Raw genomic sequence first — 112,059 nt, forward strand, 5'->3', positions numbered from 1 at the left:
CCCCGAGCCGCCACGAAACCGGGATCCGGCGAAACCCCGAGCCGCCACGAAAGCGGGATCCGGCGAAACCCCGAGCCGCCACGAAAGCGGGATCCGGCGAAACCCCGAGCCGCCACGAAACCGGGATCCGGCGAAACCCCGAGCCGCCACGAACACGCAATCCAGCAAAAAAAACAAAACCATGACACGCATCGAACGCACCGATGAATCGCCGATCGACGCTGCGCGTCTGGAAGACGAATGGCTCGAACCCGATGCTTACGGCGGTTTCGCCTCCGGCACGGTCGGCACGATGCGCACACGTCGCTACCAAGCGCTGCTGCTGACGGCGACTCAACCGCCCGCCGGCCGTGTCGTGCTCATCAACGGCATGGAAGCATGGCTCGAAACGGGCAACGCGCGTATCCCTCTGACGATGCAGCGCTACGCCCCCGACATCCTCTATCCCGACACGACCGCAAGCCTCCTTTCATTCGATACAGATCCGTGGCCCACATGGCGCTACCGCATCGGTAACGACGACGCAACGATCATCGTCGCAGAAGCGTTCGTTGCAAAGGAAGCCCGCCAAACCGTCCTGCGCTGGCGTCTCGAGGGCGCATCGAAAGCGGCCAAGTTGGAAGTCCGCCCGCTGCTCTCAGGCCGCGACTACCACGCGCTGCACCACGAAAACGCGGCATTTTCCTTCGATGCCACACTGGAAGGCGAGCGCGTGCAATGGCAGCCGTATGGCGATTTGCCGACGATTTGCGTCACGTCGAACGGCGCTTACGATCACGCCCCCGACTGGTATCGCAACTTCTGCTACGTGCGCGAACGCGAGCGCGGACTCGATTTCACCGAAAACCTCGCGACGCCCGGCATCTTCAGCTTCGATCTCGCGCGCGGCGAAGCCGTGATGATCCTCCACGCGCACGCGGGCCACGACAAGCCGTTCGAAGACAGCGCGCTCGCGCACGCATCGCATCTCGCCTCGCGGGAAAAAGAACGGCGCGCGGCGTTCGGCTCGCGGCTCGCGCGCAGCGCCGATGCGTACGTCGTCACGCGCAATGTCGGCAAAACGATCATCGCGGGCTTTCCGTGGTTCACCGACTGGGGCCGCGACACCTTCATCTCGATGCGCGGCCTCCTGCTCGCGTCCGGCCGGCATCAGGAAGCGGAATCGATCCTGCTCGAATGGGCCGATACGATTTCCGAAGGCATGGTGCCGAACCGCTTTCCGGACAGCGGCGGCCTGCCCGAATACAACTCCGTCGATGCCTCGCTGTGGTTCGTCGTCGCCGCGCACGATTATCTGGCGACGGGGCACGCGCACGCGGCGACGACGAGCCGCCTGCAAAGCGCCGTCGATGCGATTCTCGACGGCTATTCGCGCGGCACGCGCTTTCGTATCGCCGCCGATGTGGACGGTCTGCTGCGCGCGGGCGTGCCCGGCGTCCAGCTCACATGGATGGACGCGAAGGCAGGCGACTGGGTCGTGACGCCGCGTATCGGCAAGCCGGTAGAGGTGCAGGCGCTGTGGATCAACGCGCTCACGATCGCGAGCGAGTGGAATCCGCGCTGGCAGGCGTTGCGCGATCGGGCGCAGTTGTCGTTCGCCGCGCGTTTCGTCGATCCGGACACGCATACGCTCTTCGATGTCGTCGACGTCGATCACGAACCCGGTCGCGTCGATCGATCGATTCGCCCGAATCAGATCTTCGCGGTCGGCGGCTTGCCGTTTCCGCTCGTCGATGGCGATATCGCGCGCGCGGTCGTCGATCAGGTCGAAACGCAACTTCTCACGCCGCCCGGTTTGCGCACGCTCGCGCCGTCCGATCCGGCCTACAGGGCGAACTACGCGGGCGGCGTGCTGGATCGCGATGGCGCGTATCACCAGGGCACCGTCTGGCCGTGGCTGATCGGCCCGTTCGTCGAGGCGTGGGTGCGCGTGCACGGCGCGGCGGGCGCGCGCGAGCGTTTTCTGACGCCGCTCTACGCGCATCTCGATCGCTACGGTCTCGATCACGTCAGCGAAGTCGCCGATGCCGATGCGCCGCACACGCCCGGCGGGACGCCGTTTCAGGCGTGGTCGCTCGCGGAGCTCCTGCGCATCGAAAAGCTGCTCGGCGCAACCTAGCGCGGCGCGCGCGGGCCGGCGTCAAAACGCGCTAAATTACGAGACTTGCCCGTCGTTCAGCACGCCGCCATCGAGGAGTCGCCCATGTCGAAATCGCGCCCCGTCAACCAGCTCGAAACCGTCGAGGGCCTGAGGCTCCATTCGAAGGACTGCCCACGCTGGCAGCGCTGGGGACCGTATCTGAGCGAACGCCAATGGGGCACCGTGCGCGAGGACTACAGCGAATTCGGCACCGCGTGGGAATACTTTCCGCACGATCATGCGCGCAGCCGCGCGTATCGCTGGGGCGAGGACGGTATCGCCGGTTTCGGCGACGACAAACTCAACTGGTGCATCTCGCTCGCGCTCTGGAACGGCTGCGATCCGATCATCAAGGAGCGGCTCTTCGGTCTGACGAACCAGGAAGGCAATCACGGCGAGGACGTGAAGGAACTGTACTTCTACATCGACGGCACGCCGACGCATTCCTACATGCGCATGCTCTACAAGTATCCGCATGCGGCGTATCCGTATGCCGATCTCGTCGATGAAAACGCGCGGCGCGGCGCCGACATGCCCGAATACGAAGTGCTCGACACGGGCGTGTTCGACGACGCGCGTTACTTCGATGTGCAGGTCGAATACGCGAAGCACACGCCGGACGACATCGTGATGCGCGTGACGATCGAGAATCGCAGCGACGTGCGGGCCGCGCTCGACGTGCTGCCGCAAATCTGGGCGCGCAATACCTGGTCGTGGAAGCCGACGCCGATCAAGCCCTCGCTGAAGGTGGAAACGGTGCAGGGCGAAGGCACCTACGTGCTCGCCGAACAGGGCGCGCACGAACCGATGGTCGTCACCGCGTGGTCGCCGGACGCGAGCGCGATGGAATGGCTCTTCTGCGAGAACGAGACCAACGTCAGGCGTCTCTTCCACATGGAAGGCACGGGACCGTTCAAGGACGGCTTCAACGATTACATCCTGCAAGGCGACGAAGACGCGATTCGCCGCGACAAGGGCACGCGCGCGGCCGCGCACGCGCATCTCGAACTGGAGCCGCTCGGCAAGGCGGTCGTGTATCTGCGCTGGCGGCCCGAGTCCGCGCCGGACGCCGTGCCGCTCGACGTCGATGGTCTCTTCGCGCGACGCATCGCGGAAGCCGACGAGTTTTACGGCGCGCTGCAGCACGATATCGCCGATGCCGATCAGCGGCTCGTGCAACGCCAGGCACTCGCCGGCATGCTGTGGTCGAAGCAGTACTATCAGTTCGATGTGACGCGCTGGCTCGACGGCGATCCGCTTCAGCCGAAGCCGCCGAAGCAGCGGCGCACCGGACGCGATTCGGACTGGCGGCATCTGTGCAACGCGGACATCGTGTCGATGCCGGACAAGTGGGAATATCCGTGGTACGCGTCGTGGGATCTCGCGTTTCATGCGGCGGCGTTCGCGCTCATCGATCCGGAGTTCGCGAAACGTCAGTTGCTATTGCTAGTGAAGGACCGCTATCAGCATCCGAACGGTCAATTGCCCGCGTACGAATGGGCTTTCGGCGATGCCAATCCGCCCGTGCACGCGTGGGCGACGTGGCGCGTCTACGAGATCGACCGCGCGATCACCGGCAAGGGCGATCGCGATTTTCTGGAACTCGTGTTCCACAAGCTGCTGCTCAACTTCTCATGGTGGGTGAATCGCAAGGATGCCGACGGCAAGAACATTTTCCAGGGCGGCTTTCTCGGCCTGGACAACGTGGGCATCTTCGATCGCTCGTCGCCGCTGCCGACGGGCGGCCACATCGATCAGGCCGACGGCACCGCATGGATGGCCGCGTACGCGCTCGATCTGATGCGTATCGCGCTCGAGCTCGCATACGCGAACAAGGTGTTCGTCGATATCGCCGTGAAGTTCTTCGAGCACTTCCTGTATATCGCGGAAGCGGTGAGCTGCGAGGACGATTGCGACACCGGTCTCTGGGACAGCGAGGACGAGTTCTTCTACGACAAGCTGCGCCTGCCCGACGGAACCAATGTGCCGATGCGCGTGCGGTCCATCGTCGGGCTGATTCCGCTTTTCGCCGTGCATGTGCTGGAGCCGAAGGTGTATCGCTCGCTGCCGGAATTGCGCGAACGGCTGCACTGGTTTCTCGAACATCGAACGGATCTTTCGAGGCTCGTGTCGCGCTGGAACGTGGCGGGTCAGGGCAACAGCGTGCTGCTGTCGCTGTTGCGCGGGCATCGCATGAAGGCGCTGCTCAGGCGCATGCTCGACGAAACCGAATTCCTTTCCGATCACGGCGTGCGCGCGCTGTCACGCGTGCATCTCGATAACCCGTTCGTCTTCTATCACAACAGCGAAAGCTTCGGCATCCAGTATCTTCCGGCGGAATCCGACTCGCGCGTGTTCGGCGGCAATTCGAACTGGCGCGGTCCGGTGTGGATGCCGGTCAACTATCTGCTGATCGAATCGATCCACGAGTTTCATCGCTATTACGGCGATGATTTTCGCGTCGAATATCCGACGGGCTCGGGACAGAAGTTTTCGCTCGCGCAAATCGCCGACGAACTCGCGCGCCGCGTGACCACGCTCTTTCTGCTCGACAAGAACGGCGAGCGTCCGGTGATGGCTGCCTATCCGCTGCTACAGGCCGATCCGCGTTCGCGTGATCTCGTGCTCTTTCACGAGTATTTTCATGGCGACAACGGGCGCGGCGTGGGCGCGTCGCATCAGACGGGCTGGAGCGGGCTCGTCGCGCTGTTGCTGCATCCGCATGCGACGGGGCCGTCCGGCGTCGTGCCGCTCGCCGGCGAAGCCGATGCCGATGTTCAGGAGTTCGCAGGAGCGAAATGAGGCGTGAATCGCGGTGGCATCGCGTTTTGCGGGGTTCGGCGAAAGTCAAGCGCCACAGGTCGAAAGCGTTGTTAGGAATTGTCTGGTATTACTCATCGCTCCAACTGCGTAAGTTTGTGGAAACACAAATTGATAACAGTCTGGAGGACAAAATGGCGCAGTCCATTAGCGCATATTCTCTCAGCGGCTACCAAATGGGCTTGGGCGCTGGCGGCCGCGCTCATATCGAACACGAACATTGCCCGCCGTTCGCCATCGTCATGCTGGTGTTCGCCGCCGCAATGCTCGGCGGCGTCTGGTTCAGCGGCGAATTCAACAGCTTCGCCGCCGGGTTGATCGCGTGGGCCGGCATCCTCGCCATGCTGGGCGCATGCGCCGATCGCTGGTTCAGCGGCGCCGCCGCGCTCGAACGCCGTATCCGTCAGCGCGAGAGAGCGCGATGCCGCGTGCTTGGCGGCATCGCGTCGCGCAGCGGTTTCAGGCAGCAATGGCCTGACTGGACGACGTCAGCAGCACGGGAATGGACTTCGACGTCGGCGTACCGGCGCCATCCGCAACCGATGACAGCGGCACGAGCGGGTTGGTCTCCGGATAATACGCACCGAGACAGCCACGCGGAATGTCGTATTCGACGAGCTTGAAACCGTCTACGCGACGCTCGATGCCGTCGTCCCACACGCTCGTGATATCCACCAGTTCGCCCGGCTCGAACCCGAGCATGTCGATGTCCTCGCGGTTCGCGAACAGCACGCGCCGCTGTCCGTACACGCCGCGGTAGCGATCGTCGAGACCGTAGATCGTCGTGTTGTACTGATCGTGCGAACGCGTCGTCATCAGCGTCATGAGACGGTCGCCGTACAGCGCACGGGCGCGGTGGATCGGCGTATCGACCGCGATCCTGTGCACGATGAACTGCGCCTTGCCGCTCGGCGTCTTCCAGACGCGATCGCGCGAGGCCACGCCGAGATGAAAACCGCCCGGCTGCTTCAGGCGTTCGTTGTAGCGCTCGAAACCGTCGAGCACTTTTTCGATGCCATCGCGGATCAGCGCGTAGTCGCCCTCATGTGCGCGCCAGTCGACCTTGGCCGAGCCGAGCGTCGCGTGCGCCATGCGTGCGACGATCGCGACTTCGGAAAGCAGATTCGCCGAGGCCGGCTTGTTCATGCCGTAAGAAATGTGCACCATGCTCATCGAATCCTCGACGGACACGCCTTGCGGCACGCCGTTCTGAACATCGATCTCGGTGCGGCCGAGCGTCGGCAGAATGAGCGCGTCGCGGCCGTGTACGAGATGGCTGCGGTTGAGCTTTGTCGTGATGTGCACCGTGAGATCGCACGAGCGCATCGCTTCCCAGGTGCGCGGCGTGTCGGGCGTCGCGATCGAAAAATTTCCGCCCAGGCCGATAAACACCTTCACCTTGCCTTCGAGCATCGCGTGAATCGTTTCGACGACGTCGTAGCCATGCTCGCGCGGGGGCTCGAAATCGTAGGCCGCGCCGAGCCGGTCGAGAAACGCCTGCGTCGGTTTTTCCTCGATGCCGACCGTGCGGTCGCCCTGCACGTTCGAATGGCCGCGCACCGGACATAAGCCCGCGCCGCGCCGTCCGATATTCCCGCGCATCATCATCAGGTTCGAAAGCAGTTGAATGGTCGGCACGGAGTTCTTGTGCTGCGTGAGGCCCATGCCCCACGTCGAGATGACGGCGCGGCCTTTCGCGTAGATGTCGGCGAGATTCAGCAGATCGTCCATCTCCACGCCCGATTCCGCGATGATCGCGTCCCAGCTTTCGGCGCGCAGGTCGTCGGCGAAGGCGTCGAAGCCGACCGTGTGCTCCGCGATGAAATCGACGTCGAGCACGCGCTCGCCACCGTTCGCGCGCGCGGCGTCGTCGAGTTCGATCACGCGCTTCGCCACGCCTTTGATCAGCGCGAAGTCGCCGCCGACTTTCGGGCGGATGAACACCGAACTGATCTTCACGCCCTTCGGCGAGAGCATGTCGAGCGTGTGCTGCGGGCTCGCGAAACGTTCGAGGCCGCGCTCCTTCAGCGGATTGATCGACACGATGGTCGCGCCGCGTTTCGCGCACTCGCGCAACTCGCCGAGCATGCGCGGATGGTTCGTCGCCGGATTCTGGCCGAAGAGTAGCAGCGTGTCGGCGTGTTCGAAGTCGTCGAGCGTGACGGTGCCCTTGCCGATGCCGACGGTATGCGGCAAGCCGCGGCTCGTCGCTTCGTGGCACATGTTCGAGCAATCGGGGAAATTGTTCGTGCCGTACATCCGCACAAACAATTGATACAGAAAAGCGGCTTCGTTGCTCGCACGGCCGGACGTGTAGAACGCGGCGCGATCGGGATCGTCGAGTTTTTTCAGATGCGAGGCGATGAGTTCGAACGCATCGTCCCAGTCGATCGGCACATAGCGGTCGCGCTTTGCGTCGTAGACGAGCGGATCGGTCAGCCTGCCGTGCTGCTCCAGTTCGTAATCGCTCTGCGTCATCAGCGACGAAACCGTGTGCTCCTCGAAGAACGCGGGCGTCACGCGCTTGCTCGTCGCTTCGGCGGCGACGGCCTTGACGCCGTTCTCGCAGAATTCGAAGGTCGAGCCGTGCTCGCGGTCGGGCCACGCGCAGCCGGGGCAATCGAAGCCGTCCGGCTGATTCTGCTTGAAGAGCGTCTTGTAGTTGCCACCCGCCACCTTCTCCTTGACGAGATTGATGGCGACCTGCTTCAGCGCGCCCCAGCCGGCGGCGGGATGCGTATAGGGTTCGATGCGTTCTTCGGGCTTCTTGAACATGGCTTGGCGGATGATGCTTTTTGGCTTGCGATGTCCGAAGCGTACTGTGATCCGAATCGCGCGCGGCGCACAGAAAATGCGAAATAGAAGGAGTACAGTTGCGTCGATTTGCCCTAGACTTGACGCATTCCCGCTTCAGAACGAAATCCAGTTGAAACTCTACGAAAAGCTCGCCGATGAAATCGAGGAAGCCGTGCGGCGCGGCGTGTTCACGCCCGGCGAGAAGATTGCGTCGGTGCGGCAGGCGAGCCAGCAGCACGGCGTGAGCATCAAGACGGTGCTGCATGCGTACGCGATCCTGGAAAGCCGCGGGATTCTGGAGACGCGTCCGCAGTCCGGCTATTTCGTGCGCGCAAAACCGCAGGCGGGCGCGGCGCACAGTCAGCCGACGCGCGTGATCGCGACGGCATCGGAAGTCGATGTGAGCCGGCTCGTGCTTTCGACGTTGCGCAGCATCCGCGCTCACGACGCCGTGCCGTTCGGCTCGCCGTATCCCGATCCCGAGCCGTTTCCGTGGCGGCGCATCAACCAGTACGCGAACGCGATCGCGCGGCGGCAGGCGAGTTGGAATCTCATCGACGATCTGCCGCCCGGCAATCCCGAGCTGATTCGCCAGATCGCGCGGCGTTATGCCGAAAACGGCGTGCCGGTCGATCCGGAGGAGATCGTCATCACGGTCGGTGCGACTGAGGCGATCAACCTGAGCCTGCAGGCCGTCGCGCAGCCCGGCGACACGGTGGCCGTCGAATCGCCGACTTACTACGCGATGCTGCACGCGATCGAGCGTCTCGGGATGCGCGCGATCGAAGTGCCGACGCATCCGGCGGAAGGCATCGACATCGACGCTCTGGCGCGGATCATCGGACGAAGAAAGATCGCCGCGTGCATGGTGATGCCGAACTTCCAGAATCCGCTCGGCTTCCAGATGCCGGACGAGCGCAAGCGCCGGCTCGTCGAATTGCTGTCCGCGCACGATATTCCGGTCATCGAAAACGATGTCTATCACGAGCTTTATTACGGCGATGCGCGCCCGTCGACGCTCAAGAACTTCGATACAAAAGGGCTCGTGCTGCATTGCGCGTCGTTTTCGAAGAGTCTGACGGCGTCGTACCGGATCGGCTGGGCGATGCCGGGACGGTATCGGGCGCAGGTCGAGAAGCTCAAGTTTCTGAACACGTTGACGACGCCATCGGTGCCGCAGGTCGCGATCGCGGATTATCTGCGGCAGGACGGCTACGACCGGCATCTGCGGCGCGTGCGCAAGCTGTATCGGCAGCAGTCGCGCATCATGAGCGCGATGGTCGAGCGCTTCTTTCCGGCGGGCACGCGCACATCGGCGCCGCAGGGCGGCTATGTGCTATGGGTGGAATTGCCGGAGCGCGTCGATTCGATGCGGCTCTATCGCGCCGCGCTCGACAGCGGCATCACGGTCGGACCGGGCTACATGTTCTCCACGCGCAACGCCTTCAGCCATTTCATCCGGCTGAACTACAGTTATCCGTGGACCGCGCAGAGCGAGGCCGCGTTGCGGCGGCTCGGCGAACTCGCGGGCAGGGAGATAACTTTGGGGATTCGCGCATGAACGATGACATCGATCCGGCGCTCGTCGCCGTGCTGACACAGCTTTGGCGCGCACAGACGGAAACGCCGGAACGCGCGTGGTCGCTCGCGAAATTGGCGAAGCAGTCCGGTTTGCCGATGAGCGCGTTGCGTCGGCAATTGACCGGGCTCGAGGAAGCGGGATTCGTCGAGGTCCGGATGAACGAGGATGGGACGGGCAGCGCGGGGTTGAGCGAGCAAGGCGTGACTTTGTGTCAGTCGATTTTCAGCGCAGGTGAATAAATGGGCTATGGTGATATACCATATGTATATCGTATAGCGAGGTATCTATGGGAAGGATCTTGATCGATTTGCCCGACGAACAGATAGACGAACTCGCCGCGATCGGCGAAGAGCAGCAGCGCCCGCGAGCCGCGGTCATTCGGGACGCGATCAGCGCGTACGTCGCGAGCAACAAGCGCCGTTCTGCCGTCGATGTGTTCGGCTTATGGCAAGAGCGAAAGATCGATGGATTGCAGTATCAGCGGGAGCTGCGCGAAGAATGGTAAGAGCGCTTTTCGACACGAACATCCTGATCGATTACCTGTTGGGAATCGATGCGGCACGCAAGGAGATCGAGCGTTACGAAGAGCGGTCGATCAGCATCATCACGCTCATGGAAGTTCTAGAGGGCGCCAAACCCGACAGTGAAGCGTCGCTGCGCGCCTGGCTGTCCACCTTCGATCTCGTGCCGCTCGATTCGGCCGTCGCGAACCTCGCAATCGGAATTCGCAGGAAATCGCGCATCAAGTTGCCGGATGCGATCGTGTGGGCGTCGGCGCAATCGGTGAATGCGCTGCTCGTTTCGCGCAACTCGAAGGACTTCCCGCCCGACGATCCGGGCGTGCGGATGCCCTATCAACTGTAGCCGCGTCGGTCGCCAGCACCCTTGGACATCCACATCACCCTGCACGGCCGCCGCGACCTGACCGGCCAGATCTACGGCCAGCTACGCGCGGGCATCATCGAAGGGCGGCTCGCCGCGAACGCGCGCCTGCCGTCCACGCGCGATCTCGCCGCGCAGCTCGGCGTCTCGCGCAAGACCACGCTCGATGTCTTCGAGCGGCTGATCGCGGAAGGCTTCTTGCGCACGCGCGCCGGCGACGGCACGTTCGTCGCTGAAGGGCTCACGCGCCTGCCGACCGCGCGCACCGAACCCGTATCGGCCCGCGCTCGCGCCACCGGCATCTGGCGCAAGATGCCCGAGCGCATGACGATGCCGATGCCGCCCGCCGACGAAACGCTCGACTGCGATTTCAAGGGCGGCGTAACCGACAAATCGCTCTTTCCCTACGACGCCTGGCGACGCTGCCTGAATCAGGCACTGCGCACGCAGACGCGCGCGGGCGGCGGCGTCGCGGGTTATCGCGATCCGGGCGGCGAGCAGGCGTTGCGGCTCGGCATCGCGCGTTATCTCGCGTTCAGCCGCGCGGTCGTCTGCAACTGGCAGGACGTGATCGTCACGCAGGGCGCGCAACAGGCGCTCGATCTGCTCGCGCGCGTGACGATCCAGCCGGGCGATGTCGTCGCGGTCGAAGAGCCGGGTTATCCGCCGGCGCGGGCGCTCTTCGCGGCGCTCGGCGCGCGCATCGCGCATGTGCCGGTCGATGGCGAGGGCATCGTCGTGAGAAAGCTGCCGCGCAACACGCGGCTCGTCTACGTGACGCCGTCGCATCAGTTTCCGCTCGGCATGCCGATGAGCCTCGAGCGGCGCGTCGAGTTGCTCGAATGGGCGGGCAAGCGCGGCGCGGTGATCGTCGAGGACGACTACGACGGCGAATTCCGCTTCGAAGGGCGGCCGGTGGAATCGCTGAAGAGTCTCGATCGCGCGGGACTCGTCGCGTATGTCGGCACGTTTTCGAAGACGCTCTTTCCCGATCTGCGGCTCGGCTACGTCGTGCCGCCCGCGACACTCTCCGAACCGCTCTGGAACGCAAAGCAGATTTGCGACTGGCACAGCTGCATGCTGACGCAAACCGCGCTCGGCGCGTTCATGCTCGATGGCGAATACGCGAAGCATCTGCGCCGCATGCACAAGGCGTACGCGGAACGCCGCGCGCTGTTGATCGAACGTCTGCAAGGCGAGCTCGCGCCTTGGTTCGAGCCGCTGCCCGCGACGGCGGGCATCCATCTCGTCGCGCGGCTCGCCGGTTCGGTGCGGGAAGACGAGGTCGTCGCGGCGGCGCGCGCCGTATCGGTCGGGCTGTACGGCATACGCGCGTTCTACGCGGGCGAGCCGGCGCAGCAAGGCGTGCTGCTCGGCTACGGCGGGACGAACGTCACGGCGATCGAGCGCGGCGCGACGCGCCTCGCCGCGCTCATGCCGACGCTCGTCCGCTAGCTTCGCGGCGTCACTGATCGCACAACAACAGCAGCTTTTCCTGCGCGGAACACGCCGCTTTTTTCGGCTTTTGCGCGGCCGCGTCCGCGTCGCGCGTCGCGACCTTGCGCGTCGGATTCTGCGCTTGCTCGGCGGCCGCCGTGCGCTGCGCGATGCACGCGCGCAAGTGCTTTTCCATCGGCGGATAGTATTTCCAGCCCTTCGTGAGCGGCGGCAGTTCGAGATGCACCTGCTTCCACTTCGGATGGCCGTTCGCCTGCAGCGTGTCGAAGTTCGAGCACAGCGAATCGGCGAATTTCGACAGCGCGCCGACCGTGCCGCGCAAACCGTAATCGTAGGTCACGAGAAACGCCTTCACGGTGAGCGTCGGCGTGTCTTCCTGAATCCAGTTCGGATAACTCGTCGTGCGGATCGTCGCCGGGAAATAGGTCTGCTTCGCGCGCGCGGTTTCCTGCGCGTTCGGATCGAGGCGCAGCAGCCTGATCTGCTTGAGCAGCTCCGGATTCATGTCCTGAAAGAGCTTCGCCGGCTGCCCCGCGACGATCACCGCCACGTCGATCTTCCCGACGATCAGCCGCGCGAGCGAATCCTCGTTGTTGAGATGCTGCTCGTTGGCTTCGGCGATCGGTTCGCCGAACATCAGCCGATACAGCGTCTCCGCCGATTGCGCCGTGCCGCTGCCGATCGGCCCGACGCTGATGTTCTTGCCCTTGATCTCGTGGATGTACTTCATCGGCGAGTCCGCGCGCGTGACGAAGTAAATCTCTTCGTCGTAGAGCGGCATGATGAGCCGCAGCGGCTTGATGATCTTGCCCGCGTCCGCATTGCCCGAGGTCGCCATGTCCATGTACGCCTGATACACGTCCGACTGCACCAGCGCGAACTTCACGCCGGGCTCGTAGCGCATGCGCTGCACGTTCTCCGCCGACCCTTTCGACGGCAGCACTTCCAGTTCGATGCCGGCCGGCTCGGCGACGTACTTCGACAAGTCCTGTCCGATCTGGATATACGTGCCGCGTTCCTGGCCCGTCGTGATCTTGTAGGGAATCGGATCGGCGGCGAAGCTCGATCCCGCGCCGATCATCCCGGCGATGGCGAGAAGCGTCAGCGCGCCCCGTGCGGCGTTGCGCATGTATTTCGTGGTGAACATGATTGACCCTTAGTCGGAGTTGGACGGGTGCTTTTTGAAACTCGCACGATGCGGGAATCGTCCGCGTCGCGCGCAATCTGCTCATGCGCGGGCACTCGCATGCGGCCCGGCGCGAAGATGCGCGGCGCGTGCTTGCGGTGCGTCGGTGTTGTCTCTGCGTGTTCTTGTAGTTGCGTCGTTCTCGTGCGCTTTTTTGCGTTTTTTGCCGTTTTCAGCGCGACGGCGGCTTCGAGGCCGAATCGCCGCCGCTCCAGCCGTATTGCTTGATGGCGCGTTCGAGTTCCTCGGACTTGTCGGAGTCGACATGCGAACCGGCCGGCACCGTGGCGAACTGCGGCGACGCGCCGGTCGTGGCCGCGGCCTGCGTGCTGCGCGTCGCGACGTTCGTCTGCACGACGGGCTGGGCGACGGCTTGTGCGACGGCCGCGGGCGGACGGGGCACGGCTGCCTGCATCGGCGCCGTCGATGGCGGAAGCGCGCTGCTCTGATTGCCCGATTGCGGTGGATGCGGCACGGCGGTGCGCGTCGGGGGCGCGGACGGCTGCGGCGGATCTTCGCCGAGGTAATACGCGCCGCGCGGATTGGCCGGACGAGCGGCTTGCTGCGGCGGCTCGTCGCCGATGTAATAGGGCGCGCGCGGGTTCGCGGCACGCGAATTCGCGGCGGAAGGCTGGGCGCTTTCTTCGCCGAGATAATAGGGCGCGCGCGCCGCTTGCGTGACGGGCGGCGGAGCGGCCTTCGCAGCGGCCGGTTGCGACGGCGCGGGCACGGCGGCTTGTGTCGTGGCCGGTTGTGGCGTCGGCAGGGGCGTCGGTTGGGGCGTCGGTTGCGTGGCCGCTTGCGGCGCGGGCGTGGGCATCGTCATCGTCGTGGCGACGGTCGGCGCGGGCGGCGGATTGATCGTCGTCGCGGTGATCGCGGCGGTCGCCGCCTGGCCACGCGCGATTTTCTCCGCGCGCGATTCGTAGGCAGCGTCGTCGTCGGCCCAGCGCGCAGCGGTGCTGCGTTGCACCGTGCGCCTGTCCGGCGTGGGCTTCTGAGCAAACCCGTTCGTCTTTGCGGCCTGCGCGGCCGCCGCTGCAACGTTTGCCTGCGCGGGAAGCTGAACGGGCGCGGCAGCCGCCGTGTTCGCGGCTTCCGCGGCGGGCGCCGTGCCCGGCACGCGTTTGGCGAGCGCGGCCACTGCCGTCGGCGCGAGCCAGCCCGCGTGCGAAATCACGCGTTCGAGCATGGCTTGCGATTCGATGTTGCTGCCGTCGAGGGCGAGCGCCTCGCCCGCGTTCTGCTGCACGCACGCCCACGCGGACGTGCGCTCGCAGGCGCGCGCGAGTTGCAGCGCGGCGTCGCGCTGCGCTTCGCGCTTGACGAGCTCGTCCTTCAGCGATTCGTAGTCGGCGCGCGCCTGTTGCTGCGGCGGAAGCATTTTGAGCCGCGCGCGGGCCGTGGCGAGATCGTGCTGATCCAGCGCGACGCGCACATCCTGCAGCGCATTGCCGGACGGAGCGGCGGCCAACGGGCGCCGGTCCGCCGCGGCCGGCGTGCCGGGCGCGTCGGTTGCGCCGCGCATCAGCGAACCGACCTTGGAATCGATCACGCCCGAAACGCTGTGATCCGCGGATGGCGTGCTCGAACCGCCGTCCGAATCGCCAAGCTGGTAATAGAACGTCGCGCCGAGCAGCAACACGAGACCGCATGCACCGGCGATGACTGTCTTCTTCGTGTTCCACCGCTCGGAACCGGGCAGGGCGTCGGGATCGTTGCTGGAATCGGCGAAGGCGTTGCGTGCGGATTCCTCGGCGCGGCGCGCGCGATATTCCGCCGCCTTTTGCGCGATGCGCTCACTCGCGCGCTCCGTCCAGCGCGAGCGCATGCCCGGCTCGACGCGCCCGGCGCCATCCGAGTCGAGGGAAGCGGAAGAACCGGATGCGGACGCACCCGCCGATGCGAGCGGCGCCGATGCCTCTTCGAAAACGTTCTTGCGCGATTTGCCCGAGGCGGCCTCGCGCGTCTGGCCGAATGCGGCGCTTCGGTCTGCGCCGCAATTGGGGCAACTGTCGGCGTTCTTGCGCACCGTGCTGCCGCACCGCTGGCAGACGACGGAGAACATGGATGCGGGAAACGTCAGTCGCGTGGTCATGCTAAAGCCCTCGAAGGACGTGTGCGTGAGGTTGCCAAAATCGCGTGGCCGCCAATGCGCGCCGAGCCGTCGCGCCTGTACGCGGGAACGGCGTCCCGCGGCAGCAATCCTTCGTATTCTTTGTCCGCGCGGCGCGCGCGCCAGCGGGAAACGACTATCCGACTATGGTTCAACCACTATCGGACGTCAATTGCCTTTCGCCCCTACTCCGGGCGGTGCTCTCGCTCACGATATTTCTGACATTTTGGGATCGCGGCGGCGGTTTTGAATCGCCAATCCTTAGCCGAAAAAAGACAACGGGGCGCGATCGCCGGATAACCCACTGATGTGAAAGCGATTCGAGCGCGTGATGAAACGTTGTAGCGAGCCCACGCCGAGTATGTCAATGCGGATCGCCCGAAGCGGCGGACGTCGCCGGGGGATTGGTAAGGCTTCCGAATCATCGTTCGAAAGGTTTGCCTTTCGTGCTCCGGCGTTGCGCAGAAGCGAAAAAGCCGCGGCGCGAATGACGCGCCGCGGCTTTCATCAGACCGACCCGAAGCGTTATTCCGCCAGTTGCAGCTTGCCGTCGATGCGGCGGTTCAGGCCGAGCGGATTCGCCGTCTTCAGCGCGTCGGGCAGAAGCGCGTCAGGCAGATCCTGATAGCTGACCGGGCGCAGGAAACGGTTGATCGCGAGACTGCCGACCGAAGTCGAGCGGCCATCCGCCGTCGACGGGAACGGGCCGCCGTGCACCATCGCGTGGCCGACTTCCACGCCCGTGCCGAAGCCGTTCACCAGCAGGCGGCCGGTGCGGCGCTCGAGCGCGGGCAGGACGCGCTTCGCATCGGCGTAATCGGCCTCGTCGATATGCAGCGCCGAGGTCAACTGGCCTTCCAGCGATTCGATCAGATCGATCATCGCGTCGAGGCTCGGGCAACGCACGACCAGCGACGATGCACCGAAGATTTCCTCTTGCAGATCGTGATTCTTGCGGAACGCTTCGGCGGTGGTGACGAACAGCGCCGACTGGCCCTGATTGTCGCCCTTCGCTTCGAGGCCGCGCGCGGCGGTGGTCACGTCGGCGTTATCGGCGGTCTTCGCGACCGAGTTCGCGTACGTCTTGCAGATGCCCGGCGTAAGCATCGTCTGCGCGGCGGTTTCCTTGAGCGCAGCGGAAGCCGCTTCGATGAACTTGTCGAGATCCGGGCCGTCGACGGCCAGAATCAGGCCCGGATTCGTGCAGAACTGGCCCGCGCCGAGCACGAGCGACGAGACGAACGCCTTGCCGATGGCTTCGCCGCGATTCTTGAGCGCGTTCGGGAACAGCAGTACCGGGTTGATGCTGCTCATTTCCGCGTAGACGGGGATGGGTTCCTTGCGCGCCGCCGCGATCTTCATCAGCGCGACGCCGCCGCCGCGCGAGCCGGTGAAGCCCGCCGCCTTGATGCGGTTGTCGGCGACGAGGCCCTGACCGATGTCGCGGCCGCTGTCGAAGAGGAGCGAGAACGTGCCTTCGGGCATGCCGCAGTCCTTCACGGCCTTCTGCACCGCGCGGCCGACGAGCTCCGCCGTGCCCGGATGCGCCGAGTGCGCCTTGACGATGACCGGGCAACCGGCGGCGAGCGCCGACGCCGTGTCGCCGCCGGCGACGGAGAACGCGAGCGGGAAGTTGCTCGCGCCGAACACGGCGACCGGGCCGACGCCGATATGACGCAGACGCAGATCGACGCGCGGCAGCGGCTTGCGCTCGGGTTGCGCCGGATCGATCCGCACGCCGAGAAAATCGCCATTGCGGACGACATCGGCGAACATGCGCAACTGGCCGACCGTGCGGCCGCGCTCGCCTTCGAGACGCGCGCGCGGCAGGCCGCTTTCGATCATGCAGCGCTCGATCAGGTCGTCGCCGATATCGAGGATGTTCTGCGCGATCGTTTCCAGGAACTTCGCGCGCGCTTCGGGCGCGGTTTCGCGGTAGACGTCGAACGCGGCCCACGCGAGGGCGCACGCGCGGTCGAGGTCCGCGAGCGTCGCGCCGCCGAAAGCCGGTTCGATGGCCGCGCCGGTCGAGGCGTTGACGGCCTTGATCGAGCCGTTCGAGCCGAAAACCGATTCCTGACCGATGAGCAGGTTGCCAGTGAGTTGCATGATGTCTCGTCCTTGCTTGGAGTGATTCGCGGCAGCCGCATGTACCGGTTGTACGATGACTGCACCTTGCCCGACTATACGGCTTCGCGTGTGCGCCTGTATAGTGAAACCTTTCCATCGCTTGATCGCTTTTTGGAATCACCCCGCGCTTTCCCGCACGCCGAAAGATGAAGAACACGCTCGATGTATTGATGTCGCGGCTGCGCATGAAGCAGCTTCAACTGCTGATCGCGCTCGACGACCACAAATCGCTGCACAAGGCGTCGAGCGCCATGGCGATGACGCAATCCGCCGCGAGCAAGGCGCTCGCCGAACTCGAATCCATGCTGGAAGCGCCGCTATTCGAGCGTGCGAAGAGCGGGCTGATCCCGAATCCGTTCGGCCGCTGCGTGGTGCGCTACGCACGCGTGCTGGCCGCCGATCTCAACGCGCTCTGCCAGGAAGTCGCGCAGATTCGCGCGGGCACGGGCGGGCGGCTGACCGTCGGCACGATCATGGGCGCGGTGCCGGGCGTGGTCGCGCCGATCGTCAACGAGATGCACGCGAAGCATCCGGATCTGGCGATCGAAATCGTCGAGGATACGAGCGCGCGCATGCTGCCGATGCTCGACGACGGCCGCGTCGATCTCGTCATCGGGCGCTCGAGCGTGTCCGATCAGCCGTCGAAGTATCAGTATCAGCCGCTGGCGGACGAGCCGCTTTGCATCGTCGTCGGTCAGGGTCACGAGCGCACGGGCGAGCCGGAAGTCGGTTTCGCCGATCTCGCGCGCTATCGCTGGGTCACGTATCCGAGCTATATGCCGATGAGCGCATTGCTGGAACGCGAACTCGATCTCGCCGGCCTGCCGATGCCCGCCAATCCGATTTCCACCGCCTCGCCGCTGATGACCGTGACGCTGCTGCAGGAGAGCGCGGAACTCGTGTCGATTCTGCCGGCGAGCGTCGCGAAAGTGTTCGAGCGCCACGGCATGCTGCGCATTCTGCCCGTTCGCATGAAGTCGAAATCGCAGACCTACGGCATCGTCACGCGCAGGGGCGGCGAGCTTTCGCCGGCGGCGCGGCAGTTCGTGCAGATGTTGCGCGAGCAGCGCCGGCCGAACTGACACTCAGCGCGTCGCGACGATGAACAGACGCGGGAAGGGCAGGAGCACGCTGCCGTCGTCGAAAACGGTATATGCGGTTTTCAGGCCGGCGCGATAGCGGTCGAGAAACGCGGCCGCTTCCTTCTCGTCGAGCTTCGCGAGGAACGGCCGCAGCGCCGAGCCCTTGAACCATTCGATGATGGCATCGACGCCGCCGTCCAGCGGATGATGGTACGTCGTGCGCCACACGTCGACGCGCGCGCACAGCGGCTTGAGCAACGCGTAATACCAGTCCGCCCGGAAGCGCGCGGTGCGCTCCACGCCCTTCAGCTTGTCGCGCCAAGGGCCATCGGCGGCGGCTTCGCGCATCAGGCGGTGCGCGGGTTCGTCGAGATTGTCGGGCATCTGCACGGCGAGCTGCCCGCCCTTCGCGAGCTTGCCGGCGAGCGACGGAAACAGCGTCTCGTGATCGGGCACCCACTGCAGCGCCGCGTTCGCGAGAATCAGATCGAACGGTCCTTCTGCCTGCCACGCGGAAATGTCGGCGAGCGCGAATTCGACTTGGGGCAGGCGCTTTTTCGCCGCGTCGATCATGTCGCCCGAATTGTCGACGCCGATCACGCGCGCGTTCGGCGCATGCGCGATGAGCGTTTCGGTTGAATTGCCGGGGCCGCAGCCGAGATCGACCGCCGTGCGCGCGGCTCGCGCATGAGTCGCGTTCAGCAGATCGCGGACGGGGCGCGTGCGCTCTTCCTCGAACAGCGAATATTGGCGCGCTTGCCATTCGGGCGATGATGTCGTCATTGAAGGCTCCAGTCGATGTTCGTCGTGATATCACACGCGATTCTAGATGCACGGGCCGCGCCGATCCAAAGCCGCGCGACGGCCTTTGAATGGAACGCTGAATCCGATGTGCACGCGAGTCATTGAAAAAACTCGGATATGTCCCTTTCGCGCGGGCATCGCGCCTATACTGGCGAAGCATTCGCGGGCGGTTCCAGGCAATATCGGAACTTGCTTTCGCATGCATATCACGAACATCATTCGCGCCGCCCTCCGGCGCCTTAAGCACTCGGGGACTCGCAGATGAGCGACACGTCAGTCGGCGGCTTGAAGGGTCTCGTGGACGCGCTGCGCGCGCAGCAAGACGCGCTCACCGAACGCTGGATGAAGCTCGTGTTCGGCGATCAGGAAGTCGAACATTCGGATCAGCTCACGTATCGGCAGCTTGCGGATCATCTGCCGAGCATCTTCGATGAAATCTGCATCGTGCTGGAATCGCGCAATCTGCGCGACCAGGAAGGCGCGATCGAGCGCGACGCGCGCCAACACGGGCAATGGCGCTGGCAGCAAGGCTACCGTATCGATGAACTCGTGCGCGAGCTCGATCTTTTTCGTCAGGTGTTGCTGCTCGCGATCGGCGAATACGCGGGCGCCCATGACGATCTTTCGCGCGCCGACGAAGAGCACGCGCGCCTCATGACCGATGAAGTCGTGAGCTTCGTCACGCTGGCGTCGATTCGCGAGGCGATCGGCGAGCGCGATCGCAAGATCGACGAATACACCGGCATGCTGGAGCGCGCCAACTACGAGCTGACGCTGCGGCAAAAGCTCATCGGCGATTTGTACGAGACGCGCATGCAGGTCACGCGGCGCGTCGCGCACGATCTGCGCAATTTCCTCAACGTGTTCTCGACGGCGCTGCAACTGGCCGCGCGCTCGGCCGCGAAGCGCGAGACGGCGCTCGGACTGGCGAACCGGCAAGTCGCCGACATGGCGTCGCTCGTCGACGAGATGGTCGAATATTCGAAAGTGCTGGGCGACGATTCGGTGCTGACGGTCGAGCCGTTCGATCTCGTCGGTCTCTTCGACGAGCTGATGCAGGCCTGCCGCGTCGCGACCGAATCGAAGGGATTGAAGCTGATCGGCCATCTCGATCCGGCGCTCGGTGAGGTGACGTCGAACCGGCTGAAGGTGAAGCAGGTCGCGCTGAATCTGCTGTCGAATGCGATCAAGTACACGTCGTCGGGCGAGATCGCACTGTCGATCGCCGCCGCGCCCGATCAGCGCTGGAAATTGCGCGTCGCCGATACGGGCGTCGGCATCAGCGTGGCGGATCAGGAGCGCGTGTTCGAGGAATTCGAGCGCGCCGCCGATGACGACATTCCCGGCGCCGGGCTCGGCCTTGCGATCGTCAAGGAGTTGTCGCGCACGCTGGAAGGGGAACTGCGCTTCCAGTCGTCGAAAGGGCGCGGAAGCGTGTTCGAAGTGACGTTCCCGATGGTGCTGGAACCGAAGGCTTCCGACGCTCAATAAGCGAAAAAAGGCGGACGGGTCGCCCCGTCCGCCTTCCGGTCACCACGACGCCTGAACGATGCTCAGGCCGCCGCTTCTTCTTCGACCACTGCTTCGTCTTCCACCGACGCGCGGATCAGATGGTCGAACGCCGAGAGCGCCGCCTTCGCGCCTTCGCCGACCGCGATCACGATCTGCTTGTACGGCACCGTCGTCACGTCGCCCGCGGCGAACACGCCCGGCAGCGAGGTCGCGCCCTTCGCATCGACGACGATCTCGCCGTGCTTCGACAACTCGACTACGCCCTTCAGCCATTCGGTGTTCGGCACGAGGCCGATCTGCACGAACACGCCTTCCAGCTCGACGTGGTGGCTCGCGCCCGTCGCGCGGTCCGTGTACGTGATGCCGTTGACCTTCTTGCCGTCGCCGGTGACTTCGGTCGTCTGCGCCTCGGTGACGATCGTCACGTTCGGCAGGCTGCGCAGCTTCTTCTGCAGGACCGCGTCGGCGCGCAGCTCGTTGCCGAATTCGATCAGCGTCACCGCCGACACGATGCCCGCGAGGTCGATCGCCGCTTCCACGCCCGAATTGCCGCCGCCGATCACGGCGACGCGCTTGCCCTTGAAGAGCGGGCCGTCGCAGTGCGGGCAGTACGCCACGCCGCGTCCGCGATACTCGCGCTCGCCCGGCACGTTGATTTCACGCCAGCGCGCGCCGGTCGACAGAATCACGGTCTTCGCCTTCAGCACCGCGCCGCTCGCGAGATGGATTTCATTGATGCGGCCCGGCACCAGCTTCTCGGCGCGTTGCACGTCCATGATATCGACTTCGTAGCTCTTGACGTGCTGCTCCAGCGCCGTGGCGAACTTCGGCCCTTCGGTTTCCTTGACGGAGACGAAGTTTTCGATGGCCATCGTATCGAGCACCTGACCGCCGAAGCGCTCGGCGACGACGCCCGTCGCGATGCCCTTGCGCGCCGAATAGATCGCCGCCGCCGCGCCGGCAGGACCGCCGCCGACGATCAGCGTGTCGAACACCGGCTTGTTCTCGAGTTCCTTCGCCGCGCGCGCCGATGCGCCCGTGTCCAGCTTCGCGAGGATTTCCTTCACGCCCATGCGGCCCGAGCCGAAGCTCTCGCCGTTGACGAACATCATCGGCACGGACATGACCTGGCGTTCCTCGACTTCCTGCTGGAACAGCGCGCCGTCGATCGCGACATGCTTGATGCGCGGGTTGATGATCGCCATCACGTTCAGCGCCTGCACGACTTCCGGGCAGTTCTGGCACGACAGCGAGAAATACGTCTCGAACGCGAAGTCGCCGTCGAGATTCTTGATCTGCTCGATGATGGCGTCGTCGAGCTTGATCGGATGGCCGCCGGCTTGCAACAGCGCGAGCACGAGCGACGTGAATTCGTGGCCCATCGGGATGCCGGCGAAGTGGATGCCCGCAGCCTTGCCCGCCTCGCCGATGGTGAAGGACGGACGACGCACGCTGGCGTCCTCTTTCTCGACGACGCTGATCCGCGCAGACAGCGTAGCGATCTCGTCGAGCAGGCTTTTCAGCTCACGCGACTTGTCGCTGTCGTCGAGGAAGGCGACGAGTTCGATCGGCCGGGTGACTTTTTCCAGATACGCTTTTAATTGATTCTTGAGATTGGCGTCGAGCATGGCGATGTCCGTTCCTTGACTTGGGATATTGCAGACGTGTTCCGCCGCGGCGCTGCGAAATTCGCAGCGCCGGACGAACACGTTTTTTGGGGTGAACCTGCCGCAGAACCGCGGCAAGTTCGATACAGCGCTCGTGAAGTACGAGACTTAGATCTTGCCGATCAGGTCGAGCGACGGGGTCAGCGTTTCAGCGCCCGGCGTCCACTTGGCGGGGCACACTTGACCCGGATTCTTCGCGATGTACTGAGCAGCCTGAACCTTGCGGAGCAGTTCGCCAGCGTCGCGGCCGATGCCGTTGTCGTGCACTTCGCACAGCTTGATCTCGCCTTCCGGGTTGATCACGAACGTGCCGCGCAGCGCCAGGCCTTCTTCTTCGATCAGAACGTCGAAGTTGCGCGAGATCGCGAGCGTCGGGTCGGCGATCATCGGATAGTTGATCTTCTGGATCGTGTCCGACGTGTCGTGCCATGCCTTGTGCGTGAAGTGCGTGTCGGTCGAAACCGAGTAGATTTCCACGCCGAGCTTCTTGAATTCTTCGTAGCGGTCAGCCAGGTCGCCCAGTTCGGTCGGGCAGACGAACGTGAAATCGGCCGGGTAGAACACAAACACCGACCACTTGCCCTTCAGGCTTTCATCGGTGACGGTCACGAACTCGCCATTGTGATAGGCGGTTGCTTTAAACGGCTTGACTTGACTGTTGATGATGGGCATTACCAGTTTCCTTTTGGAGTGGTGTTGAAGAAGTAAGTGAACTATACAGGAAAGCTATCGTACTTGCGAAGTGGATTGATTTTATTATCGGGATAGCGCCGGGCTATCGACGCGATATTTTGGCGTTTTCCCGCACAAGGCATTCTGATTGCATGCGCCTTCGCAGGTTCCTTAAACAGACTTGGTCGCTTTCACTTTCATTTCAAGGAGGCAATATGAAAATAGGAATCATCGGAGCGGGGAATATCGGTTCGGTGCTGGCACTGCGCTTCACCGAGAAAGGGCATGACGTGCGTATCGCGAATTCGCGCGGCCCGGCGTCCCTCGCGGATATCGAGCGCGAGACCGGCGCGAAGGCCGTCGAAGCGCGGGACGCGGTGAAGGACGCCGAAGTCGTCGTCGTCACGATTCCGGAAGCCAAGGTGCCGAACCTGCCGAAGGATCTGTTTGCGGGCGTGCCGGCGAGCGTCGTCGTGATCGACACCGGTAACTACTATCCGCAGCAGCGCGACGGGCGGATCGAAGGCATCGAAAAGGGCACGCCCGAGAGCCGCTGGGTCGAGCAGCAGATCGGTCGGCCGGTCGTGAAAGCGTTCAACAATATCTATGCGGATCACCTGAAGAACCGCGGCAAGCCGCCGGGAACGCCGGGCCGCATCGCGCTGCCGGTCGCGGGCGATGACGCGAAGGCAAAGGCCGTCGTGATGATGCTCGTCGATGAGATCGGCTTCGATCCGGTCGATGCCGGCCAGATCGACGATTCCTGGCGTCAGCAGCCCGCGACGCCCGTCTACACCGCCGATCTCGACGCCGCCGGCCTGCGCGCGGCGCTTCAGAAGGCCGATCCGGTGCGCAAGCCCGAATGGCGCGCGACGGACAAGAGTCCCGGCACGTTCGAGCAACCTGCGTAGAAGCGAAAGACCGTACGGTAAAGCGCGGGAACGCGCGCGCGCCGTGAGACAATCTGCAAACTTTCCCGATGGGCTTTAACATGACGAACCGGGCTGGCGCAAAAATGCAGCCGCCGTCCGGCGTCGTGGACTCGCAGATTGACTATGAAAACCGCTTCTCCTACGCAGGACGTGCAGAACCCGCAACACCGCTTCGGCGAGTGCGACGAGTGCGCGGACGTCGAACTCGTGGCGACCGCCACCATTCCGACCCGCTACGGCACTTTCGCTTCGTACGTCTATCGCGTGAAGCACACGGATGTGGAGCACATCGCGTTCGTGATGGGCGACGTGAGCAGCGGCGAACCCGTGCTGACGCGCCTGCACTCCGAATGCGTGACCGGCGATGTCTTCGGCTCGTACCGCTGTGACTGCGGCGAGCAGCTCGATCTGGCATTGCGCTATATCGCCGCGGAGGCTCGCGGGATTCTGCTGTATCTGCGCGGCCACGAAGGGCGCGGCATCGGCCTCGCGAACAAGATCCGTGCATACGCGCTGCAGGAACAGGGGCTCGATACCGTCGATGCGAACCTGCATCTCGGCCTGCCCGACGACGCCCGCGAATACGATTCCGCCGCCGCGATCCTGCGTTCCATGAACGTGAAGTCGGTGCGATTGATGAGCAACAATCCGTCGAAGTTCGACACGCTGCTCAGGCACGATATTCCCGTATGCGAACGCGTCGCGCTCGCCATCCCGATGCGCGAGGAAAACGAGCGCTATATCAAGACCAAGCAGGCGCGCTTCGGGCATTACTTCGACGAGAACGAGTAAGCCCGACAGTGCGCGCGCTCACTGCGCGTCGTGAAAAATTACCCCGAGCATATGCCTGCGTCCCGAGCGCAGGCGGCTCACGCCGTGCTTCATGTTCACCCGATACGGCCCGCGCGTGCCCTGCACCGGCCGATGATGCACCGCGAAGAACACCGCATCGCCTTGCAAAAGCGGTACGACTTCCGCACGCGACTGCATGCGCGGACGCTGCTCCGTCATCACGAATTCGCCGCCGGTGAAATCGTGGCCGGGCGCGGAAAGCAGGATCGCCATCTGAATCGGAAAGACGTGCTCGCCGTAGAGATCCTGATGCAGACAGTTGAAATCGCCGGGCACGTAACGTAGCAAGAGCGGCGTCGGCCGTGTCTGCCCCGCGCGATGACAGCGCTCGATGAACGCCGCATGCTCGCGCGGATAGCGCGTCTCGATGCCCATCACCTCGTTCCAGCGATTCGCGACCGGCGCGAGATGCGGATACACCGCGCGCCGCACGCGTTCGAGCGCGCCCGGCAACGGATACGCGAAGTATTTGTATTCGCCGCGCCCGAAGCCGTGGCGCTCCATCACGACGCGGCTGCGAAAAATGCCGTCGCGATCGTAAAGCGCCGCGAGCGCCTCGCATTCGTCGCGCGAAAAAAGCGCCGACGCCGTCGCGCAGCCGAAGCTATCGAGTTGCGCTTCGAGATCGGCCCAGTCGAGCGCGTCGATGCGATCGCCGATATCGTCTGCCGTCGCGCGTTCGAGCACCTTCATGTCGTTCCTCCGGATGTGCGTGAATTCGAATGAAGTGTGCGCCCGCGACGCGACGCACGCACTCCGGCTCTTGCTGTGCAATTCAGTGCGCGGCCGCAGTCTCCGCGATGCGTTCGTACAGCGCGGCCTTGCGCGCGGCCATCTTCGCGCCGATCGCGACGAGATCCATCTGCGTCTTGCGCACGGCCGGGAAGAGTACGGTTTCCTCTTCCTCGATGTGATGCACCGCGTTTTCCTTCAGCACCTTGAACGTCCCGTCGAAACCGTCTTCGCCGGCGCGCAGGTTCGCGAATCGTTCGATCAGCGTCTTCACCAGAAAATGCTCGACGTAGGCTTCGTCCACGTCGATGCGCCGGTCCGCTTCGAGCGCGTTCTGCGCGCCCGGATACAACAATTCTTCCTCGACGATCGTATGGATCGTCAACAGTTCGCACGCGCGCTGCACGAGCGAGTTCTTGCGCTCGAAATCGTCGTGGTCCGCGCGTTCGAAGGCATCGAACAATTGTTCGATGGCGCGGTGATCGGCTTCGAGCATGTCGAGCGCATCGATGGGTCGCGGGGTTTGAGCGGTGGACATGGGGTTCTCCAATAGTGGGCTCTGTCGGCCCGGTAGCGACATCTGCGTGTCCCCAAGGTGCCGTAAAAAAGCAAGACGAATGCCCGCTATGGATCAGTTAACGGCGGCGGTGCGCGCGTCTAGATAGTGGTATTTCTCGATTCGCTCAAGTCGCGTTGGCGCAGCACTTTCACCTGCCACCACGCGGGCAGCAGCCGCCGCACTTCGGCGCGCGCGAAGCGGTCGTCGATCAGATAAAGCACGCCGCGATCGAGCGGTCCGCGAATCACGCGTCCCGCCGCCTGCACCACTTTCTGCAAGCCGGGAAAAAGATACGTGTACGCATAGCCCTCGCCGAACGCCTCGTGCATGCGCGCTTTCATTTGCTGATTGACGGGATTGAGTTGCGGCAGCCCGAGCGTCGCGACGAACGCACCGATGAGACGCGTGCCCGGCAGATCGATCGCCTCGCCGAACGCGCCGCCCAGCACCGCGAATCCGATACCGCGTCCATCGGCGACGAAGCGCGCGAGAAACTCGCGTTGCGCCGCCTCGCTCATCGCGCGGGACTGCTGCCAGCAGGGAATCGACGGATGACGCGCCGCCAGCGCCGCCGCCACTTGCGTCAGATAGTCGAAGCTGCTGAAGAAGCTCAGATAGTTGCCCTCGGCGCGGAAGTATTGCGCGGCGATGAGATCGGCGATGCGATCCACCGAGCGCTCGCGATCCCGATAGCGCGTCGAAAGATCGGCGATCGCGCGCACGTCGAGCTGATCGGCGGAGAAGGGCGATTCGACGTCGATCCGCACGCTCGATGCCGGCAAGCCGAGCGTATCGGCGTAAAAGTGCGCGGGCGTGAGCGTCGCCGAAAAGAGCGCGACGCTGTGCGCGCGCGCCAATCGCGGCGCGAGATGCGGCGCGGGAATCACGTTGCGCAGGCAGAGCGTGGCATTGCGCTTCTTCGCGTTTGCGCTCGCGTTTGCGTTCGCGCCGGAAAGCGTGATGTCGAAGATCGAATGCGACCCGAAACGCTCCGCGATGCGCGTGAAATGCACGGCATCGAAATAGAAGCGCAGCGTGTCGGGCGTGAAGGCGTCGGGCTGTTCGCCGAGCGTTTCTGTCATCAGCGAAACGGCTTGCCCGAGCGCGGTCAAAAAGCGCGCGGGCGGCTCCGTATGCGCCGCGTACTCGATGCCCGACGCGTGCTGCTCGCTCGCCGTCTCGCTCCAGCTTCGCGCGACGCGCCCGAGCGCCTTCTTGAGCACGCCCGGCGCGCCGCGGCGCATCGCGTTGAAGGCGGACTGATCGAGTGTCGCGGAATACATGCCGCGCGCGCGTTCGACGAGGTTGTGCGCTTCGTCGACGAGCACCGCCACGCGCCAGCGATTCGCCTCCGCGAGCGCGAAGAGCATCGCGCTCGTGTCGAAGTAGTAGTTGTAATCGCCGACGATCACATCGCTCCAGCGCGACAATTCCTGGCTCAGATAGTACGGACAGATGTCATGCCGGCGCGCGACCTCGGCGACCGACGCCCGATCGAGCTGCGTGCATTGGAGCGCGGCGGCGCGCGCATCGGCGAGGCGATCGTAGAAGCCGCGCGCGAGCGGACACGCTTCGCCGTGACACGCGCGATCGGGATATTCGCAAGCCTTGTCACGCGCGACGAGTTCGACGACGCGCAACGGCTTCGCGGCGAGCGTCGTGAGCGCGTCGAGCGCGAGTTGCCGTCCCGCGCTTTTCGCGGTGAGAAAGTAGATCTTGTCGAGCTGCTGGCCGGGCCACGCCTTCAGGAGCGGAAAGAGCGTGCCGACCGTTTTGCCGATGCCCGTCGGCGCTTGCGCGGCGAGACAGCGCTTCGATACCGCCGAGCGATACACCGCTTCCGCGAGCGCGCGCTGGCCGGGGCGGAAATCGGCGTGAGGGAACGCGAGCGTCTTCAGCGCTTCGTCGCGTGCCGCCCCGTGCGCCAGTTCCTGCCGCGCCCACGCGATGAAGCGTTCGCACTGCGCCTCGAAATGCACGGCGAGCGCTGCGGCCGTTTGCGTCTCGACGAGCACGCTTTCGGTTTCATCGACGATATCGAAATAAACGAGCGCGATGTCGATGGCTTCCAGCCCGAGCTTTCGGCACATCAGATGTCCGTAGACGCGCGCCTGCGCCCAATGCAGATGCCGATGATTCTCCGGCATCGATTCGAGCTTGCCGCGATGCGTCTTGATTTCCTCGAGCCGGTTGAGCGCGGGATCGTAGCCATCGGCGCGGCCGCGAACGAGTAGCGGGCCGTAGGTTTCCGAAAGCGAAATTTCCTTTTGATATCCGTCCGGCCGACGGTTCGTCACCGTGGCATGGCCGGCGACGCCTTCCTGCGCGCTCGGCGTCGGCGTAAAGCGTAGATCGAGATCGCCCTGTTTCGCCGTGAACTCGCACAGCGCGCGCACGGCGACGGTGTAGGCGGGCTCGGATACTGTATGCATGTACAGGAGTCTAGCACGCGCCTTTCACGAAGCCGCGCGCAGCAGTTCTCCGAGCGTTTTCATCGCGTTGTCGATTTGCGGCGACCATGGATGACCGAAATTGACGCGCACATGATTCCCGAAATCGTGACGCGCGGAGAAGATCGGCCCCGGCGTCACGTTGATGCCGTGTTCGAGTCCCCGCCGATGCAACTGCATCGCGTCGACGTGATCGGCCAGTTGCAGCCACAGGAAATAGCCGCCGTCCGGCCGCCGATATGCGACGTCGGACGGCAGCCAGCGCGCGATGGCGTGCTCCATCGCATCGCGTTGCACGAGAAGCGCGCCGCGCAGCTTGCGTAAATGCTTGTCGAAGCCGCCGTGCTGCAAATAATCGGCGATGCCCGCCTGAATCGGGACGCTGGTGGAAATGCTCGTCATCAGCTTGAGACGCCGGATCGCATCGGCGAAACGGCCCGCCGCGACCCAGCCGAGCCGATACCCCGGCGCAAGCGTCTTCGACAGCGATGCGCAATGCATCACGAGCCCGTTCGTATCGAAAGCTTTCGCGGGCGGCGGACGATCCTGCGCGAAATGCAGTTCGCCGTAGACATCGTCTTCGATCAGCGGAACCTCGTGCTTCGCGAGCAATGCGACGAGCGCGCGCTTTTTCTCGACGGAAAGCGTCGCGCCGGTCGGATTCTGAAAGTTCGTCATGAACCAGCACGCGCGCACCGGATGCTTGTCGAGCGCTTCGGCGAGCACGTCGAGATCGAGACCGTCTTGCGGATCGACCGGAATCTCCACCGCGCGCAAGCCGAGATGCTCGATAGCCTGCAGCGCGGCATAGAAGCACGGCGATTCGATCGCGACGACATCGCCCGGCTGCGTGACGGCCATGAGGCAAAGCGTGAGCGCTTCCATCGCGCCGTTCGTGACGATGAGTTCGTCCATCGGCTGCGCGATGCCCATGCCGATATAACGCAGCGCGATCTGTCCGCGCAACGCCTCGTTGCCCGGCGGCATGTCGACGACGGTGCTCCACGGATCGAGCATCCGCGCCGCGTGCGCGAGCGACTTCGCAAGACGCTGCAACGGAAAGAGCGCCGGCGATGGAAACGCGGAGCCGAGCGGCACGACGTCCGGGCGCTTCACGGCGTCGAGCACGGAGAACACGAGGCTGCTTACGTCGATGGGCGCGGGTTCTTTCAGCGTCGCGCTCTCTTTCGGCGCGAGTGCGGCGCCCGGCGCGACGTAATAGCCGGAACGTTCGCGCGCGCGAATCAAGCCCCATTCTTCGAGCAGGTAGTACGCGCGAAAGACCGTCGACTGGCCGACGCCGTATTGCGTCGTCAAATGCCGCACCGAAGGCAGCCGTGCACCGACAGGCAGGCGGCCCGCGCGTATCTCGGCGGCCATCGTGTCGGCAAGGGCTTGGTAGCGCTTCATCGCGGGTATCGGTGAAAGGGCGCGAAATTGTCTCACGCTTTATCGACGGAATATCGACACCCCGCCGCGCGTTTAATGAATAAGCGGCTTAATCGCCGTGCCCGCTTTTCAATCTTTCGGAGGTGGTTCCATGAAGCTCGCCAGAATCGCAACTGTCATGCTCGCGCTGCTCGCCGGCCTGCTCGCAGGATGTCAGACCGATGGCAGCTCGGGCGCGTCGGGCACGACATCGAACAGCGGCAGCAGCGGCGGATATTGATGCCGTATTTGCCCGCGGCGCTCGCGGCGTTCAAGTCGGCGCTCGGCAACGATGCGGTGCTCGCGGACGATATCGCTTCGTATCTCGATCCGTTCGCGCCCGGCGATGCATCCGCACACGCGCCATCTGCTGTCGTGTTGCCGAAGGACGTCGAAGGCGTGCGTGCGGCATTGGCGGTCGCGAATCGATATCGCGTGCCGCTCTGGACCGTATCGACGGGGCGCAACTTCGCTTACGGCGGCGCCGCGCCGCGTATGCCTGGTTGCGTCGTGCTCGATTTGCGGCGGATGAATCGCATCGTCGAGATCGATGAAACGCTGGCTTATGCGCTCGTCGAACCGGGCGTGACGTATTACGACCTGTATCGCGCGCTCGGCACGCCGCGGCGCTTCTGGCTCGATCCGCCCGCGGCCGGATGGGGCAGCGTGATCGGCAACACGCTCGAACGCGGTTACGGCACGACGCCATACGGCGACCATGCGGCGAATCAGTGCGGCATGGAAGTCGTGCTCGCGAACGGCGATGTCGTACGCACCGGCATGGGCGCGATGTCGTCGAGCCGCGACTGGCAGGTATTCAAGAGCGGCTTCGGGCCTTCGTACGACGGCATGTTCATGCAATCGAACTTCGGCGTTGTCACGAAGCTCGGCGTCTGGCTCATGCCCGCGCCCGAGGGCTACATGATCTGCCGCTACGCATTCGCGCGCGAGGACGATCTCGAACGCGTCGTCGATACGCTGCGCCCGCTGAAGATGGACGGCACCATCCAGAGCAACGCGGTCATCGAAAGCGCGGTGCGCTGGGCGGCAGGCGTGTCGACGCGCAAGCAATGGTTCGACGGCGACGGCGCGATGCCCGACGACGCCATCGACGCCATGGCACGCAAGATCGGCATCGGGCGCTGGAACCTGCGCTTCTGCCTGTATGGGCCGAGAGCGCTCGTCGAGGCGCGGCGCGATATCGTGCATGCGCGCTTCAGGCCGATCGCGGGCGCGACGCTCTTCGAGATGCCGTATCGCGATGCATCGGTCGAGCCGGAAGGCGGCGGCGATCGCGCGCAAGTCGGCATTCCGGGACTCGAAGCGTTCAATCTGCTCAACTGGCGCGGCGGCTCGGGCGCGCACATCGATTTCTCGCCGATCTGTCCGCCCGTCGGACGCGATGCCGTGAAGCAGGTCCGCATGGTGCGCGAGCGCGCCGCGCAATTCGGCTTCGATTATTACGGCGGATTCACGGCCGGCGAGCGCGCGATGCATCACATCTTCGCGGCGATTTTCGATCGCGACGATCCGAAACAGTCGCGCGATGCCGGCGCGCTCGTCGAAACGCTGATCCGCGATGCGGGCGCGGCGGGCTACGGGCAATATCGCACGCATCTGTCGTACATGGACCTCGCCGCCGCGCAATACGAATTCAACGATCACGCGCTGTTGCGGCTTTCGAAGACGATCAAGGCGTCGCTCGATCCGAACGGGATTCTGTCGCCCGGCAAGCAGGGGATCTGGCGATGACGACACGGCGCGCGTTTCTTATCGCGATGGGCGTCGTGCCGTGGATGCCGTTCGGCGGCGCGACGCGGACATCGGCGCGCACGTGGGTCGTCGACGGGGACTTGCCGCAAGGCGGCATCATCGTGCGGCGCGCGCGTCTGACGGGCGCGCAGATCGCATCTCTGTCGGGCGATGCGGGCTGGCTGTGGATCGAACGCCTGTCGTCGTCGCATGCGATCGGCGGCATCACGCGCTACGCCGATGCGTTCGTGTTGTCTCAACTCGGCGCAGGAGTCGGCATGCGCGCGACGCATCATCGAACGTTCGATGACGGCGCCGTGCTCTGGACGCTGGAACGTTGCTGAACGCGGTTCGCTAAAATGACACGCATCTCAATATTGCCGCGCACGGACGAAACGATGAACGCCACGGACACACGCACGATCGCCGACTGGCACGCGCATGTCTATTTCGATGCCGCGAGCCGCGACGCCGCGTGGCAGCTTCGGCTCGTGATCGAGCAGCGGTTTGCGACCGAATTGCAGGATGGCGCGCTGCGTCTGGGCCGCTTTCACGAGCGCCCGGTCGGACCGCATCCGATGTGGTCGTTCCAGTTGGGATTCGGCGATGCGCTGCTCGCGCCGATGCTCGCGTGGCTCACGCTGAATCACGGCGCGCTCGATGTCTTCATGCATCCGAATACGGGCGACGCGCTCGTCGATCATCGCGACTCGGCGGTGTGGATCGGCCGGTCGCACGAACTCTCGCTGAAGAGTCTGGGCGGTTGAGACGTAAAAAAGGCGGACCGCGTCCGCCTTTTGCTGGATCGCCGGCGAGTTACTTCTTCGCGCTTGCCGTCTTCGACGACACCACGCGCACGGCCGTCTGGCCAGCCACCGAGGCGTCGTTTTGCGCGGCCTCCACCACTTGCTGCGCGGCCTTCTTCGCCGCTTCGTAAGCGGAATTCGCCGATTCCGTCGCGGCATCGATCGCCGTGCGCCACGCCGTCACGACGGCTTCGCTGCCGACCGGCGCATTGCTCGCGAGACTCTCGACGAACGCCTGCACATTGCGCTGAGACTTCGCGATCTGGTCCTGCGCGGCTTCCAGATAGCCGCCGCGCACGCCCGACGCGATCTCATGGACGCCGAGCCAATAGGCCTGAACGCGCTGGGCGCTGTCTTGCAGGTGCTGGTTCTGAAGCGCGAAGAACGCCTGCGGATCGCGCACGGAGAGCGTTCTGGCGATGAGCGCCTGATGCTCGTCGAGCGCCGTCCTGACCGTACGCACGTTCAGATCGATCAGCTTTTCGAAGCCTTCGACGGCTTGTGCGGCGACACCGAACGTGGTGTCGACCCCCGCCTTTTGTGACGCGATTACATTTTCGGGCGCAAGACTGCTCATGCTCGACTCCATATGGAAATTGCCAATTGATTGCCGATGTATTTGTGCAATGCAGCGAACGACTTATTTTAAGGCAAGCGCGTGGTGTGTCAATTGCGTTTTCCCGGCTTGACTTTAAACCACTCAGCCGTTTATTCAAAAATAACAGTGAGCGCAAAGTAAATAACCGGAGCGATTAAGGACTCATCACACATCACACGAATGCAGGTAGAAAAGAAATAATCCTGACCAGTCGGCCTGCGAACGTGCGTTCATTAAACGCTTGCTGCAGGCGTCCAGGCGCGGCCTGTCGTAAACCCCTAAGACAAAAGTTACCGAATGCGTTGTTTCCCCACTTGACGCATTGATGCGTTAATTGGAAGAATCTCGCACTGCAACATGCGCGACGGGCTTTCGGTAGGACGGACGGTTTTCCGGTATTTCTGTCACTGCCGCGTCATCGTGAATCAGTAGGATTCACCTCGCGCTAATGAGCCGGCGCTGAACGGCATAAAGATATAAATCGAGAGACTTGAAGAAAATGGGGCGACATTCCCAAACCCTTGGCCACCTTGAACGCAGTCACGAAGACAACGCCTTGCGGCGCGCCATGGCCGCACGACTCGACCGGGCCTTGCAGAAGGCAAACATCAGTTCCGCAAAAGCCGCTGGCTGGCTCGACGTGAGCGAGCACGACGTGCAATTCTGGCGCCGCGGCATCACGGTTCCGCCGTTCGCGGCATTCAATCGCATCGCGAAGGCGCTGGACATCGATCCGCATTGGCTCTGCACGGGCCAGGCCGAGCGCGCGCACGCCGCCAACTGAGCGTTTCGTTATCGTCAGACATCCGCCGATACGGCCGGCGCCGCCTTGCGTCCATGCAGGAGCACGGTGCCGATGCCGCTCGCCGCGATCACGCACATGCCGATCGCCATCCAGAAGTCGGGCACTTGTCCGAACAGCAACCAGCTGAAAAGGGCGGCGAACGCGAGCTGACCGTAGCCGAGCGGCGTCAGCACGGAGAGCGGCGCGCGCTTTAGCGCCTGAAGCATGAGTCCGTGGCCGGTGGTCGCCATCGTCGCCATGAAGACGACGAGCAGCCAGCTTTCGAATCGTACCTGCGCGAGCGCGGGCAGCATTTCGGCTTGATCCATCCACACGAGCACGCACAGCATGAGCGTCGCGACGAGCGCCGTGAGGAAGTTGGTCGTGATCGCGTCGTCGACGCGCGAAAGATGGCTCGACACCACCTGGAAACACGCGAACGTCGTCGCCGCGCCGATCGGATAGATCACCGTCCAGCTAAACGAGCTGCCGCCCGGCCGCACGACCAGCAGCATGCCGACGAAACCGATCGCGACCAGCGCCCACTTGCTGCGCGGCACGTCGTCTTTCAGCACGAGCGCGGCGAGCAGTGTGGAGATGAGTGGCGCGAGCATCGCGAGGGACGTGCTGACGGGCAACGGAAGATGCCGCAGCCCTGCGAACGTGCACGCGGAATTGGTCAGCAGCAGCACCGCGCGCACGATCTGCAGCTTGACGCTGCCCGTGCGAAAGAGGCCGAACGCGCGGCGGCGTATCTGCCACGCGCCCATGACGATCATCTGGAAAAGATAGCGAACCCAGAGCAAAGCCAGCAGAGGGACGGCGGTGCCGATCAGCTTGACGGTGGAATCGCTTGCCGCGAAAGTCGCGGTCGTCAGGATCATGATGGCGATACCGGCTGCCGTGTTATCGGTATCAATGCGGTATTGCGCCTTGCCCTCTAAGGTTGCCATCGAACTCTCGTGGTAGTGAAGGAACGGTTTTTAGGCCGTTGCTTCAATTCTCCCGGCATCGCAGGACGCTGGCAAGGCAACAGTAAAGTTCTTTTCCGCCGTGTTGCGCACAGGGCACGATGCGGGAAATGTACTAGACGGTTCGAACAATCGCATGCTGCCTCATGCCGATTGCTGGCGGTCGTGCTTTTCGCTCCTAGTTTTTTGTGCTTTGAATTAAGACGCGGATTAGCGCTTTCCTATCTTCGACGCTCTACTATTCGTTGCACGCCAAACGAGAGAACGAATAGCAGCCATGCAAAAGAAGCGCATCATCCTTGCGGCCGCCATGATGTCGATGAGCCTTATCGCATTCATGTCGATGAGTAACAGTTACAGCGCCGCCGATACGTTCCCGATCGCTCGTGCGGCCCCGGAGCAGGTACAGGTGTTTCAGCAGTGAAGCAGTAGAAGCAGTAGAAGCAAGGCAGTATCCGCAGCAGCAGTAAAACGTGACGTGAAAGTGATAAAAGAGCCGGACGTGTGCGCAAGCATCCGTCCGGCTTTTTTATGCGCGTCCGAAACGCATGCAACGCGCATGCGCCGGCGCACATTATTTCGATGGAACGCCTTGCGCCTGAGCATTTGCCGCCTACACTTAAAGTAGTTTCTCAACTGCTTCGAAGGAGGCAACAATGAGAACGAGAACACGCGAAGTCGTTCGCCTGCTCGCGACGTTCCGCCACTCGGCGCGCTGTCGGACGTTGCGTGCGGCGGCGGCGGCGCAGGAAGCGCGCGATCTCGCCAACGAGCCTTCGTCCGACGACCCATCGGAAGACGATGAGCGCGCCGAGTCCGAAGCGCCCTCCGTCGTTCGCAAGCCTCATCCGGGCATGCACTGAAAACGCTGCGCTCAGACGCCCGCCGGATTCCTGAACGGGGAGAAGCGCCAGTGGCCGCTCGCGTCCTTGACCGCGATCGCGCCGTGCTCGTGCAGCATTTCGCCGATCGCGCCCGGCTTGATGTCATCGTTGATGCGGATGACGAGCAGCGTGCGCTGTGGCGTGGCGTCGTCGGCGGCATGAGACGCGGGCGGGCGCGGCGAGACCGGCTCGTGCGGCACGAACCGATTGCGCGCGCAGATCACGCCTTGATGCTCGCCATGAGCGACGTACTCCGCATCGTCCTCGTCGTGCGCGGGCGGCAGCAGAGCATCGATATCGCTCTCGCCACGTCCGGCCCGATAAAGATGCGCGTCGTCGCGTCGCAAACCCGCGAGCTGCAATGCGCGAAGCGCGTCGTGTCCGTCCCGATAGGATCCGAACACACCAACTATGACCTGATTCATCGTCGCCCCCTCTGTCAGTCCGAATGAGTCGCGGACCGGCAATGTCTTCATGCGCGGTCTTTCGCAGTCGTGATCCGCGCTCTTTCGATTCGTCAGATGAAGTGCAGCAACACGCGTTCCCGAATGAAGGTTCTGAAAGGAGCGCCGAGGATGACCATTCGTCCGCAGGTTGCGACCCCAACGCCGATCACCTAAAGTAACTGAGCTTCTTTCCCGGATCCGCGCGTCACGCGACGCGCTCTTCGCGAGGTTCGAATGATTGCGAAAGCCTGTGCTTGGGTGCTCGTGCTGATGGCAGGCTCCGCAGCGGCGGCGCCTTGCTATAACGATGGCGATGTCGTCACGCTCGAAGGCACGGCGACGCGCCAGTCCGCACGCGAAGGCGATGCGTCCCCCAAGCCCGCGTGGGTGCTATCGCTGTCGCGTCCGGTGTGCGTGATGAGCGCGAGCACAGGACAAGGCGGTCGCCAGCAGACGAATGTGTCGGCGGTGCAGATCATCGATGCGACGCCCACGGAGAACGCACGCATTCAACTGACGGGCAAGCTCGTCACGGGCAATGTCAGCGCTTACTACGCAGTGCCCACGGCAATCTGGGTGCTGAAGCAGCGGGTGCTGTCGGGACAATAGCGGGTACATAGCGCCGCGCGGCCCGCAGGGCGATGCTTCGAAACCGGCGAGAAGTACGAACGATCAGGCGGCTTTCGCGTGCGCCTGATAGCGCCAGTATTCAGCGACGACGATATGCAACGGCTGATTCTCCAGCTTGCGTTCCTCGCCGAATCGCAGGATGGCGTCGAGTTGTGCGCCAGTGCAACGGAACGCTTCGCGGCGCATCGCCGTCTGGTTTTTCTTGTGCGTGGTCATGGCAATCCTTTTTCTAGGACCTTCCCCGACAGGGCAGGCTCGTTCGAACGGGGCGGCCCGTGCGCGCGAACACTGTCTGCTGCTTCCACATTAGGCCGGAGCCGCGCACGCGCGACCGGTCGTTAGCGCACATAGCCGTCGAGACATTGCAAACAGCGCAAAGCGCGGGCCAGGGTGCGGAATCGCTTCGTTTCCTTGCGCCGCTGGAATAAAGCCTTCGGTTGCGACGTTTAGCATTCATGGAACCGCGCTCCATGACAGACGCGGAACGAGGAGGAGCCTGTGAGCGTCGATCAGCTCGCGCAGGAGGAACTCGCGCACATCGGCCGGATGATCGCGGAGCTTGAGCGCGTGGCGGCGAAAGCACGCGGGGAGCCGATGCGGCATGCCGTCATGCAGCAGGCGTACTGGCAACGGCGTATCGATGCGTTGATCGATGCGTCGGCGAACGCGCCGTTGCGCCGCGACGCCGACGCGCTGCGCGAGCGTCTGGCCGATGTTTTCGCCGATGCGCGCGCACGAAACACCGGGTACGCGGGACAAGCGGCGCGGGAGACCGGCAGCAGGAAGTGAAGTGAAGCGTTGGGAGGCGGCGCGTGTGCATCGAGGCACGCGCCGCCGCCGCGTCAGCCCGTCTGCTCGACGGGCGTCACGTCGATATCGAGCTTCTGCGTGCCGCGCAGCACCGCGATCTTCACCGGCCTGTCGATGCGCGATGCGTCCAGCGTGCGCTGCAAACTGTCGACGCTATCGATGGCGACGTCATCCACCGCGACGATCCGATCGCCTGTGCGCAGGCCGCCGAGCGCGGCCGGACTGCCTTTGACGATCTCCATCACATGCACGCCGCTTGCCGACGGAAGCGCGAAAAAGCGCTGCACGCGCCGCGAGATCGGCGTCGTCGTACCCGCCACGCCGATATACGCGCGCCGCACGCGCCCGTACGCGAAGATCTGCATGATGACCCACTTCGCCGTATCGATCGCGGTCGCGAACGAGATGGCCTGCGCGCCGGCGATGATCGCGGTGTTCACGCCGATCACCTGGCCTGCCGAATTGATGAGCGGCCCGCCCGAGTTGCCGGGATTGAGCGCGGCATCGGTCTGAATGACGTCATAGATCATGCGGCCCGAAGTCGAGCGCAGCGTTCGGCCGAGCGCGGAGACGACGCCCGTCGTGACGGTCTGCGCGAGCCCGAGCGGATTGCCTACCGCGATCGCGATCTGTCCTACGCGAAGGCGGCCCGAGTCGCCCAGTTCGACATGCGGCAGCGGCTCCGGCGAGCCGATGCGCAGCACCGCGAGATCGCTTGCGGGATCGTCGCCGACGAGATCGGCGTCGAAGCGCGTGCCATCGGCGAGCGTGACGACGATATGCGTCGCGCCGTGCACGACGTGACTATTGGTCAGCAGATAGCCGTCGGGCGTGAAGATGAATCCCGAGCCCGTGCCGCCGACACTGCGTCGCGCGCCGCGCGCGTCAGCCAGTTGACGTTCGACGGAAATGAACACGACTGCTTGCTGCACGCGCTCCAGCGCGCCGATGACGGTGCGCGAATAGGCGTCGAGCAGGGCCCCATCGTCGATAGCGTCGATGGGGTCGAGCGGGGTGGAGGGCGCGGCGTCCTGCGCCCCGCGCGCAAGATCGTCGATGAATTGAGGCCGGCTTCCCATGTTCCTTGAACTCCCGATGTCTGGATGCGGACATGCGGGTCGCCGGAGCCGATTTCAAGAGATAGTTGCGTTTGCAAGTAGTTTCATCGGACCCAGCGTTTCGACGACCTCGCGCTGTGCGTCGTCGCGAACGAAGAGCGAGCCGGCGAATCCGAGCGCATTCACCGCGACGCCCTCGACATGCGATACGCTGCGCGGCACCGCGAGCATCCATCGACGCGTGACGAGCAGGTTATAAGGCGCGCTTTGATGTTCGACGCCCATGACATCGAGCGGTTGCACGCCGATCGCGTTCAGCAGTTGCAGATAGGTTGCGTGCACGTTGGCGATGCTGTCATCGTCGAGCCATGCGGCTGCGTGCGCGAACGCGAGTTGCGGCACGCGAAAGATGCCGCTCGTGCGCGCCGCTTCGATGGCCGCTTCGATCGGCAATGCCTGACCATCGAGCGGCAGCGGCACCATCTGCAGATGCTTGTGCGGCTGGCTCGATCCGGCGATGCTGCCGCCGTTATAGAAGCCGAGTGCATCGAAACGATCGAGGCAGGCAAAGAGCGCGGCGAAGTCGTCCTCGCTGATGAGCGTCTCTTGCGGCTCGAAGTCCGTCGTCACGATCAGCAGATGATGCGCGAGCACGTTGAACTTGTTGAGCAACAGAAAATGCCGCTCGCCGATATCGCCGACACGCAGCGCTTCCTCGCATGGCGAGAATGGATCGCGCCATGCGCTCGCGGCATCGGCGGCGGACTTTGCCGCGAGTTTCGATGCCTGCTCCTTGCGCGCGATATTAGCGGCCTGTCGTACGAGAAAGCGCACGCCGCCATCTTCGATCACGCTTTGCGCGGTATCGAACGAACGCAGTGCGCCGCATGCGAGTGCGCGTTCGGTTTGCGTGATTACGTCCTGCCACGAAGGGGTGTTCATGTGCGTCATGCTGCTCCTTTTCCGAATGCGAATCGTTCGAACGCATCCGGAGATACTCGCATAAGCGTGCGCTGCCTGCATGGTGATACCCAAGCACGGTGACTTGCTTCGTGCGTGTTGAAAAGCGTTCCTGTGCGCGTCGTCTATATTGGATTCATGACGCTCCGATATGGAGGTGCGAGATGAGGCGCATCTATTTTCTGCTGCCGAGTGTGGCGAGCGCGAAGGGGATCATCGACGAATTGCTGCTGAAGCGAATCGAATGGCGGCATATCCATGTGCTTGCGCGGCCTCATGAACCGCTGGAGGATTTGCCTCAAGCGACACTCGTTCAACGCACCGATCTCTTGCCTGCGCTTGCTCGCGGAACGGCTGCAGGAGGCGTGACGGGCGCGCTCGCCGGACTTGTTGCGATGGCATTTCCGCCTGCGGGTTTGACGATTGCCGGCGGCGCGGTCGTTTGCATGACGCTCGCGAGCATGGGCTTCGGCGCATGGGCCGCGACGATGATCGGCGTGGGCATTCCGAATACGCGTTTGCGGCGGTTCGAGCATGCGATCGACGATGGCGAATTGCTGATGATGGTCGATGTGCCGAAGGATCGTGTCGAGGAGATCGAGGCGCTGGTGAAGAGTCATCATCCGGAGGCCGATGTCGAAGGGGCCGATCCTACGATTCCGGCTTTTCCTTGATTTTTTCGCTTTCGCCGGATCCCGTCTTCTAAGTGGTCTATTAGCACAGGGGCAGTGCTAATAGACCGACACGAATACGGGATCCAGCGACACCTCCCGAACAAACGAACAAAAACCCAAAGCCAAAAACCGCAACCATATTGATGCGATAAGATCACATCCCTGGAACCGCTCAACCCCAGCCAGAACGCACAAAGAAACGAGCGTTCACAAACCCAGGAAGAAAAACCCGATGCGCCGTGTGGTCTTCAATCAAAAGGGTGGCGTAGGCAAGTCCACCATCGTCTGCAATCTCGCCGCGATCAGCGCTTCCCGGGGCCTGCGCACACTCGTCATCGACCTCGATCCGCAGGGCAATGCAAGCCAGTACCTGCTAGGCGAACAAGCCCGCGATGCACAGCCGAATCTCGCAAGCTTCTTCGAATCCGCATTGAGCTATAGCTTTCGCGAACCGGCGTTCGAGTCCTTCATTCATGCAACGCCATTCGAGAATCTCGACATCGTGCCGTCGCATCCGAATCTCGAAGCGCTGCAAAGCAAGCTCGAATCGCGCTACAAGATCTATAAGCTGCGTGACGCATTGAAGGGACTGCAACACTACGACGCCGTCTATATCGACACGCCGCCCGCGCTCAACTTCTTCACGCGCTCCGCATTGATCGCCGTGGAGCGCTGTCTGATTCCATTCGATTGCGACGACTTCTCGCGCCGCGCGCTCTATTCGGTGCTCGATAACGTGCAGGAGATCCGCCACGATCACAATCCGGATCTGAGCGTCGAAGGCATCGTCATCAATCAGTTCCAGCCGCGCGCAAGCCTGCCCCAGCAACTCGTCGACGAACTACGCGGCGAAGATTTGCCTGTGCTCAATTCGCATCTGTCGCTCTCCGTGAAAATCCGCGAGAGCCATCAGCACGCGCGGCCGATGATCTATCTCGAACCGCGTCACAAGCTCGCGCAGGAATACGTCGCGCTGCACGAGGAACTGAACGGCTGACGCGCCGCACTACACGAGAGCGCGGGTAAGTCGGGAATAAATCGGCATCACGCACGTTCTCGCAGAAGACAGGCGCAATCCGTCGCGCCTTCTTTTTCGCCAGAACATGAATATGACCACCGTTCCATCGCAGGCTTCGCACGGGTCTCTCACGGCGACTTCGTCCGGGGCGCCTCCATCGACAGAAAGTCTTTCCGGCATGGTCGCGTTCGTGCGCGCCGCCGAGTCGGGCAGCTTCGTCGCGGCAGGGCGCGCGCTCGGATTGTCGGCTTCGGCAGTAGGCAAGAGCGTGATGCGGCTCGAAGCGAAGCTCGGCGTGCAACTGCTCAATCGCACGACGCGCAGGATCGGCCTCACGCACGAAGGCGCACGTTTCTTCGCGCGCTGCAAACGCATGCTCGCCGATCTCGAAGAAGCAGAGAACGAGCTGTTCCATTCGACGTCGTCGCCGCGCGGACGCCTGCGCATCAGCGCGCCGTCGCTCGGCACGCGGCTATTGATGCCGCTCGTGCCGGACTTCAGGCGGCGCTATCCGGACATCGAACTGGATATCGAATTCAGCGATCGCGTAGTCGATGTCACGCAGGAAGGGTATGACGCGGTGATCCGCACAGGGCGTCTCGCCGATTCGCAATTGCTCGCGCGCCCGCTCACGCAATACGGTCCGGTCGTGATTGGCTCGCCCGCATACTTCGCGGGTCATGGCGAGCCCGCGACGCCCGGCGATCTCGATGGCCATGCGTGCATCCGCTTCCGTTCTCCGGCGAGCGGCCGTCCCGAGCCCTGGCGTTTCGCGCGTGACGATCACACGTTCGCAATCGATCCGCACGCGACGCTCACGTTCAACGACATGGAAGCCGTGCTCGCAGCCTGCATCTCCGGATTGGGGCTCGCGTGCGTGCCGGATTTCGTCGCGAAGAGCGCGATGGACGGCGGCATGCTGCGCGCGGTGCTCGGTGCACACATGCGTACGGAAGGCGTGTTTCAGATTCTATGGCCGCCGAGCCGTCACGAAGCGCCGCGCTTGCGCGCGTTCATCGATCACGTCGCGCAACGTCTGGGCGGCCTGCCGTCGCACGAAGTGCGGTTTCGCGCGGCTTGAAGTTCAGCTTTTCTTCGTGGTCTTCGCGACGAACGGCGCCGGTGCGTGCGCGACCTTCTCGCTGCCGCACTTCGGGCATTTGAGTTGCACCGTTGCATGCTCGACGATGTGCTCCGCGTGCTCGAAGGTCTCGCCGCAATCCTGACAACGGTATTGATAAGTCGGCATGGCATCCTCCCGCGCGCGACCGGTGATCCGGCGCAAGGCACGCCGGTTCCACTCATTCTAGTTCAGCATTCGCGCGTGAAAATCAGTTGACGACGCGGCGCACGAGCGGCGTTTCCGGCGTCGGATAGCCGGCTTGCCTGAACGTTTCGATGATCGTGCGATTGGTGTCGAAATAGACCTGCCAATAGTCGTTTGTATTGGTGTAAGGCCGCACGCACAGAAGCGGTCCTTCCGGCGTGAACGACAGCACTTCGACATCGGGCGGCGGCGTGGTCGCCACGTTCGGTATCTTCGCGACGGCTTCCTTCAGACGCGCGATGGCATCGAGCGGATCGACGCCATTCGCGATCTTCGCGCTCAGTTCGACGCGCCGATGCGGCAGCAAGCTGAAATTCCAGATCGTGTCGGAGAAGATCTTGTTGTTGCCGATGATGGCCGCGACGTTGTCGGGCGTCGTGATGGTCGTGCCGAAAAGACCAAGCTCAGTGACGGTGCCGGTCACGCCGCCCGCGGTCACGAAATCGCCCACTTTGAAGGGCCGCAACACCTGCATGAACACGCCTGCCGCGAAGTGCGCGAGCAGCCCGCCCCATGCCGTGCCGATAGCGAGACCGAGACCCGCGAGCAACGCCGCGAAAGACGTCGTCTGCACGCCAAAAATCTGCAGAATCGCGAGTACGAGCAGCAGATTGAGAATGACGCCGACGATGGAGCCGAGATAATGCGCGAGCGTGGGATCGACGCGGCCGTTGCGCGAAAGAAGCTTGCGCATCGTGCTCGTGACGAGACCGATCAGCCAGCGCCCGATGATCCACAGCGCGATCGCGCCGATCACCATGATCGCGAAATCGACGCCGCGCGTCATGATGAATACACGTACGGTTTCGATGTTCATGTCTTTCTCGCGTGCGTGGTAATTCGTCAGAGAACACGTCAAGCCGGGAAAACATGCCGCACAGGCCACACGAGTTATAGGCGATGCACCGCGTCATCGCAAGAATTACAGGAATGTTTAGTGCTGTCGGAAGGATCGACCGCTCGTTGCACTATCCCTCAGGTCCATTCTGCCTCGTCGGCATTCTGATCGGGCAGGGTCAATCCCGACGCGGGCAACGGCAGCGCGGTTTTATAGCGCACCTGTTTGAGCGCAAAGCTCGAACGAATGTTGGAAACGCCTGGCATCTTCGTGAGCCGTTCCAGGATGAAGCGCTCCAGCGCGGCGACGTCGGGCAATACGACGCGCAACAGGTAATCGGCATCGCCCGTCATCAGATAACACTCCATCACTTCGGGCCGCTCGCTGATCGCTTGCTCGAAACGGGCAAGCGCATCCTTGATCTGCTTTTCCAGACTGACCTGAATGAAGACGTTGATGGAAAGCCCGAGCGCTTCCGGATTCAGCAAGGTGACGTGCTGCTTGAAAAGGCCCGCCTTCTCCAGCGCGCGCACGCGGTTGAAGCAGGGCGTCGGCGAAAGATTGACGGCGCGGGCGAGTTCCGAATTGGTGATGCGCGCGTTTTGCTGTAGCTCATTCAATATGCCGATGTCGATGCGGTCGAGGCGCTGCTTCGAGTGTGCTGTCATAGTCGAAAGATTCCGGTTTTTGGCGTTTCCGAAGAATAAACACACTACAGCAAAGGGAGAAGGCAGCCAAATGAGACGCACATTCTGCGCATCAAAGGATATGCTTGAGCGTATTCTCTAGCCAACGCGGAGTCGCGCCATGACGGACTTGTCGAGCGGTACCACCCAGCTTCTTTCCATTGCCAAGGGACGCGAGGACATCGATCCCGGCGAGACCGCCGAATGGCTGGAGGCGCTCGATGCGGTCGTCGAACACGTAGGCAAGGATCGCGCGCAGTATCTTTTCGACCGGCTCGCGGAGCACGCGCTGTCGGTGGGCGTCGAATCGGCGCGGGCGCGCGCGACGCCTTATGCGAATACGATTCCCGTGGCGCAGCAACAGCCTTATCCCGGCAATCTCGACATCGAGGAAAAGCTCGCCGCGGTGTTGCGCTGGAATGCACTCGCGATGGTCGTGCGCGCGAATCGGGCTTATGGCGAACTCGGCGGCCATATCGCAAGTTATGCATCGGCGGCGGATCTTTTCGAGGTCGGCTTCAATCACTTCTTTAAAGCCGCGAATGAAACGCATGGCGGCGATATCGTCTACTTTCAGCCGCATTCGTCGCCGGGCGTCTATGCGCGCGCGTTTCTCGAAGGCTTTCTCGGCGAAGAACATCTGAAGCATTATCGGCGCGAGATCGCGGGACCGGGCTTGTGCTCTTATCCGCATCCCTGGCTGATGCCGGATTTCTGGCAGTTCCCCACTGGGTCGATGGGCATCGGTCCTATCAATTCCATTTATCAAGCGCGCTTCATGCGCTATTTGCAGAACCGCAATCTCAAGAACACGGAAGGCCGCAAGGTCTGGGGCTTCTTCGGCGATGGCGAAATGGACGAGCCGGAATCGATCGGCGCGCTGTCGCTCGCAGCGCGCGAGCAACTCGATAACCTCGTGTTCGTCATCAACTGCAATCTGCAGCGGCTCGATGGCCCTGTGCGCAGCAACGGGCGCATCGTCGATGAACTCGAAGCGCAATTCACCGGCGCGGGCTGGAACGTCATCAAGGTCTTGTGGGGCTCGGACTGGGACGCGCTGTTCGCGCGCGATCGCTCCAATGCATTGCTGCGCGCATTTGCGCATACCGTCGACGGCCAATTCCAGACTTTCTCGGCGAATGACGGCCGCTATAACCGCGAGCGCTTCTTCGGGCAGAATCCGGAACTCGCGGCGCTCGTCGCGCATATGTCGGATGAAGATATCGACCGTTTGCGCCGTGGCGGTCACGACGTGCGCAAGCTCCACGCCGCTTATGCGAAGGCGCTTTCGCACAAGGGCCAGCCGACGGTGATTCTCGCGAAGACGATGAAGGGCTTCGGCATGGGCGCGGTGGGGCAGGGCCGCATGACGACGCATCAACAGAAGAAGCTCGATCTCGACGATCTCAAGCAGTTCCGCGATCGTTTTCGCCTGCCGCTCTCCGATAACGATGTCGAGCAGCTCAAGTTCTACAAGCCCGCGGATGACGCGCCCGAAATGCGCTATCTGCACGAGCGTCGTGCGGCGTTGGGCGGTTATCTGCCGCGACGGCGCGCGAAGGCTTCGCTTGGCATCACGCCGCCCGCGCTCGCTACGTGGGGCCAGTTCGCGCTCGACGCATCAGCGAAGGAAATGTCCACGACGATGGCTTTCGTCCGCATGCTCGGCAGCTTGCTGAAGGACAAGACGCTCGGACCGCGCGTCGTCCCTGTGGTCGCGGACGAGGCGCGCACGTTCGGCATGGCGAATCTCTTCAGGCAAGTGGGCATCTATTCGCCGCTCGGCCAGTTATACGAGCCGGAAGACATGGGCTCGATGCTCTATTACCGCGAGGACACGCGCGGGCAGATTCTCGAAGAAGGCATTTCGGAGGCGGGCGCAGTGTCGTCGTGGATCGCGGCGGCGACTTCATACAGCGTGCACGATCTGCCGATGCTGCCGTTCTACATCTATTACTCGATGTTCGGTTTTCAGCGCATCGGCGATCTGATTTTCGCGGCCGCGGATCAGCGTTCGCGTGGTTTTCTCATCGGCGCGACGGCGGGCCGCACGACGCTCGGCGGCGAAGGCTTGCAGCATCAGGACGGCACGAGCCATCTCTCTGCATCGACGGTTCCGAACTGCCGCGCTTACGATCCCGCGTTCGCGTACGAAGTCGCGGCTATCGTCGATGAAGGCATGCAGGAGATGATGGAACGCCAGAACGACGTGTTCTATTACATCACGGTGACGAATGAAAACTACGCGCAGCCTTCCGCGCCCGGCAGTGCGCTGAATGCGTCCACGCGCGAAGGCATTTTGCGCGGCATCTATCGCATCGGCGGCGATGCCAATGCGCAAGTGCAATTGCTCGGCTCGGGCGCGATCCTCAACGAAGCGATCGCCGCGCGCATGATGCTCAAAGACGACTGGAACATCGACGCCGCCGTGTGGAGCGTGACGAGCTTCACGGAGCTTCATCGCGATGGCGCGTCATGCGAGCGCGCGGCGCGCCTCTCCGACGACGATGCGAGCGTGCCCTTCGTCACGCGCGCGCTCGAATCATCGCGCGGGCCGGTGATCGCGGCGACGGACTATGTGCGCGCGGTGCCCGAACTGATTCGCGCGTATGTGCCGCGCCGTTACGTCACGCTCGGCACCGATGGCTTCGGCCGCAGCGATACGCGTCAATCGTTGCGTGAGTTCTTCGAAGTGGATCGCGTATCGATCGTCATCGCCGCGCTGAAATCGCTCGTGGACGAAGGCGTCATCGAGAAGCAGTCGTTGAAGGCCGCGCGTGAAAAATACGGCAAGACGCAGGAATCGCACGACGCGCCCTGGCTGCGCTAAACATCCTTGCGGGCCGCATCGAGCAACTCGCGCACTTCGTCGTCGCTCGTCTGATCGAAGTCGATGTAGAACTGCCCGACGCCGAAGTATCGATGCGGCCGCATCACGCAGACGAATTCATCGACGATATCTTCCACGCGCGCTTCCGAATCGAGCGGCGCAACGGGCAGCGCTGCGACGATCTTCGACGGGCGCGCATGACGCAAGGACATCGCCGCGGCCTTCATCGTTGCGCCGGTCGCCATGCCGTCATCGACGACGATCGCCACGCGTCCGTTCATATCGAGCGGCGGCATGTCGCCGCGATACAGCGCCTCGCGCCGCTCGAGCTCGGCGCGCTCCATCGCGATCACGCGATCGAGTTCGTCTTTCCCGACGCCTGCATATTCCACGATGCGCTCGTCGAGAAAGAACGCATCGCCGGATGCGATCGCGCCCATCGCGAGTTCCGGCTGCACCGGCACGCCGAGCTTGCGCACGACGAGCACATCGAGCCGTGCGCGCAATGCACGTGCGACTTCGTATGCCACGGGCACGCCGCCGCGCGGCAATGCGAGCACGGTGACGTCGTCACGGTCCGCATACGCGCCGAGATGCTGCGCGAGCTCGCGGCCCGCTTCCCTACGGTTCTCGAACACTGAGTTCATGTCGCTCGTCCTTTCAGTCCCGATGTCTTGCGATGAAACTCGTCGCGCCTTCGAGACCTTCATCGCACACCGCGCGATATCCGCTCGCGCCTTCGCGCTGCAAGGCGCGGCCCAAGTCGGCATCGAACGCGTTGTCGTGCGCGGAGCATAAGTCGGCGCGCAACGCGGCCTGCGGCAGCGCGGCCAGTTCCCATGCGAGCGCTTCGGCGACATTGCGCGCTTCGCCCGCCGGCGCAATGCGATTCGCAAGGCCGATAGCGAGCGCTTCGTCAGCATCGACGGCGCGGCCAGTGAGGATCAGATCGAGCGCGCGCGACATGCCGATGAGACGCGGCAGCCGTATCGTGCCGCCATCGATGAGCGGCACGCCGACGCGTCTGCAGAACACGCCCAGCACCGCGTGTTCCTCGACGACGCGCAGATCGCACCACGCGGCAAGCTCGAGTCCGCCCGCGACCGCATGACCGGCGATGGCGGCGATCACGGGTTTGTGCAGCGTGAGCCGCGTCGGTCCCATCGGGCCGGGGCCGCTGCCGTCGGCATGGATCTCGTTGCGGCGCGAGTCATCGTTGAGTGCGGACAGATCAGCGCCCGCGCAGAACGTGCCGCCCGCGCCCCATAGCACGGCGACGGATAACGCATCGTCGGCATCGAAGCGCTCGAACGCCTCTCGCAATGCGTCGGCCATGGAACGATCGACGGCATTGCGACGCGCGGGCCGATCGAGCACGACCGTGACGACACGCGGATCGCGCTCATGCGATTCCATGCGTACGTGCTCGCCAAATCGTTCGATGCGTGAGGTCATGGCCACTCCGTTTTGCACGCGACCAGTCTTCAGAATACTCGCCACGCAACGCGAACGTGCATCGCATCGCATGCTTGCGATAAGCCTACGACGTCCCTTCGCATCGAAATATTTGGCTCTTGCGCGGTGCATTCAATGCCATGCAACGGGGCACTGCACCAAGATCGGGCGCACCGAAAAAGTTAGCGTCGCGGCCCGTTGCACCATGCCAATCCGCGCTGCGCAAAGCGTCTGCACCGTTTGGATGCCGTCTGCGCCAAGTTGGCCCGGAACTTGCAAAACGTGCGCCTCTTCCAGACCAATCGCTCGAATCATGCAGGCACTCCAATCCGGAACCGACACTCTTTTTCTGCTGTTAGGCGCCGCGATGGTGCTTGCGATGCACGCAGGTTTCGCCTTTCTCGAACTCGGCACCGTGCGCCGCGAGAATCAAGTGAATGCGCTCGTGAAGATCCTCGTGGACTTCGCCGTGTCGACGCTTGCGTACTTCTTCATCGGCTACAACATCGCGTACGGCGTGCAGTTCATGCACAGCGCCGATATCCTCGCGCAGCACAACGGCTATGCGCTCGTGCGCTTCTTCTTTCTGCTGACCTTCGCCGCGGCGATTCCGGCGATCGTGTCGGGCGGCATTGCGGAGCGCTCCAAGTTCAATCCGCAACTGTTCGCGACCTGCGTGATCGTCGGCTTCATTTATCCCTTACTGGAAGGCGTCGCGTGGAACGAGCGTTTCGGCATTCAGGCGTGGCTCACGCACGCGTTCGGCGCGCCGTTTCATGATTTCGCCGGCTCGGTCGTCGTGCATGCGTTCGGCGGCTGGGTCGCGTTGCCCGCCGTGCTGCTGCTCGGGCCGCGTCACGGGCGTTATCACAAGGACGGGCGCATCGCCGCGCATCCGCCGTCGAGCATTCCGTTTCTCGCGCTCGGCGCGTGGGTGCTTGCGGTCGGCTGGTTCGGCTTCAATGTGATGAGCGCGCAGACGGTCGACAAGATCAGCGGCCTCGTCGCCGTCAACTCGCTGATGGCGATGGTCGGCGGCACGCTCGCCGCGTGGTTCGCGGGCCGCAACGATCCGGGCTTCACGTATAACGGGCCGCTCGCGGGTCTCGTCGCGGTATGCGCGGGCTCGGACCTCATGCATCCGCTCGGCGCGCTGATCGTCGGCGCGGTCGCGGGCGTGCTTTTCGTACAGATGTTCACCTGCGTGCAGAACCGCTGGCGCATCGACGACGTGCTCGGCGTGTGGCCGCTGCACGGCATGTGCGGCGCGTGGGGTGGCATCGCGGCGGGCGTGTTCGGGCAGAAGGCGTTCGGCGGCATCGGCGGTGTATCGATCGGGTCCCAGCTCATCGGCACGGCGGGCGCCGTCGTGCTCGCGCTCGCGGGCGGTGCGCTCGTGTATGGCGCCATCAAGATGACAGTGGGCCTGCGGCTCGATCGCGAAGAAGAGTTCAATGGCGCCGATCTCGCGATTCATCGCATATCCGCGACGCCCGATCGCGAAATGGCCGGCTGAAGCCGACGCTCGCGCCGGGTCCACAAGCCCTGCGACGAGTGGCCAGGCATGCGCCTGGCTAAATGAGAAGAAAGGCCGCCGGCGACCGATGCACTCGCCGCGTTTAAAGAGAATGCCGGCGTTTTCTTCATTCTTCATACCGCTCCGACTCCTCGCCGGTTACGATATGCCGGTCGACTTCCTCGGAGACGCAACGCTTGGACTCCACAGAGACCGCGACATTCGATCTGCCGCTGCCTGCCCGCAATTTCGCATCGATGCGCAAGGTGCTGCTGCTCGTATTGGGCGCATCCATCGTCATTCCGGTCGCGTGCCTTTGCATCTACGGCTACTACGATCATCAGCGCCGCTTCGCCGATGCGCGGGAACTCACGGAACGCCTCACGCGCGTCGCCGACGAGCACGCGCTGAAAGTGATCGACCTCAATCAGCAACTGGAGACGCGCATCGTCGATCTGCTCGGCGATAGCGACGACGCGCTCATCAAGAGCCGCGAAGCGGAGCTGCATCGCACGCTCGACGACATGAGCGGCACGCTCGCGCAGATCGCGGCGATCTCCGTGTTCGGCGAGAAAGGCGCGCTGCTCGCCAATAGCCGGTGGTATCCCGCGCCCGCGATATCGATCGAGGATCGCGACGATTTTCAGTCCGCGCGTGCGGTGGCGCCCGTCACGTACTTTTCGTTGCCCTTGCGCGGCAAGGTGGCGCGCTCGGATGTCTTCACGACGACGATGGGACGCATCGGCCGAAACGGGAAGTTTCTGGGCGTCGTGTCGATTGCGTTGAAGCGCGACTACCTCACCGATTTTTATCGCGAACTCGCGGCGGGCGACAAGGCGGTCGTCATCGGGCTTTATCGGCGCGACGGCAATATCCTCGCGCGCTTTCCGGCCGCCATGGAGAGCAGGCAACCCGCGACCAATACACCCTTTACCGCCGCGTTTCGCAACAACGAACTTTACGGCAGCATGCGTCTTCGTTCGACCGTCGATCACGTCGATCGCTTGCTCGCGTTCAGACGCGTGGGCGACTATCCGCTCTATGTGTCGACGGGCTATGCGGCCTCCGCTGTTCTCGCTCGCTGGCGCAATCACCTTGCGCTCGTCGCGACGATCGCGCTCGTGCCGTGCATCGCGGTGTGGCTGCTGATCCTGTTCTCGATCCGCCGGCTCAATGCCGAGCAGGCCGCATGGGAACGCTGGCAGGCCGAAGTCGCGACGCGCCTTTCCGTCGAGGCGTCGAGCCGGCAATTGCGGCGCATGGGCGCGCTCGGCAATCTCGTCGCGAACGTCGCGCACGACTTCAACAATCTGCTGATGGTCGTCGGCTCGAACATGGAGCTTGCCCGACACAAGCGCTTCAACGACGTCGAAAGCGAAGTGCTCGCGGTGGAACGTGCCACGGCCGGCGCCGAATCGCTCGCGCGGCGGCTGATGAGCGTCGCGCGCAAGCAGCCGCTGAAACGCGAGCTCGTCGATCCCGCCGACTGGCTGCGAAGCGTGCTCGATCTCGTGAAGAAATCGGTGCATCCGTCCGTCGCGGTGACGCTGGAGTTATCGCCCGATCTGTGGCGCGTCATGGCCGATCGGGTCGAACTGGAGATCGCGCTCGTGAACGTCGCGGTGAATGCGAGCGATGCGATGCCGCACGGCGGGCGCGTGCTGATCCGTTGCCAGAACGCGCGCGTGCGCGGCGCGGAAACGGATATTCCCGATGGCGAATACGTGCTCGTCTCGATCACCGACAACGGCGAAGGCATGACCGAGCAAGTGCAGCGCCGCGCGTTCGAGCCGCTCTTCACGACGAAGCAGCGCGGCGCGGGCACGGGCCTCGGCCTCACGCAGGTGCTCGCCGCGTGCGAGCAGGCGGGCGGCACGGCGCGCATCACGAGCGTGGCGGGATCGGGCACGACCGTGCGCCTCTATTTGCCGCGCCATCATGGTCCGGCACCGAAGGAATCGAAGGCCTATGTGCCGCCCGATGTCGAGACGCCGCCGATCGTGCCCGTATCCGATGAAGAAGACGAGCCGTTGCGCGGCACGTCGGTGCTGCTCGTGGAAGACAACGCGGATGTCGCGGCGGGCGTGACGGCGGTGCTCGAAGTGCTCGGCTGCGCGGTGCATCACGAAGAAAGCGCCGATGCCGCGTTCGCGCTATTGGGCGAAGGTTATGGATTCGATCTCGTGTTGTCGGATGTGCAGATGCCGGGCCGCATGAACGGCATCGATCTGGCCGAGCAGATCATGTCGCGTTTGCCATCGCAGAAGCTCGTGCTGATGACGGGTTATGCCGATGAACTCGAACGCGCGAAGCATCTCGGCGTGCCCATTCTCGCGAAGCCATTCGACATGGACGATCTGCTCGATCTCATCGCGCCGGGCGTGCCGCATTGATCGCGACAGGCGCGTGCCGTGATGCCGCTACTTGCGCACGGCACGCGCGCCGACGAGCGGATTGAACGCCGCGCGCTTCGGCTCGGCTTCTTCTTCCGTGCTCTTCTTCGCGGCGCGCGCCTTCGCGCGCGGCGGCGATGGGTCGCCGCCCAGTTGAGTCAGGAGATCTTCGTCGTCCTCGGCTTGCGCTTCGTCCTCTTGCATCTCGCGCGCGCCGCCCGCGAGATGCTCGACCACGGAGATGAAGTCCTTGCGTGCGTTCTTCAACGCACGTCCCGGCATCATCACGAGCACGACGGCTTCGTGCACCGTATGGCCATCGACGGTTTGCAGCGTGCCATCTTCGTTCCAGTCGATGCTGCTATTCGCGTAAGCCGCGACGACGTGATGCAGCACCGCAGGCGACATCACGCCCGCATCGTAAAGCCCGACGATCTGCTTTTCCGCGAGCGCGAAGAGACCTGGCGCGCCGCGTGCCGACTTTCGCGCGGCCATTTATTTCGCGGCGGGCGCGACCCGCCACACCGTATTGCCGATATCGTCGGCGACGAGCAATGCGCCTTTGCCATCGATCGCCACGCCGACAGGACGGCCGAGCGCATGACCATCCGACGACAGAAAGCCCGTCAGAATATCTTCGGGCGGTCCTGAAGGCTTGCCATTGTCGAAGGGCACGAAGATCACCTTGTAGCCACTTCTCGGCTTGCGATTCCACGAACCATGTTGACCGATGAACGCGCCATTTCGATAGCGTTGCGCAAATGCGGTGCCGTCATAAAACGCGAGACCGAGCGAAGCGGTGTGCGCGCCGATCGCATAGTCCGGCGCGATCGCCGATTGCACGAGATCCGCGCGTTGCGGCTTCACGCGATCATCGACATGCTGACCGTAATAGCTGTATGGCCAGCCATAGAAAGCGCCGTCTTTCACGGAGGTCAGATAGTCCGGCACGAGGTCGTTGCCGAGTTCGTCGCGCTCGTTGACCACGGTCCAGAGCGCGCCGCTCTGCGGCTGCCACGCCATGCCGTTCGGATTGCGCAAGCCCGTCGCGAAGAGGCGCGACTGCTTCGATTCGATATCGACTTCCATGATCGCCGCGCGGCCGTTCTCCGCGTCGATGCCGTTCTCCGCCACATTGCTGTTCGAGCCGACCGTCACGTAGAGCTTCCTTCCGTCGCGGCTCGCGATGATGTTCTTCGTCCAGTGATGGTTGATATCGCCGGCAGGCAAGTCGATGAACTTCTCGCCCGGCGTCGTGATTTGCGTCGTGCCGTTTTCGTACTTGAAGCGCAGGATCGCGTCGGTATCCGCGACGTAGAGATCGTCGCCGACGAGCGCCATGCCGAACGGCGAATGCAGCTTGTCGATGAACACGCTGCGCGTTTCAGCGATTCCGTCGCCATCGGCATCGCGCAGCAGCATGATGCGGTCCGGGCTTGGAACGGCCGCGCCCGCGCGCTTCATCACCTTCTTCATGACGAAGCCTTTGATGCCGGCGTTTTCGTCGTGCTTCGCGGGCGCATTGCTTTCGGCGACGAGCACGTCGCCATTGGGCAGCGTCGCAAGCCAGCGCGGATGTTCGAGCCCCGTGCCGAACGCGGTCACATCGAAACCCTCGGGCGCGATGGGTTTTTGTCCCTGCGCCCAAGGTTTGGCAGGCGCGATGTTCACCGTCGGCATCATCGCTCTGCGCGGTGCGGGCAGCGTCGGGTTCGGGCCAAAGTCGTTCGCGTAATCGTCGGCGATGGCCGCGCCGCTCGCGAGCAACAACGCGAGCGCGACCGTGCCTGCCAGATGGCTCGGATGCGTTTTCAAACGTGACTCCTGAAACGTCGATTCAACCGCCGCCGATGCCTTGCGTCACCTTGCCCGTTCCGCCGCACGTCTTGCAGTCGGCGCCTTCGAGCTTGCCCGAGCCGTTGCAGTCCGGACAGATGTCTTCGCCGGTACCGGGCACGCCGGGCTCGGCTTCATCGCCGGGATTGAGAGGAGGTTCTTGCGCCATTGCTGTCTCCTTTGAGCGGGTCGCATCGTCTTTTAGCGGGAGCAAGAGACGTTCCTCGTGACGTTGCGAAGCGCCCGCATAATGTGGACGTCCGTTCTGGTACGCGCGATGCTCGCACTATCGTGCGGCGCAAGCCGCGGCTTTTAACCTACGCGATGACTTAGCCAGGAGGGCTTCATGAGCGGAAATCAAAAGCAAACGGGCAATCAGCCATCGACGCCCAAGCAGCACGGCCAGCAAGACCGGTCGCCGGGGCAACCGCAACAGGATCAGCAGAGCGGTCAGCAGCAGCAGAATCAGCCGTTGCCACAGCATCAGGGCGGTCAGCGGCAACCCTGATCTTCATGGAGAAGCGGTAGCCACGCAACGCGCGCGGCCTCGTTCCGACGAGGCCGCGCGGACGTTTCAGGGCTTGCGTCCGAACGCTTCGCGCAAGCGTTTTTTCGCGCGTTCCAGCGTGCTCTTGCGCGACTTCGGCAGATTGCGCCCCGCGCGATTGATGTAGAAGTTCAGCATCGACATTGCCGATTGAAACGGCGAGCCCTTGCGGCGGGTGCTGCGCGTCGACGAGCGCTTGAGCGAATCGGCGATTTCCTGCGCGTTGCCGGTCTTGAAGATGTCGCGCTGAATATCCATTGCATCGCTCGTTTCCATCACATGATGCGACCAGCGATGCGTCGTGCGCTCCGGCTTCTTGCGGACGCTCGCAAGCGAATGCCGCTGGCGCGTGCTGGGCCGCTTGCCGCTATTCTTCTTTTTCGCTGCTGTCTTTGCGCTCGTTGTCATAGTCATTCCCTCAACGCTATTTCCGATGACGCGCGACGAGCCGATGTGCATCGCGCAACGCTTCGACGATTGCCTTGTATGCACGCTCGCGTGTTTCCGGATCGGGCGCGCGCAACGCGAACGAAGGATGATAGGTCGCGACGATCGCATGTCCCTCGTGTTCGAGCGCGTGCCCCATCGAGGCCTGCAGGGTCGCCTTCGAATCGCGCAACACGGACTTGAGCGCAGTCGAGCCGAGCGCGACGATCACTTTCGGCGCAACATCGCCTGTCTCGCGATCGAGCCAGTAATGGCAGGCATCGATCTCGCGCTGCGCAGGCGTCTTGTGCAGACGCCGCTTGCCGCGCGGTTCCCACTTGAAGTGCTTGACCGCGTTCGTTACATACACCTCCTTGCGCGCGACGCCCGCTTCTTCGAGCGCGCGATCGAGCATCGCGCCGGCAGGCCCGACGAACGGCTTGCCCTGCAAGTCTTCCTGATCGCCCGGCTGCTCGCCAACGATCATGATCGGCGCATGACGCGGACCGTTGCCCGGCACCGCTTGCGTCGCGTGTTCCCAGAGCGCGCAACGCCGGCATTCGTCGAGCGATGCGGGCGTCTGTTGCGGGTCGATATCGGCGCGTTTCGTGGCCATGTTCGCGCGCTCAGGCGTTGGCGATGCGACGTGCGTCTTCGAGCGTGAGCGGCTCGCGCATCGCTTCGGCGAGACGGCACACGGCGGCGTCGTGTTCGCACGCGACCACCGCGCCCACGCGTCCATCCTTCATCAGATACGCGATGAAATGCTGCGCTTCGAGATCGCCGTCTATTTCGATGCTGTCGGGCTCGCTGACATGTCCAAGATAGTCGAAGGTCTTCTCGTAGTGATAGGTCCAGAAGTAAGGAACGCCGACATACGTGCGTGCGCTGCCCGCCATGTTGTACGCGGCGACGCGCGCATGTTGCTGCGCGACACGCCAATGCTCGATGCGCACGCGCTGGTCCGAGCGCGGCAACGGAAAGCGCGCGATATCGCCGGCGGCATAGAGCGCGGGCGCGGCGAGCATGGACGTGTCCACATCGATGCCGCCATCGTCCGCGAGTTCGACGTCCGCAAGAAACGACGTGGCGGGATCGACGCCCGTGCCCGCGAGCACGACATCGGCTGCGATCTTCTCGCCGGAATCGAGGATCACTTCGCTCACCGCGTTGCCGCCCCTCAATGTGCTTACGCGTGCATTCATATGAAACGTCACGCCGTTCTTCTCGTGCAGCTTTCTGAACATCTCGCCGATGCGCTCGCCGAACTGCTTCGCGAACGGCACCTTGCCCGGCGCGACGATGGTCACGTCGACGTTTCGCTTCCTCAGACATGAAGCCGCCTCGAGCCCGATGAAACTCGCCCCGACGATCACCGCGCGCTTGTGCTGTTCGAGCGATGCGAGGATCGCACGCGCATCTTCGCGAGTGCGCAGCAGATGTACATGCGCGAGGTTTGCGCCGGGCGTCGTAAGCGGCTTCGGCACGCCGCCGGTGCAGACGAGCGCGGCGTCGTAATCGATCTTGTGCCCGTTTGCGAGTTCGACGCGCCGGTTCTTCGCGTCGAGATGAACGGCAGGCGATTCGTTGCGTTCGATGTCGTGCTTCGCGAAGAAATCGTCGTCGAGCAGGGGCGGAACGTCGTCGGGTGGCATGTCGCCCGCGAGCGTGAACTTGCTGAGCGAGGTGCGATCGTACGGCTCGCGCGCGTCGCCGCCGACCAACACGATGCGTCCGCCGAAACCGGCTTCGCGCAACGCCGAACAAGCGGCCGCGCCCGACGCGCCCGCGCCCACGATGAGCATGGTCCGGCTATCGTTGGTCTGCTTCTGCGATACGTCGCCGCTCTCGATGGGTTGCGCGGACACATACACATCGCCGTCCTTGAGCATCGCTTCATAGCGCGTCAACGCCTTCAAAGGCGGCGGCTCGACGAGACTGCCGTCGCCGACATCGAACGTGCCTTTGTGCCACGGACACACGATGCGTCCGTTGCAAATCGCGCCTTCGTCGAGCGGCCCGCCCGCATGCGGGCATTTGGCGGTGTACGCGCGCACATTCTCTCCGTCGCGCACGAGGAGGATCGGAATGTCCTTCGCGTCCTTGTCTTCGCTCTTGACGCACACGCGCGTGCCGCGCCCGGCGGACAGATCCGCGAAACGCGCGACTTTATGCAGGGTGGGGGGCATCGCACTCTCCGGTGGTCATCGAATGAGCGGGAAGCAATAAACGGTCCTCGACGCTCATGCGACGCCATGGCGCACGGCATTCGACGCCACGCATCAAGCGCGACAAGTTGTCCGGGAAAGAACGTTGACGGCTCTCAACCACGATTCCGGCCGCGTTCGTTAGCATCGCTAGCCAACTAATTCGAAAGCTAGAGCCAGTCGATGTCAAACATGTTGAAGAAGTCGTTGTTAGCGGTCGCGGGGGTCGTCATTGCAGGATATCTGGGCATGTCGGGTTATGCGTATCTGCACGACACGGCGTATGCGAGCAAGGCCGCAGAAGGGCCGGTGTCGTCGGCGCAAGCGGGTTCCATTCGCAACGTGCTGAACCGCAACGCATGCTATTACTGCCATTCGACGAAGGCCGAATTGCCGTCGTATTCGACATGGCCTGGCATCGCGCAGTTATCGAAGCATGACGTCGAGAAAGGGCTGCGTCATTTCCGTATCGACGCGCTGTACAACGCTCTCGAAGACGGCACGCCCGCGCCTGAAGCCGATATCGCCAAGCTCGAAACAGTCGTGAAAGACGGCACGATGCCGCCCGCTGCGTTCCGCGCCGTGCACTGGAGCACGGGCCTGACGCAGGATGATCGCGACATGCTGCTCGAATGGATCGCCGATGTCCGCAAAGCGAACTATGCGACGCACGGCGTAAGCGACGAATTCGCGAACGAGCCGGTGCAGCCCTTGCCGGCATCGCTGCCCGTCGATGCGCGCAAGGTCGCGCTCGGCATGCGCCTGTTCCACGATCCGCGCCTGTCGTCTGACAATTCGATCTCGTGTGCGAGTTGTCATGGCCTCGGAACCGGTGGCGTCGACAACCGCAAGCTATCGCTCGGCGTGGGCGGTCAACTCGGCGGCGTGAACGCGCCGACCGTATTTAACGCGGCGCTGAATCACGCGCAGTTCTGGGACGGACGTGCCGCGACGCTGCAGGATCAGGCGGGCGGGCCGCCGCTGAATCCGGTCGAGATGGCTTCGGTTTCGTGGGATCAGATCATCGGGAAGCTGAACAAGGATGCGGAGTTCACGCGCGCCTTCACGAGTGTGTATGAACGCGGCTGGTCGGGCGACGACATCACGGACGCCATCGCCGAATTCGAAAAGACCTTGCTGACGCCGAGCCGTTTCGACGCTTATCTTCGCGGCGACAAGACCGCACTCAACGAGCAGGAATTGCGCGGCTATCAGCTATTCAAGGCGAACCGTTGCGCGAACTGTCACGTCGGCGCGAATCTCGGCGGCCAGTCGTATGAACGGATGGGACTCGCCGGCGATTACTTCGCGGCGCGCGGCGTTGCATTGACGGATGCGGACAAAGGCCGAGCGAACGTGACACGCGATCCGGGCGATCTGCATCGCTTCAAGGTGCCGGGACTGCGCAACGTCGCGCTGACCGCGCCGTATTTCCACGACGGCAACGTGAACGACCTGCATCAGGCCGTTCGCGACATGGCGAAGTACGAAGTGGGAACGAAGCTATCGGAAGCGGATGTCGAGTCGATCGTCGCGTTCCTCAAGGCACTCACGGGAACCTATACGCCGCTGGCGGCGAGCACGCAGTAAGCCGCACCCGCGCCGCGCGCAGCAACGAATCAAAGCGCCTCGGTCACCGCACGCAGGAACTGCCGCGTGCGCTCATGCTGCGGTGCGCTGAAGAACTGCTGCGGCGGCGCCTGTTCGATGATCTTGCCTTGCGAGAAGAAACACACGCGATCGGCGAACTCTTTCGCGAAGCCCATCTGGTGCGTGACCATCAGCATCGTCAGGTTGTGTTCTTCGCCGAGACGGCGAATCACGTTGAGCACTTCGCCGCATAGTTCGGGATCGAGCGCGGATGTCACTTCGTCGAACAGCATGATCTTCGGCCGCATGGCGAGCGCTCGCGCAATCGCGACGCGCTGCTGCTGTCCCCCCGACAATTGCGACGGGTAATGCTCGCACTTCTCCGCGAGGCCGACGAGCGACAGCAGTTCGCGCGCGCGCTCGGTCGCTTCCTTCTTCGACAATCCGAGCACGCTCATTGGCGCTTCGATCGTATTCGCGAGCGCGGTCATGTGTGGAAAGAGATTGAAGCTCTGAAACACCATGCCGATCTTGCTGCGAACCTGACGAATATGCCGCGGCGATGCGGGCACGAGCTTGCCGCCGCGCATTTCGTGCGTGAGCGGCTGCCCGTCCACTTCGATGACGCCATCGGTCAGCGGATCGAGCGTCATCAGTACGCGCAATAGCGTGGACTTGCCCGAGCCGCTCGGGCCGATGATCGCCACCTTCTCGTTCGGCGCGACATCGAGATCGAGGCCGTCGAGCACGGTCAGCGGGCCGTAGCGTTTGGTGACGTTGCGAAAGCGCACCATCGGCGTGTTCGCGCTGGCGTCGGCTGCGCGGCCGAGCGCGGGGTCGAAATCCCGTTTCATCTGCTGCTCCTGGTATTGAGTCGCGGTCATGGCAGCCTCACGCGCCGTTCGATATGACGCACGCCCGAAGCGAACGTCACGCTGATGATGAGAAAGAAGATTCCGGTCATCGTGATGGGTTCGAGATAGCGAAAGGTCTCGGAGCCGATGTTCTTCGCCTGCTGCATCAGTTCGACGACGGTGATCGCGGAGAGCACCGGCGTGTCCTTGAACATCGCAACAAGGTAGTTGCCGAGCGCGGGAATCACCGGGCGGATCGCTTGCGGCAGAATCACGCCGGTATAGGTGCGCCACGGCCTGAGCGACAGCGCGCACGATGCTTCCCATTGTCCGCGAGCAACGCCGTTGAGTCCCGCGCGATACACCTCGGACACGTAGCATGCGTAATGGACCGCGATGCCGAGCGTGCCCGCCGTCAACGCCGACATCGTAAAGCCGTAAAGCGGCGCGACATAGAAGAGCACGTACACCTGAATCAACAGCGGCGTGCTGCGTATGAACTCGATGAAGAACGCAGTCGTCTTCGCGAGCGGCGCGAAATCGCTGCGCCGCATGATGGCGAGAACGAGGCCGAGCACGAGCGCGATGGCGAACCCGACGAGCGTGATGCCGATCGTATAAGTCGCCGCGCGCGCGAGTTCCGGCAGGATCTGCAGCGCGTATTTCACATCGAAGAGTTGACCCAGCGACGTCATGATGCGGCCCCCGGTAAGGTGCGGCTCGCGCGACGGATCGCGACATGACTGCTCACGCGCCGCTCGAACACCCGCATCACGGCGACGATCACCTGCGCGAGCACGAAGTAGATGAGCAGCGTGAGCCCGAAGATTTCCGCTGTCTTGAAGGTCGCTTCGTCGAGCTGGCGCGCGCGGAACGTGAGATCCGACAGCGTGATCAGCGAGACGAGCGATGTGCCCTTCAACAGTTCGATCATCAGATTCGTCGCGGGCGGCAGCGCGTTGATCATCGCCTGCGGAAGCACGATGCGACGCAGCCGCGCCGTGGCCGGCATGTTCAGCGCGAGCGCCGCTTCGTACTGTCCGCCCGGCACCGAACGCAGCGCGCCGCGCAGAATCTCGGAGCCATACGCGCCGTAGTGCAACCCGAGCCCGACGATGGCGACCGTGAAGGGCGTCAGTTGCACGTTGAACGGCGGCAGCGGCAGCACGAAGAAGAGCCAGAACAACTGCACGAGCAGCGAAGTGCCGCGAAACACTTCGACATACACGTTGCCGATCCATCGCACGACACGGTATGGCGCGGCGCGCAACGCCGTCGCGACGCCCGCCATGACGATCGCAAGCAGGATGCTGATGAAGGCGATCTGGATCGTGACGAGCGTGCCCTTCATCATCAAGGGCAGAAGCTCACGGAGGTCACTCATGACGGTTCCTCGCTAGTAGATGAAGCTGCGCGTCGCGATGCATCGATGCTCAACCGGCGCACAGTTCCGGCGCTTTCTTCGCTGTCACGTTGGACTTGTCGAAGCCGAAGGGCGCGACGGTCTTCAAATGATCGTCGGTGCCGAGCCACTGATGCAGCTCCTTGTTGACGGCGTCGCGCAGATCGGTGTCTTCGGGTCGGAACGCGAGCGCGCCATAGCCTGTGTGCTTCGGATCGTCGTTGAACTGCTTGATCGCCTCGACCGCCGAGCCGCCTTTTTCGGCGAGGCCCTTCATCGTCAATGCGGTGCCGACAGCCGCGTCGGCGCGACGCGCGCGCACGGCCTGCAATTGCGCGGTCGTGTCCGGAACCTGAAGAATCTGGTCGTCCTTGATGCCCGCCGCGCGCGCATAACCGAGTTCCGCCGTACCTGCCATTACAGCAAGCTTCGTGTCCGGCTGCTTCGCGACATCGGCATAGCTGTGCAGGTTCTTCGGGTTGCCCTTCATCGTCAGCAGCGTGTCGGGAATCTGATATTGCGGATCGGCGAACGCCACTTGCTTGCAACGCTCGGGCGTGATGTACATGCCCGCTGCAATCACGTCGAAGCGGCCGGCTTTGAGGCCCGGAATCAATGCGCCCCATTCGGTCAGCACCGCATCGACCTTCTTCACGCCGAGCTTGGCGAACACCTTCTTCGCGATCTCGGGCGATTCGCCGGTTACGGTGCCATCGGGCGTCGTGTAGGCGAAGGGCGTTTCGTTCGCATAGCCGATACGCACCTCGCCGGTGCGCTGGATGCGCTGCAACGTGGTTTCCGCGTTCGCGCTCGTGGCATAGGCGGCAAGACTCGCTGCCGCGACGCACGCCGCCAGCATTCCAGACAGTCGCTTCGTGTTCATATCGTTCCCGTAGTAATGGTTCTTCAAGCGTGGTCGAGTGGGGCGGCGCTGCATGTGAGAGACCGAGGAAAACCCTTACTCCAAGGGGCTTTGGAGTCACTCGCCGCATAGCCACCGACGCAGAATACAAAGCCATATATTTGTTCCGATTGCTCTAGGACAATTATTTTCGCGCGCGCTTTTGGGCCACTATTGCGCATGGAACCAGGCATGCGAGGAACAGCAAGTGAATGAAAGATGGCGCGACGCCGTGCGTACCGTGCAGGGCGTGCAGTCGAAGTACAAGCGGCTCGTCAAGGCGATGGCCGCCGATATAGAAAGCGGCGCGCTCGCATCGGGCGAACGGTTGCCGCCGCAACGCGAAGTCGCCGCCGATCTCGCGATCAGCGTGCAGACCGTCACCAATGCCTACAAGGAACTCGAACGGCAAGGGCTGATTCGATGCGAGGTCGGACGCGGGAGCTTCGTCAGCGCGCGCGTGACCGAAACGATGTCCAATTACATGCTCGACACCGCCGAGCGCTCGGTCGTCGATTTCTCGATCGCGCGCATCGTGCATACGCCCGAGCATGACGCGATGTGGCGCAAGGTCTGCGCGACGCTTTCGACCATCGACGATCAGCCGTGGATACGCGCGTTCCGGCCGATTGCGGGCTTCGACAGTCATCGACAGGCGGGCGTCGAATGGCTCGCTTCGCTCAACATGCCCGCGAAGGTCGAGACGCTGCTCGTCACCAACGGCGTCGCGCATAGCATCTTCCTTGCGCTGGCGAGCATCGTCGGGCCGGGCGATACGGTGCTGTGCGAAAGCCTCACCGATCACGGCGTAATCGGATCGGCGAACGTGTTGGGGTTTACGCTCAAAGGTCTTGAGATCGACGAGCACGGCATTCGCCCCGAGCACTTCGAGGAAGTCTGCGACAGCGAACGCGTGAGCGCGCTCGTCTGCACGCCGACGCTGAACAATCCCACGGTCGCGATGATGCCCGACTCGCGCCGCCGCGCGATTGCGCGCATCGCGGAACGCTATGGCGTCTATGTGATCGAGGACGATGTCTATGGCGCGTTGCCCGCGAAAACGCAGACGCCTATCGCGAGCCTCATTCCGGAACTCGCTTTCTACTGCACGAGCATGACCAAGTCCGTATTGAGCGGCTTGCGCACGGGCTTCATGACGGTGCCGCGGCGTCTTGCGTTGCGTGCGGAAAGCGTGCTGCGCGTCAGTTGCTGGATGGCGACGTCGCCCATCGCGGAGGTCACCGCGCGCTGGATCACGGATGGCACCGCGCAACGTCTCGTGGAGATTCAGCGCGAGCGGCTCGCGGCACGCCAGGGCGTCGTGCGCGAAGTGCTCGGCGAATACGTGCTCGGCAGTCATCCGAACGCGCTTTCGGTATGGCTGCGTGTGCCCGACGAATGGGAAGCGGAGCGCATCACGCGTGAATTGCGCAATCGCAATATCGCCGTGACGTCGCCGGATCCGTTTCTCGTGCGCGGCGCGGACCGGCCCAATGCGGTGCGGCTATGCGTGGGCGCGGAAGTCGGCGAAAGCACGTTTCGCAGCGCGGTCGAAACGATGCGCGAAGTCTTCGGTCAGTACCCGCATGTGCATGACTTCAACTAAATGAACTAGGACAATCGAAAACGATTTTTTAGGACATTAGACTGAGTTGCATGGTTAGCTCAAACGCAATTCAGCCGCACATGTCCGCACTCACGCTCGCCGATGTCTACCGCGCCCGCCAGCGCATCGAAGGCCGCGCGCTCGTCACGCCGCTGGTTCATTCGCTGTCGCTCTCGCGCATCGCGGGCGTGCCCGTTCATCTGAAGCTCGAAACGCTGCAACCTACGGGCAGCTTCAAACTGCGCGGCGCGACCAATGCGCTCGCACAGATCGCGGAGCAAGGCTGCAAGCGTGTCGTCACCGCATCGACGGGCAATCATGGCCGCGCGGTTGCACACGCGGCACGCGCGCTCGGCATCGAAGCAGCAGTGTGCATGTCGTCGCTCGTGCCGAAGAACAAGGTCGATGCGGTGGCCGCGCTCGGCGCGCGTGTCGTCATCGTCGGCAAGAGTCAGGACGATGCACAGGTCGAAGCGCAACGTCTCGTGCGCCAAGAAGGCTATGCATTCGTGCCGCCCTTCGACGACGAACGCGTGATCGCGGGGCAAGCCACCATCGGCCTTGAAATTCTCGAAGCGCTGCCCGATGCGGCGAGCATCGTCGTGCCCTTGTCGGGCGGCGGCTTATTCAGCGGCGTCGCGTTCGCGGCGAAAAGCATTCGTGCCGACGTGAAGATGATCGGCGTGTCGATGGAACGCGGCGCTGCGATGCATGCGAGTCTCGCGGCAGGCAAGCCGGTGTTCGTCGATGAACTCGAAACACTCGCCGATTCGCTCGGCGGCGGCATCGGCCTCGATAACAGACATACGTTCGCGATGACGCGCGATCTCATCGACGATGTCGTGCTGCTCGATGAAGTGTCGATCGCGCGCGGCATCGTGCACGCGTATCGCGAAGAGCGGCTCGTTGTAGAAGGCGCGGCGGCGGTCGGCATCGCGGCTTTGCTCGACGGCGCGATTGGAGCCGCGAACGGACCGATCGTCATCGTCGTGAGCGGCAGCAACATCGATATCGCAACGCATCGTCGACTCATCGGAGCGGCCTGAACCCATGTCCAACATCGATACCTCCACCGTGCTGCTCGGGCAGGCGCAATTGCGCAAGCTCGTGCCGCTTGACCTCGACGCGATCGAGCAAGTCGAAGCCGCGTTCAAGTCGCTCGCGACCGAAGCCGTCGCAATGCCGCCGATCCTGCGTCTCGACATTCCCGAGCACGCCGGCGAAGTCGACGTGAAAACCGCTTATTTGCCGCGCTTTCCGAGCTTCGCGATCAAGGTGAGCCCTGGCTTCTTCAACAATCCGTCGCTCGGACTTCCGAGCCTCAATGGCCTGATGCTCGTGCTGTCCGCGCGCACCGGTCTCACGGAAGCCGTGTTGCTCGACAACGGTTATCTCACCGCCGTGCGTACCGCTGCGGCGGGCGCGGTTGCATCGCGCTGGCTCGCGCGCAAGGATGCGAAGCGCGTCGCGATTATCGGCGCGGGCGAGCAGGCGCGTCTGCAATTGAAGGCGTTGCGGCTCGTGCGCGACATCGGGCATGTGACCGTATGGGCGCGCGATCCGAAGAGCGCGCAGCAGTTCGCGCGTGACTGCAAAGACTTGCCATGCGATGTCGCCGACAGCGTGAACCAGGCGTTGAAGCACGCCGATATCGCCATCACGACGACGCCGAGCCGCGAGCCACTGATACACGCACGCGATCTGCATCCGGGCTTGCATATCACCGCGATGGGATCGGATGCGGAGCACAAGAATGAAATCGCTCCGGACGTGTTCGCCAAAGCGCGCTATGTGTGCGACCGCCTTCAGCAAGTGCGCGTGCTCGGCGAGCTGCATCATGCGATCGAAGCGGGCGTGACGGATGCTGATGCATCTTTTGCCGAGCTTGGCGAAGTCATCGCGCAACAGGCTCAAGGCCGTATGAGCGATGACGAGATCACCGTCTGCGATCTGACCGGCACCGGCGCGCAAGACACCGCGATCGCGACGCTCGCCATTCAGCGAGCGCGCGCGGCACAGGCAGGAACCATTTTCCACAACGATGTGACCGCTTGATAGAGGGGACGATGTCCGAAATCACGCAACAGAAGAAGCTGGATGAACGAGGGGCGCCCGTGGTACGCCTGCCGTTCGAACGCAGCGAGTACGACGCGCGGATCGCGAAGACACGGCGCGCGATGGAGAAAGCGGGCATCGATCTGATGATCGTGACCGACCCGACCAACATGGCGTGGCTCACCGGTTACGACGGCTGGTCGTTCTACGTGCATCAATGCGTGCTGCTCGCGATGCACGGCGATCCGGTCTGGTACGGCCGCGGCCAGGACGCGAACGGCGCGAAGCGCACGGTGTTCATGTCGCACGACGATATCGTCGGCTACCCGGATCACTATGTGCAGTCGCAGGTGCGCCATCCGATGGATTATCTGTCATCCGAAGTAATTGCCGCGCGTGGCTGGGACACGTTGCGCATCGGCGTGGAGATGGACAACTATTACTTCAGCGCGAAGGCGTATGCGTCGCTGACGCAGCATCTGCCGAACGCGAAGTTCGTCGATGCGACCGCGCTCGTCAACTGGCAGCGCGCAGTGAAGTCGAAGCGCGAGATCGAGTACATGCGCGTCGCGGCGCGCATCGTCGAGAAGATGCATGCGCGCATTCTCGACACGGTCGAGCCGGGCATGAAGAAGAGCGATCTCGTCGCGCAGATTTACGAAGCGGGCATCACGGGCGTCGAAGGTTATGGCGGCGACTATCCCGCGATTGTGCCGCTATTGCCGACGGGTTCCGACGCCGCCGCGCCGCATCTCACATGGGACGACTCGACGTTCACGGCGAATGCGGGCACGTTCTTCGAAATCGCCGGATGCTTCAAGCGCTATCACTGCCCGCTCTCGCGCACGGTGTATCTCGGCCGCCCGCCGCAGCATTTCATCGAAGGCGAGAAGGCGGTCGTCGAAGGCATCGAGGCGGGTCTCGCGATGGCGAAGCCGGGCAACAAGACCGAGGACGTCGCCAATGCATTCTTCGCGGTGTTGCGCAAGTTCGGCATCGAGAAGGATAGCCGTTGCGGTTATCCGATCGGCGCGAGCTATCCGCCGGACTGGGGCGAGCGCACGATGAGCCTGCGTCCCGGGGACCAGACCGTCCTCGAACCCGGCATGACGTTCCACTTCATGCCGGGGCTGTGGCTCGACGACTGGGGCCTCGAAATCACGGAGAGCATCCTGATTACGGACACCGGCGTCGAGACCTTCTGCAACACGCCTCGCAAATTGTTCGTGAAGGAGTAGCACGATGCGCGCGTCACCGATCAGCCCGACCGTCGACTTCGATGCAGAGGGCGAACAGCACGGCTTTCTGAAGCTGCCGTATTCGCGCAACGATTCCGCGTGGGGCGCCGTGATGATTCCCGTCACCGTGATCAAGCGCGGCGACGGACCGACCGCGCTGCTCACGGGCGGCAATCACGGCGACGAATACGAAGGGCCGATCGCGCTGGCGAAGCTCGCATCGACGTTGAAGGCAAGCGACGTGAACGGCCGCGTGATCATCGTGCCGTTCATGAACTATCCGGCGTTTCGCGCGGGTTCGCGCACTTCGCCGATCGACGCGGGCAATCTGAATCGCAGCTTTCCGGGCAAGCCCGACGGCACGGTGACGGAAAAGATCGCGGATTACTTTCAGCGTCATCTGTTGCCGCTCGCCGATTACGTGCTCGATATCCACGCGGGCGGCCGCACGCTCGATTTTCTGCCGTTTGCGGCCATTCATGTATTGAACGACGGGACGCAGCAGTCGCGTTGCGAAGCCGCGATGCGTGCATTCGGCGCGCCGTATTCGATGCGGATGCTCGAACTCGACAGCATCGGTCTGTATGACAGCGCGGCCGAGGAAGCGGGCAAGGTGTTCGTCTCGACGGAACTGGGCGGTGGCGGTTCGTCGACGGCGAAGAGCGTCGCGGTGGCGGAGCGCGGCGTGTACGGCTTTCTCGCGTATGCGGGCATCATCGAGAAGGAGGTGGTTCGCGGCGAAGCGCGCACGACGACGTTGCTCGACATGCCGGATGGTTCCTGCTACACGACGAGCGAGCATACGGGCCTGCTCGAAATGTGCCGCGATCTCGGCGACATGGTGAGAGCGGGCGATGTGCTTGCGCGCGTGTATGACGTTACGCGCACGGGCGCGACGCCGGTTGAATATCGCGCGAAGCGTGACGGACTGCTTGCGGCGCGGCATTTTCCGGGCCTCGTGCAGATGGGCGACACCGTGGCCGTGGTCGCGGATATCGTCGAACGCAACATTGCCGTGAGCGTGTAAGTTGATCAAGCTCGACCGCTACGATCTGGCCATTCTGCGCATTCTTGCGCGGGATGGCCGCATAACGAAATCGCGCCTTGCGGAAGAGGTCAATTTGTCGATCTCGCCCGCGTGGGAGCGTGTGAAGAAACTCGAAGACAGCGGGCTTATCAAGGGCTATCGCGCGGATATCGACTGGACGGCTGCTTTCAAGGGCAGCCGTATTGTCGTTGAGGTGACGCTTTCGCGTCATACCGCGCAAGATATGCGGCGCTTCGAGGAGCGCGTCGCGGCGGCTTCCGAGATCGTGCAGTGTTATGCCACCGGCGGCGGCGTGGATTACGTGCTGCACGTCGTGTCGCGGGATATCGATCACTATCAGCGGTTCATCGATTCTTTGCTCGTCGAAGAGTTGGGTATCGAGCGGTACTTCACTTATATCGTTACGAAAGTCGTGAAGAATAGTACGGAAGGGCCGCCGGATTGGGTTGACGATGTGGTTTAGTTATTTTTTGGTTGCCGGATCCCGTATTTGTGTCGGCTCGGGGAAGCCCAAAAAAAACGCAAAAAGAAGCACAGAAAAAACAGAAAAAACACCAACCGCCCGAGGGCAATAACAAAAAACTCCATCGCGGCAACGCTCTTAAAGTGGACCCATCGAACCATGCAAATCAAGCACGCTTTGAGCAAGGAGACGAACATGCTGCTGGGCCATCCCGTTCTATTCAAATCCCTCTGTTATGTCGACGGCCGCTGGATTCACAGCGACAGCGCCGCATCGATTGCAGTAACCAATCCCGCCGATCAGAACGTCATCGGCCATGTCCCGATGCTCGATCAGGCGCAAATCGTCGCCACCATCGATGCCGCCGATCGCGCATTCCAGTCATGGCGCTGGATGCCGCAGCGAAAGCGCAGTGCGCTGCTCCTGCGCTGGCATGAACTCATCATGCGTCATCAATCGGACCTTGCCGGCATTTTGTCGCTCGAGCAAGGCAAGCCGCTCGCGGAATCCAAAGGCGAAATCACCTATGCGGCGAGCTTCGTCGAATGGTTCGCGAACGAAGCGAAACGCCTGGCGGGCCGCACCATTCCGACGCATATCGATGGCGCGCATCTCGGCACCGTGATGGAACCGGTCGGCGTCGCGGCATTGATCACGCCGTGGAATTTCCCCGTCGCGATGATCACGCGCAAGGCCGCCGCCGCGATTGCCGCGGGCTGCACCGTCGTCGTGAAGCCCGCGCATGAAACGCCGTTCTCCGCGATCGCACTCGCACAACTCGCCGAAGAAGCAGGCTTTCCGCCGGGCGTGTTCAACGTCGTGATCGGCGAGCCACAAATGGCGATGGAAACGCTCGTCAGCGATACGCGCGTGCGCGCCGTGAGCTTCACGGGGTCGACGCGCGTCGGCGGTCTCGTTGCGAAGACGGCAGCGCAGGCGGGCATCAAGAAGCTCGCATTGGAACTGGGCGGCAACGCGCCTTTCATCGTGACGGAAGACGCGGACCTGGAACAGGCCGTGCGCGTTGCAGTGGGCGCGAAGTTTCAAACCTCGGGGCAGGATTGCTGCGCTGCGAACCGCATTCTCGTCGCGCGTCCGCTTTATGAACGGTTCGTCGAACGCTACACGCAAGCGGTGAAAGCGCTGAAAGTAGGGACGGCCTTCGAAGCAGATGTCGATGTCGGTCCGCTCATGCATCAGGCCGCATTCGATGCGACCGTCGCTCGTGTCGAGGATGCAAAGGCGCAAGGCGCGCGCATCACCGTCGGCGGCAAAGCTCATGCGCTCGGTGGCTGGTTTTATGAACCGACCGTCGTCGCCGATGCCAGACCGGGCATGCGTATCTACGACGAAGAGAACTTCGCGCCGATCTCCGCGATCTCGCCGTTCGATACGCTCGACGAAGCCGTGACGCGCGCCAACGACACCGAATACGGCCTCGCCGCCTACGTCTGTGCGACGCGCATCGACACGATCTTCCAGCTCGTGCGCCGACTCGATTTCGCGATGGTGTCGGTCAACGGCGTGAAGTTCACCGGCGCGCCGATTCCGTTCGGCGGCATGAAGGCATCGGGCCTCGGACGCGAAGGCGGCGCGGAAGGCTTCGAGCCCTTCGTCGAAACGAAATACTTTTGCCTCGGCAATCTCGGCCTGCCGCTCACGAGCGCGGCCTGAAGACCTATCCTCAGAGACACGCAGTACCGCATATCAAGGAGAAGCACATGACCCAGCAGAATCAATCGCTCGAGCAACTGTTCGCCGAAGACCGCGCGCACTTCATGCATCCGTCCACGCATGCACACGATCACGCGAGCGGCGCGCTGCCCGGCAAGATCGTCACGGGCGCGAAGGGCATCCGCATTCAGGATCATCAAGGTAAAAGTTATATCGACGCATTCGCGGGCCTCTATTGCGTGAACATCGGCTATGGCCGCACCGAAGTAGCCGACGCAATCTATGAGCAGGCGAAGAAGCTCGCGTATTACCACACGTATGTCGGTCACTCGACCGATACGATCATCGAGCTGTCGTCGCGCATCATCGACTGGTCGCCCGAGGGCATGAAGAAGGTGTATTACGGCATGTCGGGATCGGATGCGAACGAAACGCAGATCAAGATCGTCTGGTATTACAACAATGTTCTCGGCCGTCCGAACAAGAAGAAGATCATCTCGCGCGAGCGCGGTTATCACGGTTCGGGCATCGTGACGGGCAGTCTCACGGGCCTGCCGAGCTTTCATCAGAACTTCGATCTGCCGATCGACCGCGTAAAGCACACGGTGTGTCCGCACTGGTATCGCAAGGCGCCCGCCGGCATGAGCGAAGCGCAATTCACCGCGTATTGCGTCGATGAACTCGAAAAGCTGATTGCGAAAGAAGGCGCGGATACGATCGCTGCATTCATCGCCGAACCGGTCATGGGCACGGGCGGTATCATCGCGCCGCCGCAAGGTTATTGGGAAGCTATCCAGGATGTTCTGCGGAAGCACGACATTCTTTTGATCTCCGATGAAGTCGTGTGCGGCTTCGGCCGTCTCGGCTCGAAAATGGGCGCGCAGCACTTCGGCATCAAGCCCGATCTCATCACGGTCGCGAAGGGCCTGACGAGCGCCTATGCGCCGCTGTCGGGCGTGATCGTCGGCGAGAAGGTGTGGGACGTGATCGAGAAGGGCTCGCGGGAACATGGTCCGATGGGACACGGCTGGACGTATTCGGGGCATCCCATTTGCGCGGCTGCTGCTATCGCGAACCTCGATATTCTCGAGCGCGAAAACCTGACGCAGAATGCCGCCGATGTCGGCGCGTATTTCCAGCAGCAATTGCACACGGCTTTCGATTCGCATCCGCTCGTCGGCGAAGTGCGCGGCGCGGGCATGCTCGCGGCGCTCGAATTCATGGCCGACAAGGACGCGCGCACGCCGTTCGACGCCGCGCTGAAGGTCGGCCCGAAGGTATCGGCGGCAGCACTCGAACGCGGCGTGATCGCGCGCGCCATGCCGCATGGCGATATCCTCGGCTTCGCGCCGCCGCTCGTCACGACGCGTGAAGAAGCGGACGAAATCGTCGGCATCGTGAAGCAGGCCGTGGATGCGGTGGCGAACGAAGTTATCGGCTCGGCACTCGCTACGCAAGCGATCTGATTCTCTTGAGTAGCGGTATGGGTAGTTGTGTTGGCAGAGGCTCGCGAAACATTGCGGGCCCTTTTTGCGATTCTGAAGGAACGTGCGTTGCTGAGTAATCTTCGGTGCCCCATCGAAAGGAGATTCACGATGAGCGAGAGCGAAGAGAAACGCCATCAGCAACCGCATTCCGCGCCTCACCCGAATGCAGCGGAGATCGAACCGGAGAACCGTCGGCTCGATCAGCATCCGCATCAGACGGCGGAAGTGCCTTATGGATCGGGCAATGAGCCGGAAATTGCAGGAAAGGGCGGGCTTGACGCACAGAACGCAGATCTTCCCGATCCCGCGAACGAACAATCCAGGACGCCGGGCAAAGATTGACGCATCGATTCGACGCGCCCATAAAACAAAACGGCCACTCAGGTGGCCGTTTTGTCATTTCCGATTAGCGCGTCGCGATATACATCGTGATTTCAAAGCCGAAGCGCATATCCGTGAAACTCGGGGTTTCCCACTTCATAGAGCCTCCTTGTGCAATGATTGGCCAGACGGATGCCGGGCCATTGCGCGGTTCTTCTGCTGCAGGCGCCGTGCAAAGCCGCGCATCCCAAATCGACGCACTTTAGATGCTAGCGCGAGAACAGGTATGACACGATTGGAAATTGCACCGGCGTTCATTTAAATTTTTTATAGCGGTCTCGGGCGATTTCCCGAATCGTCAGGTGTCGTGCCGATCTTGTCAGGATCATGGACCGGGTCGGGTTCCATTGCCTCTCCCGGCCGAGGGATGACCCGGTCTGCTTCAGCAGGGTCGATATTGCTCAGATTATTGCCTCCGGGCGCACGCGGCTTGTCGTGCGTATCGGGAGCTGCGGGTTTTTCGGCCATTACATTTTCCTCGTCAAACACGTGCCTTGCGGAAAGATCGAAAGCGTGGGGCGGCAGGATTGAATGCCGCATTGCGGAATAAGCGAAAGTTATGTCGCTGTTACTCGACGCGCGTGGCTTCGCGCAGCACCGCATCTTCGCTGTCGAAATTGCGATCGGTCATTTTGTTGAGCACGGCCAAGACCTCGCCGTCCGCGCCATTGCTTTTCGCGAGCGTCAGAAGTTTTTCCTTGCCCATCGGATAGTCGGCGCCCTTTAGCACGCGCGCGATTTCTTCCGGGCGCGGCTCATCCGGATGCCGGTGATTCTGCGAATGCGCGGGATGCTGTGCCATTTCCGCCTCCTTTTCGATTCGACGATAACCCTGACGATTCAGCAACGCGCGTACCCGTCACCGGGATCGGTTGATGCTGAATTGTCGATACGTTCCAACCGAAATCGAGGCGAGACATAACATGGCTATTGCAGCAGACCGCATCTCCGACACCGAAGTCAAGGTCGGCGAGATCATCTATAGCTTCGACACCAAGGCAACTGCCGATGGCTTTCAGCAATGCCTCGGCAGCGACTCGGTCGAGACCTGCGCGAAGAACCACGCGCCGGTGTCGACACGCGCCGTGGCCGATGAGAGCGGTGCGCCGAAGGGCGAGCCGGGCAGCATCATTTCACCGTCGCTGGGCGGCATGCCTTGATGCACGCGGCTACAGTGCCGCGCTTGCCGTCGTCGCGCGCGGAGCGAGCGCGGTGCGTGTGAGCGCGTCGAGCGGCAGCGGCTTGTCGAAGAAATAGCCCTGCGCCTGCGCCGCGCCCATGTCGCGCAACACGGCGAGCGTCGCCGCATCTTCGACGCCTTCCGCGACGAGCGTCAGATCGAGCGATTCCGCCATGCGCACGATCGCGCGCACGATCGCACGGCTGCGCGGGCTTTCGGTCAGTTCGAGAATGAACGACTTGTCGATCTTGAGGCCGGTGAACTGGTATTGATGCACATAACTGAGCGACGAAAAACCCGCGCCGAAATCGTCGAGCACGACAGACATGCCGTTGTCGGCCAGTCGCTGCATGGTGCGCCGCGCGAGATCGGGCTCGGCCACGAGCGCGCCTTCGGTAAGCTCGAGGCACACGCGCGACGGCGAGACGCGATAGCGACGCAATAGCGCCAGAACGTCATCGGCGAATTCGGGGCGCGTCATGCTATAGCTGGAGCAGTTCACATGCACCGGCGGCCAGTGCGCGAAGCGCGCATTCGAGAGAATCGCGGCAACGCGTTCGAGCATGTATAGATCGAGTCTGCCGATGAGCCTCAAGCCTTCGACCGAAGGAAGAAATTCACCCGGCCCGACGATATGGCCATCGGGTTGATGCCAGCGGATCAACGCTTCGAGCGCGACGATCTCACCGCTCTTTACGTCGACGATAGGCTGGAAATAAGGCAGCAGTTCGTCATCGCGCTTGATCGCATTGCGCAATGCGCCCTCACGTTCCACCTGGTCCGACACCTGACGTCGCAGTTCCTGATTGAACACGACGAAGCTGTCGCGTCCCGCATTTTTCACGCGATACATCGCGGTATCGGCGTCGCGCAACAGGTCGGCGGGCTCGGTATGGAACTGGCTGTCCGCGCTCACGATGCCAATGCTGCACGACGAAAACACGACATGCTCTTCGATGTGAAAGGGCAGATCGAACGCGGCCAGAATACGCTTGGCGATCGATACCGCATCGCGAACGTGTGCATCCGGGGAGAGCACGGCGAATTCGTCCCCGCCGAGGCGCGCGAGCAGATCCGTCGAACGCAGGCAATCGCGCAAGCGCGCCGCGGCCTGAACCAGCAGCATGTCGCCGAAGTGATGGCCGAGGCTGTCGTTCACGACCTTGAATCGGTCGAGGTCGATGAACATCACCGAGAGTTGGTCGCCGCGCGTCTGATAGTCCTGCCATGCGCAGCGCAGCTTGTGCATCAGATGGCTTCGATTCGGCAAGCCCGTCAATGAATCGTGCGAGTTCTCATAAAGCAGGCGTGCGTTGACATCGTCGAGTTCGCGCGTGCGCGCCTGGACCCGCGCTTCAAGTTCGAGGTTCGCGGCATGCAGCGCTTCGGCATCGCGCCGACGCGAAAGCGCCGTATCGATATGCCGCGACACGAAGGTGAGCAGTTCCTGATCGCGCAGCGAATAGCGCACGAGCGGCGAATAGCTTTGCACGGCGAGCACGCCGCGCACGACATCGCCATCGAAGAGCGGAATGCCGAGCCACGATCGCAGACGCACTTCGCTATGCTCGATCTCGAACGCGCCTTCTTCGATGAGACGCAGCGCCTCCGCATGATCGATCAGCCGCGCGCGCCGCTCGCGGATCACATATTCGGTGAGGCCGCGTTGTCCGCGTCGCGGCGCGGGGCGCTCCTGCACGATTTCATCGACGTAATACGGGAACGACACTTCGTCCGTTTCCGGTTCGATGAGTGCGATATAAAAATTGCGCGCGTAAAGCAATTCGCCGACGATCCCATGCAGGCTGCGCAAGAACTCCATCATGTCGCCGGGACGGCTCGACAATTCTGCGATCTGGTAGAGCGCAGCTTGCAGATGCTCGGATCGTTCGCGCTCGGCGATGCCGTGACGCAGCGCCGCGTTGAGCTTCGACAGTTCGGACGTGCGGTGCGCGACCTGCTCTTCGAGATCGGCGCGATGCAGGATGCGGTCGAGCGCCATCGCCACATGTCGTGCGACGACCAGAAAGAGCGCGCGGTCCTCGACGGTATAAATGCGCGATACGTCATAGACCTGCATCGCGAGCATGCCGAATACCTCGTCGCTCGCATTCTTGAGCGGCGCGCCCATCCAGAACTCGGGGCGGTCGCCGATGCAATAGAAATGGCCCGCGCGCTCCGCCGCGCAAATATCCCCGGCGGTGATGAAAAGCGGCTGCGCGCTCGTGAGCACGCGACCCGTCATCGAAAGACGTTCCGGATTCAGGATGTCGTAGTTTTCGGCCGCGACGACGTCGGTATCGATGACGTCGACATAATACGGATACGTGATCTTGCCCGTCTTGCGATCGTAGAGTGCGAGATAGAAGTTCTCCGCGTCGATGAGCGTGCCGAGCCGTTCATGCACGCCGCGCAGAAAATCGGCGCGCTCGGGCACGGAACTCGCCAGATAGGCGATTTCATAAAGCACGCGCTGCGTGAGTTGCGCGCGTGCGAGGGCATCGGCCTGCACGCGCTCGCCGAGCGTGCGCGCGAGTTCGGCGAGATGCGCGTCGTCGCGATGCGTGACCGGCGCGAGCAGCCAGCCGAGCACGCTCTCGCCGCGTCCGGTCGGCCAGCAGTGCCAGCCGTTATCGATGCACACCTCCGTCAGGCGTTCCTCGGCGATGCCATGCGGCCATTCCTGCGCATCGGGAAGCGCTGCATCGCCGCGCCGCTCGAGATGCAACTGCTCGCCCGCGCGATACCACGCCCATTGCTGCGGGCAGCCCATCGCGGCGGCCTCGCGCAGCAATGCGTCGATCGATGACGCCACGCTCGCGAAAATCTTTTCATCGGTCGCCGCCACGGTTGCAGGCTCGACCGCGGTTGCGCGGGCAACCTGCGCGTCGTACGCGGGAAACACACTCATCGGCGCTCCAGGCCATATTGCCGCCACGTCGGGCGGGTCTCGTTCAGCGACTGCGCTCGCACGCTGCTCCGGGCGCGCGTAACAAGCAAAGGCTCTATATGGGTAACGGCACGGAGCATACAGCCTTGAGCATGCGGTTCAAAAAAAGCCGCTCGTGCCGCAATGCATACGGGCATTCATGCCGGATGCGCGGTTTCGACGCGATCGTGCCCGGTAAATCTCTCGCGATACGCCTGCGGCGACACGCCCAGCGAACGCAGAAAACCGCGCCGCATCGTTTCCTCGGTGCCGAATCCGCAGCGCGCGGCGATGCGCTTTACGGGAAGCGCCGTATCGCCGAGCAGGCGGCGCGCGGCTTCGAGGCGCATGCGTTCGATCGAGCGCGCGGGCGTCATGCCGGTTTGCGCGCGGTAATGGCGCACGAAGCTGCGCTCGCTCATGCCGACACGCGCGGCAAGCACGCCGACCGAAAGATCCGCCGCGAGATTTTCAGCGATCCACGCATGCAGCTCGCCGAAACGTTCGCCCGACTTCTGCAACGACAGCGCCGCGCTGAACTGCGCCTGCCCGCCGGGGCGCTTGAGGAACACGACGAGATGGCGCGCGACGTCGAGCGCGAGCGCGCGGCCGAGATCGTCTTCGACGAGCGCAAGCGACAGGTCGATGCCCGCCGTGACGCCCGCGGATGTCCATACGTCGCCGTCGCGGATGAAGATCGGATCGGGCTCGACGTGGATCGCCGGGAAGCGCGTGGCGAGTTCCCCGCAGCGCGTCCAGTGCGTCACGGCGCGGCGTTCGTCGAGAAGGCCGGCGGCGGCAAGCAGAAACGCGCCCGTGCAAACGGACGCCGTGCGCCGCGCGTGCGCCGAACGCGCGCGCACCCAATCGACCAGTTCACGGTCGTGCACCGCTTCGTGCACGCCCCAGCCGCCCGCGACGATCAGCGTGTCGCACGCTTCGCTCGCATCGGGCAATGCCTCGCCGACGAGCCCCAGTCCCGCCGACGCGTTCACCGTGCCGCCCCGCGCAACCACGCGCGGCTGATACGGCCGCTGCAAGCCCGCCGCGACCGCCAGGTCATTGGCGGACGCGAACACCTGCAACGGGCCCGCGACGTCGAGCAACTGCACGTTGGGGAAGGCGAGCACGTCGATGGTTCGCATGGCGTTTTCCACGAAAGACAAGTTGGCGTAAAACGTGGGTTATGTGTCGAATTCGCCATAGCGTAGCGGCGTAGCATCGGTTCGTCCACACGAAAAACACGCTCGATCAAGGAGAAAACGATGACGCTACATATCGGCCTGTTGCTTTTTCCTCGCGTGCAGCAACTCGACATGACCGGCCCCTACGACGTGTTCGCGCACATGGCCGACACGAAGGTGCATCTCGTCTGGAAGACGCGCGAGCCCGTCCGGTCGAGCGCCGGCATGATCCTGACGCCCGACGTGACCTACGCGGATTGCCCCGTGCTCGATGTGCTGTGCGTGCCGGGCGGTTCAGGCGTCGGCGATCTGATGGAAGACGAGGAAACGCTCGCCTTCCTCCGCGAACAGGCGGCGGGCGCGCGCTACGTGACCTCGGTTTGCACCGGCTCGCTCGTGCTCGGCGCGGCGGGGCTTTTGCGCGGCAAGCGTGCGACGACGCACTGGGCGTATCACGATCTGCTCCCGGATTTGGGCGCGATTCCGGTGCACGAGCGCGTCGTGCGCGACGGCAACCTGTTCACGGGCGGCGGCATCACGGCGGGCATCGATTTCGCGCTGACGCTCGCGGCCGAACTCGTCGGCGAGCACGAAGCGCAGGCGATTCAATTGCAGATGGAATACGCGCCGGCGCCGCCGTTCGACTCGGGCGATCCGGCGCGCGCGCCCGCCGCGGTCGCGAACGATGTGCGCGAGCGTTGCGCGCCGTCGCTGGCCGCGCGCAGTGCGATCACGGCGCGTGTCGCGGAACGGCTGAAATCGCATGCTTAATTCAAAATGCGCTTTGGTCTCATGCATGCGAAATGCAAAACGCCAAATGACTAGAAGCGCTTTTGCATGAAGTAGCGCGGCTGACCCGCATGAAAATCCGCGAGTTCGCCGAAAAGCTCGTAACCACAGCGCGCGTAGAGGGCGCGCGCTGCGGGGTTGACCGTATCGAGCCACGCGGCGCGGCATCCTCGTTTTTTTGCTTCGCTTTCGGCGGCTTCGAGCGCGCGTGCGCCGAGTCCGGCGCCGCGCGCGTCCTCGCGTATCCACAGCCATTTCACGAAGAGCCAGTCCCACGCCGTGTAGCCTGCGAGCCCGCCCAGAAAGTCGTCATCGCGATAGAGCGACACCGCCAGATCGCGTTGATGGCTCGGCCCGAGTTGCGCGCGGTTGAACGCGGCAAGCCCGCCCGCGACGTCGCGCTCGAACGTCGCGTCGATCCAGTCGGTGATGGCGAGCGTGACGCCGGCGTTCATCGACGCGTGAGCGATTACGCTGCCGGGGCAACCGATGCCCCCTTGATACCGTGCCGTGCAAGCGCAGCGGCGACGAAGCCCGAGCGCTTCACATCCTCCACGAAGTCGCGCAGATAAAGCGCGGCTTCGTCGCCGCGGCGCTTCGGCAAGCCCATCGCCTGCTGGATCACCATGAAGCGTCCGTCGAGCAGGCGCAGTCCGGGCGTGCGTGACGCGTCGGCTTCGAGTTGCTGCTTCACGCCCGCGGCGACTTCGAGGCCGTCACGCAGGAAGGCTTCGACGACGGCCTGCGACGACGCCGTGCGTACGATCTGCGCATGCTTGATCTCGCGCGTGAGAAAGAGGTCATACGCGCTGCCCTTGCCGACCATGATGCGATTGCCTTCGCGATCCACATCTTCATTGCGCGTGAGCGGCGATGCCTCGCGCACGAGATAACAGCCTTCGATCAGCACGTACGGCGCGGTGAAGGCGATGCCCGCACCGCGCAGCGGATCGATCGCGAAGAAGCCGACGTCCGCGCTTTCGTTCGTGACGGCTTCGACCGATTCGGCGGCCCGGTCGAACGACGTGAAAGCGACAGGCACGCCGAGCCGCGACGCCAGCTCGCGCGCGATGTCCACCGATACGCCGCCCGGCTCGCCGCTGTCGGTGCGATGCGCGAGGATCGGATTGCCGAGATTGATCGACGCGCGCAGCGTGCCGGTCGGCGCGAAAGCGTTGAGCAAGGAAGAAGAAAGAGTCATGGTGTTGGTCGATGAGTTGAAGAGCATGGCGATACGAGCAATCCGATGCAGAATACGCGAACCGCAACCGCTCTGCCAAAGGAACGACATGCAACGCGAACGCATCGACAGCAGCGAAATCATTCGGCGTCTGAAGCTCGAGCCGCATCCCGAAGGCGGCTTCTTTCGCGAGACGTATCGCGCGAGCGGCAACGTCGTGCGCGAGGACGAACGCGAAACGCGTTCGGCGTCCACCGCGATCTACTTTTTGCTTTGCGATGGCGCGCATTCGGCATGGCATCGCATTCGCTCCGATGAAGTCTGGCACTTCTACGCAGGCGATCCGATCGACGTGCATGTGCTCAAAGCGAACGGAACGCTAGTCACGCATCGGCTCGGCAATGCGCTCGATCGTGCCGATGCCGTGTTTCAGACCGTCGTCGAAGCGGGCGACTGGTTCGCGGCGGAATGTCACGATAGAGAAGGCGTATCGCTCGTCGGCTGCACGGTGGCGCCGGGTTTCGAGTTCAGCGAGTTCGAACTGGCCGTGCCGGGCACGCTGGAGGCGCGCTATCCGCAACATCGCGAATTGATACAGCGCCTGAACCCCGAAGTATGACGATACGCACGCGAGTGCGGTTATCATCGCGCGCATCGTGGACAACAACACAAGGTCAGGCATGAGCGCAGTGCGCCGCGGGATTCAATCGATCGAAGTAGGCGGAGCGCTTTTGCGCGCGCTCGTGGACCACGGCGGCCCGATGCTGCTCGGCGATCTTGCGAAGAAAGCCGGCATGCCGTCGGCGAAGGCGCATCCTTATCTCGTGTCTTACGGCAATCTCGGCCTGATTCAGCAGGATCCCGCGACGGGCCGCTATGAACTCGGGCCGTTCGCGCTGCAAATGGGTCTGATCAGTCTGCAGCGCGTCGATCCGGTGCGCCTCGCGATTGCGGAAGTAGCGAACGTGACGCCCCGCATCGAGCATACGGTCGCGCTCGCGACTGCGGGCAGCTATGGACCGACCATCGTTCACATCCAGCAGGCGAGCGTGCCCATCCACGTCACGATGCGTACGGGCACGGTGATGTCGTTGCTGCAGACGGCGACGGGCCGCGCATTCGCGGCTTATCTGCCGCCGATGACCGTCGATGCGCTCGTCGCCATCGAGCGTGCGGGCGCGTTGCAGGTCGGCGCGCAACGGCGCGACTACACGCGTGCGCAAACCGACGCGATGCTCGCCGAAGTGCGCGAGCACGGCATCGCGCGGGCGATCGACGAGCCCGTCGCGGGCATCAGCGCGATGAGCGCGCCGGTCTTCGATCACACGCGCAATATCGTGCTCGCGATCACGGCGATCGGCCCGAGCGGATCGTTCGACGGCGCGTGGAACGGCGACATCGCGACGGCGCTGCACGCGTGCGCGCAGCGCGTATCGAAGATGCTCGGCTTCGTCGCAGTCTGATCGAAGTCGCGCGATCAAACGGGGCGCCAGTGCCCCGGCATTCACTTTTCATCCTCTGAAGTCCATATGGGCTTTGCTGCGTTTGCACGCCGCATTCCCGTGAACGGGCGTACCTTGAAGAAACCGTAAGCGGATGCAAGCGCTCGTCCGTGGCATTCGGGTAAACCTAAATTCAACAATGTAAAACGGCTTGTACAATGATGAACAACTAACCGAAAGCGAAGCGATTCGCGCCCGAGCCGACCGAGTCCTGTCAGACGAAAGCGACTCGACGATGGAGACGACCGAATGTCCGTGAACTACGCCTCTCTGCGCTTCGAATATGAACGCGCGCCCGATCACGATGCGCCCGCGTCGTCGCCTTATCCCGTTGCGATAGTCGGCGCAGGTCCGGTCGGACTGGCCACGGCCATCGATCTCGCGCAGCAGGGCGTGCGTACCGTGCTGCTCGATAACGACGACACCGTGTCGAGCGGCTCGCGCGCGATCTGCTTCGCCAAGCGCACGCTGGAAATCTTCGATCGTCTGGGCTGCGGCGACAGGATGATCGAGAAGGGCGTGAGCTGGAATGTCGGCAAGGTATTTCTGCAGGATGAGCTTGTCTACACGTTCAATCTTCTGCCGGAAACCGGCCATTCGCGACCCGCGTTCATCAACTTGCAGCAGTACTACGTCGAAGGCTTTCTCGCCGAACGCGCGATGCAACTGGAGCCATTGCAACTGCGCTGGAAGAGCAACGTGACCGGCGTGACGCAGCACGAGGATCACGTCGAACTGCAAGTCGAAACGCCGGATGGCGCGTATCCGCTCAAGGCGCGCTACGTGGTGGCCGCCGATGGTTCTCGCAGCGCGATGCGCAAGCTTCTCGGTCTGGACAGCCACGGCCGCACGTTCAAGGACCGCTTCCTGATCGCCGACGTGAAGATGAAGGCGCCGTTCCCGACCGAACGCTGGTTCTGGTTCGATCCGCCGTTCCATCGCAATCAGTCGGTGCTGCTGCATCGTCAGCCGGACAATGTATGGCGCATCGATTTTCAGCTCGGCTGGGACGCGGACCCGGTCGCGGAAAAAGAGCCCGAGCGTGTGATTCCGCGCGTGAAGGCGTTGCTTGGCGAAGACGCCGAATTCGAACTCGAATGGGTGAGCGTCTACACGTTCTCCTGTTTGCGTATGGACGACTTCAGGCACGGACGCATCATCTTCGCGGGCGATTCCGCGCATGGCGTGTCGCCGTTCGGTGCGCGCGGAGCGAACAGCGGCGTGCAGGATGCGGACAATCTCGCTTGGAAACTGAAGCTGGTCGTGAACGGCGATGCGCCGCATACGCTGCTCGAAACCTACGCATCCGAGCGCGAATACGCCGCCGACGAAAACATCCTCAACTCGACGCGCGCCACCGACTTCATCACGCCGAAGAGCGCCGTTTCGAGGCTCTTTCGCGATGCGACGCTCAATCTCGCGAGGGACTGCGCGTTCGCAAGACGCATGGCGAACAGTGGACGGCTCTCGGTGCCCGCGGTGCTGCGCGACTCGACACTCAATACGCCCGACAAGGAAGGCGACGCCTTCAATTGCGCGATGATTCCCGGCGCCCCGTGCGTCGATGCGCCCGTGCGCGTCGATGACCGCGACGCATGGCTGTTGCCGCAGACGCACGGCAGCGCATTCACGGGCATCTATTTCTGCGGGCTCGGACACGGCCCGGAAGTCTGCGCGCAAAGCCTGGCTGCTTTGTCGAACGGGCGGCTTCCGGTTCATGCGCTCGTCGTCGTGCCTCGAGGCATGATGTGTACCGTGCCCGGCGTGACGGTCGTGGAAGATGTGGAAGGCATGGTCGCGCATCGCTTCGACGCGCGTCCCGGCACGTTCTATCTGCTGCGTCCCGATCAGCACGTATGCGCGCGCTGGCGTGCCTTCGATGCCGCATCGGTGACGGCTGCGGTCAAGCGTGCAACCTGCAACGGATGATGAATCGTATGAAGCTCAATCTCGAACTGAATATCGCCGATCACGATGCGTTCTACGAGCGCCTCATCGACACGCACAACGGCCTCTCCGACGAAGCCAGCCACATGCTCAACGCGAAGCTCGTGTTGCTGCTCGCGAATCACATCGGCGATAACGAAGTGTTGAAAGAAGCGCTCGCGATGGCGCGTCAGGGCCTCGCCGCGAACTAGTCGTTCAGCGCGATGCCCATGCGCTCGCAAATGAACGCGCCGATGCTCGCGATGTCGTTCAGATCGAGCTTCGGCAAGTTTGAATCGAGGGCGGCGGCATCATCGGTTGCGATTGCAACTATCTCCACATCGCTCTTGTAAAGCGGATCGCGGCCCGCCGAGGGCCGCACGACTTCGAGGCGCGGCATTGTTTCGCGCGCGAATCCTTCGACGATCACGAGGTCCGCGTCACTGAGTCGCGCGGCCAGTTCGCTCAGCGGCGGCTCTGCGTCGCCATTCAACTCGCGCACGATCGCATAGCGGTACGGCGATGCGATCAACACTTCTCCCGCGCCCGCGCGACGAAAGCGCGCACTGTCCTTGCCGGGCGGTTCGAGCTCGATCGAATGATGACTGTGCTTGATGACGTTGACGGTGACGCCGCGTGCGCGCAGCCACGGCAGAAGCGCTTCGATCAACGTGGTCTTGCCTTGGCCCGAGCGGCCCGAGATGCCGAAGAGCGGCGGATGACGCGAGTTCATGCGAATGGTCGGCTGATTGTCCTGGTTTCGATCAAGCGAGTTTAACGGCTCGATGGCGAGCGGGGAGAAATCGCGCTATCGTCGGGCATTGCCTTTGCGGCGGAACGCGTCGGCGCATAGCGGGTTTCCGACCCCGACGCCTGCCGCCTCAGTGATTCAAGGAACCGACATGGCCGAAGACAATCCCAGCACCGCTATCGCACCGCAGCAGTTTTCCATCGACGTGATGCTCGAAAAATACGCCAAGGGCGACGAGACTCGCGTCGACGATATTTATCGCCGCGTGGCGCGCGGTGTCGCGCGGGCCGACCCTGAAGAAACGCGCGCGAAGATCGAAGCGGAGTTCGTCGATAACTTCAAGCGCGGCGCGCTAGGCGCGGGGCGCATCATGAGCGCGGCGGGCGCGGGCATCGATGCGACCCTCATCAACTGTTTCGTGCAGCCGGTCGGCGATGCGATACAGGGCGTCGATAGCAACGGCTTGCCGGGCATCTACGTCGCGCTGTTGCAAGCGGCCGAGACGATGCGTCGCGGCGGCGGCGTCGGCTATAACTTTTCCGCCATACGTCCGCGAGGCGCGCGCGTGCATTCAACCGGATCGGCGGCGTCAGGCCCATGCAGCTACATGGATGTATTCGATGCATCGTGCCGCACGGTCGAAAGCGCCGGCGCGCGGCGCGGTGCGCAAATGGGCATTCTCGACTGCACGCATCCCGATCTGCTCGAATTCATCGCGGCGAAGCACACGAAAGGACGCTGGAACAATTTCAACGTATCGATCGCGGTGACGGACGAGTTCATGCAGGCCGTCGCCGACGACGCGTCGTGGCAGCTCGTGCACAAGGCCGAGCCATCGCCCGCGCAACGCGCAGCCGCGGACATGCATCAGCGCGATGATGGCTTGTGGGTCTATCGCGAAGTGCAGGCGCGCGAAGTGTGGAACACGATCATGCGCTCGACCTACGATGTCGCGGAGCCGGGCGTCGTGTTCATGTCGCGCATGAACGATGACAACAACCTGCGCGCGATCGAGTCGATCCGCGCGACCAATCCATGCGGCGAGCAGCCGCTGCCCGCATACGGTTGCTGCAATCTCGGCCCGCTCAATCTCACGCGCTTCGTGCACGACCCGTTTGCGCAGATGCGTGGCGGCGCGCCGTCGTTCGACTGGGACGGCCTCGCGCACACGACGCGCACCCAAGTGCGTTTTCTCGACGACGTGCTCGACGTCACGCTCTGGCCGCTCGAAGAACAGGCGCGCGAAGCGGCGGCGAAGCGGCGCATCGGCGTGGGCTTTACGGGCCTCGGCGATACGCTCGTGATGCTCGGTTTGCGCTATGACGCGCAGGAAGGCCGCGATTTCGCTACGCGCGTCGCACGCACGATGCGCGACGAAGCATATCGCGCATCCGTCGAGCTCGCGAAGGAGCGCGGCAAGTTTCCGCTCTTCGATGCAAAGCATTATCTGCAAGAGGGCACATTCGCCTCGCGCTTGCCGGACGACATCAAGCGCGCGATTCGCGAGCACGGCATTCGCAACAGCCATCTGCTTTCGATCGCGCCGACAGGCACCGTGAGCCTCGCGTTCGCGGACAACGCATCGAATGGCATCGAGCCCGCGTTCTCGTGGACGTATCAGCGCACGAAGCGCATGGCCGACGGTTCGCGTCAGACCTTCGCTGTCGAAGATCACGCATACCGGCTGTATCGCGAGATGGGCGGCGATGTGAATGCGTTGCCCGACTACTTCGTGAGCGCGCTGGACATGTCCGCGCACGATCACATGGAAATGATGGCGGCGGTGCAGCCTTTCGTCGATACGTCGATCTCGAAGACCGTCAATGTGCCCGCCGATTATCCGTTCGACAAGTTTCAGGATCTCTATTTCGAAGCGTGGCGGCGCGGCTTGAAAGGGCTTGCAACGTATCGGCCCAACGAGACGCTGGGCGCGGTGCTGTCCGTCGCGCCTGCCGAAACGCCGAGCGATTCGCCGGACCCCGAGCTCGATCTCGATCCGTTGCGCATCGCGATCGATCATCGGCCCAAAGGAGAGCTGCCTGCGATCATCGAGAAGGTCGAGTATCTGACGCAGGCGGGCAAGAAGTCGCTCTATCTGGCGGTGTCGTTCATCGAAGTGACGGGGCGCATCGGCGGCGAGGACGTGACGATCGAACGGCCCATCGAGTTCTTCATTCCCACCGGGCAGCGCGACGAATCACAGCAATGGATCACGGCGACGATGCGTTCGATCTCGCTGGCCGCGCGCGGCGGCTTCGCGGCGCGCACGCTTCAGGACATGCGTAAAGTGTCGTGGGATCGCGGACAAGTGCGTCTCGGCGATGTCGAAAGGCTCGACGGACATCGCAGTCCGCGCTGGCACGATTCGGAAGTGGCCGCGCTAGCGTATGCGATCCAGCAGATTCTTCATCGACGCGGTTTTCTCGATGCAGAAGGCAACCAGGTACCGTCGCGCGTGCTTGCGCGCAAGGGCGCCGATCGCGCGCCGCATCCGGTAGCTGTAGCCGATGAACGCGATGACATATCCGAAGGTGCCGCGCAAGGCGAAATCGATCCACATAGCCTGCCCCTGATGCACGGCCGTAAATGTGCGACATGCGGCGCCAATGCAGTGATCCGCAAGGACGGCTGCGACTTCTGCACGGCATGCGGCGAAATCGGCGCGTGCGGTTGAGTTGAAAAAAAGGCGCGGGCATTCGTCCGCGCCTTCCTGTCACGCTCAATGCGAGCGTTCAGTGCTCTCCTGCTTCGTATCTTGTGCAACGCCCGGTTCATGCGCGCTGTGCTGCGTGAACGGATGCCACACCGGCGTGAGCGTTGGCAGTTCGTCGAGAAGCGAGAACTGATCGAGCGACGTGTTTTCGAACATGATGACCTCTTGATTCTTTTGCCGATCGCGCAATCAACGCGCGATCACGTTGCCTTGCGTCGCCGAGCCATTGGCGTATTCGACGATCCCGCGATTGCGCGCTTCCGCTTGCGCCGCATCGCGTGCGCGTTGATCGCTTTGCGCGGCGATGGCATCGCCCCACATGCTGCGATCCGGATACGTGTTGCGATTCAATGCCGGCAACGAGCCGTTCGAGTACGCGGCCGCGAGTTCGGCACGCACTTGCGCTCGTGTCTTGGGCGTATCGCTCGCATTGGCCTGAGTTTGCGTCTGAACCTGATACGTGCCTGCGTGGCCGATGCCCTGGCCGCTCTCCGCGAAAGCGGTCGTCGTGACGACGGCGGAGATGGCTGCGAGAGAAAACCCCGTGATGAGTTGTTTCATGCTTGCGACTCCTTTCATTCCGATGCAGCGTGCGGGCAAATGCGGATTGCATTCGGCGTTGAGCGTGCTGCGTTGGGATTGAATGTAGCCGCGCGATACCGGCGGATAAATGCCGTATCAGCGAATAGATTTATCGATTTCGGCGAATAATCGCGCAGAGGCTTGATGCGTGGGCGTTTGCAGGCGCGCTAGGCAAGCTGCTTATGGAAGAACGTAGTCCCGCAGAGCGTGCCGTCGGGCATCAAGGCGTAGTTCGGCACGACGCCGACACGCTGCCATCCGGCGCGTTGGTAGAGACGTTCTGCATCGCCGCCGGTGACGGTATCGAGCACGAGAACGGACTTGCCGGCTGCACGCGCGGCATCGTCGGCGGCGCTCATCAGATGCTGTGCAATGCCACGGCGTCGCGCGCGGCGCGCGACGAGCATCTTCGCGATATCGGCGCGATGCGGCTGATTTTCCGGCTGATCGATGACGACCTGCACCGTGCCGAGCACATGCCCGTCCGCGCTCTCTGCAACGAGCAGGATGCGTTCGTTGCGCACGACGCCATTGGCGACGCGCGTCCAGAATTCGACGGCGGTCGCGCGCGAAATAGGCAACATGAAACTGACCGACGCACCGCCTTCGACGCAATCGATGAGCACGTCCGCCAGCGCTTCGATATACCGCGTGACTTCATTCGCGCCGAGGCGGCGCACGGTAATCTCATTGTTCATGATTTGTTTTCCGTGGCCGCCTCTCGGCAGATGCTTAGCTATGCAACTATGTCCTCGGTGCCCGCGACTTCCGGCGTGCCATGCCGCACGATGGTCGGCGACGGCGTGCTCGTCGGCAGGCAGCGTTCCTCTGCATCCTTCTGACCTTGCAGCAACGGGCAGCGCTCGAACAACTCCGCGGCCCAGTCGACGAACACGCGCACCTTCGGCGACAGATGCCGGTTATGCGGATACACCGCGGAAATAGGCATCGGCAGCGGATTCCATTGCGGCAGCACTTCGATGAGCTCGCCCGCGCGCAGATGCGGCAGCGCCATGAAGCGCGGCACCTGGATGATGCCGACGCCCTTCAGGCCGCAGCTCAAATACGCTTCGGCGTCGTTCACCGCGATCATGCCGCGCATCTTCACTTCGATGGTTTCATCGTCGACGACGAAATCCATGTCCATGATGCGGCCCGTGCGGCTCGAAAAATAATTCACCGCCGTGTGATTCTGCAAATCGTCGATGGTTTTCGGCGTGCCGTTGCGTTCCAGATATTGGGGCGCGGCCACCGTCACGCCCTGAAACACGCCGATGCGGCGCGCGACGAGACTCGAATCCTGCAGCGTGCCCACGCGAATCACGCAATCGACGCCTTCCTGAATCAGATCGACCGGCTTGTCGCCGAAGCCCATCATCAGTTCGACTTCCGGATAGCGCGTGTGGAAATCGCATAGCTGCGGCATCACGATGAGCCGCCCGATCGCGCCGGGCATGTCCACGCGCAACTTGCCGTGCGGGCCTTTCCCGTTGTTCGAAAACGAGCCTTCCGCTTCTTCGATGTCCGCGAGGATGCGTACGCAGCGCTCGTAATACGCTGCGCCGTCCGGCGTGAGATTGAGCCTGCGCGTCGTGCGCTGAAGCAGCCGCACGTTCAGATGCGCTTCCAGATTCTGGATGATCGTCGTGACCGAGGCGCGCGGCAGATTGAGCGTGTCCGCTGCGCGGGAAAAGCTGTTGGTGTCGACGACGCGAGTGAAGACCTGCATTGCCTGAAGCCGATCCATGTTCTCTCACCTTCTTTACTTAGCGATGCAACTATTTAAGCGCGCGCTAAAGAATGACGGAAGAACAATCGCGAGGGATAACCACGATTGTTCGGTGCGACCGAATTGTGTTGCCGGATTATAGGCATTTATTAAAAAAGGCGCGGCCTCCAGAATTCGCAGCATCGCAACTTATGCGTGAAGGCCTTGCAGCATGGGCCTCGCACCGAGAATAACCATGGCAACACTGTTGGATCTGGAGTCGAGTCCGCGCTTGTGCATCGAAGATGTGCACATCACGGGACACGCGCAGCCGATCACGCTGCGCAGCTATCGTCCCGCATCGGACGGCACGATCCTGCCCATCGTTCTTTACTTCCACGGCGGCGGATTCATTCGCGGCGGACTCGACGACGCGGATATCGCAGCAGCGACGATCGCGCGCGATACGCCCGCGTGGGTCGTGTCTGTCGGCTATTCGCTCGCGCCGAAGTTTCCGTTTCCCGCCGCGCCCGAAGACGGCTATCGCGCCGCGCAATGGGCCGTCGCGCATGCGCGTTCGCAGCGCGCGGACCCGCAGCGCATCGGCGTCGTGGGCCATGACGCGGGCGGCAATCTCGCGACCTGCGTCGCGGCCATCGCGCGCGATCGCGGCGATATTCGCATGTCCGCGCAAGCGCTGCTCGCGCCGTTGCTCGACCCGAGCATGACGCGCCTCGCCGACGAACGCAAAGTGCTGTGCCCCGATTTCGAAGCATGCGAATGCGCGCAGTGGTATCGCGCGTATCTGCCGAATCCGTCGCAACGTCTGCATCCGTACGCCGCGCCGCTCGAATCGCGACGTCTCGGCGGATTGCCGCCCGCGATGATCGCGAGCGCCGAGCACGATCTGCTGCATATCGAGGCCGAGAAATACGCGGGCGAATTGATCGCAGCGGGTGTGCCGACCGAAGTCACGCGTCATTGCAAGACCTCGCATCAGGCGCTCGCCGCGCATCCCGAAGCGCTCGCGGATGTCGTCGCGTTCTTCAGGAAGCGCCTCGCACGCGCGAAGTAAGCGCGAAGTAAGCGCGAAAGATAACCGCAAGATTCGGCACGCCAGCCACGCATCACACAACAACAATCTCAACGCTAACCGGAGCCTTCACCATGTCATTCACTCGCAAACGCATCTACGCCGCGCTAGGCGCGGTGCTGATCGTCGCCGGCGCGGGCGGTTATACCGCCTTGCGCGGCCACGGCGATTCGGCGATCAACGAAGCCAAAGCCGCCGCGCACAGCCCGACTGCAACGGAAGTGGACGTCGCAGCGGTCGTGTCGAAGACCATCACCGACTGGCAAAGCTATTCGGGCAGGCTCGAAGCGGTCGATCACGTCGACATTCGTCCGCTCGTTCCCGGCACGATCGTCGCGGTGCATTTCAAGGACGGCCAGCTCGTGAAGAAGGGCGATGCGCTCTTTACGATCGATCCGCGTCCTTACGAAGCCGAAGTGGACCGCGCTCAGGCGCAGCTCGCGGCGGCGCAGGCGCGCAATGGTTATACGTCGACGGATGCAGCGCGCGCCGAACGCCTGCTCGCCGACAACGCGATCGCCAAGCGCGACTACGACGAGAAACAGAACGCTGCGCGCGAGGCCGTCGCCAACCTGAAGGCCGCGCAGGCTGCGCTCGAAGCCGCGAAGATCAATCTCGCGTACACGCATATCGTCGCGCCGGTGTCGGGCCGCGTGTCGCGCGCGGAACTTACTGTGGGCAACATCGTGTCGACGGGGGCGAATGCGCCTTTGCTCACGACGCTTGTTTCCGTATCGCCGATCTACGCATCCTTCGATGTCGATGAACAAACGTATCTGCGCTATCTCGGCCGCGATGCGGGCAGCACGGTGCCGGTGTCGCTCGGTCTCGCGAACGAAGATGGCTATTCGCGCGATGGCGTCGTCGATTCCGTCGATAACCGGCTCGATACGACGTCCGGCACCATCCGCGTGCGTGCGCGCTTCAACAATCCCGACGGCACGCTCGTGCCCGGGCTCTATGCACGCGTGAAGGTCGGCGGCGGCTCGCCGCATCCGGCCGTGCTCGTGGAAGACGAAGCGATCGGCACCGATCAGGACAAGAAGTACGTGATGGTCGTCGACAAGGACAACCGCGTGCAGTATCGCGAAGTCACGCTGGGTCAGACGCATGAAGGCCTGCGCGTGATCTCGAAGGGTTTGCAGCCGGGCGAGCGCATCGTCGTCAACGGCCTGCAGCGCGTGCGTCCCAACGATGTGATCAAGGCCAACAACGTCGCGATGAATGACGACGACAAAGCGCCCGCCGTGAAGACGGCATCCGCACAGTGATGCGCGTCATCCGCAACAGACAGAACTCGTCATGAACATATCCAAATTTTTCATCGATCGCCCGATCTTTGCGGGCGTGCTATCGGTGGTCGTGCTGCTGGCGGGCGTCATCGCGATGTTCAAGCTGCCGATCTCCGAATATCCGGAAGTCGTGCCGCCTTCGGTCGTCGTGCATGCGCAGTACCCCGGCGCAAACCCGAAGGTGATCGCGGAGACCGTGGCCTCGCCGCTCGAAGAGCAGATCAACGGCGTCGAGGACATGCTCTACATGCAGTCGCAAGCGAACAGCGACGGCAATCTCACGACGACCGTAACGTTCAAGCTCGGCACCGATCCGGACAAGAACACGCAGCTCGTGCAGAACCGCGTGAACCAGGCATTGCCGCGTCTGCCGCAGGACGTGCAGCGTCTCGGCGTGACGACGATCAAATCGTCGCCGACGCTGACGATGGTCGTTCACCTCAATTCGCCCAACGGCCGTTACGACATGACGTATCTGCGCAATTACGCGCTGATCAACGTGAAGGACCGGCTCGAACGCATCGCGGGCGTGGGCGAAGTGCAGCTGTGGGGCTCGGGCGATTACTCGATGCGCGTGTGGCTCGATCCGCAAAAGGTCGCGCAGCGCGGCATGACCGCGACCGATGTCGTCAACGCGATCCGCGAGCAGAACGTGCAGGTCGCGGCGGGCGTGATCGGCGGATCGCCGACGCTGCCGAACGTGCCGCTGCAACTGAACGTGAATGCGCGCGGCCGCTTGCAGAACGAGTCGGAGTTTCGCGACATCGTGCTGAAGACGTCGCCCGATGGCGCGGTCACGCATCTCTCCGATGTCGCGCGCGTCGAGCTGGCTGCATCGGAATATGGTCTGCGTTCGTTGCTCGACAACAAGTCGGCAGTTGCAATCGCAATCAATCAGCAACCGGGCGCGAACTCGCTGCAGATTTCCGACGAAGTCCGCAAGACGATGAAGGAACTGAAGGCGGACATGCCCGCGGGTCTCGAATACGAGATCGTCTATGACCCGACACAGTTCGTGCGCTCCAGTATCGAAGCCGTGATTCATACGCTCGCTGAAGCGATCGCGCTGGTGGTGCTCGTCGTGATCGTGTTCCTGCAAACGTGGCGCGCGTCGATCATCCCGCTGCTCGCGGTGCCGGTGTCGATCGTCGGCACATTCTCGCTGCTGCTTGCATTCGGATTCTCGATCAACGCGTTGTCATTGTTCGGGATGGTGCTTGCGATCGGTATCGTCGTCGACGATGCGATCGTGGTCGTCGAGAACGTCGAGCGCAACATCGAAGCGGGGTTATCGGCGAGAGAAGCGACGTATCAGGCGATGCGCGAAGTGAGCGGGCCGATCATCGCGATTGCATTGACGCTCGTTGCCGTGTTCGTGCCGCTCGCGTTCATGTCGGGTCTCACGGGCCAGTTCTACAAGCAGTTCGCGATGACCATCGCCATCTCGACGGTGATCTCGGCCTTCAACTCGCTGACGCTGTCGCCGGCGCTCGCCGCGCTGCTGCTGAAAGGCCACGACGAGCCGAAGGACTGGCTCACGCGAGGCATGGACCGCGTGTTCGGCGGCTTCTTCCGCGGCTTCAACAAGGTCTTTCATCGCGGTTCGGATGCGTACGGCAAGGGCGTGAAGAGCGTCATCAACCGCAAGGCATTGATGATGGTCGTGTATGCCGTTCTGCTCGGCGGCGCGGTGCTGATGGGCAAGATCGTGCCGGGCGGCTTCGTGCCCGCACAGGACAAGGAGTACCTCATCAGCTTCGCGCAGTTGCCGAACGGCGCATCGCTCGATCGCACGGAAGGCGTGATCCGTCAGATGTCGGATATCGCGCTGAAGCAGCCGGGCGTGGAAAGCGCGGTGGAGTTTCCGGGCTTGTCGGTGAATGGCTTCACGAACTCGTCGAGCGCGGGCATCGTGTTCGTCACGCTGAAGCCCTTCAAGGAGCGCGTGCATGACAAGGCGCTGTCCGCAGGCGCGATTGCCGGCGCGCTGAATCAGAAGTACGCGGGCATCAAGGGCTCGTTCATCGCCGTGTTCCCGCCGCCGCCGGTGCTCGGTCTCGGCACGCTCGGCGGCTTCAAGATGCAGCTCGAGGATCGCGGCGCGCTCGGCTATGCGGCACTCGCCGATGCGACCCAGGCGTTCATCAAGCGCGCATCGCAAACGCCCGAGCTTGGACCGACGTTCTCGAGCTATCAGATCAACGTGCCGCAATTGAACGTCGATCTGGATCGCGTGAAGGCGAAGCAGCTGGGCGTCTCGGTGACGGACGTCTTCGACACGATGCAGGTGTATCTCGGCTCGCTCTACGTGAACGACTTCAATCGCTTCGGACGCGTGTATCAGGTGCGCGTGCAGGCGGATGCGCCGTTCCGCGCGAATCCGGAAGACATCGGCTTGCTGAAGACGCGTAACGCGAATGGCGACATGGTGCCCTTGTCGTCGCTCGTGAAGGTGACGCCGACGTATGGTCCGGAGATGGTCGTGCGCTACAACGGCTATACCGCCGCCGATATCAACGGCGGTCCTGCGCCCGGCTATTCATCGGGCCAGGCGCAGGCGGCGGCGGAACGCATCGCGGCCGAAGTGCTGCCGCGCGGGATCAAGTTCGAATGGACCGATCTCACGTATCAGCAGATCCTCGCGGGCAACGCTGCGCTGTGGGTCTTCCCGATCAGCGTGCTGCTCGTGTTCCTCGTGCTCGCCGCGTTGTATGAAAGCCTGACGCTGCCGCTCGCGGTCATTCTGATCGTGCCGATGAGTATTTTGTCCGCGCTGGTCGGCGTATGGCTCACCGATGGCGACAACAACATCTTCACGCAGATCGGTTTGATGGTGCTCGTGGGCTTGTCGGCGAAGAACGCGATTCTGATCGTCGAGTTCGCACGCGAACTGGAGATGCAAGGCCGCACGATCGTGCAGGCCGCGATAGAAGCGAGCCGCCTGCGTTTGCGCCCGATTCTGATGACGTCCATCGCGTTCATCATGGGTGTGGTGCCGCTCGTGCTGTCGACGGGCGCGGGTTCGGAAATGCGTCATGCAATGGGCGTGGCGGTGTTCTTCGGCATGTTGGGCGTGACGCTCTTCGGCCTGATGCTGACGCCGGTGTTCTACGTGATCCTGCGCAAGCTCTCGCGCACCGAGCACGTAACGGACAAGCACGGCACGCATCCGCAGATGCGCGGTATTGGTGCTTCGGTCGAAGCGCAGTGAGGTGAATGATGAATAAGCTGCATGTTTTATCGAGTCTGATGGCGTCGTTGTTGCTGGTCGCGGGCTGCTCGCTCGCGCCGACCTACGAGAAGCCCGACGTCAATGCGCCGTCCGCCTACAAGGAAACGCCGCAAAAGACGCTCGATGCATCGGAAGCGGGTACGTGGAAGACCGCGCAGCCGTCCGAAGAGATGATGCGCGGCGAATGGTGGACGATCTTCGACGACGCCACGCTCAACGATCTGGAAAAGCAGGCGCAGGACGCGAACCAGAACCTGAAGGCGGCGGCCGCGCGCGTGAAGGAAGCGCGCGCGATCAACCAGACGGCGCGGGCGGGCTTGTTCCCGACGCTCGATGCGGGCTTCGGCCCGACGCGCGAGAAGTTCTCGCCGGCATCGCAGTTCCTGCCCGCCGATGGCAACGTGCCTGCGCAAACGCTGTGGCGCGCGCAGGCGAGCGTGTCGTATGAAGTCGATCTGTTCGGCCGCGTGTCGAACTCGGTGCAAGCCGCGAACGCGGACACGCAGCAAAGCGAGGCGTTGTTCCGTTCGGTGCAGTTGGCATTGCAGGCTGACGTCGCGCAGAACTACTTCAATCTGCGCGAGCTCGATGCGGAAAGCGATGTCTTCACGCGCACCGTGCAGCTACGCGAGGAAGCGTTGAAGCTCGTGCAACGCCGCTACACCGAAGGCGATATCAGCGAACTCGACGTGGCCCGCGCGAAATCCGAGCTCGCGACAGCGCGTTCGGATGCGATGACGGTGCAACGTCTGCGCGCGGCATCGGAACATAGTCTCGCGGTATTGCTCGGCAAGTCGCCCGCCGAATTCACGATGGCCGCGAATCCGCTCAAGCCGGTAACGGTGCGCGTGCCGCCCGGTTTGCCTTCGGCGCTGCTCGAACGTCGTCCCGATGTCGCGGCGGCGGAACGCGCGATGGCTGCGGCCAATGCGCGTATCGGCGTGGCGAAGGCGGCGTTCTTCCCGTCGCTCACGTTGACGGGCTCGGGCGGCTTCGAATCCGCGACGCTCGGCGATCTCTTCAAGTGGTCGAGCCGCACATTCCTGCTCGGGCCGTTCGCGGGTACGGCGCTGAATATCCCGATCTTCGATGGCGGCCGTCGCAAGGGCAATCTCGCGAATGCGCGCGCGATATATGAAGAGGATTCGGCGAACTATCGTCAGCAGGTGCTCGTTGCGTTCCGCGAGGTCGAGGACAATCTGTCGGATCTGCGCATCCTCGAAGATCAGACCGCGACGCAGGACGATGCAGTGAAGGCGTCGGTGCGTGCCGCGCAGTTGTCGCGCACGCAGTACACCGAAGGCGCGGTGAATTACCTCGACGTGATCGATGCGGAGCGCACCGTATTGCAGACGCAGCGCGCCTCGGTGCAGTTGCGGGGCACGCAGGCGGTATCGACGGTGAATTTGATCCGCGCACTGGGCGGCGGCTGGGGCGATGCGAAGCCCACGCCGGTGCCCGAGCCGAGTCTCGCGCAGAAGTAGCATGAAGATGGCCCTGCATCGCGCAGGGCCATTTTTTCTCGGGGCGCGCATCGATGACAGCTCGATTGTTCGCCTCCCGGAACATATGTCTTCACCTGCGGGGCGTTTATCCGCACGGCTCGAATCCATAGAATTTCAATCATGGGATAGGGAGCCGATGATGAAAGACTTGATCGCAAAACAACTGTATCAGCCGGCGGTGGTGTTGCCACTGCTACTGTTGACGCGCCTGATGGTCACGCTCGACTTCAATCTCGCGCAAGTAATGTTCGTAATGGTATTGAGAGGTTCGCAGCACGCATATCAGTTCGCGCTGCGTCATGCGGTTTCGCGTCAGCGCAATGGCGCGAGCGTGAAGCATCTGCCCTGCAACAACTGCTGCTGACGCGCGCCGCGCTATCGACCTCAATACACTTCGGGAACGTACATCTCATCCGGCACGGGCTGGCGCAAATAATCGGGATTGAACACGCGGTCGGGCAGTTCGATCGGCGGATGCTCGACATCGTGATACGGCACCTGACTCAGCAAGTGATGAATGCAGTTCAGGCGCGCACGTTTCTTGTCGACGGCATGCACGACCCACCACGGCGCTTCGGGAATGTGCGTGCGCTGAAGCATCACTTCCTTGGCCGCCGTGTAGGCCTCCCATCGGCGGCGGCTCTCCAGGTCCATCGGGCTCAGTTTCCACTGCTTCAAAGGATCTTCGATACGCGCCTGGAAGCGCACTTCCTGTTCGTCGTCGGTGATCGAGAACCAGTACTTCACGATCTGAATGCCGCTTCGCACGAGCATCTTCTCGAACTCGGGAACCGAGCGGAAGAATTCCTCATACTCTTCGTCCGTGCAGAAGTTCATCACGCGCTCGACGCCCGCGCGGTTATACCAGCTTCGATCGAACAGCACGATCTCGCCCGCCGCCGGCAAATGCGACACGTAGCGCTGGAAATACCATTGCGTGCGCTCGCGATTGTTCGGCGCGGGCAGGGCGGCCACGCGGCACACGCGCGGATTCAGCCGTTGCGTGATGCGCTTGATCGCGCCGCCTTTGCCCGCCGCATCGCGTCCCTCGAACAGCACCACGAGCCGATGCCCCTCGTGCACGACCCAGTCCTGCAGCTTCACGAGTTCGCCTTGCAAGCGAAACAGCTCGCGAAAATAGGTCTTGCGTAACTGACGCTCTTCATCGGAGAAAGTCGATTCGCCGTCCAGGAAGCGATCGTCGATCTCCATCTCGAACTCTTCGTCGTAGCTGTCGATGATGTCGGCGTGGAAACGGCGCTGCTTTTCCGTCGTGTTCATGAGGGGCTCCGTGGCGTTCTTGGGCTGCCGCCGTCGCGATGACGGTCGCGGCGCGGGACGGCCGATTGTGACGACATTCGATGGCAGTCACATGACAGCGGCTGATTCGTTCATTCTAGCGAGCGATTCGCTGCTTTATGACGCGGCGTCGCGCGCCGTTAGAATGTTCCGGCACTTCGATGGCATTTTGAAGTTCGATTTCATCTTCCCCATATCAAGCGAGCGAACGCAATGACCGCAACGATCCATAGTTTCGACGAAGCTCAAACCGCGCGCCTCGTGCCGTATGATCGGCTCGTCGACACCCTCGCCGCGACGATGCTCGATTACGCGGCGGGACGCATCGTGAGTCCAGAGCGCATGGTGGTGCCGATCGAAGGCGGCGTGATGTTGTCGATGCCCGCGAGCGCCGCCGATCTCGCGATGCACAAGCTCGTGAACGTTTGCGCGGGCAACGGCGCGCTCGGCCTGCCGACGATCCACGGTCAGGTGACCGCCTACGATGCCATGACGGGCGTGCCGCAATTCATGCTCGATGGCCCGACGGTGACGGGCCGGCGCACGGCGGCGGTATCGATGCTCGCGATCCGCGCGCTTCACGATGCCGCGCCGCGCGAGGTGCTCGTCATCGGTACGGGCAAGCAGGCTGCGTATCACGTCGAGGCGCTCGCCGCTATTTATCCCGATGCGCGCATCGTCGTGCAAGGCTCGCGTCCCGGGCGCGCGCGCGAGTTCTGTGCGGCGCATGCATCGCTTTCGAAGCAGCTTGCCGCGCTCGACGAGACCACGATTCCCGATTCGATCGATGTCGTCATCGCCGCGACCACGAGCAAGACGCCGGTCTATACGTTGCCCGCGCGCGCGGGCCGCCTCGTGATCGGCGTGGGCGCATTCACCGCCGATGCCGCCGAGATCGCCGCCGCGACCGTGCATGCAAGCGCGCTTTACGTCGACGACCCTGCGGGCGCGCGTCACGAAGCAGGCGATTTCATTCTCGCGAGCGTCGAATGGAACGATGTGCACGCATTGGCGCTCGCGCTCGCGGCGCCGTCCAAAGCCGTTGATGCATTGCAACCGGTGATGTTCAAATCGGTCGGCTGCGCGGCTTGGGATCTTGCGGCATGTCGCGTCGCGCGTGCGGTTTTGTCGGAGGAAAGCGTCGCGGCGCGCTAGGCCGTGCAAGGGGAACGCCAGCTTGGAACGGTACTTGCTGTAAGTCTCTTTAATGACAGAGACGCCATAAGCGTCACATGACAAACGGCGCCAAGGTGCGCCACAGCAATCGAGCCAGCGAACTAACCCATGAAAAGTCGATACGACAGCAAGTGGCACCCGTGGATTCCGGCGCGCGACGACGGACGTGAGGGCGCGGGTGGCGCGGCGGACGGGGAACGCCAGACGACTCCGCATGCGAGCGCGGCGCCGCCTGCGGCTTATTTCATCTCGGTTCTTGAGCTTGCGACGGGCGAGAAACTCGGCAATGACGAGCGTCTGCGCGCCGTCGCGATGCTGGAATCGCAATTCGGTGCGGGGCGTCCGCGCACGCTGAAGGAAGCGGTGCGAATCTGCGCGGCGGCGATCGATTCATCGACGCTGCAGCGCATGGCGCGCGGCGCAAAGGCCTAGAACACGTCTGAAAAGACAGCTTCGGCGAAGCGCGTTTTTTCACACGTGTGTAAAACGCGCGTGCTCGCCGAAAAGTGCGCGAACGTTCGGTTGCGCCTTGACCGCTCTATTTGACGGTCTGAATGACTTCGAAGCCCTCGAATTCCGGATGACCGAGATAAAGCTGGCGCGTCTCACCGCCGGCATTGCGATGCGCGGCGCGAAACGCGTCCGAACGCGTCCAGTCTTCGAAGGCTGCCTGATTCGCCCATATCGTATGGCTCGAATACAGAACGTGATCGTCTTTCACCGGTCCTTTGAGCAGATGAAACTCGACGAACCCGGGCACATCCTTCAGATGCGTATCGCGGCTCGTCCACAGACGTTCGAAGTCGGCTTCGGCGCCGGGCACGATCTTGAAGCGGTTCATGGCGATATACATGTCGATGCGGTTCCTTCGAAGTAGTGACTCGATTGAGCGGATAAGAACGATCAGTCGCGCCCGAGTTCGACGATGGTCGTGAAGCCGCCGAAGAACATGCGTTGAGGATCGAACGGCGTCTCGCCGGATTCCATCATCGTTTTGAGGCGCGGGTCTTCCATCACTTTGGCGTTGACGCTATCGCGCTGCTCGCGCGATTCGTAGACGATATACGAGAACGCGACGGTCTCGCCTTCCTTCATCTGCACGCTCTGTGGAAACGATGTGAGCTTGCCGGGCTTCACGTCGTCGGCGATGGTTTCCACGAACTCCAGTGCGCCGTGTTCCAGCCAGATCTTGCCGGCGGCTTCGGCCATGCGGCGATAAGCGTCGACCTTGTCGATCGGTACGGGTACGACGAATCCATCCACGTAATGCGCCATCTGAGTCTCCTGGTTGAGTCGAACGCGCACCGCGCACGCGATGCGCTGTCTGCTTTGAGCTATTCGTATGGAGCGAAGTTCAGGGCGGTCCACGTATCGGCGGGCGAGGCGCGTTCCAGCACCGTGGACGAGAGCGGCGCGAAGTTCATCCCATAGATCGATGCGAGCGGCAGGCGAAGCGCATGCGCGAGCGCCACTTTCACGACGATCGCATGCGTGACGACGATGCAGCGCCCCGCGTCGAGCCGGTCGATCGAAGCGAAGCCCTCGGCGACGCGCGCGGCGAGCATGGCGACGCTTTCGCCGCCGTGCGAACGCGCATCGGGATCCGCGAGCCAGGCAGCGACATGTTCCGGTTCGCGCTCGCCCGTTTCGCGTATCGAATGCCCGCGCCAGCGGCCATAGTCGATGTCGTCGAACGCGGGAACGATCTCGAATGTATCCGCGATCCACGCCGCCGTTTCACGCGCGACGCGCGCGGGACTCGCAATCACGCGCGTGTCGGGCAAGGCGTGCAATGACGCGAGCTGCGCGCGCGCATCGCGCTCGGGAGGTTCGTCGCCGGTGGGAAAGTGCCCGGTTTTCATCGCGCGCGTGGCGGCGTGACAGAGAAGAATGAGTTCCAAGGCAGGTGGCGGTCGAATCGGAATCGTTTTACTTTGCAGCGGATCATCATAGAATGGCAAGCTTGCAGTGCGAGGAAGCCGGTGCAAACCCGGCACGGTCGCGCCACTGTGTGCGGTACGTCAACGCGAAAGCGCGGCGCCGCGAGTCAGACCCCGCTGCATGCTCTTCGTCAATCGGGACGCGCTTTTCCCTGGAGAACCACCATGAATGCTTCCAACGCGCCGGTCTTTTCCGCTCCGGTTTCCCCGTCACTCGATGCACCCGTGCCCATTCCGGTGCGTGAAGTGTTGCCGTGGGCCGTCTTCATCGGCCTCATTCTGCTGATCGCAATCTATTTCGTCGGCGCCGAACAGGGCGCGACGTCGATTTTCTCGGGCACGTACGTCCACGAATTCGTGCATGACGGCCGGCATTTGCTCGGCTTTCCGTGCCACTGAGGAAGCATCATGATTCGCACTTTGCTGATACGCGGCATGATCGCGGGACTGGTCGCGGGCCTGATCGGCTTCGGCTTCGCGCGTGCGTTCGGTGAACCGTCGGTGGCACGCGCCATCGCGTTCGAGGAACAGCACGAGCATGAACACGAACATGAGCACGGTCATGCCGATGCGGCTGCCACGCAAGCGCATTCGCACGATCACGGCGACGAAGCGCTCGTGTCTCGCGATACGCAAGCGGGCCTCGGCCTTCTGACCGGCGTCGCCGTGTTCGGCACCGCGCTCGGCGGTCTCTTCTCGCTCGTGTTCGCGTTTGCTTATGGACGGCTCGGCGCGTTGCGCGCGCGCGGCACGTCGGCATTGCTCGCGCTGTTCGGCTTCGTGAGCGTCGCCATCGTGCCGTTCCTCAAGTACCCGCCCAATCCGCCCGCTGTCGGCAATGCCGAGACCATCGGGCCGCGCACGGCGCTTTTCTTCGGCATGGTGGCGATTTCCATCGCGGCTGCCGTCTTCGCCGTGCGCTTGCAGCGGCGCATGGTGGCGCGGCATGGCGGGTGGAACGCGACGCTCATCGCGGCGGCTGCGTATATCGTCGTGATCGTGGCGGCGCAGGTCGCGCTGCCGTCCGTCGATGAAGTGCCCCCGGATTTCTCCGCTTCGCTGCTGTGGAATTTCCGCGTGGCCGCTATCGGCATGCAGGCGCTGTTATGGACGACGCTCGGTCTCGTGTTCGGTGCGCTCGCAGCGCGTGAACTCGAGCGGCCGGCGGTGAGAAGAATGGCTGCGGCGTAAGCGGTTCGGCGTCGCTCATGAAGCTCGCGCTTCGTCAGGAACGCGGGCTTTTCGTTTGCTCTTTCGCCGCACGACGCTTGAGCAATTCATCGAACAGATCGAGCTTCGCGGCATCGTCCATCGATCTGAAGGTCTTGATTTCCTCGCGGCTTCGGAAGCAGCCGAGGCACAGGCCCGTTTCCTGATCGAGCTTGCAGACATCGGTGCATGGCGAGCCGATGGGTTCCTGCGCTTTCGCGCGTTCGATGGTGAAAGCGAGATCGTCTTGCGTCGTTGTCATAGTGATTCGCCGCGAAAGAGCGCAGCGGCCGCGGCCGGATTCGACGGCCAGTAAGCGTGCATGTAAGTGGCCGACACCGAACCATGCCGATAGAGCGCTTCGCCTTCGGTGCCGGTCGTGGCATGAGCGGCCTTGAGCGCCGGCTGCATCGGCGTGTCGAGCGTCGAGTAGTGGAATGTGTGACCCGTCATCGCTCCATGCGTCGTGTCGATGCGCTGCATCGCGAGGCGCGACAGCTTGCGTTGCATCGCCGCGTCGCCGGGAAGGATGCCGAGCATCGCATGCCGCGTGCCTTCGATGTCGGTCAGCGTGTCGAGCAGATACAGCATGCCGCCGCATTCCGCGACCAAGGGCTTCGCTCGCTCGACGTGCGCAACGATCGATGCACGCGCGCGTTCGTTCGAAGCGAGCGCCGCGGCATGCAGTTCGGGATAGCCGCCGGGAAGATAGAGCGCGTCGGCATCGTGCGGCGCGGGTTCGTCGGCGAGCGGAGAAAACGTGCTGATGCGCGCGCCCATGGCGATGAGCACATCGACATTCGCCGGATACACGAACGAGAACGCCGCATCGCGAGCGATGGCGATATGCGCGCCGTCGAGCAGACGCGGCGGCGCGGGCAGCGTCGCATCGTCGAAATGAACGGGCGGCGGAAGATCGGCGAGCGTCGTTTGCGCGATTGCATCGGCGGCGCGGTCGAGCCGTGCGTCGAGGCCCGCGATTTCATCGGGCTGCGTGAGACCGAGATGACGCTCGGGCAAGGCGATATCGTCCGCATTCGACAGATGGCCGCAATAACGCAAGTCGACGGGGATAGTCTCCGACAACATCTGCGCATGACGCGCCGATGCAACGCGATTCGCGAGCACGCCATGAAAGGGCACATCTTCGCGATAACGCGCGAGCCCGAACGCGATGGCGCCGAACGTCTGCGCCATGCCGTGCGCGCCGATCACCGCGAGCACCGGTACGTTGAACGTGGCGGCCAGATCGGCGCTGCTCGGCGTGCCGTCGAAGAGACCCATCACGCCTTCGATGAGAATGAGATCGGCCTCGCGCGCGGCCTTGGCGAGCAACGCGCGGCACGCATCGAGCCCGACCATCGACAGATGCAGCGAATAAACGGGCGCGCCGCATGCACGTTCGAGAATCATCGGATCGAGAAAATCCGGGCCGGTCTTGAACACGCGTACCTTCAGTCCTCGGCGCGTGTGATGACGCGCAAGCGCCGCCGTCACCGTGGTCTTGCCTTGATGCGACGCACTCGCGCCGATGAAGAGAGCGGGGCAGTCGGGCATCGCTCAGAACTCGACGCCGCGTTGCGCTTTCACGCCTTGCTCGCGATACGGATGCTTCACGAGCCGCATTTCCGTGACGAGATCGGCAAGTTCGATCAACGCATCGGGCGCGTGGCGACCGGTCACGACGACATGCAGCATCGCGGGCCGCGCCTTCAGCACGTCGAGCACTTCATCGAGCGGCAGATACTCGTACTTGAGCACGGTGTTGAGTTCGTCGAGCACGACCATCTGATATTCGCCGCTCTCGATCATGCGGCGCGCTTCGTTCCAGCCCTTGCGCGCGGTGGCCATGTCGGCTTCGCGATTCTGCGTGTTCCAGGTGTAGCCATCTCCCATGGTGACGAAATCGCAATGCGCGATTGCGCCGAGGAAATCGCGCTCCGATGTATGCAGCGCGCCCTTGATGAACTGCACGACGCCGAGCTTCATGCCGTGTCCGAGCACGCGCACCGCCATGCCGAACGCGGCCGTTGTCTTGCCCTTGCCGTTGCCGGTATTCACGATCAAAAGGCCTTTCTCGTGATCGGCGGCGGCCTGCTTTTTCTCGTGGCCTTCCTTGCGGCGCTGGGTCATGCGCAGATGCGATTTGGTATCGGTTTTCACGGGAGCTCCAGAGAAAGACGGCCGTATCGTACAACAGGCGGCGGCTTAATTCTGCGCTAACAGACGGCAGGCATCATGCAATCAACGTAATCACCGACTCGAGGAGCAAGCAAATGGACGCGCTCTATCTCTATCTGGAACTCGTCGCGCTTGGCGTTCTCGTCTGGCTTTGCCGCGACAAGTTCAAACCGGTCGTGGCGAAGCCGCTCGCCGAAACGCCGCGTCCGCGCACGACCGCAAGACCGGTATTCATGTTCCGTTCGCGCGGGGCGCATGCATCGCTGCGATCGCGACGGTTACGCCACAATCGATCGTCTTTGGCACGATGAGCGTTCGCGCGTTGCCCGCGAGCAGCGCGCAAGGCTCGCATACGCCATCGACGTTCATATGCGCCATTGCATGATGCGATATCGCCGTGCGCGGCGCTTGCGCGATTTCATCGGCGCCGTAGAAGCGCAATGTCAGACGATGACGCTCGCAGAACGCGAGCAGTCCCGCCTCGTGCCGTTTCGCGTCGATGCTCGCGATGATGGCGATGTCGCCGAACGCAAGCGTGCCCAAAGCGCCGCGCACGGCGTGCTCGATTGCGTCGGCGCTCGCGCCCCGCCTGCAGCCGATCCCCACGGCAAGACGCGTGACAGCGGGCTGATTCATGTGAGCGATGACGGATTCCATGTGCGCCGACCTTACCACCTTTCTTGACGCTCGCGCCCGCCGGGCCTAGACTTTCACGCAGTTTTGGTGCTCGCGCGCGGATTCTCTCGTGCGCAGTTAAACGGGAAGCAGGGCGCGTTCCTTTCGATTCGTCGAACGCACGTCAACCTGCGCTGCCCCCGCAACGGTAAGCGATTCACCGCGCACGGCATTTTCATCGCGTGTACGGGAAGCCGGCTTCGAGGCCACTGCGCGTGAGAAACGCGCGGGAAGGCGAAGCGGCGTCGTCGTCAGCCCGGATACCGGCCAGACTTTGAGCGGGGCTTGCTGTCGCGGGGATGCGGCGCGGCCCATGATCCATAAAAGCGTGCGTTTCCCTTTCATCCAGCCGCGTTGCCAGGCATCGCGCGACATGAAGCGCATGCAACCGAAGCCACGGAGCGACGATGCAAACCCGCAAGATTCCCGTCACGGTCGTGACCGGCTTTCTCGGCAGCGGCAAGACCACACTGATGCGGCATATCCTCTCCAATGCGCAAGGCAAGCGCATCGCGGTGATCATCAACGAGTTCGGCGAGCTCGGCATCGACGGGGAGATCTTGAAGGGTTGCGGCATCGGTTGCGAGGATGAAGCCGGCTCGAAAGACCGCAATCTGTACGAGCTCGCGAACGGTTGTCTCTGCTGCACCGTGCAGGAAGAGTTCTATCCGGTCATGGAACAACTCGTCGAGCGGCGCGAGAGCATCGATCACGTGCTGATCGAAACGTCCGGTCTCGCTTTGCCGAAGCCGCTCGTGCAGGCGTTCAACTGGCCGTCGATCAAGAACGCATTCACCGTCGATGCCGTCGTGACCGTGGTCGATGGACCCGCTGCCGCGAGCGGTCAGTTCGCGGCGAATCCCGTCGCCGTCGATGCGCAACGCAAGGCCGATCCCAATCTCGATCACGAATCGCCGCTGCATGAACTGTTCGAGGACCAGCTTTCGTCTGCCGATCTCGTCATCGTCAACAAGACCGATCTCATGGATGATGAAGCGCTGCGAAAGGTCGAAGCGCTCGTGCGGCCCGAGATTCCGCCCGAAGTGAAGATCGTGCCCGCGCAGATGGGCAGGCTCGATGTGCATACATTGCTCGGTCTCGAATCGGCATCGGAAGAGACGATTCATTTGCGGCACGATCATCACGGTTCGCCCGATGAAGCAGGCCACGCCGATCATCATCATGACGAGTTCGATTCGGTCGTCGTGCATGGCAACGTCGAATCGCGCGAGCAGGCGCTGGCCGCGCTGCATGCGCTCGTCGAGCAGCACACGATCTATCGCGTGAAGGGTTTCGCTGCGTTGCCGGGCGCGGCGATGCGGCTCGTCGTGCAAGGCGTCGGACGACGCTTCGACAGTTACTTCGACCGCCGCTGGGAAGCGGGCGAAGCGAAGACCCAAAGCCGCTTCGTGCTGATCGGCGAAGACCTCGAACGCGCGACGCTGCAACGCGCGTTCGACGCCGCGCTCGCGAGCGCGCCCGTGCAGGCGTAACCGCGATGCATCTGCTCCGCACGACGCCGGGAGGCTTCGTCGACGACGCGCAGGGCGTCATGCGTATCGATCAGACGAGCGCGCCGATCGTCGTGCTCAGCTCCGCCGATACGACGCTCGCGTTGCTCGCGAGCGCGTTTCCGCGTCTCGAGCCGGGCTTTCCCGACGTGCGGCTCGCGAATCAATCGTTTCTGCGTCAGCCCGCATCGGTCGATTTCTATGTCGACGATGTATTGCGTCACGCGAAGGTCGTGATCGTCGATCATCTCGGCGGCGAATCGTACTGGCCGTACGGCATCGAGCGGCTCGTCGCGCTCGCGAAAGAGCGCAAGCAGATGCTCGCAATGTTTTCGGGCGATCTCACCGAGGACCCGAATCTTATCGGCAAGAGCACGGCCGATGCAGCGTTTTGCCGCGAGCTGTCGCGCTATCTGCGCGAAGGCGGCGCGCGCAATGCCGAGGAGTTTCTACGCGCGATCGCGCATCGCGCGTTCGGCTTCGGGCGCGAGCCGCAGCCGCCGAGTCCGCTGCCCGCCGTCGCGATCTATCATCCCGAGCGCGATATCGCGGTCATCGACGACTGGCAGGCGCGCTGGACCGAAGGCGCGGGCGTCGCCGCGATCCTGTTTTACCGCGCGCATTTGCAATCGGGCAATACGGCCGTGTTCGATGCGCTCATCGAAGCGCTCGAAAAAGAAGGCATGAATCCGTTGCCGATCGCGATTTCGTCGCTCAAGGAAAGCGTGAGCCGCGAAGTGGTCGAGCGTTTGTGCGCGCAGCATCGCGCATCGCTCGTATTGAACACGACGGCTTTTGCGGCGAGCGTGATCGGCGAGGACGAAGCGTTCGAAGTCGCGGGCGATGCGCCCGTGCTGCAAGTCATCCTGAGCGGCGGCAATCGCGATGACTGGCAGAAGGACAATCACGGCCTGAATTCGCGCGACGTCGCCATGCATGTCGCGCTTCCCGAAGTCGATGGCCGCATCATCACGCGCGCCGTGAGTTTCAAGGGGCTCGCATATCACTGCAAGCATACGCAGGTGGATGTCGTGCGCTATCAGGCCGACGCGGAGCGCGTGCGCTTCGTCGCCGAACTGAGCCGGCGGTGGACCAAGCTGCGTCATACGCCGAACGCGCAGAAGCGCATCGCGCTCGTGCTGGCGAACTACCCGGCGAGCGAAGGGCGCATCGGCAATGGCGTGGGACTCGATACGCCTGCATCCGCGATCAACATTCTGTCGATGCTCGCGCGAGAAGGCTATCGCGTCGGCACGATGCCGCCGAACGGCGATGCGCTCATCGCCGCGTTGACGGAAGGCGTGACCAACGATCCCGTCGTCCGCGATATGCGCCCTGCGTTGCAGAGTCTTTCGCTCGATGACTATCTCGACGCGTATCGCACACTGCCCGCCGATGCGCGCGCCGCGCTCGAAAAAACCTGGGGCGCACCCGAAGACGACCCGACGATCAGACGCGGCCGTTTCATGATCGCGGGCTATCGCTGCGGGGAAGTGTTCATCGGCATTCAGCCCTCGCGTTCGCGGCAGCGCAACGATTACGCGAGCTATCACGATGCCGAACTCGTGCCGCCGCATTCCTATCTCGCGTTCTACTTCTGGCTGCGTCTGCGCTTTCAGGCGGATGCGCTCGTGCATGTCGGCAAGCACGGCAATCTCGAATGGCTGCCGGGAAAGAGCGTCGCGTTGTCGTCATCGTGCTGGCCGGATGCGATTCTCGGACCGATGCCGCATCTCTATCCGTTCATCGTCAACGATCCGGGCGAAGGCAGTCAGGCGAAGCGCCGCGCGCAGGCCGTGATCATCGATCATCTTATGCCGCCGCTCACGCGCGCCGAGAACTATGGGCCATTGCAGGATCTCGAGCGTCAGGTCGACGAATACTACGAAGCGTTGATGGTCGATGTGCGCCGCGCCAAGCTGCTGCGCAAGACGATTCTCGCGAACATCGTCGAGAACCGGCTGCACGAGGAACTCGGGCTGGATGCGCCACGCGATACCGTGGGTGAAGACGCGTTGCTCACGCGCGCCGATGCCTATCTCTGCGAACTGAAGGAAGCGCAGATTCGCGACGGCCTGCATGTATTCGGTGTCTCGCCGCAAGGCGTGCAACGACGCGACACGCTGCTCGCGCTCGGCCGCTTTCCGATCGGCGACGGCCAGGGCGCGAACGCGAGCCTGATCGTCGCGATCGCACGGGATCTGCAATTGCCCGATATCTTCGATCCGCTCGATGCGGATTGGGCCGCGCCGTGGACCGGCCCGCGTCCGCAAGCACTTGCCGATGTGAGTGAAGCGCCGTGGCGTCATCAAGGCGATACGCGCGAGCGCCTCGAATCGTTAGCGATGCAACTATTGTCCGATGCTGACGCAGCCGCGCCCGGACCGCGTGCATCGCTCGTGCTCGAACGTCTGCGTGGCGATGTGCTCGCGCGGCTCGATGCGTGCGGCCCGCAAGAGCTGACGCAACTGAAGCGAGGTCTCGAAGGCCGTTTCGTGCCGCCGGGTCCGAGCGGCTCGCCTTCGCGCGGCAGACCGGACGTGCTGCCCACCGGCCGCAACTTCTATTCCGTCGATACGCGCGCATTGCCGACGCAAGCCGCATGGTCGCTCGGCGTAAAGTCGGCGAACGCATTGGTCGAACGCCATGTGCAGGATCACGGCGATTTTCCGCGGGCAATCGGCTTGTCGGTGTGGGGCACGGCGACGATGCGGACCGGCGGCGACGATATCGCGCAGGCGTTCGCGTTGATCGGCGTGCGGCCCAAGTGGGCGGCGGGCAGTCATCGCGTGACCGACTTCGAGATTCTGCCGATCTCGATCTTCAACCGGCCGCGCATCGACGTGACATTGCGCGTATCGGGCTTCTTCCGCGATGCGTTCGCGAATCTCATTCATCTCTTCGATGCGGCGGTGCAGGCCGTCGCCGAATTGGACGACGAGCCCGCCGATGTCAACCCGATCCGCGCGCGCATCCTTCGTGAGCGCGACGAGCTGATCGCGCGCGGCATCGAGACGAAGGACGCGCGGCGTCGAGCGGGCTGGCGCGTGTTCAGCACGAAGCCGGGCGCATACGGCGCGGGTCTGCAGGAACTGATCGACGCAAAGCAATGGCAGACCGATGCGGATCTTTCCGCCGCGTATCAAAGCGCGGGCGGCTACGCGTATTCGCAATCGGGCGACGGCGTCGAAGCACGCGCGAGCTTCGGCGCGCGGCTATCGACGCTCGATGTCGTCGTGCAGAACCAGGACAATCGCGAACACGATCTGCTCGATTCGAACGACTATCACCAGTTCCAGGGCGGCATGGTCGCGGCCGTGCGCTATCTGTCGGGCGTGCAGCCGCAGACGTATAACGCCGATCACAGCAATCCCGCTGCGCCGCGCGTTCGCACGCTGAACGAAGAGATTGCGCGCGTGGTGCGTTCACGCGTGGTCAATCCGAAGTGGATCGATGGCGTGAAGCGGCACGGTTACAAGGGCGCGTCCGAACTCGCGGCGACCGTCGATTACCTGTTCGGCTACGACGCCACCGCGCGCGTCGTGTCGGATCATCAGTACGCGCTGGTCACCGATGCCTATGTGAACGATGCCGACACGCGCGAGTTCATTGCGCAGCACAATCCGCACGCCTTGCAATCGATCTGCGAGCGTCTGCTCGAAGCGATGCAACGCGGTCTGTGGCAGCAACCCGCTGGCTATCGCGAGCAGGTCGAACGGCATCTGCTCGATGTCGAACAGCACATCGAAGGCCGACATTCTTGAACGAATCCATCACATCTGCCGTGTTTCCTTTTTCGGCGCTCGTCGCACAGGCGCCCTTGCAGCAGGCGCTTTTGCTCGCGGCCGTCGATCCTTCGATCGGCGGCGTGCTCGTGAGCGGGCCGCGCGGCACGGCGAAATCCACCGCGACGCGCGCACTCGCGGAGTTGCTGCCCGAAGGGAAGCTCGTGACCTTGCCGCTCGGCGCGAGCGAGGAACAGTTGATCGGCACGCTCGACATCCAAAGCGCATTGCGCGACGGCGGTGTGAAGTTTTCTCCGGGCCTGCTTGCGAAGGCGCATCGGGGCGTGCTGTATGTCGATGAAGTGAATCTCCTGCCGAATCCGCTCGTCGATCAGTTGCTCGATGTTGCGGCGAGCGGCGTGAACATCGTCGAGCGCGATGGCATTTCGCATCGGCACGACGCGCGCTTCGTGCTGATCGGCACGATGAATCCGGAAGAGGGCGAGTTGCGGCCGCAATTGCTCGATCGTTTCGGTCTTGCCGTGGAGATGAACAATTGCTTCGATGCGCTCGTGCGGCAACGTATCGTCAAGGCGCGTCTTGCATTCGATGCCGATCCTGATGCGTTTCGCGCGCGGCATCGCGACGAGCAGGCTTCGCTGGAATCGCGCATTCACGCGGCGCGCGCGGCATTGTCGTCATTCGATTTCGATGATGCGGTTCATGCGCGCGTGAGCGAGCTTTGCATCGAGGCGCATGTCGACGGCTTGCGTGCGGACATCGTCATGCTGCGCGCGGCGCGAGCGCTGGCTGCGTTGGAGGAAGCAGCGGGCGTGAACGTCACGCACGTCGAACGCGTCGCCGATGCGGTGCTTAAGCATCGGCGAAGAGAAGGGGAAGCGCCTTCACGCGAACCGGCAGGCCGCGAGTCGACGTCGCCCGATGCAGGCTCGAACCAAGCGGATTGGGGCTACATGCCGCCGGAGCCGACGGGAACCGCGAAGGTCAAGCAAGTGAGGCCGCTCGCCGCAAAAAAAGCCTGAACCATCGAAGGCGCGACGCGAATGCCTTCGACACAAGGCATCGTCTTCGATGGAACGAAGCGTTCGCGAAAGGCCGCAGCGCGACGCGCGAGGGCGAAGTCAGCGCGTCGATCGACTGGATGGCGACATTGCGCGCAAAGCGTTCCGCGCGTTTTGCTACGGAGCATTTGCGATATCGGCGCACGCAGGGCGACGGTGCGGTGCTGCATTGTTTTCTGCTCGATTGCTCCGGCTCGATGCTCGCCGGCGAGCGCCTTGCGCGCGCGAAGGGCATGCTCGTCGCGCTGTTCGATCGCGCTTATCGTGAGCGGGCGGAGATTGCGCTGATATGTTTCGGCGGTGCACGCGCGAAAGTGCGTCGTCAGCCGGGCGCGGCGCACTGGTTCAATGAGCGGTGGGTCGCGCCGATCGGCGGCGGTGGCGGCACGCCTCTCGCGCTTGGGCTGGCGAGCGCGGGAACGGTGCTTGAAAAAGCGGCTCGGCGCAGACCAGCGCAACGGCGCTGCTTGTGGGTGCTCACCGACGGGCGAACGAACGAGCAACCGCAAGCACCTCACGCAGCGGATGAGATCGTCGTCGTCGATTTCGAGGAAGGCGCGATTCGGGTCGGGCGCGGCGAGGCGCTCGCGCGCGAGTGGAGCGCGAGATATGTGCTTGCGGATGCGCTGATAAGAATCTCGGATTGTTGAGCAATCGATTCGAATATTGCCGACTGCCACGGTGATTGTCCGAATTTTGCGCGATCAGGCTTGCAGCGATTCAGCGAGCTATATCGACTTTATAATCGCCTGCATATTTCGGAGTTGTTTGGCTATGAATAATTAGGATAACAAATGTACAGACCAAGCTTTGCGGCCGCGTGGTCGGCATCCATGGAAATCTTCGATCCATCGAATCCGAGGGGAAGGTCGCGACGGTGATTGGTGGGAAGGTAGCCGCCAACATCAACGAGGTGGGTGCGGAAGCGAGGTGGAAGAACACGTGCGCGGTTCGCATGAGCTATATCTTGAATCACTCGGGCGTGACCATTCCAGCCATCGATGGGAAGGCGGTTTCAGGCGCTGATCGTCGACGCTACTTCTTTCGCGTGGTGGACCTCATCGAATTTCTCAAACAGCGTTGGGGCAAGCCGGAAACGATTGAATATCCGCCCTCGGGAGGCGGCAGGCTCGCAGGCAAAAAAGGTGTGATTCTCTTTGAAACGTCGGGATGGCGAGACGCACAAGGCCATGCCACCTTGTACAACGGTATCGTTTGCTACGACAGTTGTTACTTCAACGAACCTGGGGTTCGATACAGGACCGACCAGGCGCATTTTTGGAGCCTGTCATGAAGCGATGGACCAGCCTGGTGATTCTCGCGCTGGCGTGCGCTACGGCAAGCGGACAGACCATTCCCCCCAACGAAAACTCGCCGGAAGCGCCATCGCGTACCTACGCCCAGAATTACAAGGACATGGTCTTGGCCATATGCGTCGCCACAGCGTACAAAGGCAGTAACGACGCAGCCGTCGATGCCGGAAGTAGCGCGAGCGCACTGAGAGACTGGACTTATTACGACCTCGATAAAAGTCCCGCGGAAGTGGAGGCGCTAGTGCGCAAGTATCTACGGCGCGATTACTATAATCCGCTTGTCGAGGCCGAAGCGAAGGGAGCGGACATTCGCTTCGATTTTCTCAAGTGCCTCGACCTGTACCACAGCAAGGAATTGGAGCGGCTGGTCAAACGACGGGTAGCGCACCCTGACTGGACGGTACGTTCGCGTTCAAAAGCGGGCAAGCATT

General features: G+C 63.1%; 112 protein-coding genes and 2 riboswitches (1 of these 114 only partly in view). Of the genes, 59 read left to right on the forward strand and 53 right to left on the reverse strand.

Features of this window, described 5'->3' with window-relative positions; all coding sequences use genetic code 11:
* Positions 1-183: hypothetical protein (locus BG60_RS39335; RefSeq protein ID WP_034471930.1), on the reverse strand; the 183-nt coding region annotated here is incomplete at its 3' end.
* Between BG60_RS39335 and BG60_RS14935 the strand changes: the two genes are divergently transcribed.
* Together BG60_RS14935 and BG60_RS14940 are read left to right on the forward strand one after the other, a co-directional pair.
* Complete coding sequence (locus BG60_RS14935) at positions 182-2,119, forward strand: amylo-alpha-1,6-glucosidase (protein WP_008352949.1); 1,938 nt, start codon at positions 182-184, stop codon at positions 2,117-2,119. The genes BG60_RS39335 and BG60_RS14935 overlap by 2 nt on opposite strands.
* Before the next feature lie 84 nt (positions 2,120-2,203).
* Positions 2,204-4,942 (forward strand): MGH1-like glycoside hydrolase domain-containing protein, encoded by a 2,739-nt coding sequence (locus BG60_RS14940; protein WP_008352950.1) that lies wholly within the window; start codon positions 2,204-2,206, stop codon positions 4,940-4,942.
* Between the two features lie 92 nt (positions 4,943-5,034).
* Here the strand turns inward: BG60_RS14940 and BG60_RS38235 are convergent, their stop codons facing one another.
* Positions 5,035-5,430, reverse strand: a complete 396-nt coding sequence (locus BG60_RS38235; protein ID WP_152563208.1) for a hypothetical protein — start codon at positions 5,428-5,430, stop codon at positions 5,035-5,037.
* Positions 5,420-7,735: an FdhF/YdeP family oxidoreductase gene (locus BG60_RS14945; protein ID WP_008352951.1), complete on the reverse strand. Its 2,316-nt coding sequence runs from the start codon at positions 7,733-7,735 to the stop codon at positions 5,420-5,422. Before BG60_RS14945 ends, BG60_RS38235 begins: the two co-directional genes overlap by 11 nt.
* Positions 7,736-7,886: 151 nt before the next feature.
* Between BG60_RS14945 and BG60_RS14950 the strand changes: the two genes are divergently transcribed.
* The 5 genes from BG60_RS14950 to pdxR are packed head-to-tail and all read left to right on the forward strand — an operon-like array spanning position 7,887 to position 11,675.
* Positions 7,887-9,317: an aminotransferase-like domain-containing protein gene (locus tag BG60_RS14950; RefSeq protein WP_008352952.1), complete on the forward strand. Its 1,431-nt coding sequence runs from the start codon at positions 7,887-7,889 to the stop codon at positions 9,315-9,317.
* Positions 9,314-9,577 carry a helix-turn-helix domain-containing protein gene (locus BG60_RS14955; protein WP_008352953.1) on the forward strand — a complete coding sequence of 88 codons (264 nt, stop codon included), beginning with the start codon at positions 9,314-9,316 and terminating at the stop codon, positions 9,575-9,577. The genes BG60_RS14950 and BG60_RS14955 overlap by 4 nt, the downstream gene beginning before the upstream one ends.
* Before the next feature lie 47 nt (positions 9,578-9,624).
* On the forward strand, positions 9,625-9,843 hold the full coding sequence (locus BG60_RS14960) for a ribbon-helix-helix domain-containing protein (RefSeq protein ID WP_008352954.1): 219 nt from the start codon (positions 9,625-9,627) through the stop codon (positions 9,841-9,843).
* A complete protein-coding gene (locus BG60_RS14965) occupies positions 9,837-10,202 on the forward strand; it encodes a type II toxin-antitoxin system VapC family toxin (protein WP_008352955.1) in 366 nt (121 codons plus the stop codon). The genes BG60_RS14960 and BG60_RS14965 overlap by 7 nt, the downstream gene beginning before the upstream one ends.
* 21 nt (positions 10,203-10,223) lie before the next feature.
* Positions 10,224-11,675 carry a MocR-like pyridoxine biosynthesis transcription factor PdxR gene (gene pdxR / locus BG60_RS14970; protein ID WP_008352956.1) on the forward strand — a complete coding sequence of 484 codons (1,452 nt, stop codon included), beginning with the start codon at positions 10,224-10,226 and terminating at the stop codon, positions 11,673-11,675.
* Positions 11,676-11,685: 10 nt separating this feature from the next.
* Here the strand turns inward: pdxR and BG60_RS14975 are convergent, their stop codons facing one another.
* The 3 genes from BG60_RS14975 to BG60_RS14985 all read right to left on the reverse strand — a co-directional run bounded on the left by BG60_RS14975 (position 11,686) and on the right by BG60_RS14985 (position 17,089).
* A complete protein-coding gene (locus BG60_RS14975) occupies positions 11,686-12,825 on the reverse strand; it encodes a TAXI family TRAP transporter solute-binding subunit (RefSeq protein ID WP_008352958.1) in 1,140 nt (379 codons plus the stop codon).
* Positions 12,826-13,036: 211 nt separating this feature from the next.
* The gene (locus tag BG60_RS14980) at positions 13,037-14,962 is read right to left on the reverse strand and encodes a zinc ribbon domain-containing protein (RefSeq protein WP_008352959.1); all 1,926 of its coding nucleotides are present in this window, start codon (positions 14,960-14,962) and stop codon (positions 13,037-13,039) included.
* Between the two features lie 543 nt (positions 14,963-15,505).
* On the reverse strand, positions 15,506-17,089 hold the full coding sequence (locus BG60_RS14985; protein ID WP_008352961.1) for an aldehyde dehydrogenase (NADP(+)): 1,584 nt from the start codon (positions 17,087-17,089) through the stop codon (positions 15,506-15,508).
* A 167-nt stretch (positions 17,090-17,256) separates the two neighbouring features.
* Here BG60_RS14985 and BG60_RS14990 point away from each other — a divergent pair, with 167 nt between their 5' ends.
* A complete protein-coding gene (locus BG60_RS14990) occupies positions 17,257-18,192 on the forward strand; it encodes a LysR family transcriptional regulator (protein WP_008352964.1) in 936 nt (311 codons plus the stop codon).
* A 3-nt stretch (positions 18,193-18,195) separates the two neighbouring features.
* Here the strand turns inward: BG60_RS14990 and tam are convergent, their stop codons facing one another.
* Positions 18,196-18,975, reverse strand: a complete 780-nt coding sequence (gene tam / locus BG60_RS14995) for a trans-aconitate 2-methyltransferase (protein WP_008352965.1) — start codon at positions 18,973-18,975, stop codon at positions 18,196-18,198.
* Between the two features lie 282 nt (positions 18,976-19,257).
* Between tam and BG60_RS15000 the strand changes: the two genes are divergently transcribed.
* On the forward strand, positions 19,258-20,487 hold the full coding sequence (locus BG60_RS15000; RefSeq protein WP_008352967.1) for a sensor histidine kinase: 1,230 nt from the start codon (positions 19,258-19,260) through the stop codon (positions 20,485-20,487).
* A 62-nt stretch (positions 20,488-20,549) separates the two neighbouring features.
* On the opposite strand, the gene ahpF is transcribed toward BG60_RS15000, so the two are convergent.
* The gene (gene ahpF, locus BG60_RS15005) at positions 20,550-22,136 is read right to left on the reverse strand and encodes an alkyl hydroperoxide reductase subunit F (protein ID WP_008352970.1); all 1,587 of its coding nucleotides are present in this window, start codon (positions 22,134-22,136) and stop codon (positions 20,550-20,552) included.
* A gap of 147 nt (positions 22,137-22,283) precedes the next feature.
* Positions 22,284-22,847, reverse strand: a complete 564-nt coding sequence (gene ahpC / locus BG60_RS15010; protein ID WP_008352971.1) for an alkyl hydroperoxide reductase subunit C — start codon at positions 22,845-22,847, stop codon at positions 22,284-22,286.
* A gap of 152 nt (positions 22,848-22,999) precedes the next feature.
* Between ahpC and BG60_RS15015 the strand changes: the two genes are divergently transcribed.
* Complete coding sequence (locus tag BG60_RS15015; RefSeq protein ID WP_075583510.1) at positions 23,000-23,758, forward strand: NADPH-dependent F420 reductase; 759 nt, start codon at positions 23,000-23,002, stop codon at positions 23,756-23,758.
* 144 nt (positions 23,759-23,902) lie between these two features.
* Positions 23,903-24,571: a GTP cyclohydrolase II gene (gene ribA, locus BG60_RS15020; protein WP_008352974.1), complete on the forward strand. Its 669-nt coding sequence runs from the start codon at positions 23,903-23,905 to the stop codon at positions 24,569-24,571.
* Between the two features lie 18 nt (positions 24,572-24,589).
* Here the strand turns inward: ribA and BG60_RS15025 are convergent, their stop codons facing one another.
* The 4 genes from BG60_RS15025 to BG60_RS15040 all read right to left on the reverse strand — a co-directional run bounded on the left by BG60_RS15025 (position 24,590) and on the right by BG60_RS15040 (position 29,782).
* Positions 24,590-25,324, reverse strand: a complete 735-nt coding sequence (locus BG60_RS15025) for a 2OG-Fe(II) oxygenase (RefSeq protein ID WP_033537062.1) — start codon at positions 25,322-25,324, stop codon at positions 24,590-24,592.
* Positions 25,325-25,406: 82 nt separating this feature from the next.
* Positions 25,407-25,901 (reverse strand): hemerythrin domain-containing protein, encoded by a 495-nt coding sequence (locus BG60_RS15030; RefSeq protein ID WP_008352978.1) that lies wholly within the window; start codon positions 25,899-25,901, stop codon positions 25,407-25,409.
* 119 nt (positions 25,902-26,020) lie between these two features.
* Positions 26,021-28,354 carry an ATP-dependent DNA helicase gene (locus BG60_RS15035; RefSeq protein WP_008352980.1) on the reverse strand — a complete coding sequence of 778 codons (2,334 nt, stop codon included), beginning with the start codon at positions 28,352-28,354 and terminating at the stop codon, positions 26,021-26,023.
* 24 nt (positions 28,355-28,378) lie between these two features.
* On the reverse strand, positions 28,379-29,782 hold the full coding sequence (locus tag BG60_RS15040) for an aminotransferase-like domain-containing protein (RefSeq protein WP_008352982.1): 1,404 nt from the start codon (positions 29,780-29,782) through the stop codon (positions 28,379-28,381).
* A gap of 130 nt (positions 29,783-29,912) precedes the next feature.
* Between BG60_RS15040 and BG60_RS39945 the strand changes: the two genes are divergently transcribed.
* Genes BG60_RS39945 through BG60_RS15055 form a run of 4 tightly spaced genes read left to right on the forward strand, consistent with a single transcriptional unit; the run spans position 29,913 to position 32,319 of the window.
* Complete coding sequence (locus BG60_RS39945) at positions 29,913-30,041, forward strand: hypothetical protein (protein ID WP_268811676.1); 129 nt, start codon at positions 29,913-29,915, stop codon at positions 30,039-30,041.
* Positions 30,041-31,552 (forward strand): FAD-binding oxidoreductase, encoded by a 1,512-nt coding sequence (locus BG60_RS15045; RefSeq protein WP_008352984.1) that lies wholly within the window; start codon positions 30,041-30,043, stop codon positions 31,550-31,552. The genes BG60_RS39945 and BG60_RS15045 overlap by 1 nt, the downstream gene beginning before the upstream one ends.
* The gene (locus BG60_RS15050; RefSeq protein WP_008352985.1) at positions 31,549-31,896 is read left to right on the forward strand and encodes a hypothetical protein; all 348 of its coding nucleotides are present in this window, start codon (positions 31,549-31,551) and stop codon (positions 31,894-31,896) included. The genes BG60_RS15045 and BG60_RS15050 overlap by 4 nt, the downstream gene beginning before the upstream one ends.
* A 54-nt stretch (positions 31,897-31,950) precedes the next feature.
* Complete coding sequence (locus BG60_RS15055) at positions 31,951-32,319, forward strand: DOPA 4,5-dioxygenase family protein (RefSeq protein ID WP_033537083.1); 369 nt, start codon at positions 31,951-31,953, stop codon at positions 32,317-32,319.
* A 49-nt stretch (positions 32,320-32,368) separates the two neighbouring features.
* On the opposite strand, the gene phaP is transcribed toward BG60_RS15055, so the two are convergent.
* Positions 32,369-32,935: a TIGR01841 family phasin gene (phaP, locus tag BG60_RS15060; protein WP_008352987.1), complete on the reverse strand. Its 567-nt coding sequence runs from the start codon at positions 32,933-32,935 to the stop codon at positions 32,369-32,371.
* A 520-nt stretch (positions 32,936-33,455) separates the two neighbouring features.
* On the opposite strand from phaP, the gene BG60_RS15065 reads away from it, so the two are divergent.
* Entirely contained in the window at positions 33,456-33,740 is a 285-nt protein-coding gene (locus BG60_RS15065) for a helix-turn-helix domain-containing protein (RefSeq protein WP_033537060.1), read from the forward strand.
* A 14-nt stretch (positions 33,741-33,754) separates the two neighbouring features.
* Here the strand turns inward: BG60_RS15065 and BG60_RS15070 are convergent, their stop codons facing one another.
* Positions 33,755-34,693 (reverse strand): DMT family transporter, encoded by a 939-nt coding sequence (locus BG60_RS15070; RefSeq protein ID WP_008352989.1) that lies wholly within the window; start codon positions 34,691-34,693, stop codon positions 33,755-33,757.
* Between the two features lie 295 nt (positions 34,694-34,988).
* Between BG60_RS15070 and BG60_RS38735 the strand changes: the two genes are divergently transcribed.
* Positions 34,989-35,135, forward strand: a complete 147-nt coding sequence (locus BG60_RS38735; RefSeq protein WP_160172893.1) for a hypothetical protein — start codon at positions 34,989-34,991, stop codon at positions 35,133-35,135.
* Between the two features lie 232 nt (positions 35,136-35,367).
* A complete protein-coding gene (locus BG60_RS15075) occupies positions 35,368-35,574 on the forward strand; it encodes a hypothetical protein (protein ID WP_008352990.1) in 207 nt (68 codons plus the stop codon).
* Between the two features lie 11 nt (positions 35,575-35,585).
* On the opposite strand, the gene BG60_RS15080 is transcribed toward BG60_RS15075, so the two are convergent.
* Positions 35,586-36,020 (reverse strand): hypothetical protein, encoded by a 435-nt coding sequence (locus BG60_RS15080; protein ID WP_008352992.1) that lies wholly within the window; start codon positions 36,018-36,020, stop codon positions 35,586-35,588.
* A gap of 255 nt (positions 36,021-36,275) precedes the next feature.
* Here BG60_RS15080 and BG60_RS15085 point away from each other — a divergent pair, with 255 nt between their 5' ends.
* Positions 36,276-36,650, forward strand: coding sequence for a hypothetical protein (locus tag BG60_RS15085; protein WP_008352994.1), 375 nt, complete (start codon positions 36,276-36,278; stop codon positions 36,648-36,650).
* A 63-nt stretch (positions 36,651-36,713) separates the two neighbouring features.
* On the opposite strand, the gene BG60_RS38740 is transcribed toward BG60_RS15085, so the two are convergent.
* Positions 36,714-36,887: a hypothetical protein gene (locus tag BG60_RS38740; protein WP_160172894.1), complete on the reverse strand. Its 174-nt coding sequence runs from the start codon at positions 36,885-36,887 to the stop codon at positions 36,714-36,716.
* 282 nt (positions 36,888-37,169) lie between these two features.
* On the opposite strand from BG60_RS38740, the gene BG60_RS15090 reads away from it, so the two are divergent.
* Positions 37,170-37,460, forward strand: a complete 291-nt coding sequence (locus tag BG60_RS15090) for a hypothetical protein (protein ID WP_008352995.1) — start codon at positions 37,170-37,172, stop codon at positions 37,458-37,460.
* A gap of 53 nt (positions 37,461-37,513) precedes the next feature.
* Here the strand turns inward: BG60_RS15090 and BG60_RS15095 are convergent, their stop codons facing one another.
* Positions 37,514-38,560: a S1C family serine protease gene (locus BG60_RS15095; RefSeq protein ID WP_008352997.1), complete on the reverse strand. Its 1,047-nt coding sequence runs from the start codon at positions 38,558-38,560 to the stop codon at positions 37,514-37,516.
* 54 nt (positions 38,561-38,614) lie between these two features.
* Positions 38,615-39,490: an ATP adenylyltransferase family protein gene (locus tag BG60_RS15100; RefSeq protein WP_008352998.1), complete on the reverse strand. Its 876-nt coding sequence runs from the start codon at positions 39,488-39,490 to the stop codon at positions 38,615-38,617.
* A 173-nt stretch (positions 39,491-39,663) separates the two neighbouring features.
* Here BG60_RS15100 and BG60_RS15105 point away from each other — a divergent pair, with 173 nt between their 5' ends.
* The 3 genes from BG60_RS15105 to BG60_RS15115 all read left to right on the forward strand — a co-directional run bounded on the left by BG60_RS15105 (position 39,664) and on the right by BG60_RS15115 (position 42,272).
* Positions 39,664-40,173 carry a hypothetical protein gene (locus tag BG60_RS15105; RefSeq protein ID WP_008353001.1) on the forward strand — a complete coding sequence of 170 codons (510 nt, stop codon included), beginning with the start codon at positions 39,664-39,666 and terminating at the stop codon, positions 40,171-40,173.
* Between the two features lie 232 nt (positions 40,174-40,405).
* Positions 40,406-41,170, forward strand: coding sequence for a ParA family protein (locus tag BG60_RS15110; RefSeq protein WP_008353002.1), 765 nt, complete (start codon positions 40,406-40,408; stop codon positions 41,168-41,170).
* A gap of 199 nt (positions 41,171-41,369) precedes the next feature.
* On the forward strand, positions 41,370-42,272 hold the full coding sequence (locus BG60_RS15115; RefSeq protein WP_008353003.1) for a LysR family transcriptional regulator: 903 nt from the start codon (positions 41,370-41,372) through the stop codon (positions 42,270-42,272).
* Positions 42,273-42,275: 3 nt separating this feature from the next.
* Here BG60_RS15115 and BG60_RS15120 read toward each other — a convergent pair whose 3' ends face one another.
* From BG60_RS15120 to BG60_RS15130, 3 genes are all read right to left on the reverse strand, one after another.
* A complete protein-coding gene (locus BG60_RS15120) occupies positions 42,276-42,440 on the reverse strand; it encodes an FmdB family zinc ribbon protein (protein ID WP_008353004.1) in 165 nt (54 codons plus the stop codon).
* An 82-nt stretch (positions 42,441-42,522) separates the two neighbouring features.
* Complete coding sequence (locus BG60_RS15125; RefSeq protein WP_008353005.1) at positions 42,523-43,335, reverse strand: mechanosensitive ion channel family protein; 813 nt, start codon at positions 43,333-43,335, stop codon at positions 42,523-42,525.
* A 158-nt stretch (positions 43,336-43,493) separates the two neighbouring features.
* Positions 43,494-44,024 carry an Lrp/AsnC family transcriptional regulator gene (locus BG60_RS15130; protein ID WP_008353006.1) on the reverse strand — a complete coding sequence of 177 codons (531 nt, stop codon included), beginning with the start codon at positions 44,022-44,024 and terminating at the stop codon, positions 43,494-43,496.
* A 139-nt stretch (positions 44,025-44,163) separates the two neighbouring features.
* Here BG60_RS15130 and mdeB point away from each other — a divergent pair, with 139 nt between their 5' ends.
* On the forward strand, positions 44,164-46,872 hold the full coding sequence (mdeB, locus tag BG60_RS15135; protein ID WP_008353007.1) for an alpha-ketoglutarate dehydrogenase: 2,709 nt from the start codon (positions 44,164-44,166) through the stop codon (positions 46,870-46,872).
* Here mdeB and BG60_RS15140 read toward each other — a convergent pair.
* Together BG60_RS15140 and BG60_RS15145 are read right to left on the reverse strand one after the other, a co-directional pair.
* On the reverse strand, positions 46,869-47,519 hold the full coding sequence (locus BG60_RS15140) for a phosphoribosyltransferase (protein WP_034471932.1): 651 nt from the start codon (positions 47,517-47,519) through the stop codon (positions 46,869-46,871). The two genes, mdeB and BG60_RS15140, sit on opposite strands and share 4 nt — an antisense overlap.
* Before the next feature lie 13 nt (positions 47,520-47,532).
* Positions 47,533-48,327, reverse strand: a complete 795-nt coding sequence (locus BG60_RS15145) for a crotonase/enoyl-CoA hydratase family protein (RefSeq protein WP_008353009.1) — start codon at positions 48,325-48,327, stop codon at positions 47,533-47,535.
* 313 nt (positions 48,328-48,640) lie between these two features.
* Between BG60_RS15145 and BG60_RS15150 the strand changes: the two genes are divergently transcribed.
* Entirely contained in the window at positions 48,641-49,843 is a 1,203-nt protein-coding gene (locus tag BG60_RS15150) for an ammonium transporter (RefSeq protein ID WP_008353013.1), read from the forward strand.
* Between the two features lie 197 nt (positions 49,844-50,040).
* A complete protein-coding gene (locus BG60_RS15155; RefSeq protein ID WP_008353016.1) occupies positions 50,041-52,236 on the forward strand; it encodes a hybrid sensor histidine kinase/response regulator in 2,196 nt (731 codons plus the stop codon).
* Between the two features lie 27 nt (positions 52,237-52,263).
* Here the strand turns inward: BG60_RS15155 and BG60_RS15160 are convergent, their stop codons facing one another.
* From BG60_RS15160 to BG60_RS39005, 3 genes are read right to left on the reverse strand one after another with little or no spacing between them, the layout of a single operon-like run.
* Entirely contained in the window at positions 52,264-52,731 is a 468-nt protein-coding gene (locus BG60_RS15160; RefSeq protein ID WP_008353018.1) for a hypothetical protein, read from the reverse strand.
* The gene (locus BG60_RS15165; RefSeq protein WP_008353020.1) at positions 52,732-54,051 is read right to left on the reverse strand and encodes a PQQ-dependent sugar dehydrogenase; all 1,320 of its coding nucleotides are present in this window, start codon (positions 54,049-54,051) and stop codon (positions 52,732-52,734) included.
* 22 nt (positions 54,052-54,073) lie between these two features.
* Positions 54,074-54,241, reverse strand: coding sequence for a hypothetical protein (locus BG60_RS39005; RefSeq protein ID WP_008353022.1), 168 nt, complete (start codon positions 54,239-54,241; stop codon positions 54,074-54,076).
* Positions 54,242-54,418: 177 nt separating this feature from the next.
* Here BG60_RS39005 and BG60_RS39010 point away from each other — a divergent pair, with 177 nt between their 5' ends.
* Positions 54,419-54,580: a hypothetical protein gene (locus tag BG60_RS39010; protein ID WP_167561849.1), complete on the forward strand. Its 162-nt coding sequence runs from the start codon at positions 54,419-54,421 to the stop codon at positions 54,578-54,580.
* A 66-nt stretch (positions 54,581-54,646) separates the two neighbouring features.
* Here the strand turns inward: BG60_RS39010 and BG60_RS15170 are convergent, their stop codons facing one another.
* The 3 genes from BG60_RS15170 to BG60_RS15180 are packed head-to-tail and all read right to left on the reverse strand — an operon-like array spanning position 54,647 to position 57,234.
* Positions 54,647-55,027 carry a DUF3175 domain-containing protein gene (locus tag BG60_RS15170; protein ID WP_008353024.1) on the reverse strand — a complete coding sequence of 127 codons (381 nt, stop codon included), beginning with the start codon at positions 55,025-55,027 and terminating at the stop codon, positions 54,647-54,649.
* Between the two features lie 16 nt (positions 55,028-55,043).
* The gene (locus BG60_RS15175; protein WP_008353025.1) at positions 55,044-55,661 is read right to left on the reverse strand and encodes a UdgX family uracil-DNA binding protein; all 618 of its coding nucleotides are present in this window, start codon (positions 55,659-55,661) and stop codon (positions 55,044-55,046) included.
* Positions 55,662-55,671: 10 nt separating this feature from the next.
* The gene (locus BG60_RS15180) at positions 55,672-57,234 is read right to left on the reverse strand and encodes an FAD-dependent oxidoreductase (RefSeq protein ID WP_008353026.1); all 1,563 of its coding nucleotides are present in this window, start codon (positions 57,232-57,234) and stop codon (positions 55,672-55,674) included.
* A gap of 201 nt (positions 57,235-57,435) precedes the next feature.
* Between BG60_RS15180 and BG60_RS15185 the strand changes: the two genes are divergently transcribed.
* Entirely contained in the window at positions 57,436-58,842 is a 1,407-nt protein-coding gene (locus BG60_RS15185; protein WP_174447725.1) for a cytochrome c peroxidase, read from the forward strand.
* 29 nt (positions 58,843-58,871) lie between these two features.
* On the opposite strand, the gene ehuA is transcribed toward BG60_RS15185, so the two are convergent.
* From ehuA to ehuB, 4 genes are read right to left on the reverse strand one after another with little or no spacing between them, the layout of a single operon-like run.
* Positions 58,872-59,696: an ectoine/hydroxyectoine ABC transporter ATP-binding protein EhuA gene (gene ehuA / locus BG60_RS15190; protein ID WP_008353028.1), complete on the reverse strand. Its 825-nt coding sequence runs from the start codon at positions 59,694-59,696 to the stop codon at positions 58,872-58,874.
* 26 nt (positions 59,697-59,722) lie between these two features.
* Complete coding sequence (gene ehuD, locus BG60_RS15195; RefSeq protein WP_200889187.1) at positions 59,723-60,382, reverse strand: ectoine/hydroxyectoine ABC transporter permease subunit EhuD; 660 nt, start codon at positions 60,380-60,382, stop codon at positions 59,723-59,725.
* A 5-nt stretch (positions 60,383-60,387) separates the two neighbouring features.
* Positions 60,388-61,080 (reverse strand): ectoine/hydroxyectoine ABC transporter permease subunit EhuC, encoded by a 693-nt coding sequence (gene ehuC, locus BG60_RS15200; RefSeq protein ID WP_008353030.1) that lies wholly within the window; start codon positions 61,078-61,080, stop codon positions 60,388-60,390.
* Between the two features lie 49 nt (positions 61,081-61,129).
* Positions 61,130-61,981 (reverse strand): ectoine/hydroxyectoine ABC transporter substrate-binding protein EhuB, encoded by an 852-nt coding sequence (gene ehuB / locus BG60_RS15205; protein ID WP_033537059.1) that lies wholly within the window; start codon positions 61,979-61,981, stop codon positions 61,130-61,132.
* Positions 61,982-62,207: 226 nt separating this feature from the next.
* On the opposite strand from ehuB, the gene ehuR reads away from it, so the two are divergent.
* From ehuR to BG60_RS15250, 9 genes are all read left to right on the forward strand, one after another.
* Positions 62,208-63,605, forward strand: a complete 1,398-nt coding sequence (gene ehuR, locus BG60_RS15210) for a MocR-like ectoine utilization transcription factor EhuR (protein ID WP_008353032.1) — start codon at positions 62,208-62,210, stop codon at positions 63,603-63,605.
* Between the two features lie 80 nt (positions 63,606-63,685).
* Positions 63,686-64,651 carry a hydroxyectoine utilization dehydratase EutB gene (eutB, locus tag BG60_RS15215; RefSeq protein ID WP_008353033.1) on the forward strand — a complete coding sequence of 322 codons (966 nt, stop codon included), beginning with the start codon at positions 63,686-63,688 and terminating at the stop codon, positions 64,649-64,651.
* 4 nt (positions 64,652-64,655) lie between these two features.
* Positions 64,656-65,660, forward strand: coding sequence for a cyclodeaminase (locus BG60_RS15220; protein WP_008353036.1), 1,005 nt, complete (start codon positions 64,656-64,658; stop codon positions 65,658-65,660).
* Between the two features lie 11 nt (positions 65,661-65,671).
* Positions 65,672-66,898 (forward strand): ectoine hydrolase DoeA, encoded by a 1,227-nt coding sequence (gene doeA / locus BG60_RS15225; RefSeq protein WP_008353038.1) that lies wholly within the window; start codon positions 65,672-65,674, stop codon positions 66,896-66,898.
* Between the two features lie 4 nt (positions 66,899-66,902).
* Positions 66,903-67,925 carry a N(2)-acetyl-L-2,4-diaminobutanoate deacetylase DoeB gene (gene doeB, locus BG60_RS15230; RefSeq protein ID WP_008353039.1) on the forward strand — a complete coding sequence of 341 codons (1,023 nt, stop codon included), beginning with the start codon at positions 66,903-66,905 and terminating at the stop codon, positions 67,923-67,925.
* A 4-nt stretch (positions 67,926-67,929) separates the two neighbouring features.
* On the forward strand, positions 67,930-68,409 hold the full coding sequence (locus BG60_RS15235) for an Lrp/AsnC family transcriptional regulator (RefSeq protein ID WP_033537078.1): 480 nt from the start codon (positions 67,930-67,932) through the stop codon (positions 68,407-68,409).
* A 195-nt stretch (positions 68,410-68,604) separates the two neighbouring features.
* Positions 68,605-70,083, forward strand: a complete 1,479-nt coding sequence (locus BG60_RS15240) for an NAD-dependent succinate-semialdehyde dehydrogenase (RefSeq protein ID WP_008353045.1) — start codon at positions 68,605-68,607, stop codon at positions 70,081-70,083.
* Positions 70,084-70,130: 47 nt separating this feature from the next.
* Positions 70,131-71,549, forward strand: a complete 1,419-nt coding sequence (locus BG60_RS15245) for an aspartate aminotransferase family protein (protein WP_008353047.1) — start codon at positions 70,131-70,133, stop codon at positions 71,547-71,549.
* A 129-nt stretch (positions 71,550-71,678) separates the two neighbouring features.
* Entirely contained in the window at positions 71,679-71,912 is a 234-nt protein-coding gene (locus tag BG60_RS15250) for a hypothetical protein (protein WP_008353048.1), read from the forward strand.
* 64 nt (positions 71,913-71,976) lie between these two features.
* Here the strand turns inward: BG60_RS15250 and pqqA are convergent, their stop codons facing one another.
* Both pqqA and BG60_RS15260 read right to left on the reverse strand, forming a co-directional pair.
* Positions 71,977-72,051: a pyrroloquinoline quinone precursor peptide PqqA gene (gene pqqA, locus BG60_RS39950; RefSeq protein ID WP_008353049.1), complete on the reverse strand. Its 75-nt coding sequence runs from the start codon at positions 72,049-72,051 to the stop codon at positions 71,977-71,979.
* Positions 72,052-72,519: 468 nt separating this feature from the next.
* Positions 72,520-72,753 carry a DUF2795 domain-containing protein gene (locus BG60_RS15260; RefSeq protein WP_008353051.1) on the reverse strand — a complete coding sequence of 78 codons (234 nt, stop codon included), beginning with the start codon at positions 72,751-72,753 and terminating at the stop codon, positions 72,520-72,522.
* Between the two features lie 121 nt (positions 72,754-72,874).
* Between BG60_RS15260 and BG60_RS15265 the strand changes: the two genes are divergently transcribed.
* A complete protein-coding gene (locus tag BG60_RS15265) occupies positions 72,875-73,111 on the forward strand; it encodes a hypothetical protein (protein WP_008353052.1) in 237 nt (78 codons plus the stop codon).
* 9 nt (positions 73,112-73,120) lie between these two features.
* On the opposite strand, the gene BG60_RS15270 is transcribed toward BG60_RS15265, so the two are convergent.
* Positions 73,121-76,042 carry a bifunctional diguanylate cyclase/phosphodiesterase gene (locus BG60_RS15270; protein ID WP_008353053.1) on the reverse strand — a complete coding sequence of 974 codons (2,922 nt, stop codon included), beginning with the start codon at positions 76,040-76,042 and terminating at the stop codon, positions 73,121-73,123.
* A 176-nt stretch (positions 76,043-76,218) separates the two neighbouring features.
* Positions 76,219-77,205, reverse strand: coding sequence for a GlxA family transcriptional regulator (locus BG60_RS15275; protein ID WP_008353055.1), 987 nt, complete (start codon positions 77,203-77,205; stop codon positions 76,219-76,221).
* Positions 77,206-77,325: 120 nt separating this feature from the next.
* On the opposite strand from BG60_RS15275, the gene BG60_RS15280 reads away from it, so the two are divergent.
* Complete coding sequence (locus tag BG60_RS15280) at positions 77,326-78,015, forward strand: DJ-1/PfpI family protein (protein WP_008353057.1); 690 nt, start codon at positions 77,326-77,328, stop codon at positions 78,013-78,015.
* Between the two features lie 50 nt (positions 78,016-78,065).
* Here the strand turns inward: BG60_RS15280 and BG60_RS15285 are convergent, their stop codons facing one another.
* Both BG60_RS15285 and BG60_RS15290 read right to left on the reverse strand, forming a co-directional pair.
* Positions 78,066-78,488 carry a GNAT family N-acetyltransferase gene (locus BG60_RS15285; RefSeq protein WP_008353060.1) on the reverse strand — a complete coding sequence of 141 codons (423 nt, stop codon included), beginning with the start codon at positions 78,486-78,488 and terminating at the stop codon, positions 78,066-78,068.
* Positions 78,489-78,502: 14 nt separating this feature from the next.
* Positions 78,503-79,234, reverse strand: coding sequence for an ABC transporter substrate-binding protein (locus tag BG60_RS15290; RefSeq protein WP_008353061.1), 732 nt, complete (start codon positions 79,232-79,234; stop codon positions 78,503-78,505).
* Positions 79,235-79,322: 88 nt separating this feature from the next.
* Between BG60_RS15290 and BG60_RS15295 the strand changes: the two genes are divergently transcribed.
* The 4 genes from BG60_RS15295 to BG60_RS15310 all read left to right on the forward strand — a co-directional run bounded on the left by BG60_RS15295 (position 79,323) and on the right by BG60_RS15310 (position 82,853).
* Complete coding sequence (locus BG60_RS15295) at positions 79,323-79,832, forward strand: cupin domain-containing protein (RefSeq protein WP_008353063.1); 510 nt, start codon at positions 79,323-79,325, stop codon at positions 79,830-79,832.
* A gap of 61 nt (positions 79,833-79,893) precedes the next feature.
* Positions 79,894-80,676: an IclR family transcriptional regulator gene (locus tag BG60_RS15300; protein ID WP_008353065.1), complete on the forward strand. Its 783-nt coding sequence runs from the start codon at positions 79,894-79,896 to the stop codon at positions 80,674-80,676.
* A gap of 288 nt (positions 80,677-80,964) precedes the next feature.
* On the forward strand, positions 80,965-82,644 hold the full coding sequence (locus tag BG60_RS15305) for an FAD-dependent oxidoreductase (RefSeq protein ID WP_008353066.1): 1,680 nt from the start codon (positions 80,965-80,967) through the stop codon (positions 82,642-82,644).
* A gap of 8 nt (positions 82,645-82,652) precedes the next feature.
* On the forward strand, positions 82,653-82,853 hold the full coding sequence (locus BG60_RS15310; RefSeq protein WP_033537076.1) for a DUF2783 domain-containing protein: 201 nt from the start codon (positions 82,653-82,655) through the stop codon (positions 82,851-82,853).
* Here BG60_RS15310 and mobB read toward each other — a convergent pair.
* Positions 82,850-83,374 carry a molybdopterin-guanine dinucleotide biosynthesis protein B gene (mobB, locus tag BG60_RS15315; protein WP_008353068.1) on the reverse strand — a complete coding sequence of 175 codons (525 nt, stop codon included), beginning with the start codon at positions 83,372-83,374 and terminating at the stop codon, positions 82,850-82,852. The two genes, BG60_RS15310 and mobB, sit on opposite strands and share 4 nt — an antisense overlap.
* 169 nt (positions 83,375-83,543) lie before the next feature.
* On the opposite strand from mobB, the gene BG60_RS15320 reads away from it, so the two are divergent.
* Positions 83,544-86,066 carry an adenosylcobalamin-dependent ribonucleoside-diphosphate reductase gene (locus tag BG60_RS15320; protein ID WP_008353069.1) on the forward strand — a complete coding sequence of 841 codons (2,523 nt, stop codon included), beginning with the start codon at positions 83,544-83,546 and terminating at the stop codon, positions 86,064-86,066.
* A 45-nt stretch (positions 86,067-86,111) separates the two neighbouring features.
* Here the strand turns inward: BG60_RS15320 and BG60_RS39015 are convergent, their stop codons facing one another.
* From BG60_RS39015 to BG60_RS15340, 4 genes are all read right to left on the reverse strand, one after another.
* On the reverse strand, positions 86,112-86,261 hold the full coding sequence (locus BG60_RS39015) for a hypothetical protein (protein WP_167561850.1): 150 nt from the start codon (positions 86,259-86,261) through the stop codon (positions 86,112-86,114).
* 33 nt (positions 86,262-86,294) lie between these two features.
* On the reverse strand, positions 86,295-86,666 hold the full coding sequence (locus BG60_RS15330) for a DUF4148 domain-containing protein (RefSeq protein ID WP_008353071.1): 372 nt from the start codon (positions 86,664-86,666) through the stop codon (positions 86,295-86,297).
* A 188-nt stretch (positions 86,667-86,854) separates the two neighbouring features.
* Positions 86,855-87,385 (reverse strand): GNAT family N-acetyltransferase, encoded by a 531-nt coding sequence (locus tag BG60_RS15335; protein ID WP_008353072.1) that lies wholly within the window; start codon positions 87,383-87,385, stop codon positions 86,855-86,857.
* A 38-nt stretch (positions 87,386-87,423) separates the two neighbouring features.
* Entirely contained in the window at positions 87,424-88,434 is a 1,011-nt protein-coding gene (locus BG60_RS15340) for a LysR family transcriptional regulator (protein ID WP_008353073.1), read from the reverse strand.
* 217 nt (positions 88,435-88,651) lie between these two features.
* On the opposite strand from BG60_RS15340, the gene BG60_RS15345 reads away from it, so the two are divergent.
* The 5 genes from BG60_RS15345 (at position 88,652) to BG60_RS40055 (ending at position 95,881) form a co-directional block, all read left to right on the forward strand.
* Positions 88,652-89,470, forward strand: a complete 819-nt coding sequence (locus BG60_RS15345) for an alpha/beta hydrolase (RefSeq protein ID WP_008353075.1) — start codon at positions 88,652-88,654, stop codon at positions 89,468-89,470.
* 92 nt (positions 89,471-89,562) lie between these two features.
* Positions 89,563-90,759: an efflux RND transporter periplasmic adaptor subunit gene (locus BG60_RS15350; RefSeq protein WP_008353077.1), complete on the forward strand. Its 1,197-nt coding sequence runs from the start codon at positions 89,563-89,565 to the stop codon at positions 90,757-90,759.
* 31 nt (positions 90,760-90,790) lie between these two features.
* Positions 90,791-93,991: an efflux RND transporter permease subunit gene (locus BG60_RS15355; RefSeq protein WP_008353078.1), complete on the forward strand. Its 3,201-nt coding sequence runs from the start codon at positions 90,791-90,793 to the stop codon at positions 93,989-93,991.
* 5 nt (positions 93,992-93,996) lie between these two features.
* A complete protein-coding gene (locus BG60_RS15360) occupies positions 93,997-95,496 on the forward strand; it encodes an efflux transporter outer membrane subunit (protein ID WP_033537058.1) in 1,500 nt (499 codons plus the stop codon).
* 1 nt (position 95,497) lies between these two features.
* The gene (locus tag BG60_RS40055; protein ID WP_308196618.1) at positions 95,498-95,881 is read left to right on the forward strand and encodes a hypothetical protein; all 384 of its coding nucleotides are present in this window, start codon (positions 95,498-95,500) and stop codon (positions 95,879-95,881) included.
* Between the two features lie 20 nt (positions 95,882-95,901).
* On the opposite strand, the gene ppk2 is transcribed toward BG60_RS40055, so the two are convergent.
* Positions 95,902-96,798, reverse strand: coding sequence for a polyphosphate kinase 2 (gene ppk2 / locus BG60_RS15370; protein WP_008353084.1), 897 nt, complete (start codon positions 96,796-96,798; stop codon positions 95,902-95,904).
* A 231-nt stretch (positions 96,799-97,029) separates the two neighbouring features.
* Between ppk2 and lhpI the strand changes: the two genes are divergently transcribed.
* On the forward strand, positions 97,030-97,971 hold the full coding sequence (lhpI, locus tag BG60_RS15375) for a bifunctional Delta(1)-pyrroline-2-carboxylate/Delta(1)-piperideine-2-carboxylate reductase (protein WP_008353087.1): 942 nt from the start codon (positions 97,030-97,032) through the stop codon (positions 97,969-97,971).
* Positions 97,972-98,100: 129 nt separating this feature from the next.
* Entirely contained in the window at positions 98,101-98,424 is a 324-nt protein-coding gene (locus tag BG60_RS15380; protein WP_008353089.1) for a hypothetical protein, read from the forward strand.
* 106 nt (positions 98,425-98,530) lie between these two features.
* On the opposite strand, the gene hmuQ is transcribed toward BG60_RS15380, so the two are convergent.
* From hmuQ to BG60_RS15395, 3 genes are read right to left on the reverse strand one after another with little or no spacing between them, the layout of a single operon-like run.
* Positions 98,531-98,845: a heme-degrading protein HmuQ gene (hmuQ, locus tag BG60_RS15385; RefSeq protein ID WP_008353090.1), complete on the reverse strand. Its 315-nt coding sequence runs from the start codon at positions 98,843-98,845 to the stop codon at positions 98,531-98,533.
* Positions 98,846-98,895: 50 nt separating this feature from the next.
* Positions 98,896-99,267 (reverse strand): DUF1428 domain-containing protein, encoded by a 372-nt coding sequence (locus tag BG60_RS15390; protein ID WP_034471935.1) that lies wholly within the window; start codon positions 99,265-99,267, stop codon positions 98,896-98,898.
* Positions 99,268-99,326: 59 nt separating this feature from the next.
* Complete coding sequence (locus BG60_RS15395) at positions 99,327-99,893, reverse strand: histidine phosphatase family protein (protein WP_034471938.1); 567 nt, start codon at positions 99,891-99,893, stop codon at positions 99,327-99,329.
* Between the two features lie 48 nt (positions 99,894-99,941).
* Positions 99,942-100,068: riboswitch (cobalamin riboswitch) on the forward strand.
* Positions 100,069-100,097: 29 nt separating this feature from the next.
* Here BG60_RS15395 and BG60_RS15400 point away from each other — a divergent pair.
* Complete coding sequence (locus tag BG60_RS15400) at positions 100,098-100,331, forward strand: CbtB domain-containing protein (protein WP_034471940.1); 234 nt, start codon at positions 100,098-100,100, stop codon at positions 100,329-100,331.
* 9 nt (positions 100,332-100,340) lie between these two features.
* Positions 100,341-101,123: a CbtA family protein gene (locus BG60_RS15405; protein ID WP_008353094.1), complete on the forward strand. Its 783-nt coding sequence runs from the start codon at positions 100,341-100,343 to the stop codon at positions 101,121-101,123.
* A 34-nt stretch (positions 101,124-101,157) separates the two neighbouring features.
* Here BG60_RS15405 and BG60_RS15410 read toward each other — a convergent pair whose 3' ends face one another.
* The 4 genes from BG60_RS15410 to BG60_RS15425 form a co-directional block, all read right to left on the reverse strand.
* Complete coding sequence (locus tag BG60_RS15410; RefSeq protein ID WP_008353096.1) at positions 101,158-101,403, reverse strand: DUF1289 domain-containing protein; 246 nt, start codon at positions 101,401-101,403, stop codon at positions 101,158-101,160.
* The gene (locus BG60_RS15415) at positions 101,400-102,698 is read right to left on the reverse strand and encodes a cobyrinic acid a,c-diamide synthase CobB (protein WP_008353098.1); all 1,299 of its coding nucleotides are present in this window, start codon (positions 102,696-102,698) and stop codon (positions 101,400-101,402) included. Before BG60_RS15415 ends, BG60_RS15410 begins: the two co-directional genes overlap by 4 nt.
* Positions 102,699-102,701: 3 nt before the next feature.
* Entirely contained in the window at positions 102,702-103,304 is a 603-nt protein-coding gene (gene cobO / locus BG60_RS15420; RefSeq protein WP_008353100.1) for a cob(I)yrinic acid a,c-diamide adenosyltransferase, read from the reverse strand.
* Positions 103,305-103,553: 249 nt separating this feature from the next.
* On the reverse strand, positions 103,554-103,979 hold the full coding sequence (locus tag BG60_RS15425) for a cobalamin biosynthesis protein (RefSeq protein WP_008353104.1): 426 nt from the start codon (positions 103,977-103,979) through the stop codon (positions 103,554-103,556).
* 46 nt (positions 103,980-104,025) lie between these two features.
* Positions 104,026-104,283, forward strand: a riboswitch (cobalamin riboswitch).
* 121 nt (positions 104,284-104,404) lie between these two features.
* Between BG60_RS15425 and cobW the strand changes: the two genes are divergently transcribed.
* The 6 genes from cobW to BG60_RS15460 all read left to right on the forward strand — a co-directional run.
* On the forward strand, positions 104,405-105,490 hold the full coding sequence (cobW, locus tag BG60_RS15435; RefSeq protein WP_008353105.1) for a cobalamin biosynthesis protein CobW: 1,086 nt from the start codon (positions 104,405-104,407) through the stop codon (positions 105,488-105,490).
* A gap of 5 nt (positions 105,491-105,495) precedes the next feature.
* Positions 105,496-109,272, forward strand: a complete 3,777-nt coding sequence (cobN, locus tag BG60_RS15440; protein ID WP_008353106.1) for a cobaltochelatase subunit CobN — start codon at positions 105,496-105,498, stop codon at positions 109,270-109,272.
* Positions 109,269-110,276, forward strand: a complete 1,008-nt coding sequence (locus BG60_RS15445) for a magnesium chelatase ATPase subunit I (RefSeq protein ID WP_008353107.1) — start codon at positions 109,269-109,271, stop codon at positions 110,274-110,276. Before cobN ends, BG60_RS15445 begins: the two co-directional genes overlap by 4 nt.
* A gap of 119 nt (positions 110,277-110,395) precedes the next feature.
* Positions 110,396-110,965, forward strand: a complete 570-nt coding sequence (locus BG60_RS15450; protein WP_008353109.1) for a vWA domain-containing protein — start codon at positions 110,396-110,398, stop codon at positions 110,963-110,965.
* Positions 110,966-111,135: 170 nt separating this feature from the next.
* A complete protein-coding gene (locus BG60_RS15455) occupies positions 111,136-111,609 on the forward strand; it encodes a type VI secretion system amidase effector protein Tae4 (protein WP_008353111.1) in 474 nt (157 codons plus the stop codon).
* Positions 111,606-112,059, forward strand: partial view of a type VI secretion system amidase immunity protein Tai4 gene (locus BG60_RS15460; protein WP_008353114.1) — the 5' portion only. Its footprint extends 2 nt past the window's final position; the window shows 454 of its 456 coding nt (coding positions 1-454); it begins with the start codon at positions 111,606-111,608; the stop codon is cut by the window's right edge — 1 of its three bases falls inside, at position 112,059. The genes BG60_RS15455 and BG60_RS15460 overlap by 4 nt, the downstream gene beginning before the upstream one ends.

Origin of the sequence: Caballeronia zhejiangensis, from assembly GCF_000698575.1 — a bacterium.
Classification (GTDB): Bacteria; Pseudomonadota; Gammaproteobacteria; order Burkholderiales; family Burkholderiaceae; genus Caballeronia; species Caballeronia zhejiangensis.

What these genes read in the sequence shown, in the direction of transcription:
- BG60_RS15105 (WP_008353001.1), top strand. Translation starts at nt 39,664, where the DNA reads ATGAGGCGCATCTATTTTCTGCTGCCGAGTGTGGCGAGCGCGAAGGGG.
- BG60_RS15320 (WP_008353069.1), top strand. Translation starts at nt 83,544, where the DNA reads ATGGCCGAAGACAATCCCAGCACCGCTATCGCACCGCAGCAGTTTTCC.
- ppk2 (WP_008353084.1), bottom strand. Translation starts at nt 96,798, where the DNA reads ATGAACACGACGGAAAAGCAGCGCCGTTTCCACGCCGACATCATCGAC.
- BG60_RS14960 (WP_008352954.1), top strand. Translation starts at nt 9,625, where the DNA reads ATGGGAAGGATCTTGATCGATTTGCCCGACGAACAGATAGACGAACTC.
- BG60_RS15295 (WP_008353063.1), top strand. Translation starts at nt 79,323, where the DNA reads ATGCAACGCGAACGCATCGACAGCAGCGAAATCATTCGGCGTCTGAAG.
- BG60_RS38740 (WP_160172894.1), bottom strand. Translation starts at nt 36,887, where the DNA reads ATGACCACGCACAAGAAAAACCAGACGGCGATGCGCCGCGAAGCGTTC.
- BG60_RS40055 (WP_308196618.1), top strand. Translation starts at nt 95,498, where the DNA reads ATGAAGATGGCCCTGCATCGCGCAGGGCCATTTTTTCTCGGGGCGCGC.
- BG60_RS15030 (WP_008352978.1), bottom strand. Translation starts at nt 25,901, where the DNA reads ATGTCCACCGCTCAAACCCCGCGACCCATCGATGCGCTCGACATGCTC.
- ribA (WP_008352974.1), top strand. Translation starts at nt 23,903, where the DNA reads ATGAAAACCGCTTCTCCTACGCAGGACGTGCAGAACCCGCAACACCGC.
- BG60_RS15415 (WP_008353098.1), bottom strand. Translation starts at nt 102,698, where the DNA reads ATGCCCGACTGCCCCGCTCTCTTCATCGGCGCGAGTGCGTCGCATCAA.
- BG60_RS15410 (WP_008353096.1), bottom strand. Translation starts at nt 101,403, where the DNA reads ATGACAACGACGCAAGACGATCTCGCTTTCACCATCGAACGCGCGAAA.
- ahpC (WP_008352971.1), bottom strand. Translation starts at nt 22,847, where the DNA reads ATGCCCATCATCAACAGTCAAGTCAAGCCGTTTAAAGCAACCGCCTAT.
- BG60_RS15120 (WP_008353004.1), bottom strand. Translation starts at nt 42,440, where the DNA reads ATGCCGACTTATCAATACCGTTGTCAGGATTGCGGCGAGACCTTCGAG.
- BG60_RS15390 (WP_034471935.1), bottom strand. Translation starts at nt 99,267, where the DNA reads ATGGCGCATTACGTGGATGGATTCGTCGTACCCGTACCGATCGACAAG.
- BG60_RS15170 (WP_008353024.1), bottom strand. Translation starts at nt 55,027, where the DNA reads ATGACAACGAGCGCAAAGACAGCAGCGAAAAAGAAGAATAGCGGCAAG.
- BG60_RS15055 (WP_033537083.1), top strand. Translation starts at nt 31,951, where the DNA reads ATGAACGCCACGGACACACGCACGATCGCCGACTGGCACGCGCATGTC.
- BG60_RS15310 (WP_033537076.1), top strand. Translation starts at nt 82,653, where the DNA reads ATGAAGCTCAATCTCGAACTGAATATCGCCGATCACGATGCGTTCTAC.
- BG60_RS15145 (WP_008353009.1), bottom strand. Translation starts at nt 48,327, where the DNA reads ATGACCTCACGCATCGAACGATTTGGCGAGCACGTACGCATGGAATCG.
- BG60_RS15110 (WP_008353002.1), top strand. Translation starts at nt 40,406, where the DNA reads ATGCGCCGTGTGGTCTTCAATCAAAAGGGTGGCGTAGGCAAGTCCACC.
- BG60_RS15335 (WP_008353072.1), bottom strand. Translation starts at nt 87,385, where the DNA reads ATGAACAATGAGATTACCGTGCGCCGCCTCGGCGCGAATGAAGTCACG.
- BG60_RS14955 (WP_008352953.1), top strand. Translation starts at nt 9,314, where the DNA reads ATGAACGATGACATCGATCCGGCGCTCGTCGCCGTGCTGACACAGCTT.
- BG60_RS15240 (WP_008353045.1), top strand. Translation starts at nt 68,605, where the DNA reads ATGCTGCTGGGCCATCCCGTTCTATTCAAATCCCTCTGTTATGTCGAC.
- BG60_RS15245 (WP_008353047.1), top strand. Translation starts at nt 70,131, where the DNA reads ATGACCCAGCAGAATCAATCGCTCGAGCAACTGTTCGCCGAAGACCGC.
- doeA (WP_008353038.1), top strand. Translation starts at nt 65,672, where the DNA reads ATGTCCGAAATCACGCAACAGAAGAAGCTGGATGAACGAGGGGCGCCC.
- BG60_RS15100 (WP_008352998.1), bottom strand. Translation starts at nt 39,490, where the DNA reads ATGACGCACATGAACACCCCTTCGTGGCAGGACGTAATCACGCAAACC.
- BG60_RS15270 (WP_008353053.1), bottom strand. Translation starts at nt 76,042, where the DNA reads ATGAGTGTGTTTCCCGCGTACGACGCGCAGGTTGCCCGCGCAACCGCG.
- BG60_RS15035 (WP_008352980.1), bottom strand. Translation starts at nt 28,354, where the DNA reads ATGCATACAGTATCCGAGCCCGCCTACACCGTCGCCGTGCGCGCGCTG.
- BG60_RS14980 (WP_008352959.1), bottom strand. Translation starts at nt 14,962, where the DNA reads ATGACCACGCGACTGACGTTTCCCGCATCCATGTTCTCCGTCGTCTGC.
- BG60_RS38735 (WP_160172893.1), top strand. Translation starts at nt 34,989, where the DNA reads ATGCAAAAGAAGCGCATCATCCTTGCGGCCGCCATGATGTCGATGAGC.
- BG60_RS15400 (WP_034471940.1), top strand. Translation starts at nt 100,098, where the DNA reads ATGAATGCTTCCAACGCGCCGGTCTTTTCCGCTCCGGTTTCCCCGTCA.
- BG60_RS15450 (WP_008353109.1), top strand. Translation starts at nt 110,396, where the DNA reads ATGGCGACATTGCGCGCAAAGCGTTCCGCGCGTTTTGCTACGGAGCAT.
- phaP (WP_008352987.1), bottom strand. Translation starts at nt 32,935, where the DNA reads ATGAGCAGTCTTGCGCCCGAAAATGTAATCGCGTCACAAAAGGCGGGG.
- BG60_RS15095 (WP_008352997.1), bottom strand. Translation starts at nt 38,560, where the DNA reads ATGGGAAGCCGGCCTCAATTCATCGACGATCTTGCGCGCGGGGCGCAG.
- BG60_RS15160 (WP_008353018.1), bottom strand. Translation starts at nt 52,731, where the DNA reads ATGGCCGCGCGAAAGTCGGCACGCGGCGCGCCAGGTCTCTTCGCGCTC.
- BG60_RS15050 (WP_008352985.1), top strand. Translation starts at nt 31,549, where the DNA reads ATGACGACACGGCGCGCGTTTCTTATCGCGATGGGCGTCGTGCCGTGG.
- mobB (WP_008353068.1), bottom strand. Translation starts at nt 83,374, where the DNA reads ATGAACTCGCGTCATCCGCCGCTCTTCGGCATCTCGGGCCGCTCGGGC.
- BG60_RS39945 (WP_268811676.1), top strand. Translation starts at nt 29,913, where the DNA reads ATGAAGCTCGCCAGAATCGCAACTGTCATGCTCGCGCTGCTCGCCGGC.
- BG60_RS14965 (WP_008352955.1), top strand. Translation starts at nt 9,837, where the DNA reads ATGGTAAGAGCGCTTTTCGACACGAACATCCTGATCGATTACCTGTTG.
- BG60_RS15115 (WP_008353003.1), top strand. Translation starts at nt 41,370, where the DNA reads ATGGTCGCGTTCGTGCGCGCCGCCGAGTCGGGCAGCTTCGTCGCGGCA.
- doeB (WP_008353039.1), top strand. Translation starts at nt 66,903, where the DNA reads ATGCGCGCGTCACCGATCAGCCCGACCGTCGACTTCGATGCAGAGGGC.
- BG60_RS15350 (WP_008353077.1), top strand. Translation starts at nt 89,563, where the DNA reads ATGTCATTCACTCGCAAACGCATCTACGCCGCGCTAGGCGCGGTGCTG.
- BG60_RS15360 (WP_033537058.1), top strand. Translation starts at nt 93,997, where the DNA reads ATGATGAATAAGCTGCATGTTTTATCGAGTCTGATGGCGTCGTTGTTG.
- BG60_RS15280 (WP_008353057.1), top strand. Translation starts at nt 77,326, where the DNA reads ATGACGCTACATATCGGCCTGTTGCTTTTTCCTCGCGTGCAGCAACTC.
- ehuC (WP_008353030.1), bottom strand. Translation starts at nt 61,080, where the DNA reads ATGAGTGACCTCCGTGAGCTTCTGCCCTTGATGATGAAGGGCACGCTC.
- BG60_RS15345 (WP_008353075.1), top strand. Translation starts at nt 88,652, where the DNA reads ATGGCAACACTGTTGGATCTGGAGTCGAGTCCGCGCTTGTGCATCGAA.
- BG60_RS15025 (WP_033537062.1), bottom strand. Translation starts at nt 25,324, where the DNA reads ATGAAGGTGCTCGAACGCGCGACGGCAGACGATATCGGCGATCGCATC.
- BG60_RS15140 (WP_034471932.1), bottom strand. Translation starts at nt 47,519, where the DNA reads ATGAACTCAGTGTTCGAGAACCGTAGGGAAGCGGGCCGCGAGCTCGCG.
- BG60_RS39005 (WP_008353022.1), bottom strand. Translation starts at nt 54,241, where the DNA reads ATGGCGCAAGAACCTCCTCTCAATCCCGGCGATGAAGCCGAGCCCGGC.
- BG60_RS15150 (WP_008353013.1), top strand. Translation starts at nt 48,641, where the DNA reads ATGCAGGCACTCCAATCCGGAACCGACACTCTTTTTCTGCTGTTAGGC.
- BG60_RS15125 (WP_008353005.1), bottom strand. Translation starts at nt 43,335, where the DNA reads ATGAACATCGAAACCGTACGTGTATTCATCATGACGCGCGGCGTCGAT.
- BG60_RS14985 (WP_008352961.1), bottom strand. Translation starts at nt 17,089, where the DNA reads ATGCAACTCACTGGCAACCTGCTCATCGGTCAGGAATCGGTTTTCGGC.
- BG60_RS15185 (WP_174447725.1), top strand. Translation starts at nt 57,436, where the DNA reads ATGTCAAACATGTTGAAGAAGTCGTTGTTAGCGGTCGCGGGGGTCGTC.
- BG60_RS15085 (WP_008352994.1), top strand. Translation starts at nt 36,276, where the DNA reads ATGATTGCGAAAGCCTGTGCTTGGGTGCTCGTGCTGATGGCAGGCTCC.
- BG60_RS15260 (WP_008353051.1), bottom strand. Translation starts at nt 72,753, where the DNA reads ATGGCACAGCATCCCGCGCATTCGCAGAATCACCGGCATCCGGATGAG.
- BG60_RS14940 (WP_008352950.1), top strand. Translation starts at nt 2,204, where the DNA reads ATGTCGAAATCGCGCCCCGTCAACCAGCTCGAAACCGTCGAGGGCCTG.
- BG60_RS15250 (WP_008353048.1), top strand. Translation starts at nt 71,679, where the DNA reads ATGAGCGAGAGCGAAGAGAAACGCCATCAGCAACCGCATTCCGCGCCT.
- eutB (WP_008353033.1), top strand. Translation starts at nt 63,686, where the DNA reads ATGTCCGCACTCACGCTCGCCGATGTCTACCGCGCCCGCCAGCGCATC.
- BG60_RS15130 (WP_008353006.1), bottom strand. Translation starts at nt 44,024, where the DNA reads ATGACAGCACACTCGAAGCAGCGCCTCGACCGCATCGACATCGGCATA.
- BG60_RS15265 (WP_008353052.1), top strand. Translation starts at nt 72,875, where the DNA reads ATGGCTATTGCAGCAGACCGCATCTCCGACACCGAAGTCAAGGTCGGC.
- BG60_RS15015 (WP_075583510.1), top strand. Translation starts at nt 23,000, where the DNA reads ATGCGCCTTCGCAGGTTCCTTAAACAGACTTGGTCGCTTTCACTTTCA.
- BG60_RS15275 (WP_008353055.1), bottom strand. Translation starts at nt 77,205, where the DNA reads ATGCGAACCATCGACGTGCTCGCCTTCCCCAACGTGCAGTTGCTCGAC.
- BG60_RS15175 (WP_008353025.1), bottom strand. Translation starts at nt 55,661, where the DNA reads ATGGCCACGAAACGCGCCGATATCGACCCGCAACAGACGCCCGCATCG.
- BG60_RS15220 (WP_008353036.1), top strand. Translation starts at nt 64,656, where the DNA reads ATGTCCAACATCGATACCTCCACCGTGCTGCTCGGGCAGGCGCAATTG.
- BG60_RS14975 (WP_008352958.1), bottom strand. Translation starts at nt 12,825, where the DNA reads ATGTTCACCACGAAATACATGCGCAACGCCGCACGGGGCGCGCTGACG.
- ehuA (WP_008353028.1), bottom strand. Translation starts at nt 59,696, where the DNA reads ATGAAACGGGATTTCGACCCCGCGCTCGGCCGCGCAGCCGACGCCAGC.
- BG60_RS15300 (WP_008353065.1), top strand. Translation starts at nt 79,894, where the DNA reads ATGAGCGCAGTGCGCCGCGGGATTCAATCGATCGAAGTAGGCGGAGCG.
- tam (WP_008352965.1), bottom strand. Translation starts at nt 18,975, where the DNA reads ATGACGACATCATCGCCCGAATGGCAAGCGCGCCAATATTCGCTGTTC.
- BG60_RS15075 (WP_008352990.1), top strand. Translation starts at nt 35,368, where the DNA reads ATGAGAACGAGAACACGCGAAGTCGTTCGCCTGCTCGCGACGTTCCGC.
- BG60_RS15405 (WP_008353094.1), top strand. Translation starts at nt 100,341, where the DNA reads ATGATTCGCACTTTGCTGATACGCGGCATGATCGCGGGACTGGTCGCG.
- BG60_RS15340 (WP_008353073.1), bottom strand. Translation starts at nt 88,434, where the DNA reads ATGGATCGGCTTCAGGCAATGCAGGTCTTCACTCGCGTCGTCGACACC.
- lhpI (WP_008353087.1), top strand. Translation starts at nt 97,030, where the DNA reads ATGACCGCAACGATCCATAGTTTCGACGAAGCTCAAACCGCGCGCCTC.
- BG60_RS15380 (WP_008353089.1), top strand. Translation starts at nt 98,101, where the DNA reads ATGAAAAGTCGATACGACAGCAAGTGGCACCCGTGGATTCCGGCGCGC.
- BG60_RS15040 (WP_008352982.1), bottom strand. Translation starts at nt 29,782, where the DNA reads ATGAAGCGCTACCAAGCCCTTGCCGACACGATGGCCGCCGAGATACGC.
- BG60_RS15285 (WP_008353060.1), bottom strand. Translation starts at nt 78,488, where the DNA reads ATGAACGCCGGCGTCACGCTCGCCATCACCGACTGGATCGACGCGACG.
- cobW (WP_008353105.1), top strand. Translation starts at nt 104,405, where the DNA reads ATGCAAACCCGCAAGATTCCCGTCACGGTCGTGACCGGCTTTCTCGGC.
- BG60_RS15065 (WP_033537060.1), top strand. Translation starts at nt 33,456, where the DNA reads ATGGGGCGACATTCCCAAACCCTTGGCCACCTTGAACGCAGTCACGAA.
- BG60_RS15355 (WP_008353078.1), top strand. Translation starts at nt 90,791, where the DNA reads ATGAACATATCCAAATTTTTCATCGATCGCCCGATCTTTGCGGGCGTG.
- hmuQ (WP_008353090.1), bottom strand. Translation starts at nt 98,845, where the DNA reads ATGTATATCGCCATGAACCGCTTCAAGATCGTGCCCGGCGCCGAAGCC.
- BG60_RS15000 (WP_008352967.1), top strand. Translation starts at nt 19,258, where the DNA reads ATGAGCGACACGTCAGTCGGCGGCTTGAAGGGTCTCGTGGACGCGCTG.
- ahpF (WP_008352970.1), bottom strand. Translation starts at nt 22,136, where the DNA reads ATGCTCGACGCCAATCTCAAGAATCAATTAAAAGCGTATCTGGAAAAA.
- BG60_RS14945 (WP_008352951.1), bottom strand. Translation starts at nt 7,735, where the DNA reads ATGTTCAAGAAGCCCGAAGAACGCATCGAACCCTATACGCATCCCGCC.
- BG60_RS14990 (WP_008352964.1), top strand. Translation starts at nt 17,257, where the DNA reads ATGAAGAACACGCTCGATGTATTGATGTCGCGGCTGCGCATGAAGCAG.
- BG60_RS15070 (WP_008352989.1), bottom strand. Translation starts at nt 34,693, where the DNA reads ATGGCAACCTTAGAGGGCAAGGCGCAATACCGCATTGATACCGATAAC.
- BG60_RS15425 (WP_008353104.1), bottom strand. Translation starts at nt 103,979, where the DNA reads ATGGAATCCGTCATCGCTCACATGAATCAGCCCGCTGTCACGCGTCTT.
- BG60_RS39010 (WP_167561849.1), top strand. Translation starts at nt 54,419, where the DNA reads ATGAGCGGAAATCAAAAGCAAACGGGCAATCAGCCATCGACGCCCAAG.
- mdeB (WP_008353007.1), top strand. Translation starts at nt 44,164, where the DNA reads ATGACGGACTTGTCGAGCGGTACCACCCAGCTTCTTTCCATTGCCAAG.
- BG60_RS15305 (WP_008353066.1), top strand. Translation starts at nt 80,965, where the DNA reads ATGTCCGTGAACTACGCCTCTCTGCGCTTCGAATATGAACGCGCGCCC.
- BG60_RS15330 (WP_008353071.1), bottom strand. Translation starts at nt 86,666, where the DNA reads ATGAAACAACTCATCACGGGGTTTTCTCTCGCAGCCATCTCCGCCGTC.
- BG60_RS15045 (WP_008352984.1), top strand. Translation starts at nt 30,041, where the DNA reads ATGCCGTATTTGCCCGCGGCGCTCGCGGCGTTCAAGTCGGCGCTCGGC.
- BG60_RS15180 (WP_008353026.1), bottom strand. Translation starts at nt 57,234, where the DNA reads ATGCCCCCCACCCTGCATAAAGTCGCGCGTTTCGCGGATCTGTCCGCC.
- BG60_RS39015 (WP_167561850.1), bottom strand. Translation starts at nt 86,261, where the DNA reads ATGTTCGAAAACACGTCGCTCGATCAGTTCTCGCTTCTCGACGAACTG.
- BG60_RS14935 (WP_008352949.1), top strand. Translation starts at nt 182, where the DNA reads ATGACACGCATCGAACGCACCGATGAATCGCCGATCGACGCTGCGCGT.
- cobN (WP_008353106.1), top strand. Translation starts at nt 105,496, where the DNA reads ATGCATCTGCTCCGCACGACGCCGGGAGGCTTCGTCGACGACGCGCAG.
- ehuB (WP_033537059.1), bottom strand. Translation starts at nt 61,981, where the DNA reads ATGAACACGAAGCGACTGTCTGGAATGCTGGCGGCGTGCGTCGCGGCA.
- BG60_RS15080 (WP_008352992.1), bottom strand. Translation starts at nt 36,020, where the DNA reads ATGAATCAGGTCATAGTTGGTGTGTTCGGATCCTATCGGGACGGACAC.
- BG60_RS15290 (WP_008353061.1), bottom strand. Translation starts at nt 79,234, where the DNA reads ATGACTCTTTCTTCTTCCTTGCTCAACGCTTTCGCGCCGACCGGCACG.